Origin of the sequence: Streptomyces sp. TSRI0281, assembly GCF_001905125.1 — a bacterium.
Lineage (GTDB): Bacteria > Actinomycetota > Actinomycetes > Streptomycetales > Streptomycetaceae > Streptomyces.
Genome location: NZ_LWLE01000013.1, coordinates 57,672 through 150,915, shown reverse-complemented (window position 1 = coordinate 150,915; position 93,244 = coordinate 57,672). Strand labels below are relative to the sequence as shown.

Annotated in this window: 74 protein-coding genes, 2 pseudogenes and 1 riboswitch (1 of these 77 running past the window's edge); of the genes and pseudogenes, 19 read left to right on the top strand and 57 right to left on the bottom strand. The window is 70.4% G+C overall.

Annotated elements, in window-relative coordinates; all coding sequences use genetic code 11:
* The 9 genes and pseudogenes from A6A29_RS21285 to A6A29_RS21245 all read right to left on the bottom strand — a co-directional run.
* Positions 1 to 311: pseudogene (locus tag A6A29_RS21285) on the bottom strand (histidine kinase); the annotation flags it as partial.
* 385 nt (positions 312 to 696) lie between these two features.
* Positions 697 to 1,431 (bottom strand): ABC transporter ATP-binding protein, encoded by a 735-nt coding sequence (locus A6A29_RS21280; protein WP_073722009.1) that lies wholly within the window; start codon positions 1,429 to 1,431, stop codon positions 697 to 699.
* 352 nt (positions 1,432 to 1,783) lie between these two features.
* Complete coding sequence (locus A6A29_RS21275) at positions 1,784 to 2,452, bottom strand: potassium-transporting ATPase subunit C (protein WP_073722007.1); 669 nt, start codon at positions 2,450 to 2,452, stop codon at positions 1,784 to 1,786.
* Positions 2,453 to 2,458: 6 nt separating this feature from the next.
* A complete protein-coding gene (gene kdpB / locus A6A29_RS21270; RefSeq protein WP_241838586.1) occupies positions 2,459 to 4,594 on the bottom strand; it encodes a potassium-transporting ATPase subunit KdpB in 2,136 nt (711 codons plus the stop codon).
* Entirely contained in the window at positions 4,591 to 6,255 is a 1,665-nt protein-coding gene (gene kdpA / locus A6A29_RS21265; protein WP_073722003.1) for a potassium-transporting ATPase subunit KdpA, read from the bottom strand. Before kdpA ends, kdpB begins: the two co-directional genes overlap by 4 nt.
* Positions 6,256 to 6,262: 7 nt before the next feature.
* Positions 6,263 to 6,352: a K(+)-transporting ATPase subunit F gene (kdpF, locus tag A6A29_RS43225; protein ID WP_037701211.1), complete on the bottom strand. Its 90-nt coding sequence runs from the start codon at positions 6,350 to 6,352 to the stop codon at positions 6,263 to 6,265.
* A 326-nt stretch (positions 6,353 to 6,678) separates the two neighbouring features.
* On the bottom strand, positions 6,679 to 7,452 hold the full coding sequence (locus tag A6A29_RS21255; protein WP_073721999.1) for a DUF3710 domain-containing protein: 774 nt from the start codon (positions 7,450 to 7,452) through the stop codon (positions 6,679 to 6,681).
* 1 nt (position 7,453) lies between these two features.
* Positions 7,454 to 7,981 carry a dUTP diphosphatase gene (dut, locus tag A6A29_RS21250; protein ID WP_073721997.1) on the bottom strand — a complete coding sequence of 176 codons (528 nt, stop codon included), beginning with the start codon at positions 7,979 to 7,981 and terminating at the stop codon, positions 7,454 to 7,456.
* Positions 7,981 to 8,565: a PaaI family thioesterase gene (locus A6A29_RS21245; RefSeq protein ID WP_073721995.1), complete on the bottom strand. Its 585-nt coding sequence runs from the start codon at positions 8,563 to 8,565 to the stop codon at positions 7,981 to 7,983. The genes dut and A6A29_RS21245 overlap by 1 nt, the downstream gene beginning before the upstream one ends.
* Positions 8,566 to 8,623: 58 nt before the next feature.
* Here A6A29_RS21245 and A6A29_RS21240 point away from each other — a divergent pair, with 58 nt between their 5' ends.
* Positions 8,624 to 9,082 carry a DUF3093 domain-containing protein gene (locus A6A29_RS21240; protein ID WP_073721993.1) on the top strand — a complete coding sequence of 153 codons (459 nt, stop codon included), beginning with the start codon at positions 8,624 to 8,626 and terminating at the stop codon, positions 9,080 to 9,082.
* A gap of 43 nt (positions 9,083 to 9,125) precedes the next feature.
* Here the strand turns inward: A6A29_RS21240 and A6A29_RS21235 are convergent, their stop codons facing one another.
* From A6A29_RS21235 to A6A29_RS21220, 4 genes are all read right to left on the bottom strand, one after another.
* Positions 9,126 to 10,091 (bottom strand): hypothetical protein, encoded by a 966-nt coding sequence (locus A6A29_RS21235; protein ID WP_073721991.1) that lies wholly within the window; start codon positions 10,089 to 10,091, stop codon positions 9,126 to 9,128.
* Positions 10,092 to 10,104: 13 nt separating this feature from the next.
* Entirely contained in the window at positions 10,105 to 10,401 is a 297-nt protein-coding gene (locus A6A29_RS21230; RefSeq protein ID WP_003965732.1) for a DUF4193 domain-containing protein, read from the bottom strand.
* Positions 10,402 to 10,808: 407 nt separating this feature from the next.
* The gene (locus A6A29_RS21225; protein ID WP_107468275.1) at positions 10,809 to 12,059 is read right to left on the bottom strand and encodes a sensor histidine kinase; all 1,251 of its coding nucleotides are present in this window, start codon (positions 12,057 to 12,059) and stop codon (positions 10,809 to 10,811) included.
* Positions 12,056 to 12,709 (bottom strand): response regulator transcription factor, encoded by a 654-nt coding sequence (locus tag A6A29_RS21220; protein WP_073721987.1) that lies wholly within the window; start codon positions 12,707 to 12,709, stop codon positions 12,056 to 12,058. Before A6A29_RS21220 ends, A6A29_RS21225 begins: the two co-directional genes overlap by 4 nt.
* Before the next feature lie 371 nt (positions 12,710 to 13,080).
* Between A6A29_RS21220 and A6A29_RS45875 the strand changes: the two genes are divergently transcribed.
* Positions 13,081 to 13,254 (top strand): hypothetical protein, encoded by a 174-nt coding sequence (locus tag A6A29_RS45875; RefSeq protein ID WP_198953129.1) that lies wholly within the window; start codon positions 13,081 to 13,083, stop codon positions 13,252 to 13,254.
* Between the two features lie 101 nt (positions 13,255 to 13,355).
* Here the strand turns inward: A6A29_RS45875 and A6A29_RS21215 are convergent, their stop codons facing one another.
* Both A6A29_RS21215 and A6A29_RS21210 read right to left on the bottom strand, forming a co-directional pair.
* Entirely contained in the window at positions 13,356 to 14,156 is an 801-nt protein-coding gene (locus A6A29_RS21215) for an inositol monophosphatase family protein (protein WP_073721985.1), read from the bottom strand.
* 151 nt (positions 14,157 to 14,307) lie between these two features.
* The gene (locus A6A29_RS21210; RefSeq protein ID WP_073721983.1) at positions 14,308 to 15,435 is read right to left on the bottom strand and encodes a ferrochelatase; all 1,128 of its coding nucleotides are present in this window, start codon (positions 15,433 to 15,435) and stop codon (positions 14,308 to 14,310) included.
* Between the two features lie 165 nt (positions 15,436 to 15,600).
* On the opposite strand from A6A29_RS21210, the gene A6A29_RS21205 reads away from it, so the two are divergent.
* Together A6A29_RS21205 and A6A29_RS21200 are read left to right on the top strand one after the other, a co-directional pair.
* The gene (locus A6A29_RS21205) at positions 15,601 to 16,848 is read left to right on the top strand and encodes an MFS transporter (RefSeq protein ID WP_073721981.1); all 1,248 of its coding nucleotides are present in this window, start codon (positions 15,601 to 15,603) and stop codon (positions 16,846 to 16,848) included.
* A complete protein-coding gene (locus A6A29_RS21200) occupies positions 16,805 to 18,127 on the top strand; it encodes a D-arabinono-1,4-lactone oxidase (RefSeq protein WP_073721979.1) in 1,323 nt (440 codons plus the stop codon). The genes A6A29_RS21205 and A6A29_RS21200 overlap by 44 nt, the downstream gene beginning before the upstream one ends.
* A 75-nt stretch (positions 18,128 to 18,202) precedes the next feature.
* On the opposite strand, the gene A6A29_RS21195 is transcribed toward A6A29_RS21200, so the two are convergent.
* Positions 18,203 to 19,342, bottom strand: a complete 1,140-nt coding sequence (locus tag A6A29_RS21195) for a hypothetical protein (RefSeq protein WP_079182925.1) — start codon at positions 19,340 to 19,342, stop codon at positions 18,203 to 18,205.
* A 495-nt stretch (positions 19,343 to 19,837) separates the two neighbouring features.
* On the opposite strand from A6A29_RS21195, the gene sepH reads away from it, so the two are divergent.
* Positions 19,838 to 20,905, top strand: coding sequence for a septation protein SepH (gene sepH, locus A6A29_RS21190; RefSeq protein WP_073721975.1), 1,068 nt, complete (start codon positions 19,838 to 19,840; stop codon positions 20,903 to 20,905).
* A 76-nt stretch (positions 20,906 to 20,981) separates the two neighbouring features.
* Here sepH and A6A29_RS21185 read toward each other — a convergent pair whose 3' ends face one another.
* Positions 20,982 to 21,809, bottom strand: a complete 828-nt coding sequence (locus tag A6A29_RS21185; RefSeq protein ID WP_073721973.1) for a sulfurtransferase — start codon at positions 21,807 to 21,809, stop codon at positions 20,982 to 20,984.
* Positions 21,810 to 22,045: 236 nt separating this feature from the next.
* Here A6A29_RS21185 and A6A29_RS21180 point away from each other — a divergent pair, with 236 nt between their 5' ends.
* Entirely contained in the window at positions 22,046 to 22,822 is a 777-nt protein-coding gene (locus tag A6A29_RS21180) for a VOC family protein (RefSeq protein ID WP_073721971.1), read from the top strand.
* 36 nt (positions 22,823 to 22,858) lie between these two features.
* Here A6A29_RS21180 and A6A29_RS47860 read toward each other — a convergent pair whose 3' ends face one another.
* The 5 genes from A6A29_RS47860 to A6A29_RS21150 all read right to left on the bottom strand — a co-directional run bounded on the left by A6A29_RS47860 (position 22,859) and on the right by A6A29_RS21150 (position 31,137).
* Positions 22,859 to 25,399, bottom strand: a complete 2,541-nt coding sequence (locus A6A29_RS47860; RefSeq protein ID WP_079182924.1) for an MFS transporter — start codon at positions 25,397 to 25,399, stop codon at positions 22,859 to 22,861.
* Positions 25,400 to 25,597: 198 nt separating this feature from the next.
* A complete protein-coding gene (locus A6A29_RS21165; RefSeq protein ID WP_073721969.1) occupies positions 25,598 to 26,248 on the bottom strand; it encodes a thymidine kinase in 651 nt (216 codons plus the stop codon).
* 57 nt (positions 26,249 to 26,305) lie between these two features.
* The gene (locus A6A29_RS21160; protein WP_073721967.1) at positions 26,306 to 27,493 is read right to left on the bottom strand and encodes an alkaline phosphatase family protein; all 1,188 of its coding nucleotides are present in this window, start codon (positions 27,491 to 27,493) and stop codon (positions 26,306 to 26,308) included.
* Positions 27,493 to 28,089, bottom strand: a complete 597-nt coding sequence (locus A6A29_RS21155) for a DUF5998 family protein (protein ID WP_073721965.1) — start codon at positions 28,087 to 28,089, stop codon at positions 27,493 to 27,495. Before A6A29_RS21155 ends, A6A29_RS21160 begins: the two co-directional genes overlap by 1 nt.
* A gap of 87 nt (positions 28,090 to 28,176) precedes the next feature.
* Positions 28,177 to 31,137: a bifunctional acetate--CoA ligase family protein/GNAT family N-acetyltransferase gene (locus A6A29_RS21150; protein ID WP_073721963.1), complete on the bottom strand. Its 2,961-nt coding sequence runs from the start codon at positions 31,135 to 31,137 to the stop codon at positions 28,177 to 28,179.
* A gap of 160 nt (positions 31,138 to 31,297) precedes the next feature.
* On the opposite strand from A6A29_RS21150, the gene A6A29_RS21145 reads away from it, so the two are divergent.
* Complete coding sequence (locus tag A6A29_RS21145; protein WP_018105371.1) at positions 31,298 to 31,579, top strand: HPr family phosphocarrier protein; 282 nt, start codon at positions 31,298 to 31,300, stop codon at positions 31,577 to 31,579.
* Between the two features lie 180 nt (positions 31,580 to 31,759).
* On the opposite strand, the gene A6A29_RS21140 is transcribed toward A6A29_RS21145, so the two are convergent.
* From A6A29_RS21140 to A6A29_RS21125, 4 genes are all read right to left on the bottom strand, one after another.
* On the bottom strand, positions 31,760 to 32,467 hold the full coding sequence (locus A6A29_RS21140; RefSeq protein WP_073721962.1) for a GntR family transcriptional regulator: 708 nt from the start codon (positions 32,465 to 32,467) through the stop codon (positions 31,760 to 31,762).
* A gap of 348 nt (positions 32,468 to 32,815) precedes the next feature.
* The gene (locus A6A29_RS21135; RefSeq protein ID WP_073721961.1) at positions 32,816 to 33,610 is read right to left on the bottom strand and encodes a M23 family metallopeptidase; all 795 of its coding nucleotides are present in this window, start codon (positions 33,608 to 33,610) and stop codon (positions 32,816 to 32,818) included.
* Positions 33,611 to 33,622: 12 nt separating this feature from the next.
* A riboswitch (cyclic di-AMP (ydaO/yuaA leader) is annotated at positions 33,623 to 33,790 on the bottom strand.
* A 221-nt stretch (positions 33,791 to 34,011) separates the two neighbouring features.
* Positions 34,012 to 35,394, bottom strand: coding sequence for a M16 family metallopeptidase (locus A6A29_RS21130; protein ID WP_073721960.1), 1,383 nt, complete (start codon positions 35,392 to 35,394; stop codon positions 34,012 to 34,014).
* 26 nt (positions 35,395 to 35,420) lie between these two features.
* Positions 35,421 to 36,806 carry a M16 family metallopeptidase gene (locus tag A6A29_RS21125; protein WP_073721959.1) on the bottom strand — a complete coding sequence of 462 codons (1,386 nt, stop codon included), beginning with the start codon at positions 36,804 to 36,806 and terminating at the stop codon, positions 35,421 to 35,423.
* 259 nt (positions 36,807 to 37,065) lie between these two features.
* Here A6A29_RS21125 and A6A29_RS21120 point away from each other — a divergent pair, with 259 nt between their 5' ends.
* Positions 37,066 to 39,519 (top strand): DNA gyrase/topoisomerase IV subunit A, encoded by a 2,454-nt coding sequence (locus tag A6A29_RS21120; protein ID WP_073721958.1) that lies wholly within the window; start codon positions 37,066 to 37,068, stop codon positions 39,517 to 39,519.
* Positions 39,520 to 39,599: 80 nt separating this feature from the next.
* On the opposite strand, the gene A6A29_RS21115 is transcribed toward A6A29_RS21120, so the two are convergent.
* Positions 39,600 to 40,826: a CobW family GTP-binding protein gene (locus A6A29_RS21115; RefSeq protein WP_073721957.1), complete on the bottom strand. Its 1,227-nt coding sequence runs from the start codon at positions 40,824 to 40,826 to the stop codon at positions 39,600 to 39,602.
* Between the two features lie 23 nt (positions 40,827 to 40,849).
* Positions 40,850 to 42,013, bottom strand: coding sequence for a citrate synthase/methylcitrate synthase (locus tag A6A29_RS21110; protein ID WP_073721956.1), 1,164 nt, complete (start codon positions 42,011 to 42,013; stop codon positions 40,850 to 40,852).
* A 132-nt stretch (positions 42,014 to 42,145) separates the two neighbouring features.
* Here A6A29_RS21110 and A6A29_RS21105 point away from each other — a divergent pair, with 132 nt between their 5' ends.
* The 3 genes from A6A29_RS21105 (at position 42,146) to A6A29_RS21095 (ending at position 46,043) form a co-directional block, all read left to right on the top strand.
* Positions 42,146 to 43,549 (top strand): citrate synthase, encoded by a 1,404-nt coding sequence (locus A6A29_RS21105; protein WP_079182926.1) that lies wholly within the window; start codon positions 42,146 to 42,148, stop codon positions 43,547 to 43,549.
* Positions 43,550 to 43,695: 146 nt separating this feature from the next.
* A complete protein-coding gene (locus A6A29_RS21100) occupies positions 43,696 to 45,369 on the top strand; it encodes an ATP-binding protein (RefSeq protein ID WP_073721954.1) in 1,674 nt (557 codons plus the stop codon).
* Positions 45,366 to 46,043: a DUF7342 family protein gene (locus A6A29_RS21095; RefSeq protein WP_073721953.1), complete on the top strand. Its 678-nt coding sequence runs from the start codon at positions 45,366 to 45,368 to the stop codon at positions 46,041 to 46,043. The genes A6A29_RS21100 and A6A29_RS21095 overlap by 4 nt, the downstream gene beginning before the upstream one ends.
* A gap of 114 nt (positions 46,044 to 46,157) precedes the next feature.
* Here A6A29_RS21095 and A6A29_RS21090 read toward each other — a convergent pair.
* From A6A29_RS21090 to A6A29_RS21065, 6 genes and pseudogenes are all read right to left on the bottom strand, one after another.
* Positions 46,158 to 47,251: pseudogene (locus A6A29_RS21090) on the bottom strand (solute symporter family protein).
* Between the two features lie 16 nt (positions 47,252 to 47,267).
* Complete coding sequence (locus tag A6A29_RS21085) at positions 47,268 to 47,792, bottom strand: DUF485 domain-containing protein (protein WP_073721952.1); 525 nt, start codon at positions 47,790 to 47,792, stop codon at positions 47,268 to 47,270.
* A 49-nt stretch (positions 47,793 to 47,841) separates the two neighbouring features.
* Positions 47,842 to 48,519, bottom strand: coding sequence for a response regulator (locus tag A6A29_RS21080; protein ID WP_073721951.1), 678 nt, complete (start codon positions 48,517 to 48,519; stop codon positions 47,842 to 47,844).
* Positions 48,516 to 49,679, bottom strand: coding sequence for a sensor histidine kinase (locus A6A29_RS21075; protein WP_073721950.1), 1,164 nt, complete (start codon positions 49,677 to 49,679; stop codon positions 48,516 to 48,518). Before A6A29_RS21075 ends, A6A29_RS21080 begins: the two co-directional genes overlap by 4 nt.
* Complete coding sequence (locus A6A29_RS21070) at positions 49,676 to 50,194, bottom strand: DUF1453 domain-containing protein (protein ID WP_073721949.1); 519 nt, start codon at positions 50,192 to 50,194, stop codon at positions 49,676 to 49,678. Before A6A29_RS21070 ends, A6A29_RS21075 begins: the two co-directional genes overlap by 4 nt.
* A 123-nt stretch (positions 50,195 to 50,317) precedes the next feature.
* Positions 50,318 to 52,450 (bottom strand): DNA gyrase/topoisomerase IV subunit B, encoded by a 2,133-nt coding sequence (locus A6A29_RS21065; RefSeq protein WP_073721948.1) that lies wholly within the window; start codon positions 52,448 to 52,450, stop codon positions 50,318 to 50,320.
* A 444-nt stretch (positions 52,451 to 52,894) separates the two neighbouring features.
* Here A6A29_RS21065 and A6A29_RS21060 point away from each other — a divergent pair, with 444 nt between their 5' ends.
* Positions 52,895 to 53,128, top strand: a complete 234-nt coding sequence (locus tag A6A29_RS21060) for a DUF7455 domain-containing protein (protein ID WP_073721947.1) — start codon at positions 52,895 to 52,897, stop codon at positions 53,126 to 53,128.
* Positions 53,129 to 53,232: 104 nt separating this feature from the next.
* Here the strand turns inward: A6A29_RS21060 and A6A29_RS21055 are convergent, their stop codons facing one another.
* From A6A29_RS21055 to A6A29_RS21025, 7 genes are all read right to left on the bottom strand, one after another.
* Positions 53,233 to 54,063, bottom strand: coding sequence for a S1 family peptidase (locus A6A29_RS21055; protein WP_073721946.1), 831 nt, complete (start codon positions 54,061 to 54,063; stop codon positions 53,233 to 53,235).
* A 159-nt stretch (positions 54,064 to 54,222) separates the two neighbouring features.
* Complete coding sequence (locus A6A29_RS21050; RefSeq protein WP_073722020.1) at positions 54,223 to 55,770, bottom strand: RNA polymerase sigma factor; 1,548 nt, start codon at positions 55,768 to 55,770, stop codon at positions 54,223 to 54,225.
* A 322-nt stretch (positions 55,771 to 56,092) separates the two neighbouring features.
* Entirely contained in the window at positions 56,093 to 56,980 is an 888-nt protein-coding gene (locus A6A29_RS21045) for a FadR/GntR family transcriptional regulator (protein ID WP_198953128.1), read from the bottom strand.
* 160 nt (positions 56,981 to 57,140) lie between these two features.
* On the bottom strand, positions 57,141 to 58,877 hold the full coding sequence (locus A6A29_RS21040) for an ATP-binding cassette domain-containing protein (RefSeq protein ID WP_073721944.1): 1,737 nt from the start codon (positions 58,875 to 58,877) through the stop codon (positions 57,141 to 57,143).
* A 182-nt stretch (positions 58,878 to 59,059) separates the two neighbouring features.
* Positions 59,060 to 59,824 (bottom strand): NUDIX hydrolase, encoded by a 765-nt coding sequence (locus tag A6A29_RS21035; RefSeq protein ID WP_073721943.1) that lies wholly within the window; start codon positions 59,822 to 59,824, stop codon positions 59,060 to 59,062.
* Positions 59,825 to 59,867: 43 nt separating this feature from the next.
* Positions 59,868 to 60,218 (bottom strand): hypothetical protein, encoded by a 351-nt coding sequence (locus A6A29_RS21030; RefSeq protein ID WP_073721942.1) that lies wholly within the window; start codon positions 60,216 to 60,218, stop codon positions 59,868 to 59,870.
* A 111-nt stretch (positions 60,219 to 60,329) separates the two neighbouring features.
* Positions 60,330 to 61,745, bottom strand: a complete 1,416-nt coding sequence (locus tag A6A29_RS21025; RefSeq protein WP_073721941.1) for a DUF4192 domain-containing protein — start codon at positions 61,743 to 61,745, stop codon at positions 60,330 to 60,332.
* 110 nt (positions 61,746 to 61,855) lie between these two features.
* On the opposite strand from A6A29_RS21025, the gene A6A29_RS21020 reads away from it, so the two are divergent.
* Positions 61,856 to 64,027 carry a RecQ family ATP-dependent DNA helicase gene (locus A6A29_RS21020; RefSeq protein WP_073721940.1) on the top strand — a complete coding sequence of 724 codons (2,172 nt, stop codon included), beginning with the start codon at positions 61,856 to 61,858 and terminating at the stop codon, positions 64,025 to 64,027.
* 216 nt (positions 64,028 to 64,243) lie between these two features.
* Positions 64,244 to 64,885 (top strand): hypothetical protein, encoded by a 642-nt coding sequence (locus A6A29_RS21015; RefSeq protein WP_073721939.1) that lies wholly within the window; start codon positions 64,244 to 64,246, stop codon positions 64,883 to 64,885.
* Positions 64,886 to 64,948: 63 nt separating this feature from the next.
* On the opposite strand, the gene A6A29_RS21010 is transcribed toward A6A29_RS21015, so the two are convergent.
* The 6 genes from A6A29_RS21010 to A6A29_RS20985 form a co-directional block, all read right to left on the bottom strand.
* On the bottom strand, positions 64,949 to 65,581 hold the full coding sequence (locus A6A29_RS21010) for a hypothetical protein (protein WP_073721938.1): 633 nt from the start codon (positions 65,579 to 65,581) through the stop codon (positions 64,949 to 64,951).
* A 60-nt stretch (positions 65,582 to 65,641) separates the two neighbouring features.
* Positions 65,642 to 66,352, bottom strand: a complete 711-nt coding sequence (locus A6A29_RS21005) for a ribonuclease HII (protein WP_073721937.1) — start codon at positions 66,350 to 66,352, stop codon at positions 65,642 to 65,644.
* A 169-nt stretch (positions 66,353 to 66,521) separates the two neighbouring features.
* Positions 66,522 to 68,318, bottom strand: a complete 1,797-nt coding sequence (locus tag A6A29_RS21000) for a DUF4153 domain-containing protein (RefSeq protein WP_073721936.1) — start codon at positions 68,316 to 68,318, stop codon at positions 66,522 to 66,524.
* Positions 68,319 to 68,535: 217 nt separating this feature from the next.
* Positions 68,536 to 69,444: an ADP-ribosylglycohydrolase family protein gene (locus A6A29_RS20995; RefSeq protein ID WP_073721935.1), complete on the bottom strand. Its 909-nt coding sequence runs from the start codon at positions 69,442 to 69,444 to the stop codon at positions 68,536 to 68,538.
* A gap of 12 nt (positions 69,445 to 69,456) precedes the next feature.
* Positions 69,457 to 70,116: a histidine phosphatase family protein gene (locus A6A29_RS20990; RefSeq protein ID WP_073721934.1), complete on the bottom strand. Its 660-nt coding sequence runs from the start codon at positions 70,114 to 70,116 to the stop codon at positions 69,457 to 69,459.
* A 25-nt stretch (positions 70,117 to 70,141) separates the two neighbouring features.
* Positions 70,142 to 71,752, bottom strand: a complete 1,611-nt coding sequence (locus tag A6A29_RS20985) for an ABC-F family ATP-binding cassette domain-containing protein (protein ID WP_198953127.1) — start codon at positions 71,750 to 71,752, stop codon at positions 70,142 to 70,144.
* Between the two features lie 86 nt (positions 71,753 to 71,838).
* Here A6A29_RS20985 and A6A29_RS20980 point away from each other — a divergent pair, with 86 nt between their 5' ends.
* Positions 71,839 to 72,537 carry a TetR/AcrR family transcriptional regulator gene (locus A6A29_RS20980; protein ID WP_073721931.1) on the top strand — a complete coding sequence of 233 codons (699 nt, stop codon included), beginning with the start codon at positions 71,839 to 71,841 and terminating at the stop codon, positions 72,535 to 72,537.
* Here A6A29_RS20980 and A6A29_RS20975 read toward each other — a convergent pair whose 3' ends face one another.
* Entirely contained in the window at positions 72,538 to 73,143 is a 606-nt protein-coding gene (locus A6A29_RS20975; RefSeq protein ID WP_073721929.1) for a YdbC family protein, read from the bottom strand.
* A gap of 245 nt (positions 73,144 to 73,388) precedes the next feature.
* Here A6A29_RS20975 and A6A29_RS20970 point away from each other — a divergent pair, with 245 nt between their 5' ends.
* Positions 73,389 to 73,925, top strand: a complete 537-nt coding sequence (locus A6A29_RS20970; protein ID WP_073721927.1) for a TerD family protein — start codon at positions 73,389 to 73,391, stop codon at positions 73,923 to 73,925.
* A gap of 413 nt (positions 73,926 to 74,338) precedes the next feature.
* Here the strand turns inward: A6A29_RS20970 and A6A29_RS20965 are convergent, their stop codons facing one another.
* Together A6A29_RS20965 and nrdR are read right to left on the bottom strand one after the other, a co-directional pair.
* On the bottom strand, positions 74,339 to 77,236 hold the full coding sequence (locus A6A29_RS20965) for a vitamin B12-dependent ribonucleotide reductase (protein ID WP_073722019.1): 2,898 nt from the start codon (positions 77,234 to 77,236) through the stop codon (positions 74,339 to 74,341).
* Between the two features lie 165 nt (positions 77,237 to 77,401).
* Positions 77,402 to 77,914 (bottom strand): transcriptional regulator NrdR, encoded by a 513-nt coding sequence (gene nrdR, locus A6A29_RS20960; protein ID WP_073721925.1) that lies wholly within the window; start codon positions 77,912 to 77,914, stop codon positions 77,402 to 77,404.
* 499 nt (positions 77,915 to 78,413) lie between these two features.
* Here nrdR and lexA point away from each other — a divergent pair, with 499 nt between their 5' ends.
* Positions 78,414 to 79,211, top strand: a complete 798-nt coding sequence (lexA, locus tag A6A29_RS20955) for a transcriptional repressor LexA (RefSeq protein ID WP_073721923.1) — start codon at positions 78,414 to 78,416, stop codon at positions 79,209 to 79,211.
* Positions 79,212 to 79,332: 121 nt separating this feature from the next.
* Here the strand turns inward: lexA and A6A29_RS20950 are convergent, their stop codons facing one another.
* The 5 genes from A6A29_RS20950 to A6A29_RS20930 all read right to left on the bottom strand — a co-directional run bounded on the left by A6A29_RS20950 (position 79,333) and on the right by A6A29_RS20930 (position 87,420).
* Positions 79,333 to 81,303, bottom strand: coding sequence for an ATP-dependent DNA helicase (locus A6A29_RS20950; protein ID WP_073721921.1), 1,971 nt, complete (start codon positions 81,301 to 81,303; stop codon positions 79,333 to 79,335).
* A gap of 50 nt (positions 81,304 to 81,353) precedes the next feature.
* Complete coding sequence (locus A6A29_RS20945; protein ID WP_073721919.1) at positions 81,354 to 83,246, bottom strand: IucA/IucC family protein; 1,893 nt, start codon at positions 83,244 to 83,246, stop codon at positions 81,354 to 81,356.
* Positions 83,247 to 83,306: 60 nt separating this feature from the next.
* Positions 83,307 to 84,026, bottom strand: a complete 720-nt coding sequence (locus A6A29_RS20940; RefSeq protein ID WP_073721917.1) for a GNAT family N-acetyltransferase — start codon at positions 84,024 to 84,026, stop codon at positions 83,307 to 83,309.
* Between the two features lie 80 nt (positions 84,027 to 84,106).
* Positions 84,107 to 85,996, bottom strand: coding sequence for an IucA/IucC family protein (locus A6A29_RS20935; protein WP_073721915.1), 1,890 nt, complete (start codon positions 85,994 to 85,996; stop codon positions 84,107 to 84,109).
* Between the two features lie 29 nt (positions 85,997 to 86,025).
* Positions 86,026 to 87,420 carry a diaminobutyrate--2-oxoglutarate transaminase family protein gene (locus tag A6A29_RS20930; protein ID WP_073721913.1) on the bottom strand — a complete coding sequence of 465 codons (1,395 nt, stop codon included), beginning with the start codon at positions 87,418 to 87,420 and terminating at the stop codon, positions 86,026 to 86,028.
* 364 nt (positions 87,421 to 87,784) lie between these two features.
* Here A6A29_RS20930 and A6A29_RS20925 point away from each other — a divergent pair, with 364 nt between their 5' ends.
* Both A6A29_RS20925 and A6A29_RS20920 read left to right on the top strand, forming a co-directional pair.
* Entirely contained in the window at positions 87,785 to 88,954 is a 1,170-nt protein-coding gene (locus A6A29_RS20925; RefSeq protein WP_073721911.1) for a trypsin-like serine peptidase, read from the top strand.
* A gap of 304 nt (positions 88,955 to 89,258) precedes the next feature.
* Positions 89,259 to 90,440 (top strand): trypsin-like serine peptidase, encoded by a 1,182-nt coding sequence (locus tag A6A29_RS20920; RefSeq protein WP_073721896.1) that lies wholly within the window; start codon positions 89,259 to 89,261, stop codon positions 90,438 to 90,440.
* A gap of 157 nt (positions 90,441 to 90,597) precedes the next feature.
* Here the strand turns inward: A6A29_RS20920 and hflX are convergent, their stop codons facing one another.
* Positions 90,598 to 92,118 (bottom strand): GTPase HflX, encoded by a 1,521-nt coding sequence (gene hflX, locus A6A29_RS20915; RefSeq protein WP_073721894.1) that lies wholly within the window; start codon positions 92,116 to 92,118, stop codon positions 90,598 to 90,600.
* A gap of 195 nt (positions 92,119 to 92,313) precedes the next feature.
* Positions 92,314 to 93,244, bottom strand: partial view of a M1 family metallopeptidase gene (locus tag A6A29_RS20910; RefSeq protein ID WP_073721892.1) — the 3' portion only. 521 nt of this gene lie beyond the right edge of the window; only the last 931 of its 1,452 coding nucleotides appear in the window; the start codon falls outside the window, past its right edge; its stop codon occupies positions 92,314 to 92,316.

The window sequence follows — 93,244 nt, the reverse complement described above, 5'->3', positions numbered from 1 at the left end:
TTCGCATGACGCGAACCCGGCACATTCGTATGCGCCAGCTCATCCACCAACGCCACCGCCGGAGCCCGCTCCAGCACCGCATCGACATCCATCTCGGTGAAAACCGCCGAACGGTACTCGATCTCACTGCGCCGCACCTGCTCCAGACCGTGCAGCATCACCTCCGTACGCGGCCGCCCATGATGCTCCACGAACGCCACCACACAGTCCGTACCCCGCTCCACCCGACGATGCGCCTCCGACAACATCGCGTACGTCTTACCGACACCGGGTGCCGCACCCAGATAGATTCGAAGCTTGCCGCGCGCCATGGCCCCATTGTCTTCTCGAATCCGGCGTTGTCTCTCATCAGCCGGTGGCGCCCGGAGCGGCGGCCGATGTCGACGCTACTCCGAAGATTTCGGACATCGCGGGCTGAGGGTGGGGGCGGCAGCCGTATTGACGGAACCCTGATGCCTTCCCGGTCGCCGCCCGACGGCGCTGCGACCTGCCGGAAAGCCCGCAGGCGGACGCCCTGCCGGCCGGCCGGCAGGCCCGTTACGCGTGCCCGACAGTTCTGCCCCGGGGGTCGTCCCCGGGGCTGTCCTGCCGGGCAGGCCGTCACACGTGCTCGACGATCCGGTCGTCACGCATATTCGACGGTCGTCACACGCGCTCGACGATCCGGTCGTTACGCGTGCTCGACGCGGCCGGTCGTTACGCGTGCTCGACGATGTGCCCGTCGCTCAGCTCCAGGACCCGGTCGGCGAAGCCCAGCAGCTGGGGGTCGTGGGTGGCGACCAGGGCGGTGACGTTCTCGCTGCGGACGACCGCGCGCAGCAGCTCCATGACCGCGAGCCCGGTCTCCGCGTCGAGCTGCCCGGTGGGCTCGTCGGCGATCAGGAGGGCGGGGCGGTTGGCGAGCGCCCTGGCGATGGCGACGCGCTGCTGCTGGCCACCGGAGAGTTCGCCGGGGCGCTGCTGGGTGTGGTCGCCGAGGCCGACCAGGGAGAGCAGCAGCGCCACCCGCTCCTCGCGCTCGACCGGGTCGGCCTTGCGCAGCCGCATCGGTACGCCGACGTTCTCGGCGGCGGTCAGGATGGGAATCAGGCCGAACGACTGGAAGATGAAGCCGATCCGGTCGCGGCGCAGTTCGAGCAGCCCGTTCTCGCCCAGTGCGGACATGTCGGTGCCGTCGACGGTGATCCGGCCGCCGTCCGGCGCGTCCAGGCCGCCGACCAGGTTGAGCAGGGTCGTCTTGCCGGAGCCGGAGCGTCCCTTGAGCGCGACCAGTTCGCCGCGCGGGATCTCGAAGGAGACGCCGCGCAGGGCGTGCACGGCGGCGGCGCCCGTGCCGTACGAACGGTGCAGGTCCTCGACGCGCACCATGGGCCCGCGTGCCGGGTCCTCGGCTACGGCCGTGCTGCTCTGTCCGCTGGTGCTCTCGGTCATGTCACTCCCCGTACGTACGCGTCTCTCGCGGTCGCCAGTATGTGCATGAGGCACACGGCCGGGCAATGGTCAGTTCTCGGGCCGCCCGAGTTCGGGGGCCGGCCGAGCGGCCGGAGGGGGTCGGCCGCGGGCGATCACCCCCTCCCCACGCCCTCACGCGCGGTGACGCGGCCCCGCGTCCGCGCGTGCGACGTCCCGTCCGCCGTGCGGTGACGCGGCCCGCGTCCTCGCCTGCGGTGTCCATCGACAGCACGGCGCCCGCCGTGCCCGCCCCTGCGTCGAACTGCTCCGTGAGCCACGGGAAGTCCGTACAGCGGGCGGGCACGGCGGCGAGGCGGGCCGTCCGGGCGGTTCAGGCGCCCTTCGCCAGGTCCTTCAGCGCGATGTTGAGCTGGAGGACGTTGACGCGGGGTTCGCCCATGAAGCCGAGGATGCGGCCGTCGGTGTGGTCCTCGACCAGTTTCTCCACCTCGTTCACGTCGAGGTGGTTCTTCTCCGCGACGCGGCGGATCTGGAGTTCGGCGTAGGCCGGGGAGATGTCGGGGTCGAGACCGGAGCCGGAGGAGGTGACGGCGTCGGCCGGTACATCGGCCGGGTCGACCCGGTGGCCGGGGACGGAGTTGTCCTTGACCACGGCGGCCTTGGCGGCGGTGACCCAGTCGATGAGTTCCTCGTTGTCGCCGGAGCGGTTGGTCGCGCCGGAGAGGATCAGCTTGTACTGGGTGTTGACGCTGTTGCTGCCCAGACCGTTGGAGGGACGGGGCTGGAACCACTTGAGGTCCGGCTCGGCGGTTTCCTGCCCGTCCTTCAGCGGCAGGTCGTAGCGCTGCCCGATGAGGGAGGAGCCGACGACCTTCCCGTTCGCGGTGACTTCGGAGCCGTTGGCCTTGCCGGGGAAGAGTGCCTGGGCGACACCGGTGACGGCGAGCGGGTAGATGACGCCGCAGACCAGGGTGAGGACGAGCAGGGCACGCAGTCCGGCGCCGAGCAGCCGGGCCGTGCTTCCTAGGGAGTTGTTCATGGCAGGTCAGCCGATTCCGGGGATGAGGGAGAGGATCAGGTCGATGATCTTGATGCCGATGAACGGGGCGACGAGGCCGCCCAGTCCGTAGATGCCGAGGTTGCGCCGCAGCATGCTGTCGGCGCTGGAGGGCCGGTAGCTGACGCCCTTCAGGGCGAGCGGGACCAGCGCGATGATGATCAGCGCGTTGAAGATGACGGCGGACAGGATCGCGGATCTCGGGGAGGAGAGGTCCATGATGTTGAGCTTGTCCAGGCCCGGGTAGACCACGGCGAACATGGCCGGGATGATCGCGAAGTACTTCGCGACATCGTTGGCGATGGAGAACGTGGTGAGCGCGCCGCGGGTGATCAGGAGCTGCTTGCCGATCTCGACGATCTCGATCAGCTTGGTCGGATTGGAGTCCAGGTCCACCATGTTCCCGGCCTCCTTCGCGGCCGAGGTACCGGTGTTCATCGCCACACCCACATCCGCCTGAGCCAGAGCCGGAGCATCATTCGTCCCGTCACCCGTCATCGCGACCAGCTTGCCCCCCGCCTGCTCCCGCTTGATCAGAGCCATCTTGTCCTCGGGCGTCGCCTCCGCGAGGAAGTCGTCGACTCCCGCCTCCTCGGCGATGGCCTTCGCGGTCAGCGGGTTGTCACCCGTGATCATGACCGTCCTGATGCCCATGCGGCGCAGCTCGTCGAACCGCTCCTTCATGCCTTCCTTGACGACGTCCTTGAGGTGGATGACACCCAGGACCCGCGCGCCGTCCGCGTCCTCCAGAGCCACCAGCAGCGGCGTGCCGCCGGCCTGGGAGATCCGGTCGGTGAGCGTCTGCGCGTCCTGCGAGACACTGCCGCCACGCTCCTTGACCCAGGCGACGACCGAACCGGTCGCGCCCTTGCGTACCTTGCGCCCGTCGACGTCCACCCCGGACATCCGGGTCTGGGCGGTGAACACGACCCACTCGGCCTGTGTCAGCTCGCCCTGGTGCCGCTCGCGCAGCCCGTACTTCTCCTTGGCCAGGACCACGATCGAGCGGCCCTCGGGTGTCTCGTCGGCCAGCGACGACAGCTGGGCGGCGTCCGCCAGCTCGGCCTCCGTCACGCCCTTGACCGGGACGAACTCGGCGGCCTGCCGGTTGCCCAGCGTGATCGTGCCGGTCTTGTCGAGCAGCAGCGTCGACACATCACCCGCCGCCTCGACCGCGCGCCCGGACATGGCCAGCACATTGCGCTGGACCAGCCGGTCCATGCCCGCGATGCCGATCGCGGAGAGCAGCGCACCGATGGTGGTCGGGATCAGACAGACCAGCAGAGCGGCCAGCACGATCATCGACTGCTTCTCGCCCGCGTAGATCGCGAACGGCTGCAGGGTCACCACGGCCAGCAGGAAGACGATGGTCAGCGAGGCGAGCAGGATGTTCAGCGCGATCTCGTTGGGCGTCTTCTGCCGGGCCGCACCCTCGACCAGGGCGATCATCCGGTCGATGAACGTCTCGCCGGGCTTGGTGGTGATCTTGATGACGATCCGGTCGGAGAGCACCTTGGTACCCCCGGTCACCGCCGAGCGGTCACCGCCGGACTCCCGGATGACCGGTGCCGACTCACCCGTGATCGCGGACTCGTCCACACTCGCGACACCTTCGACGACGTCCCCGTCGCCGGGGATGATGTCGCCCGCCTCGCAGACCACCAGGTCCCCGATGCGCAGATCGGTGCCGGCGACCCGCTCCTCGTTCTTCCCAATGAGCCGTCGGGCGACCGTGTCGGTCTTCGCCCTGCGCAGCGTGTCGGCCTGCGCCTTGCCGCGCCCCTCCGCCACCGCCTCCGCCAGGTTGGCGAAGATCGTCGTCAGCCACAGCCAGCCCGCGATGGCCCAGCCGAACCAGTCCGTCGGATCCAGCACCGCGAGCACGGTGGTGAGCACCGAGCCGATCAGTACGACGAACATCACCGGGGACTTGACCATCACCCGGGGATCCAGCTTGCGGACCGCGTCGGGGAACGAGGTGACCAGTTGCTTGGGGTCGAACAGGCCCCCGCCGACCCGCCCTTCGGGCCCGCGTCCCGTCGGCAGGTCACTGTGGGGCGCGAGGCCCGGATCGGCGGTGGACATGGAGCCGGGCTCCTCAGGCTTCTTTACGTTGGTGGTCATGACGCCAGCCCTTCGGCGAGCGGACCCAGCGCGAGGGCCGGGAAGTAGGTGAGGCCGGTGATGATGAGGATCGTGCCGACCAGCAGACCGCTGAACAGCGGCTTCTGGGTGCCGAGCGTGCCGACGGTCGCCGGTACGGGTTTCTGTTCGGCCAGCGAGCCGGCCAGGGCCAGGACGAACACCATGGGCAGGAACCGGCCGAGCAGCATCGCGATACCGATGGTGGTGTTGAACCACTGGGTGTCCGCGTTCAGCCCGGCGAAGGCCGATCCGTTGTTGTTGGCACCGGAGGTGTAGGCGTACAGGATCTCCGAGAAGCCGTGTGCCCCCGAGTTGGTCATGGAGTTGCCCGGAGTGGGCAGCGCCATGGCCACGGCGGTGAAGCAGAGCACCAGCGCCGGGGTGATCAGGATGTAGCAGGCCGCGAACTTGATCTGGCGGGTGCCGATCTTCTTGCCGAGGTATTCGGGCGTACGGCCGACCATCAGACCCGCGATGAACACCGCGATGATCGCCATGATCAGCATCCCGTAGAGCCCCGAACCGACACCACCGGGCGCGATCTCGCCGAGCTGCATGCCCAGCATGGTGATGCCGCCGCCGAAGCCGGTGTACGAGGAGTGGAAGGAGTTCACCGCACCGGTCGAGGTGAGGGTGGTGGCGACCGCGAAGATCGATGAGCCGCCGACCCCGAACCGGTTCTCCTTGCCCTCCATCGCCCCGCCCGCGATGTCGAACGCGGGGCCGTTGTGGGCGAACTCGGTCCACATCATCAGCGCACTGAAGCCGAGCCAGATGACGCCCATCGTGGCGAGGATCGCGTAGCCCTGCTTGACGTTGCCGACCATCTTGCCGAAGGTCCGGGTCAGGGCGAACGGGATGACCAGGATCAGGAAGATCTCGAAGAGGTTCGAGAGCGGGTTGGGGTTCTCGAAGGGGTGGGACGAGTTGGCGTTGAAGTAACCGCCGCCGTTCGTGCCCAGCTCCTTGATGACCTCCTGCGAGGCGACCGCCCCGCCGTTCCACTGCTGCGTGCCGCCGTTGAACTGGCCGACCTCGTGGATGCCGGAGAAGTTCTGGATGGCGCCGCAGGCGACCAGCACGAGGGCACCGATCACCGCGATCGGGATCAGGATCCGTACGGTGCCGCGCACCAGGTCGGACCAGAAGTTGCCGAGTTCACCGGTGCGGGCGCGGGCGAAGCCGCGTACCAGTGCCACCGCGACGGCCATGCCGACCGCCGCCGAGACGAAGTTCTGCACCGCGAGGCCGCCGGTCTGCACGACATGGCCCATGGCCTGTTCGCCGTAGTACGACTGCCAGTTGGTGTTGGCGACGAAGGACGCCGCCGTGTTGAACGCCTGGTCCGGGTCGATCGACGAGAAGCCGAGCGAGCCGGGCAGGGACCCCTGCACCCGTTGCATCAGGTACAGGAAGAGGACGCTCACCACCGAGAAGGCCAGGACGCCGCGCAGATAGGCGGGCCAGCGCATTTCGGTGGTGGGGTTGGCGCCGATGGCCTTGTATATCCACTTCTCCACCCGCAGATGCCGGTTCGAGGAGTAGACGCGGGCCATGTGGTCGCCGAGCGGACGGTACGCCAGACCCAGCGCCACGACGAGCGCGAGCAACTGGAGCACACCAGCGAGGACGGGGCTCATTTCGGGCTCAGAACCTCTCCGGGTACAGAAGGGCGAGGACGAGGTAGCCCAGCAGGGCGACGGCCACGATCAGACCGACGATGTTCTCGGCAGTCACAGCTTCGCCACCCCCCGCGCGATGAGAGCCACCAGCGCGAACACCGCGATCGTGGTGACGACGAAGGCCACATCGGCCATCGTGTGCTCCTAGATGAGGTTCGGATTCTCGGACCTCATGAGCAAACATCCGCCCGGGGCCTTCTCCGCCCGCGTTGATGCCTTCCTTACGGTGAGGGGCAACCCCTTGATGCCGCCCATACGTGCCCGATACGCGCCCCATACGCGCGCCCCTCGCACGCTGTGGGGACGCACGGAAAAAGCCGGTGGGCCGCACCCCGTGAAAGGGGTGCGGCCCACCGGCCGACGTGTGTGCCGAGAGCGTGTCTAGCGGACCTCGGTGATCTCGGGTCCGCGCTGGAGCTGCCCCATGCCACCGGAGAACTTCGAGTTCTCCTGGTCCTCCTGCTGGATGCCCTCCGGCACCATCTGGGCGTCGTTGGGGAGCTTGAGGACGATGGGGTCGCGCGGGGCCATCGGGCCCTCCCCGCGGACGACCACGGTGTCCTGGAAGATCGTCTCCAGCAGCCCGGCGGCCTCCGGCTGCACGGCACCCTGACCGGAGATCACCCCGCGCAGGAACCAGCGCGGTCCGTCGACGCCGACGAAGCGCACCAGCTGCACGCCGTTCGTCCCGTCCGGAAGCTGTACGGGGACCTGAGCGCGCAGCTCCCAGCCCAGCGGGCCCTCGACCTCGTCGATGATCCCGCCCTGCTGGGTGATGCCCGAGGCGATCTCCTCGCGGACCTCGCCCCAGATGCCCTCCTTCTTGGGGGCGGCGAAGGCCTGCAGCTGGACCGCGCTGTCGCGCAGGACCACGGTGGCGGCGACGATCGCGTCCCCGGCCACCTCGACCCGCAGCTCCATGCCCTCGACACCGGGCACGAAGATGCCGCCCAGGTCGACCCGGCCCTCGCCGGGCTGGGAGACCTCCTCGATGTCCCACGGCCCGTCCGGCCTGGGGGCAGGCGGAAGGTTCGTCCGGCGAGCGCCGGACTCGGCTCCGTCGGTACCGTCGAGCTCGTCGGCGACCTGCCCGGCCTCGCGCGCTTCGTCCGCCGTGTCCTCGGCGGAACCACTCTTCTTGCGACGTCCGAACACGTCAATGTCCTTCCCGGTCGGATACGACCGATGCGTAGCTGTTCCCACCGTCGGTGATCCCGCCCCTGACACCGTCCACGGCGGCATGACCGCCGGTGGACCCGAAGCCCCCCTCGGCCCGCGCCGAGCCGGGAAGCTCCGCCACCTCGTGGAAGCGCACCTTCTCGACCTGCTGGACGACCAGTTGGGCAATCCGGTCGAACCGCTCGAACCGCACGGTCTCGCGCGGGTCGAGATTGACCACGATCACCTTGATCTCCCCACGGTACCCGGCATCAACCGTCCCTGGGGCATTCACCAGGGCGACTCCGCAGCGGGCCGCGAGGCCCGAACGCGGGTGCACGAACGCGGCGTACCCGTCGGGCAGGGCGATCGACACTCCGGTGGGCAGCACGGTCCGCTCGCCGGGGGCGAGTTCCGCGGCCTCGGTGGTCACCAGGTCGGCCCCGGCGTCGCCCGGATGTCCGTACGACGGAATCGGCACGTCCGGGTCGATGAGGCGGATCAGTACGTCGACGGGCTGTCGCATCAGGGGTTCACCTCGAAGGCACGGGCGCGCTTGACCTGGTCGGGGTCGGCCATCGCTGCGCGGATCTCGGCCGGGCGGCCGTTCTCGATGAAGTGGTCGACCTTGACCTCGATGAAGAGGGCGTCGGCACGGACCGCGACGGGCCCGTCCGGGCCGCCGATCCGGCCGGTGGCACTGGAGTAGATCTTCCGGCGGTGTACGGCGGTGATCCGCGCGTCGAGGTGCAGCACGGTGTCCACCGGAACCGGCCGCACGAAGTCGGTCTCCAGCCGCCCGGTCACCGCGATGACCCGCAGGAGCCAGTTCAGCGAGCCGAGGGTCTCGTCCAGCGCCGTGGCCAGTACGCCACCGTGCGCGAGGCCCGGTGCGCCCTGGTGGGCGGCCTTCACGGTGAACTCGGCGGTCACGCTCACGCCGTCGCCGGCCCGCGCCTGGAGGTGCAGACCGTGCGGCTGTCCCCCACCGCAGCCGAAACAATGTTCGTAGTGCGCGCCGAGGAGCTCGCCGGGGGCGGGCGCGTCGGGGTGCCGGACCGGCGCCACCGCGTCGGCCGGGGGTGTCAGAGCTGTAGATGTTCCACTCACAGGCGCAGACCTTACCCGCGCGGGCTACCCCGGGTCGCGCCGTGCCAAGCTTGGATTCATGCAGCCTTCCGCACCGCCCTTCGACGAACGTCTCACCGCCCCCCGTTCCTGGTGGTTCATCGCCTTCGGGGTCGGTATCGCCTGTGCGCTCATGCTCCTGCCGCTCGGCACCCTGCCCCTGCTCGGCGGCCTGGTCGGCGGCACCGCCGCGACGGCGGTCGTGGTGAGTTCGTACGGCTCCGTACGGATCCGGGTGGTGGCAGGCGCGCTGGTCGCGGGCGACGCGCGGATTCCGCTGTCGGCGCTCGGGGAGCCCGAGGTGCTGGACGCGGAGGAGGCGCGGGCCTGGCGCTCGCACAAGGCGGACGCGCGGGCGTTCATGCTGCTGCGCAGCTATGTGCCGACGGCGGTGCGGGTGGAGGTCACCGATCCGTCCGACCCGACTCCGTACGTCTATCTGTCCACCCGGGACCCGCAGGGCCTGGCCGCGGCGCTCACGGCGGTACGAGCGGCCTGAGCGCCCTTCGCGGGGCCTGCTGCCCCGTACCTGAGGACAGCCCTCAGGGCTCGTCGTTCTCGGTGGTGTTCCCGATCGTCCCGGGCAGCTCGGCCGGATGTGCGGGCTGCTCCAGGGGAGGCAGCTCGGTGAGCCGGTCCCAGTCGACCCGCTGCTTGCGCAGGTCGTTCCTGACCCTCTCGGCGAGCTTCTTGGTGTCGCGGCGGTTCATCACGGCGCCTACCGCGGCGCCGACCATGAACGGAATCAGGTTCGGCAGATCGCGCACCATGCGCTTCATGATCTGCTGGCGCAGCTCGCGTTTCATCTGGCCGCCCAGTGCCGCGTTGAGCGTGGTGGGCCGGGAGACGTCGATGCCGCGCTCCTCGGTCCAGGACGTCAGATACGCGGTGGAGCGCTGGGCGAGATTGCCCTGCGGGCGCCGGCCGTAGACCTCGTGGAGCTCGGCGACGAGCTTCATCTCGATCGCGGCGACGCCGGTGATCTCCGCTGCCAGCTCGGCGAGCATGGCGGGCGGTACGGGCAGCATGGCCGCCGCCCCGATGCCCGCGCCGACGGTCGCGGTCGCTCTGCTCGCGCCCGCGATGAGTTTGTCGGCGAGCTCCTCGGGGCCGAGTCCCGGAAACTGCTCGCGCAGGGTGGCCAGATCCCGCACCGGGACGCGGGGAGCCGTGTCGATGATCCGGTCGGCCAGTTGACCGACTGCGGCCCTGGCGCTCTCCCCGCCCTTGCGTACGCCCCGTTTCAGTGTGTCCAGACGGCCAGCCCCGGTCCTGGGCTCCGTCGTCGTGCTCTGTTCGGCCCCGTCCGGTACGCCTGCCGCCCCGGCCACTTCGAGCGAGGCCGAACGGCCCCGCTCGTCGTCGGAGGTACCGGAAGGATCGGGCAGGGCGGCAGAACGCTCGGCAGACGGGCTGATGCCCTCTGCCGGGCCTGTGCCGCCCTGATGCGTCTCCGGACCGTGCCGGCGCCGCAGGCGCCGCTTCCGGAACGGTGTGTCGCCCGCCACGGCCGACTCGACCTCAGTCGCAGTCGCGGCAGATCGGCTGGCCGTTCTTCTCGCGGGCCAGCTGACTCCGGTGGTGCACGAGGAAGCAGCTCATGCAGGTGAACTCGTCGGCCTGCTTGGGCAGGACCCGGACGGCCAGTTCCTCGTTGGAAAGGTCCGCTCCGGGCAGCTCCAGCCCTTCGGCCGCGTCGAACTCGTCGACGTCGACGGCGGATGCCGTCTTGTCGCTCCGACGAGCCTTGAGCTCTTCGAGGCTGTCCTGGTCCACGTCGTCGTCGGTCTTGCGTGGGGTGTCGTAATCCGTTGCCATGTCGCTCTCCCCCTCATGGGTGTCTGCGGGTGTCTCAGCGCACGTAACGCGTGAGAGGCCGGACTTGTGCCCGACCTGAGGCGGAGATCTTGCCTCACATCAAGGTCTGTTACTCAATCGACACCCAACCGGACAACCTCGACGGCGTTCGGCTTGGGTGGCGATGGGGACCGTACACGGTCCTGATGGTGCAGTTCACGGGCGCCACCCCGTGTACTTCCCGTGATATCGGCCCCCGAAAACCCGGACGATTACCGGCTTTCCGATAGAGGCTTGATCACGGAGAGTAGATGGCCTGAAAATCGCTTCTGTGATCGATCACACATGGATCGAGGGGGAACGGGTCCTGAAAATTCCGCCCAAAGCGAACACAGAGATTCGGTGCGGGCTTCACACCGTGCAGCCTCTCAGACCGGCAGGGTGACACGCATCACGAGACCACCGCCCTCGCGGGGCTCCGCGATGATACGGCCTCCATGGGCCCGCGCGACGGATCGCGCGATCGACAGGCCGAGGCCGACCCCCTTGTCGCTGCCGGTGCGCTCCGTACGCAGCCGTCTGAAGGGCTCGAAGAGGTTGTCGATCTCGTACGCCGGCACCACAGGACCTGTGTTCGAGACGACCAGCAGGGCGTGTCCGGGCTGGAGCTCGGTGGTGACCTCCACCCAGCCCGCCTCGGCCACGTTGTAGCGCACCGCGTTCTGTACGAGGTTCAGGGCGATCCGCTCCAGCAGGACTCCGTTGCCCTGCACGACGGCCACCGCCCGCTCGCCGCGGATCGTCACGCCCTTCGACGTGGCCTCCGCACGGGCCTGGTCGATGGCGCGCTCGGCGACCTCGGCGAGGTCGACGGGCTTGCGCTCGACGATCTGGTTGTCGCTGCGGGCGAGCAGCAGCAGGCCCTCCACCAGCTGCTCGCTGCGCTCGTTGGTGGCCAGGAGGGTCTTGCCGAGCTGCTGGAGCTCCGGCGGGGCCTCCGGGTCGGAGAGATGGACCTCCAGGAGCGTGCGGTTGATCGCGAGCGGGGTGCGCAGCTCGTGCGAGGCGTTGCCGACGAACCGCTGCTGGGCGGTGAAGGCCCGCTCCAGCCGGTCCAGCATGTCGTCGAAGGTGTCGGACAGCTCCTTGAGCTCGTCGTCCGGGCCGTCCAGCTCGATCCGGCGGGACAGGTCGGTACCCGCCACCCTGCGGGCGGTGCGGGTGATCCGGCCCAGCGGGGACAGGACGCGGCCCGCCATGGCGTACCCGAAGGCGAACGCGATGACGCTCAGGCCGACCAGGGTCAGCAGCGAGCGGTTGAGCAGCGTGTCCAGCGCGTGCTGGCGCTGCTCCCCGTTGCACGCCTTGAGCGCGGCGTTGGCCTGGTCGGCGGAGAGGCCCGGGGTGAGCGCCGGGCAGGCGTTGTTGGTCAGCTGGATCTTGCTGTCGGGCAGCAGCTTGAACGGCAGCTCGGTGCCCACGTGCAGGGCCTGGGCGGCCAGCATGTAGATGATCGACAGCAGCAGGATGCCCGCGATCAGGAACATGCCGCCGTACAGCAGGGTGAGCCGTATCCGGATGGTCGGGCGCAGCCAGGGGTACGAGGGCTCCTGCTGCTTGGGCTCCCAGGTGGGCTTCGGAGGCGCGGTGAGCGGCGCGGGGGCGGCCACGGCCCTCAGATCCGGTATCCGGAGCCGGGCACGGTGACGATGACGGGCGGCTCGCCGAGCTTGCGGCGCAGCGTCATGACGGTGACCCGCACGACGTTCGTGAACGGGTCGGTGTTCTCGTCCCAGGCCTTCTCCAGCAGCTGCTCGGCCGAGACGACCGCGCCCTCGCTCCGCATCAGGACCTCCAGCACCGCGAACTCCTTCGGGGCGAGCTGGATCTCCTGCTCGTCCCGGAAGACCTCGCGGCGGTTCGGGTCGAGCTTGATGCCGGCCCGCTCCAGGACCGGCGGCAGCGCCACGGTCGTACGGCGCCCGAGCGCCCGTACCCGGGCGGTCAGCTCGCTGAAGGCGAACGGCTTGGGCAGATAGTCGTCCGCGCCCAGCTCCAGGCCCTCGACGCGGTCGCTGACGTCACCGGAGGCGGTGAGCATGAGCACCCGGGTGGGCATGCCCAGCTCGACGATCCTGCGGCAGACATCGTCGCCGTGCACCAGCGGGAGGTCCCGGTCCAGCACCACGACGTCGTAGTCATTGACCCCGACGCGCTCCAGGGCAGCCGCTCCGTCGTAGACCACGTCGACGGCCATGGCCTCCCGGCGCAGTCCGGTGGCCACCGCATCGGCGAGCAGCTGCTCGTCCTCGACGACGAGTACGCGCACGGCGCATTCCTTCCTTAGGTCCTTCGACAGGTACACACAGCGAACGGCCCGTGTCGGGGCCGTTCGATTCACGGTCAGCAGCACTGACTGTGCGCATCCATCCTGCCCGCAACGCGCATAAACCGGCGGTAAGACGACGTGCGGCCACCTGCGGCTCCGGGGAATTCACCGGATTCCCGGACCAGTTGAGGTTTCTCTGAGGCTTCGTGTGGGGAGGAGGGGTTCACACCCGCGATCACGCCACGCACGTGGCATGCCACAGCCCGCTCCGCACACCGGCGAAATGGCGTGATCACCCGCTCCTGCGGCCCCTGGCCGGAGGAATCCCGGGCACACCCCCGTGCCACCGACCCACGATGAGGGGGCGCTTCATGGACGCTTTCACCGCTGGTCTGCTGCAACGCATCAAGAACACCGAGTCCGACCTCACGCGTGCGCGCGAGACGGGCGACGACTTCCTCGCGGACGTCGAGCAGGGCGAGCTGGACGACCTGCACCGCCTGGCCGCCGAGCACGGCGTCGAAATCGGCGCCACAAGCGTCTGAGTCGCCGCGAGAGGGCCCCGGTGCCGTGATCGGCGCCGGGGCCCTTCGCTGTACCCGAACGCCCGCCGGAGCCCCCACCAGGGGCTTCGACGGGCGTTCCGTCAGTCGTGCCAGGCGCCCAGCTCTTCGAGGAGCGCCTGGAGCGGCTCGAAGACGCCGGGGGTGGCGGCCACGGTCAGGTCGCCGTCGGCGGGCAGTCCGGGGCGTCCGCCGGTGAGCGCGCCCGCTTCCCGGGCGATCAGGTCGCCCGCCGCCAGGTCCCACGGGTGGAGCCCTCGCTCGTAGTAGCCGTCGAGCCGGCCGGCCGCGACATCGCAGAGGTCGACGGCGGCCGAGCCGCTGCGCCGGATGTCGCGCAGCCGCGGGATGAGCACCCGGGCGACGTCCGCCTGGTGCGTGCGGACGTCGCTGACGTAGTTGAAGCCGGTCGACACGAGGGCCTGGTCGAGCGGCGGAGCGGGCCGGGCGCGCAGGGCGTTGCCGTTCGCGTACGCACCGCCGCCGAGCACCGCCCGGTACGTCTCGCGGCGCATCGGCGCCTCGACGACGCCCACGACCCGCTCGCCGTCGCGTTCGGCGGCGATCGACACGGCCCAGGTCGGCAGGCCGTAGAGGTAGTTCACCGTGCCGTCGAGCGGGTCGATGACCCAGCGGATGCCGCTGCTGCCCGCGGAGCTGGCGCCCTCCTCACCGAGGAAGCCGTCCTGCGGGCGGCGCTCGGACAGGAAGCCGGTGATCAGCTTCTCGGCGGCGATGTCCATCTCGGTGACGATGTCGATGGGGCTGGACTTCGTCGCGGCCACTCCCAGGTCGGCCGGGCGGCCGTCGCGCAGCAGGGCTCCGGCGCGGCGGGCGGCCTCCAGGGCGAGGTCGAGCAGTTCGGACAGGTCGGGGTCGGTCACAGCACTCCCAGGGGCTCGGTACGTACGGGCTTCTCCGTGCGTACGGGCGTCTCGGTGGCGGTCGTCGTGGTGCGGGCGTCTCGGGTCGGGCGTCTCGGGTCGGGCGTCTCAGCGGCTGAGGCCCGGTGTCCAACGGGGCCCGCCGCCTCCTTCACGCGTACGGGCTGTCGGCGCCCGCGGCGGCCGGCTTGAGCGCCCTGGCCGGGCAGCAGCCGGCCGGGCACAGGTCGTGCGAGGGGCCGAGCGCGCCCAGTGCGCAGGGCGTCACCGGGCTCCCCCGCTCGGCCTCGGCGCGCTCCAGGAGGAGCTCTCGTACGGCGGCGGCGAACCGCGGGTCGGCGCCGACCGTCGCGGACCGGCGGACCGGCAGACCCAGCTCCGCGGCCTTCGCGGTGGCCTCGGTGTCGAGGTCGTACAGGACCTCCATGTGGTCCGAGACGAAGCCGATGGGGGCCATCACGACCGCCGGGACGCCCTCGCCGTGCAGCGCCTCGATGTGGTCGCAGATGTCGGGCTCCAGCCACGGGATGTGCGGGGCTCCGCTGCGCGACTGGTAGACGAGCCGCCAGGGGTACTCGATGCCGGTCTCCTCGCGCACGGCGTCGACGATCACACGGGCGACGTCGAGGTGCTCGGCGACATAGGCGCCGCCGTCACCGTGCGCCTCCCGGGGGCCGGAGGTGTCGGCGGCGGAGACCGGGATCGAGTGCGTGGTGAAGGCCAGATGCGCACCGGCCCTGACGTCCTCGGGGAGGTCGGCCAGCGAGGCCAGCACACCGTCGGCCATGGGCCGCACGAAGCCGGGGTGGTTGAAGTAGTGGCGCAGCTTGTCCACCCGCGGCACCGCCACCCCCTCGGCCTCCAGGACCGCGAGCGACTCGGCCAGGTTCTCGCGGTACTGACGGCAGCCGGAGTACGAGGCGTACGCGCTGGTGGCGAGGACGGCGATACGGCGGTGGCCGTCACCGGCCATCTCGCGCAGCGTGTCGGTGAGGTACGGCGCCCAGTTGCGGTTGCCCCAGTACACCGGCAGATCCAGGCCGTGGTCCGCGAAGTCCTTGCGCAGGGCGTCGAGCAGCGCCCTGTTCTGCGCGTTGATCGGGCTGACGCCGCCGAACAGGAAGTAGTGCTTGCCGACCTCCTTCAGCCGTTCCTCGGGGATGCCCCGGCCGCGGGTCACGTTCGCCAGGAACGGGACCACGTCGTCCGGGCCTTCGGGGCCACCGAAGGAGAGCAGCAGCAGGGCGTCGTAGGGAGCGGGATCACGCAGATCGGACATGCCCTCGATCCTGCCACCCGCCGGGGACGGTGCGGCAACCGACATCCACCCCCGGTCCCGGGCCCGGGGCCCGCCGCGGCGTCCCGGCCACCTCTCCCCGCCGCCGGAGAGGCCGTAAGCTGTGTCGGCCATCTTCACGCATGACAGGCTCGACCGGAGTGCCCCTTGCCCAGCCCCTACCGCGCCATTTTCGCCGCCCCCGGCTCCAAGGGGTTCTCCGCCGCCGGATTCTTCGGCCGCATGCCGCTGTCCATGATGGGCATCGGCGTGGTGACCATGGTTTCGCAGATCACCGGCCGGTACGGGCTGGCCGGCGCGCTCTCCGCCACGCTCGCCATGGCGGCGGCGGTCTTCGGCCCGCAGATCTCCCGGCTGGTCGACCGCTACGGGCAGCGGCGCGTGCTGCGCCCGGTCACCCTGGTCTCGGTGGCGGCGGTCACCGGGCTGCTGATCTGCGCCCAGCAGCGGCTGCCCGACTGGACACTGTTCGTCTTCGCCGCGGGCGCGGGCTGTGTACCGAGCGTGGGGTCGATGGTCCGGGCCCGCTGGGCGGAGATCTACCGCGGCTCGGGCCGCGAGCTGCACACCGCGTACGCGTGGGAGTCGATCGTCGACGAGGTGTGCTTCATCTTCGGGCCGATCATCTCGATCGGGCTCTCCACCGCCTGGTTCCCGGAGGCGGGACCGCTGCTGGCCGCCATGTTCCTGGTGGTCGGCGTCTTCTGGCTGACCGCGCAACGCGCCACCGAGCCGGTGCCGCACCCCAAGTCGCAGCACACCGGCGGCTCGGCGCTGCGCTCCCCCGGCCTCCAGGTCCTGGTGATCACGTTCGTGGCGACGGGGGCGATCTTCGGGGCGGTCGACGTGGTGACGGTGGCCTTCGCCGAGGAGCGCGGCCACAAGGCGGCGGCCAGCCTCGTGCTGGCGGTCTACGCACTGGGATCCTGCCTGGCGGGGGCCGTGTTCGGGCTGCTGCACCTGAAGGGCAAGCCCGGTACCAGGTGGCTGGTGGGGGTCTGCGCGATGGCCGTGAGTATGATCCCCCTCCAACTGGCCGGGAACCTTCCGTTTCTGGCCGTGGCGCTCTTTGTCGCGGGCCTCGCCATCGCACCGACGATGGTCACCACCATGGCCCTCGTCGAGCAGCACGTACCGCGCACCAAACTGACCGAGGGCATGACCTGGACCAGCACCGGGCTCGCGGTCGGGGTGGCGCTCGGCTCCTCGGCCGCGGGCTGGGTGGTCGACGCGTCCGGGGCCGAGGCGGGGTACGCGGTACCCGCCGTGGCGGGAGCGCTCGCGGCCGTGGTGGCGTTCCTGGGGTATCGCCGGCTTGCCAAGCCGGTACCTACGGGAGGGCGCGGGGAACATGACGGACACCTACGCACGGACGACGGCGAGCACGTGGCGTAACTGGGCGGGCAATGTCACCGCCCGACCGGTACGGACCGTGTCCCCCGCCTCGGTGGACGAGCTCGCCGAGACGCTCCGCAGGGCACGCGAGGACGGCCTGAAGGTCAAGCCGGCCGGCACCGGACACTCGTTCACGGCGGCGGCGGCCACCGACGGGATGCTGATACGCCCCGACCTGCTCACCGGCATCCGGGAGATCGACCGTACGGCGATGACGGTGACGGTCGAGGCCGGCACCCCGCTCAAGCGGCTCAACACCGCTCTCGCCCGCGAGGGCCTGTCGCTCACGAACATGGGCGACATCATGGACCAGACGGTCGCCGGGGCCACCTCCACCGGCACCCACGGCACCGGCCGCGACTCGGCGTCGATATCCGCGCAGATACGCGCCGTCGAGATGGTCACCGCCGACGGCACGGTGCTGCGCTGCTCGGCCGAGGAGAACCCGGACGTGTTCGCCGTGGCCCGGCTCGGGCTCGGCGCCCTCGGCGTGATCACGGCGATCACCTTCGCCGTGGAGCCGGTGTTCCTGCTGACCGCCCGTGAGGAGCCGATGACCTTCGACCGGGTCACCGCCGACTTCGACCGGCTGCTGACCGAGAACGAGCACTTCGAGTTCTACTGGTTCCCGCACACCGGCAACTGCAACACCAAGCGCAACAACCGCAGCGCGGGCCCCGCCGCCCCGCCCGGCAAGGTCAGCGGCTGGATCGATGACGAACTGCTCTCCAACGGGGTCTTCCAGGTCGCCTGTTCGCTCGGCCGGGCGGTCCCCGCGACCATCCCGTCGATAGCCAAGCTCTCCAGCAGGGCCCTGTCGGCCCGTACCTACACCGACATCCCGTACAAGGTGTTCACCAGCCCGCGCCGGGTGCGCTTCGTGGAGATGGAGTACGCCCTCCCGCGCGAGGCCGCCGTCGAGGCGCTGCGCGAGCTCAAGGCGATGGTGGACCGTTCGCCGCTGCGGATCAGCTTCCCGGTCGAGGTCCGTACGGCGCCCGCCGACGACATCGCACTCTCCACGGCCTCGGGCCGCGAGAGCGCGTACATCGCCGTGCACCTGTACCGGGGCACGCCCTACCAGGCGTACTTCACCGCCGTCGAACGGATCATGACCGCACATGCCGGCCGCCCGCACTGGGGCAAGATCCACACCCGCGACGCCGACTACCTGGCCGGGGTCTACCCGCGGTTCGGCGAGTTCACCGCGGTACGCGACCGGCTCGACCCGGACCGCCTGTTCGGCAACGACTACCTGCGCCGCGTCCTCGGCGACTGAGGACGCGCCGGGCGCTTTCGCCACCGCCGCGGCGGTGGCGAAAGCGCCCGATGCGTCCCCGGGTACCCACCGGAGTCAGCGCCCGCCGGTGCCCGTGTCGGGCGGAGCCTGCTGCTCCTGGCCCGGGACAGCGCCCTCGCCGGTCGGCTCGGGAGCGACACTGCCGCCTCCGTCGCCGGGTGCCGTGGGAGGCGGCGGAGCGGGCGACTGCGTGGTGTCGCCGCCGCCCGAGCGGGAGGGCGTCGGTGTCGGCCCGGCCGTCGATCCCTGGTCCTTGTCCTGGCTCGTACCCGGGTCCGGGCTCTGCCCGTCGCCCTCGTCCGTGCCGGGCGTGGACCCGGTGCCACTGCCGGTGCCGGGGCTCTGCCCATCTCCGTCCGGCTCCTGCCCGGTGCTGCCGGACGGTGCCGGGTCGGCCGGACCGGAGTCCCGGTCCCCGCCGCGTACGACGGAACCGACGGTCGTCCCCCGGCCACCGCTCAGGTCGTTGCCCGAGACCAGCTCGAACGCGGTGATCCCGACCATCGACACGCCGAAGACCACGGCGGCGGCGAGGACCGGGCGCTTCCAGCCGCGCAGGCGGGTGCCGTGCGTGGTCGCGCCGGAGAACTCGTCGTCCGGCCCGCCCGGCACCGGTACCCGGGCTCCGCCGGCCTGCGGGAGGAGTTGCGTCCGGGCCGGGTCAACGGATTCCGGCCCCCCGGCCTCGGGGACCCGCCTCAGCATCCGGGTGCGTTCGGGATCGAGCCCCAGCACCCGCGTGCGATCCGCGTCGGCGCCGTGGGCACCCTCGGCACCGACGGATTCCGGGCCGTCGGTGCGGGGCCGCAGCGCTCGCGTACGGTCCGGGTCGTGCTCCACCGTGGGCAGCACCGTCGTGGCGTCGGCGGCCGGCCGGCCCGTCGCCCGGGTCTGCCGGGCCGGCATCGTCTCCCTGGTGCGTACCGTCACCTGACGGCCCGCCGGGTGCGTCACCTGGACCGTGACTTCGCGGATCTGCTCACCCGTACGACGGAAGAAGTGCTGGAAGACCGATCCTCCGCAGGTGGCGACGATGCTCATCACCCCGGCGCCCACGATCGTTCCGTACACGCCCAGCTGCGAGGCCAGTACCGCGGCCGCGACGGCCGCCACGGCACTGCCGGCGACCTGCGGCAGACTCAGATCTATGCGCCTTTCCTTGGGTTCTATGTCACTTTCCGGCTTCTGAACCATTACCAGCCCCTGCTTGACATCTCTCCCACCATGCAACAGGAAGGGACAAATGAGCGAAGTGAATAGTTCCGTTTCTGGCGATTCTGTGAAGCAGGACACGCATCGGGGGCATTTCGCAGGTAACTGGGTAACCCAACTCCCGTGCCGCACGAGAACTTCGGCGGCGCGCCGGTCCACTCAGGTGGCCCAAATGGAGTACTGTGACGAGCCCTGGGGCGGACTCCCGCATGGGTATCCGCAGCTACGGAGGGGGCCGACGGCGGCACTCGAACCGGCGACGCCAAGGCGGCACACGGGCGCCCGCTACACGGAGTGACCATTTTTGGTCACTTTGGGTCGCAATGGGCAACCGTGTCATGCAGGCGTTCCAGGGCCAATGCCCGACACGCCGGGCAACTTGGCAAGGTTGTGGCAGGCTGCACCCGGGCAGGCCACACTCGACTAGCGGAAGCAGCGACGCACGTGACGTCGGCAGGCACCACCCGGGAGGTTCCCATGCCCGAACTGCGTGTCGTGGCCGTCTCAAACGACGGCACACGACTGGTGCTCAAGGCTGCGGACAGCACGGAGTACACGCTTCCGATCGATGAGCGGCTGCGCGCCGCCGTGCGCAACGACCGCGCACGGCTCGGCCAGATCGAGATCGAGGTGGAGAGCCACCTCCGCCCCCGCGACATCCAGGCCCGGATACGTGCCGGTGCCTCCGCGGAGGAGGTCGCTCAATTCGCCGGAATCCCCGTCGACCGTGTTCGCCGCTTCGAGGGCCCTGTGCTCGCGGAGCGCGCCTTCATGGCCGAGCGGGCCCGGAAGACTCCTGTGCGCCGTCCCGGCGAGAACACCGGCCCCCAGCTCGGCGAGGCGGTGCAGGAACGGCTCCTGCTGCGCGGCGCCGACAAGGAAACCGTCCAGTGGGACTCCTGGCGCCGTGACGACGGCACCTGGGAAGTCCTCCTCGTCTACCGGGTCGCGGGTGAACCGCACTCGGCGAGCTGGACCTACGACCCGCCCAGACGGCTGGTCCAGGCCGTGGACGACGAGGCGCGCTCGCTGATCGGCGAGAGCGACGACGTCGCCGCGCCGGAGCCCAGCTTCCCGTTCGTGCCCCGGATCGCCCGGCTGCCGCGCGACCGGCCGCTGGACCGTGCCCTGGACCGCCAGATCCAGATGGAGCGCCCAGCCCCGCCCGCACCGGAGCCGGACGACTTCCTCACCGGTCCCTCGGCCGGTGAGCGCGACTCGCTGACCAGCCTGCTGGAAGCGGTGCCGAGCTTCCGCGGCGACATGGTCGTACCGGAACGGCCCTCGCAGCCCGAACCGCCCGCGCTCGAACCCGCCGGGCAGGAGCCCGAGGCCGACGAGCCCCCGGCCGCGGCGGCTTCCGCGGGCGCAGGTTCCGCCTATGCCGATATCCTGATGCCGCGGGCGGTGGCCGGTCATCGCGACCGGCTGACCGGGACGACCGACCGCCAGGCCGAGGCGGACGGGGTCCGTCCGGGCCGGCGGGCCGCGGTGCCCAGCTGGGACGAGATCGTCTTCGGCACCCGCCGCAAGAAGCAGGACTGATCGAGAAGTGACCCGCAGCGGAACGAGGGCCCGTACGCAGTCGCGTACGGGCCCTCGCCCGTTCTGGGTGTCCGACTTACCGCGGATCGGGCCCCTTGGCGACGGGCCGGGACCCGTCGAAGGACCACTCGGACCAGGAGCCCGGATAGAGGACACCCCGGAATCCGGCGATCTCCAGGGCCAGCACCTCGTGCGCCCCCGAGACCCCCGAGCCGCAGTAGACGCCGACCCCCTCGGCGCTCGTGGCCCCCAGCCCGGAGAAGCGGGCGGCCAGCTCTGCGGCGGGCAGGTAGCGCCCGTCCTCGCCGACGTTCTCCGAGGTCGGCGCCGAAACCGCGCCCGGGACATGGCCGCCCACCCGGTCGATCGGCTCCACATCACCCCGATAGCGCTCCGCGGCCCGCGCGTCGAGCAGCAGACCGGAACGGGCGAAGGCCGCCGCACCGTCCGCGTCCAGCGTCTCCAGCGCGCCCGGCTCCGGCCGGAAATCGCCCTCGCCGGGGGCCGGGATCGCGGTGGACAGCTCGCCGGTCCATGCCGCGAGACCGCCATCCAGGACCCGGACATCCTGGTGCCCCGTCCAGCGCAGCAGCCACCAGGCGCGGGCCGCGGCCCAGCCCTGGCCGCCGTCGTACACCACGACGGGAGTGCCCCGGCAGACCCCGGCGCGGCGCATCGCGGCGCCGAAGGCTTCCGGGTCCGGCAGTGGATGGCGGCCGTTGCTCCCCGCCGGACCCGCGAGTTCCGCGTCGAGATCGACGAAGACCGCGCCGGGGATGTGCCCGGCCTCGTAGTCGGCGCGGCCGTGCGGGCCGCCCAGCTGCCAGCGGACGTCCAGGAGCACCGGCGGACGCGGCCCCGCCGACTCGCTCGCACATTCGGATGCGGTAATGATGGGCTTCATGGGTGCCATCCTCGCTCAGGGGCCGACCCAGCCGTAACAGCGCCGGAACGGACAGACCGCAACAAAGCGGTCTCCTTCCGTCGAGAACCCGGAACTCGCGGCGCGGCCGGGGCGCCTCGCGAGCCGGGTGGTGCAAGCATCTGCACGGGACGAACGCACCCGATCCGGAGAACCGGACGGAGACCGACGCCGTTCCCCCGTACGGCCACCACAACGGTCCGAGGAGAGAGAAGACGATGACCGAGGCTGCCGCTCGGCGCACGCCCGGAACACCTTGCTGGGTGAGTCTGATCGTGCACGGCCTGACCGCGACCCAGGAGTTCTACGGAGCCCTGTTCGGCTGGGAGTTTCAGCCAGGGCCCGATCAGCTGGGCCCCTACGTGCGCGGCCTGCTCGGCGGGAAAGAGGTGGCGGGCATCGGCCAGCTGCCGCCCGACCGGCATCTGCCGATCGCCTGGACCACCTATCTCGCGACCGACGACGCGGATCTCACCGCGGAGACGATCCGCTCCTGCGGCGGCACCGTCGCGGTCGGGCCGCTCGACGCGGGCGATGCGGGCCGGCTCGCCATCGCCTCCGACCCCTCGGGGGCCGTGTTCGGGATCTGGCAGGCCGCCGAGCACCTCGGCACCCAAGCGGCGGGCACCCCCGGGACACCCGTCTGGAACGAGCTGGTGACCCGCGAGACCTCCATGGTCGGCAAGTTCTACCAGGCGGTTTTCGGCTATGAGACGGAGGCGGTCGTCTCGGCCGACTTCGACTACCAGACCCTGCATCTGGACGGCCGTCCGGTCGCTTCGCTGCACGGTGTGGGCCACGCCCTGCCGCGCGACCGGGGCCCGCACTGGATGACGTACTTCGAGGTCGCCGACACCGACGAGGCCGCCGCACGGGTCGTACAGCTGGGCGGGCACATCCTCCAGCCGCCCCAGGAGGGTTCCCACGGCAGGCTCGCGACGGTGTCGGACCCGGAGGGCGCCGTGTTCACGATCGTACGGTCGCGCAAGCGCTGACCCCGGGCTCCCGGCCGGCGGCCCGGCCGGCGCTCGTCAGCCTGCCGTGCGCACCGGCGGTCCGTCGCCCCCGGGCGCCCTGGCGGTGACCAGCAGACCGACGAGCAGGCCCGCGAGCACCATGCCGCCGACGGCCCACCAAAGAGTGTCGGTGTAGCCGCTGAGCATCTCCTCGCGGAGCTGCTCGGGCGACCATGACGCGGCGGGACGCAGGCGGGCGGCGAGGACGCCGGTGAGCAGCGCCGCGCCGATCGCGCTGCCCAGGTGCTGAGCCGCGGTGATCGTCGCCGAGGCCGCGCCGGAGTGTTCCGGGGCGACGGCTGCGGTCGCGGTGGCGAAGACCGGCATGAAGGCCAGGCCGGTGCCGAAGCCGGTGAGGACCATGCCGGGCAGCACCTGGGTCGTGTACGCGCCGTCGGCCTCGATGCCGGTCAGGAGCAGCAGTCCGAGGGCCGCGATCGCCAGGCCCGCCACGATCAGGATGCGGGGCGCGACGCGGGGCAGCAGACGGGCGGCGACCTGGGTGGCGCCGATGACGATGGCGGCGGCCATGGGCAGGAAGGCCGCTCCCACCGCGGCCGGGGCGTAGCCGAGGACGGTCTGCAGGTGGAAGGCCAGGGTGGTGAACGAGGCGGCGACGCCGAGGCCGGACAGCAGCATGGCGAGGAAGCAGCCGACGCGGTCGCGGTCTTCGACGGTGGACGGCGAAGGGGATGGGCGTGATGTCGTGGTCCATCGCCACAGGTAGGCCACGAGCAGGACGACGCCCACCGCGAACAGGGCCAGGATCAGGAGGTCGTTCCAGCCGCGGGACTCGACCTCGGTGAGGCCGTATACGAGGGCGGCGAGTCCGCCGGTGCCGAGCAGCACCCCGAGCACATCGAAGCGTGCTCCCGTGCCGCCCGGTCGGTCGTGCGGCAGGGTGAGTGCACCGATCAGGGCGGCCACGGCGAGGGGGACTGCGGCGTACAGGGACACACGCCAGGTCAGGCTCTCCAGAAGCCACCCGCCCGTGAGCAGCCCGAGTGCCGAACCGCCGCCGCTGATCGCGGCGTAGATCCCGAAGGCTCTGCCGCGTTCCTTCGGGTCGGTGAAACCGGTGGTCACCAGGGCCAGCGCGGCCGGTGTGAGCACCGCGCCGAAGGCTCCCTGCAGGGCGCGGGCCCCGATCAACATGCTGGAATCAGCCGCCGAGCCGCCGAGCGCGGAGGCGATCGCGAATCCGGCCAGACCGATGATCAAGGTGCGTCTGCGTCCCACGAGGTCCGTGATGTGCCCGCCGAGCAGCAGCAGGCCGCCGAAGGCGAGCACGTACACGGTGAACATCACGCTCAGCCCATCGGCGGGCAGACCGAGATCGGCCTGGACGGACGGCACCGCCATGTTGAAGGTCGTCGCGTCGATCAGCACCGTCAGCTGGGCCAGGGCGACCACGACCAGCCCCCACCAGCGCCTGGGGTGCGGGGACGCCGAGTCCTGGAGGGGGGCCGTGGCCGGGTATGCGGACCAGGCGCCGGGCGGTGGGCCCGGGGGCGGTCCGAACCCCTGTGCGGGGACGGAGTGCGCCGGGGCCGTCGGGGCGTACGCGGGCGGCGCGGGCAGCGGGTGGGGCTGCGCGGGCGGGACAGGGGCGGCAGGCTGTGCGACAGGTGTCCCGGCAGGGTCTGCGGCGACGGCTTCCGGGGCGAAGTCCAGCAACTGGGCAGCATGGCGGCCCAGTTGTGCCAGCACGGCGCCCGGCAGCCATTCCGCTGCCTGATCCTCGGCCGTCCGCGCGGCCACCTGCTGAGGGGTGGGCCTCTCGGCCGGGTCCTTCTCCAGACATGCGCGTACGAGGTCGACCAGCGACTCCGGTACGCCGGTCAGGTCCGCCTCCTCCTCCGCTATCCGGAAGAGATGGGCGTTCAGGCCGGTGTCCGTGGCGCCGAAGAGGAGGCGCCCGGTGGCGGCGTGGACAAGGACGGCGCCCAGACAGAACACGTCGCTGGCGGGGGTGAGTTCGAGGCCGCGGACCTGTTCCGGCGACATGAAGCCCGGCGAGCCGATCAGCATGCCGGTGCGGGTGTGCAGGCTGTCCCCGGCCGGCCGGTCCATCGCCCGCGCGATGCCGAAGTCGATGACGCGGGGGCCGTCGACGGTGACGAGGACGTTCGACGGCTTCAGGTCACGATGGATCAGACCCGCCTCGTGCACGGCCTGCAGGGCGAGGGCGAGGCGGTTGGCGAGGGTGTGGACCGCGTACTCGGGCAACGGTCCGAAGTCCTTGGCGACCACGGTGTGCAGGTCGGGCCCCGGGATGTACTGGGTCGCCACCCAGGGAAGGGCGGCCTCGGGGTCGGCGTCGAGCACCGCCGCCGTCCAACTCCCGCCCACCCGCCGCGCGGCGGCCACTTCACGGGCGAAGCGCCTGCGGAACTCGGGGTCCCCGGCGTACTCGGCCTGCACCACTTTCACGGCCACGGTGCGTCCGCCCTCGGAACGGCCCAGATAGACCAGACCCATGCCTCCCTCGCCCAGCCGGGCGATCAGGCGGTAGGGGCCTATGCGGACCGGATCTTCGGCGATCAGCTGATTCACGGGAGAAAGATAGCCCAACTATCCAACGGGGGTGGGCTCCTCAGGCGAATCGTGCCCTCCCTGCCACCGGGAAGCGGCGCAGGCCCCTCCCGGTTCCACCGCGGTGCCGCGCGCTCCGCGGCCGACGGTGTCTTCCCCGGGCGGGGCAGGCACGTCCGCCACCCGCCTTCTCGCCGGAGGAGAGGCCGTGAGGACGCCTCAGCCGTGGTTGACCGGGAGGACGTCCGGGGAAAGGGCACCCGCACGGGCCGCGGCGCTGGTCATGCGCCGGTAGTGGTGGCGGCGGCAGAGAACCTCGTAGCCGATCTCCTCGGCCGGGCGGTTGACGTCGCCGACCACGACCTGGGCGCCCTCGACGACCATCTCCCCGTCCACCGTGCGGGCGTTGTGCGTGGCGCGGTCGCCGCACCAGCACAGGGCCTCCACCTGAAGCTGCTCGATCCGGTCCGCGAGCTCGATCAGCCGCTGGGACCCCGGGAACAGCTTCGTGCGGAAGTCCGTCCTGATGCCGAAGGCGAAGACGTCCAGACCGAGATCGTCGACGACCCGGGCCAGCTGGTCGATCTGCTCCGGGGCGAGGAACTGGGCCTCGTCCACGATCACGTAGTCCGCCTTGCCGCCCTGGGACAGCTGGGCGACCAGATACGCGTACAGGTCCATGCCCTCGGTCGCCTCGACCGCCTCCGTCACCAGGCCCAGCCGGGAGGAGAGCTTGCCCTCCCCCGCCCGGTCGTCGCGGGTGAAGATGACGCCCTGGAGTCCGCGAGCCGACCGGTTGTGACCGATCTGGAGGGCCAGCGTGCTCTTTCCGCAGTCCATCGTTCCGGAGAAGAACACAAGCTCGGGCATGAGGGGTCGAGCACCTTTCGGAGGGTGGCCGGTCGGCCGGGAGAACGGAAAACGCGGTTACGAGCGTACTTCGAGGAGCGGGACCAGTTGTTCGACGGGGGTCATCGAGCCGTGCATGCCGACCATCGCGGACTCGTGCGGCTCGTTGACCGACGCCGTGATCACCACATCGTCATGGGCGGCGGCGACCACGTCGCCGATGCGGCCGTACACCCGCTCGTCGATCCGCGGCCCGAACCAGCCGGCCTCGATCGCCTCGTCCCGGCCCGCCACCCAGAACTGCTCGCCGAGCACTTCGCGCCAGACCGTCAGCACATCCGCCTCGGCCCCGGGGACCGCGTACACATGGCGCGCCCGGCCCTCGCCGCCGAGCAGGGCGACGCCCGCGCGCAGTTCCCAGTCCTCGTCGAAATCGATCCGGGACTGTTCATCGAAGGGGATGTCGATCATCCCGTGGTCCGCGGTGATGTACAGCGCCGAGCGGGGCGGGAGCTGCTCGGCCAGGCGCTGGGCGAGCCCGTCGACGTACATCAGCTGGCCGCGCCAGGCATCGGAGTCGACACCGAACCGGTGCCCCTTGCCGTCGACCTCGCTGTAGTACGTGTAGACGAGCGAGCGGTCCCCGGCGGCGAGCCGTTCGGCGGCCACGTCCATCCGGTCCTCGCCGCTGAGCCGGCCGAGGAACGAGCCGCCGCTGAGCGCGACCTTGGTGAGCGGGGTCTGCTCGAACGTGGGCGCGGAGACCTGGGCGGTGCGCACACCCGCGGCGTCGGCAAGCCGGAAGACGGTGGGGTACGGCTGCCAGACCTTCGGCGCGGTCCACGGCTTCCAGCGGAGCTGGTTCATCAGCTCGCCGGTCTCGGGATTGCGCGCGGTGTATCCGGGAAGGCCGTGCTCACCGGGCGGCAGCCCCGTACCGACCGAGGCGAGCGAGGTGGCGGTGGTCGCCGGGAATCCCGCGGTGATCGGGCGGCCGGTGCCGCCGCGCGAGGACGGCAGCAGGGAGTGCAGGAAGGGGGCCTCGTCCGGGTGCGCCTTGATCTGCTCCCAGCCGAGGCCGTCGATCAGGAAGACGCAGTTGCGATCGGCCGGCGTCAGTTCGGGAATCGTCGCGGTGAGGCCGGGTACGCCCTGGCCCGCGGCGAGGGTGGGCAGCAGATCGGCGAGCGAGCCACTGCCGTACTCGGGTACGGGTGCGGTGTCGAGAGCGAGCGGGACAGGGTCCTGCCAGGCCGGCTGGGCCATCAGCGGCCGGTCGCCGCGGTGGCGGCCGTGGCCTCGGAGAGCGACTGGGCGAAGGCGAGGGTCTGCCGGACGGCGTCCGGACCGTCACCGGCCTCGCTGACGCGCAGGCTCAGGTCGTCGGCGGTGGAGCTGCCGGTGTAGCCGTGGTCCGCCTCGCAGTTGGGGTCACCGCAGGCGGCGGGCTCCAGATCGATCCGGGAGACGGCGCCCCAGCCGATGGTGAGGACGACCTCGCGGGGCAGCGTGCCCGGTACGTACTTCTCGGGGTTGGCCACCACCCGGCTGACCACGACCGACGAGATCCGGTCGAGCTTGACCGACTCGGTGGACGTGGTGGCGTACGGCGTCGGGGAGCTGGTGTCGGCGGCCTGCTCGTCGGTGTGGCTGACGATGAACCGGTTCTCCGTCAGGACGAGGACCGTGACATGGCGGCGCACTTCGTTGGAGTCGAAGGTGGTCTCCTGGTGGACCAGGTACGAAGCGACCGGCTCGCCGCCGACGGCGGCCTCCACCGCCTCGGCCACGAGGGCCGGGTAGTAGCCGCTGCGCTCGATCGCCGCGCGCAGCCCCTGGGTCGTCGTACCGGTCTTTGCCATACGGACCATCCTACGGGGGGCTGATGGCTGCCGGGGACGCCGTGGGGCGGGTCGGTGGGGCCGGGGCGGCAGGCCGGCCGGCGCCGGTCAGTAGCTGGGGAGGCGGCGCGGGCCGCGGTCGGTGCGGGCGGGGGGCGGGGCGAGGCGGACGCTCGCGCCCAGCACGCTCAGCCCCTGGGTGGCGACCACGACCGGTTCGAGCGCGACGGAGACCACCTCCGGGTGGTCGTCGACCAGGCGGGACACCCGGAGCAGCAGCTCTTCGAGCGCGGCGGTGTCGACGGGCGCCGCACCGCGCCAGCCGAAGAGCACCGGGGCCGCCTTGATGGAGCGGATCAGCTCGGCGGCGTCGCGGTCGGTGACCGGTACGAGGCGGTGGGCGGTGTCGCCGAGCAGCTCGGAGGGCGCGCCGGCCAGGCCGAAGGAGAGGACGGCCCCGGCGGCCGCGTCGATCGAGGCACGGACGACGGTGTCCACGCCGCGCGGCGCCATGGCCTGGACGACGGGCTGGAGTTCGGCGGGCTTGCCGAGCAGGTCGGTCAGTTCGCCGTACGCGCGGCGCAGAGCGCTCTCGCTCCCGAGGTCGAGGCGGACACCGCCGAGGTCGGCGCGGTGGCGCAGATGGGGGGCGGTGGTCTTCAGCGCCACCGGGTAGCCGAGCCGGGCGGCGGCGGCGACGGCGGACTCCGGGTCACGGGCGGGCAGCGTCGGCCGGACGGTGATGCCGTAGCGGCCGAGCAGTTCACGGGCCTCGTCGTGGGTGAGCGGTCTGCCGCGCGGGTCGGGTGCGGGGCCGAGCAGTGCGTCGATCAGACCCGCCGCACCGGGCTCGTCGATGGTGTCGTCGAGGAACTCGGGCACCTTGCCGGGTACGGCCGCCTGGCGCCGCCACTGCGCGTACTTCACGGCTTCGGCGAGCGCGCGCACGGCTCGTTCGGCGGCGGGGTAGGCGGGGATCCGGCCGGTGCGGGGGCGGGCCGAGTCGGAGTCCGGGGCGGGGGCGGCCGGGGATGCGGAAGGGGATGAGGGTGCGGGTGCGTTCGGGGATGCGGCAGGGCGTGCGGGGTTCGGTGCGGGAACGGCCGCGGAGGGCGTGCCGGGGGCGGACGGTCCGTTCGCGGGCCCTGTCCCGGACCCGCCGCCGGACGCCGTGGCCCTGGGGCGGGTCCGGGCCACCGTGCTGCTGGCGGCGGCCAGGGCCTCGGCCAGCCCGCCGATCTCCACATGGACCACGGCCACCGGCTTGGCGGGGCCACCGGCCGCCGCCCGGCGCAGGGCCGCGGCCAGGACCTCGCCGTCGCCCGTCTCGGCCTCGCCGTTCTCCCCTACCCAGGGGATCGCGGTCACGATGACGGCGTCGCACGTCTGGTCGGCGAGCGCCTCGGCCAGGGCATCCCGGAAGTCCTGCGGGCCCGCCGCCGTGGTGAGGTCGAGGGGCGGTCGGGGGCGCAGCCCCTCGGCGAGGCAGGCGTCGTACGTGAGGAGGCCGAGGGATTCCGAGTTGCCCAGGATCGCGACCCGGGGGCCCGCCGGGAGCGGCTGGTCGGCCAGGAGCAGCCCCGCGTCGACCATCTCGGTCACCGTATCGACCCGGATGACGCCCGCCTGACGCATCAGCGCGGAGACCGTGGCGTCGGGGATGCGGCTGACCGGTACGGCGTGGCCGGGTGGGGTGGAGCCGCTGTGCCGGGCGCCCTTCACCACGACGACGGGCTTCACGGCCGCGGTCCGCCGGGCGAGCCGGGTGAACTTGCGGGGGTTGCCGATCGATTCGAGGTACAGCAGGGCGACGTCGGTGTCCTGGTCCTCGTACCAGTACTGGAGGAAGTCGTTCCCGGAGACATCGGCCCGGTTCCCCGCGGAGATGAACGTGGAGAGCCCCGCGCCGCGCCGGTGGAGGCCGGAGAGCAGGGCGATCCCGATCGCGCCGGACTGGGTGAACAGGCCGATCCGGCCGGGGGCGGGCGACTCGGGGGCGAGGGAGGCGTTCAGCCGGACGGCCTCGGAGGTGTTGATGATGCCGAACGCGTTCGGGCCGATGATCCGCATGCCGTACGAGCGGGCCTGCCGGACCAGTTCGCGCTGGAGCTCACGGCCCTCGGCGCCACGCTCGGCGTATCCGGCGGAGAGCACGACGAGTCCTCGCACTCCGTGTTCGCCGCAGTCGGCGACGGCCTCGGGCACGCGGTGGGCGGGGACGGCGATGACCGCGACGTCGACCCGCTCGTCGATCTCGCCGACGGAACGGTGCGCGGGGACTCCGTCCAGCGTCGTCAGGCCGGCGGCGAATGCCCGGTTGACCGCGTACGCGCGCCCCGTGTAGCCGGAGCCGAGGAGATTGCGCAGGACGGTGCGGCCCACTCCGCCGGGGGTGCGGCCGGTGCCGATGACGGCGACGGAACCGGGGGCGAGCAACCGCTGCACCGACCGCGCCTCGGCCCGCTGTTCGCGGCCGCGCTGGACGGCGAGGGACTCGGCGGTGGGTTCGAGGTCGAGCGTGAGGTGGACGGAGCCGTCCTCGAAGGTGCGCTGCTGGGTGTATCCGGCGTCCCGGAACACCTTGATCATCTTGTTGTTGGCGGGCAGCACCTCGGCGGCGAAGCGGCGGATGCCGCGCTCGCGGGCGACCGCCGCGATGTGTTCGAGGAGCGCCGAGGCCACTCCGCGGCCCTGGTGGGCGTCCTGGACGAGGAAGGCGACCTCGGCCTCGTCGGCGGGCGCGGAGGCGGGCCTGCCCTGTTCGTTGATCCGGTCGTAGCGGACGGTCGCGATGAACTCACCGCCGATCGTGACGGCGAGTCCCACCCGGTCGACGTAGTCGTGGTGGGTGAAGCGGTGCACGTCCTTGTCGGAGAGGCGCGGGTACGGGGCGAAGAAGCGGTAGTACTTCGACTCGTCGGAGACCTGCTCGTAGAAGCTGACCAGCCGCTCGGCATCGTCCGTGGTGATGGGCCTGATGCGCGCGGTGCCACCGTCACGGAGCACCACGTCCGCTTCCCAGTGGTCGGGGTACGCGTGATGCGGACTCTGCTCCGGCGTGGGGTGCATGGGCAAAGCGTACGGCCGACACACCGGTCGCGGAGGGATCGGGGCCGGGGCAGTCTGGGGAGGCCGACCGGCGGCGCGGCGGTGACGGAGGTCGGGCACAGCACCGCATACTGCATGAGAGACTGGTCTAGACAACCGTTGATTCGTGAAGGGCAGAACCATGGCTGAGCGCCGCGTAAACGTCGGTTGGGCCGAGGGCCTGCACGCCCGCCCCGCTTCTATCTTCGTCCGTGCCGCCACGGCTTCCGGCGTCCCCGTGACGATCGCCAAGGCCGATGGCAACCCGGTGAACGCCGCCTCCATGCTCGCCGTGCTCGGTCTGGGCGCTCAGGGCGGCGAGGAGATCGTGCTCGCGTCCGACGCCGACAACGCCGAGGCCGCCCTGGACCGTCTGGCGAAGCTGGTCGCCGAAGGTCTTGAGGAGCTCCCCGAGACCGTCTGATTCCTTCTCGGAACAGAATGGCTTCATTCCTCGAAAGAGCCGTGGCACCCGACAGGGCGCCGCGGCTCTTTCGTCTGTACCACCCGCACCGTCGAATTCGGGCAGCGGGAATTTTCGGGCAGCAGAAATAAAGCCCTCCGGAACCTCCGGAATTACTCTCCTTTGTATACGGCGCAATTGTTAATGCCGGGCACTTGCGACGTTTACGCCGTGTTGCGAACTGCTCACCCGGCCGCGGCCCGCCGTGCGGCCGCCCGCGCGGTCCGTGCGGCGCGGGCGGTGCGCGGCGACGGCCCGCTCCGCGTGCTGGACGGCCAGCGCCCTGGCCCGTTCCGCGTCGCCCCGTGCCACGGCGTCCACGATGGCACCGTGCTCAACCCAGGAGTCGACGGGCCGGGCGGGCTGCTCGACGGCGTACATCCAGGCGATCTTGTGCCGGAGCTGGGTGAGGAGCGCGATGAGGCCGGGGCTGCCGGATGCCTGCGCGAGGGTCTCGTGGAACCAGCCGCCCAACGAGCGCAGATCCTCGCCCTCGCCCCGGCGGGCACGCTCCTGACCCAGCCTGACCAGGCCGCGCAGCACCTTGAGGTGGGCGTCGGTGCGCCGCTGGGCGGCTCGTGCGGCACCGAGCGGCTCCAGGAGCATCCGGATCTCCAGAAGGTCCGCGGCCTCCTGCTCGGTGGGCTCGGCCACACAGGCACCGGCGTGCCGGCGGGTGACGACGAACCCCTCGGACTCCAGGGTGCGCAGCGCCTCGCGGACCGGGACCCGGGAGACCCCGTAGCGACGCGCGAGCACCTCCTCGGTGAGGCGGCTGCCGCGCTCGAAGACACCGGAGACGATGTCGTCACGAATTGCCGTGCATACCGAATGCGCGGGAATGCGCATGTCCGAACCTCCGCCTTAATCCCCGCGAAACGCGGCCGATCGACGCCTGCTCTTCGACTCTATGGCAATCGGCCGGAATTTCCGATGGCAGGCCGGAATTCAGGGATATCTTTTGGCCACGGAGCGGTTCGGCGGCGGGTTCGGCCGCAGTTTCGACCGGCGGCATCGACCGGGGTCCGGCCGCGGCTTCGAGCGGGGGTAGCCGCAGTTTCGACGGCGGGTCCGGTCGGGGGTTCGGCCGCGGTCCGGCGGGCGGACCGGCGGGCCGGCGGGCGGATCGCCGAAGGCCCCGGCGGGAAGCCGGGGCCTTCGGGAAAGCGTGCCCATGGGACAGCCGAGAAGCGTGGGTCAGACGTTCAGACCGTGGGCGCGCAGATAGGCGACCGGGTCCATGTCGGAGCCGTACTCGGCGGTGGTCCGCGCCTCGAAGTGCAGGTGCGGTCCGGTGGAGTTGCCGGTGGAGCCGGAGAGGCCGATCTGCTGGCCGGAGGTGACGCTCTGGCCGACGGAGACGCCGATGGAGGAGAGGTGGCCGTACTGGGTGTACGTGCCGTCCGTCATCCGGAGCACGATGTTGTTGCCGTACGCGCCGCCCCAGCCGGCTTCGACGACCGTGCCGGCGCCGACCGCGACGACGGAGGTGCCGGAGGCCGCGTGGAAGTCCACGCCGGAGTGGCTGCCGGACGACCAGAGCGAACCGCTGGACTTGTAGCCGGTGCTGACGTACGAACCGGCGACCGGGAGGTGGAAGGAGGTCAGCCGGGTGCGCTCGGCGGCGCGGGCGGCGCGCGCCTTGTCCTCGCGCGCCTCCTTGGCGCGGGCCTCGGCCTTGCGCTCGGCCTCCGCCTTCGCCTTGGCTTCCGCCTCGGCCTCGGCCTTCGCCCGTGCGGCCACTTCGGCCTGGTGCTCCTGGACCTCCGCCTGGGCGTCGATCCGGTCGGCGAGGGTCGCCTCGATGGCGATGACCTGGGTGAGGCCGGTGTCGCTGACGCTGTGGGCCTCGGAGTCCGCGGCGAGAGCCGGGGTGGCCATACCGCCGATGACGCCGGTGGTGGCCAGAGCCGCGACGCCGACGACCTGGACACGCTTGCGCGTCAGGCGGCTCGGGGCACGGTGCTTCCCGGTGACACGGGTGAACGCCATGGAGGGCTGATCCTTTCCTTCCTTCTCGCCTACCGGGTTAGCTGACGGGTTCGGAGCAGGAAGGTCTCCTACGGACACCGGGGGTCCCGTACGGGACACGGCATCCGATTCACCCCAGGGACTTCATGGGTCCCCGGCTCCCCAGGCTCGCGCCTGACGGGGACTCGGCGATGGCTGCCCGGCGCCGCGGACGCGGCATACGGGTGACGGACAGCGGAGCCGACGCTAAGCGGGGCCGCTTTCGCTCACCAAACGGACAGCCGGTTTTGTCGCACATCCCACAGGACAGACAGGCAACCTTCCCCAAAAAGCGGATGAATAGGGCAAAGGAGAAGACCCCAGCGATATGGATCACGCCGGGGCCCCTCTCCTGCCGTTTCGCGGCAGCGCGAACAGACCGGTCAGCCGCTGACGACCGACACCTCACCGATACCGAGTGCCCGCACGGGCTCCTCGATCTGTGCCGCGTCCCCCACGAGGACCGTCACCAGCCGGTCCACCGGGAACGCGTTGACCACGGCGGCCGTCGCCTCCACCGTGCCCGTCTCGGCGAGGCGGGCGTACAGGTGGGCCTGGTAGTCGTCCGGAAGGTGCTGCTCGACCTGGTCGGCCAGCGTGCCGGCGACCGAGGCGGCGGTCTCGAACTTCAGCGGGGCCACCCCCACCAGGTTCTGCACGGCCGTCTCGCGCTCGGCGTCCGTCAGTCCTTCGGCGGCCAGGGTCCTCAGGACCGTCCAGAGGTCGCCCAGCGCCGGGCCGGTGGACTCGGTGTCCACCGAGCCGCTGATCGCCAGCATCGCGGCGCCCGCAGCCCCGGTGGACGAGTCGGGAGCCGTCGAGCGCAGGACCTGACCGAAGGCCCGGACCCCGTAGGTGTAGCCCTTCTCCTCGCGCAGCACCCGGTCCAGCCGGGAGGTGAGGGTGCCGCCCAGGCAGTAGGTGCCCAGCACCTGCGCGGGCCAGACGCTGTCGTGCCGGTCGGCGCCGATCCGGCCGATGAGCAGCTGCGTCTGCACCGCACCGGGACGGTCCACGATGACCACCCGGCCGGTGTCGTCGGCGGTGATCGGCGGCACCGGACGGGACCGGGCGGAGTTGCCGGACCAGTCGCCGAGGGTGTCGGCGAGCAGGGCGTCCACATCGATCCCGGTGAGGTCGCCGACGATCACGGCCGTCGCGGTGGACGGGCGGATGTGCGCGTCGTAGAAGGCGCGCACGGCCGCCGCGTCGATCCGCCGCACCGACTCCTCGGTGCCCAGACGCGGGCGCGACATCCGCGCCGTCGCCGGGAAGAGCTCCTTCGAGAGCTGCTTGGCGGCGCGCCGGGCGGGGTTGGCCTGCTCGTGCGGGATCTCGTCCAGCCGGTTGCCGACGAGACGCTCGATCTCGCTCTCGGCGAAGGCCGGGGCCCGCAGCGCTTCGGCGACCAGGCCGAGCGCCTTGGCCAGCCGGGAGGCCGGAACCTCCAGGGAGACCCGGACACCGGGGTGGTCGGCGTGCGCGTCGAGGGTGGCGCCGCAGCGCTCCAGCTCGGCGGCGAACTCCTCGGCACTGTGCTTGTCCGTGCCCTCGGAGAGCGCCCGCGACATGATCGTGGCCACGCCGTCCAGGCCCTCGGGCTCGGCGTCCAACGGGGCGTCCAGGAAGATCTCCACGGCGACGACCTGCTGGCCGGGCCGGTGGCAGCGCAGCACGGTCAGCCCGTTGGGCAGGGCACCGCGCTCGGGGGCGGGAAACGCCCAGGGCCGCGCCACGCCGGGGGTGGGCTGCGGGTGGTACTCCATGGCTACTCCAGTCACGGCGGCGTCGCTCACTTGTCCGCTCCCTCGGGCGCGTCGGTGCCCTCGGCGGCCTCGGCGGCCTCCGGGGCGTCGGCCACGGCCTCGTCCGCCGGCTCGACCGGCTCATAGACCAGGACCGCCCGGTTGTCGGGGCGCAGGGCCGCTTCGGCGGCGACCCGGACCTCCTCCCCGGTGACGTCCAGCACGCGCTGCACGGCGGTCAGGGCGAGCTGCGGGTCGCCGAACAGCACGGCGTACCGGCACAGTTCATCGGCGCGGCCCGCGACCGTACCGAGCCGGTCCAGCCACTCGCGCTCCAACTGGGCCTGGGCCCGTTCCATTTCCTCGGGCGTGGGGCCCTCGGCGGCGAACCGGGCCAGCTCCTCGTCCACCGCGGCCTCGATCTGCGGCACCTCGACGCCACCGGACGTCTTGACGTCCAGCCAGCCCAGCGAGGGCGCGCCGGAGAGCCTCAGCAGCCCGAACCCGGCGGCCACCGCCGTACGGTCACGGCGGACCAGCCGGTTGTGCAGCCGGGAGGACTCGCCCCCGCCCAGCACGGTCAGCGCCAGATCCGCGGCGTCGCACGCGCGCGTGCCGTCGTGCGGCAGCCGGTAGGCCGCCATCAGCGCACGCGCCGGGACCTCCTCGTGCACCACTTCGCGCAGTTGCTCACCGATCACCTCGGGCAGCGTGCCGTCGCGCGGCGGCTGCTTGCCGTCGTGGGACGGGATGGAACCGAAGTACTTCTCGATCCAGGCGAGCGTCTGCTCGGGGTCGATGTCGCCGACCACGGAGAGCACCGCGTTGTTCGGGGCGTAGTACGTACGGAAGAACGTACGCGCGTCTTCGAGGGTCGCGGCGTCCAGGTCGGCCATCGAGCCGATCGGCGTGTGGTGGTACGGGTGGCCCTCCGGGTACGCGAGGGCCGTCAGCTTCTCGAACGCGGTGCCGTAGGGCACGTTGTCGTAGCGCTGACGCCGTTCGTTCTTCACGACGTCACGCTGGTTCTCCATGGACTCCTCGTCGAGCGCGGCGAGGAGCGAGCCCATGCGGTCGGCTTCCAGCCAGAGAGCCAGCTCCACCTGGTGGGTGGGCATGGTCTCGAAGTAGTTGGTCCGCTCGAAGCTGGTCGTCCCGTTGAGCGAGCCACCGGCCCCCTGTACGAGCTCGAAGTGCCCGTTCCCCTTGACCTGGCCCGAGCCCTGGAACATCAGGTGCTCGAAAAGGTGAGCCAGGCCGGTGCGTCCCTTGACCTCGTGGCGCGAACCGACGTCGTACCAGAGGCAGACCGCGGCGACCGGGGTCAGATGGTCCTCCGAGAGCACCACACGCAGACCGTTGGCCAGGCGGTGCTCGGTCGCTGTCAAGCCGCCGGAGCCGGCCTGTGCTGTGGCCGTGTGACCCATGGGCATGTACGTCCCTTCGATCGCGATACTGATTTTCCTGCCAGACCTGCCACTGTAAGCAAGCGCACCGACACCTGGCGAAGTTCCCGTTCCGTCGATGTTGTCGTAGATGCTGCCGCAAGCGGGCCCCTCGGTGGGCCCCGGCGGAGCGCTTCGGACCGCTTCGGACGGGTCGAGGTCGGCGTTGTCAGTGCGGCGGTCCACAATGGTCCGCGTCAGAACCTCAGGTTGCCCGAACAGAATCTGTGAAGGAGTCGCAGCCGCGATGGCCCGCCGTAGCACGAAGACCCCGCCGCCGCCGGACGACTTCGAGGAGAAGATCCTCGACATCGACGTCGTCGACGAAATGCAGGGCTCCTTCCTCGAGTACGCGTACTCGGTGATCTACTCCAGGGCCCTGCCCGACGCCCGTGACGGTATGAAGCCCGTGCACCGCCGCATCGTGTCCCAGATGAACGAGATGGGACTGCGCCCCGACCGCGGCTATGTGAAGTGCGCCCGCGTGGTCGGCGAAGTCATGGGTAAGTTGCACCCGCACGGCGACGCGTCGATCTACGACGCCCTGGTGCGCATGGCCCAGCCGTTCTCGATGCGGCTCCCCCTCGTCGACGGACACGGCAACTTCGGCTCGCTCGGCAACGACGACCCGCCGGCCGCCATGCGTTACACCGAGTGCCGGATGGCCGACGCCACGTCATTGATGACGGAGTCGATCGACGAGGACACCGTCGATTTTCAGTCGAACTACGACGGCCAGGAGCGGGAGCCGGTCGTCCTCCCGGCCGCCTATCCCAATCTCCTGGTCAATGGCGCGTCCGGGATCGCGGTCGGCATGGCCACCAACATGCCCCCGCACAACCTGGGCGAGGTCATCGCCGCGGCCCGCCACCTCATCAAGCACCCGGCCGCCGACCTGGAAACGCTGATGCGGTTCGTCCCCGGTCCCGACCTGCCGACCGGTGGCCGGATCGTGGGCCTCGGAGGCATCAAGGACGCGTACGCCGCGGGACGCGGCACGTTCAAGATCCGAGCGACCGTCGCCGTGGAGGATGTGACGGCGCGCCGCAAGGGCCTCGTCGTCACCGAACTGCCCTTCGCCGTCGGCCCGGAGAAGGTGATCGCCAAGATCAAGGACCTGGTCTCGGCGAAGAAGCTCCAGGGCATCGCGGACGTCAAGGACCTCACCGACCGTGCCCACGGCCTGCGCCTGGTCGTCGAGGTGAAGAACGGCTTCGTGCCGGAGGCCGTGCTGGAGCAGCTCTACAAGCTGACGCCGATGGAGGAGTCCTTCGGCATCAACAACGTGGCGCTGGTCGACGGCCAGCCGCTGACCCTGGGCCTCAAGGAGCTGCTGGAGGTCTATCTCGACCACCGCTTCGAGGTGGTCCGCCGACGCAGCGATTTCCGCCGTGCCAAGCGCCGCGATCGGCTGCATCTGGTCGAGGGCCTGCTCGTCGCGCTGCTCGACATCGACGAGGTCATCCGGCTCATCCGGGACAGCGACAACTCGGCGCAGGCGAAGCAGCGGCTCATGGAGCGCTTCTCGCTGAGCGAGATCCAGACGCAGTACATCCTGGACACCCCGCTGCGCCGGCTCACCCGGTTCGACCGGATCGAGCTGGAGAGCGAGCGCGACCGGCTCACCAGCGAGATCGACGCGCTGACCGCGATCCTGGAGTCCGACACGGAGCTGCGCAGGCTCGTCTCCTCCGAGCTGGCCGCGGTGGCGAAGAAGTTCGGCACGGACCGGCGCACGGTGCTGCTGGAGTCCGCGGGCTCACAGATCGCCTCCGTACCGCTGGAGGTCGCGGACGACCCGTGCCGGGTACTGCTCTCCTCGACCGGTCTGCTGGCCCGTACGGCCAACGGCGATCCGATCGTGGTGGCGGAGGACGCCAAGCGCGCCAAGCACGACGTGATCGTGTCGGCCGTACCGGCCACGGCCCGCGGCGACGTGGGCGCGGTGACGTCCACCGGGCGGCTGCTGCGGATCGCGGTGATCGATCTGCCCCAGCTGCCGGACACCCACGCGGCCCCCAACCTCTCGGGCGGGGCACAGATCTCGGAGTTCCTCACCCTGGAGACGGGCGAGGAGCTGATCTGCCTCACCACGCTGGACGAGTCCGGGCCGGGCCTGGCGATCGGCACCCTCCAGGGAGTGGTGAAACGGGTGGTGCCCGACTACCCGGCCAACAAGGAGGAGTTGGAGGTCATCTCCCTCAAGGACGGTGACCGCGTCGTGGGCGCGACGGAGCTGCGTACGGGCGAGGAGGACCTGGTCTTCATCACCTCCGACGCACAGTTGCTGCGCTACCCGGCGGCGCAGGTGCGCCCGCAGGGCCGGGCGGCCGGAGGTATGGCGGGCGTCAAGCTCACCGCGGGGGCTCAGGTGCTCTCGTTCGCCGCGGTGGACCCCGCGGCGGACGCGGTGGTGTTCACGGTCGCCGGGTCGCACGGCACGCTGGACGATGCGGAACTGACGTCGAAGCTCACCCCGTTCGACCAGTACCCGCGCAAGGGCCGGGCGACGGGCGGAGTGCGCTGCCAGCGCTTCCTGAAGGGTGAGGACGTCCTGGTGTTCGCCTGGGCGGGTGCGGTCCCGGCGCGGGCCGCCCAGAAGAACGGCACCCCGGCGCGGCTGCCCGCGCCGGATCCGCGACGCGACGGTTCGGGCACACCGCTGCTCCAGCCGGTGGCGGTGATCGCCGGACCGGTGTAACCGGCCCGGCGGCCGGCCACCGGGCCGAGGGCTGGTCCTCCCGCAGTCCCCCGGCCCGCCGGAGGACTGCGGGACAGCCCTCAGTCCGCGTCGGCCGGCTGTTGTACGTACCTCAGGACGCCCCACATGCTGCGCTCATGGTGCTCCTGACGCTCACGGTCCACGTGATCCTGGGACCCGGTGCGCGACGCGTCGTGATGCGCGTCCTGCCGGGCGTCGTGGTGTGCGTCCTGCCACGTGTCGTGATGCGCGTCGTGCGGCCCGGCGCCCGGTGAGGTGTCCCGGGCATCGTGAGGGACGTTCGCCGTATCGGCGGGCACGCGGCAGTCGGTGAGTTCCTTGTGCAGGGCCTCGGCGTCGATGCCCGAGCCGATCAGGACCAGCTGGGTGAGCCGCCGCTCGCCCCGGGCCCAGGGCCGCGGAACGAAGCGCAGGAACCTGCCCACCGCGTGCAGGGCGTACTTGTTCGCCCGGTCACCTTCGCCGAAGTCGGCGAACCCCTTGATCCGGTAGAGGCCCTCGGGCCTGGAGTCGAGGAACGCGAGGAACCGGCGGGGGTCCATCGGCCCGTCGGAGGTGAAGGCGACGCTCTCGTACGCGGCGTGCAGATGGCTCGTGTGCCCCTCCTCCCCCGGCTCGCACGCGTCGAGGAGCAGATCCTCGAAGGTGAGCTGACGGGCCTTCTCCTCGGCATCCGGCCGCACCGCGGGGTCGAAGAGCAGCTCGGGGTCGATCCGGCCGTGAACGGCGGAGATGACGGCCGCCCGGCTGCCGAGGGCCGCGACTTCCGCGCGCAGCCGCTCGTGCTCCGCCCCGTCCACCCGGTCGGTCTTGTTCAGCACGACGAGATCGGCGACGGCGAGATGGCGGACGATCTCCGGGTGGCGTTCCCTGGTCCGGTCGAACTCGGCGGCGTCGACGACCTCGACCAGTCCCCCGTACAGGATGTGCGGGTTGTCGCTGGCCAGCAGCATCCGTACGAGCTCCTGGGGTTCGGCGAGGCCGCTCGCCTCGATGACGATCACATCGAGGCGGGCGGAGGGCCGCGTCAGCGTCTCCAGGAAGGTGTCGAGTTCGCTCGCGTCGACGGCGCAGCACAGACAGCCGTTGCCGAGCGAGACCGTCGAGCCGACCTGCCCCGCGACGGTCATGGCGTCGATCTCGATGGCCCCGAAGTCATTGACGATCACGCCGATCCGGTTGCCGGCCCGGTTGCGGAGCAGGTGGTTGAGCAGCGTGGTCTTGCCGGATCCCAGGAAGCCCGCGAGGACGACGACCGGGATCTGCGGGGTGCGGGGCGGGGTCAACGGGGGCCTTCCTCGGAATGTCGTCAGGGTGCCGGGACCGGCTGCGGCGGAGGCGTACCGACGTAGCGGGCCGCCGGGCGGATGATCTTCGAGTCCTCCGCCTGCTCCAGGATATTGGCGCTCCAGCCGACCACGCGCGCCGCGCAGAAGGTGGGCGTGAACATCTCGCGCGGCAGCCCGCAGAGCTCCATGACGACCCCGGCGTAGAACTCCACGTTGGTGTGCAGCTCCCGTCCCGGCTTGAGCTCGGCGAGGATGGCCTCGACCTGTCGTTCCACCTCGACGGCGAAGTCGACGAGCGGGCCGCCGAAGCCCTGGGCGATGCCCCTCAACATGCGGGAGCGCGGGTCCTCGGTGCGGTAGACGGGGTGGCCGAAGCCCATGATGCGTGCGCCCGAGAGGACCTGTTTGCGGATCCAGCCGTCGATACGGTCCGGGGTGCCGATCGCGTCCAGCGTGTCCAGGGCCCGGCTGGGCGCTCCGCCGTGCAGCGGCCCGGAGAGCGCGCCGACGGCGGCGACCAGGCAGGCGGCCATGTCGGCGCCGGTGGAGGCCACGACCCGGCCGGTGAACGTCGAGGCGTTGAAGCCGTGGTCGACGGTGGAGATGAGGTACTGCTCGACCGCCCTGACGTGCGCGGCGGCCGGTTCCGCGCCGGTGAGCATGTACAGGTAGTTCGCGGCGTAGGGCAGGTCCTCGCGCGGCTCCACCGGTTCGAGGCCCTGGCCGAGCCGGTACAGGGCGGTGAGCACGGTGGGTACGGCGGCGCAGGCGGCGAGGGCGTCGTCGCGGCGGCTCGGGGCCCCGATGTCGTACAACGGGCGGAATCCGGCCGAGGCCCCGAGCAGGGAGAGCGCGGTGCGCAGTCCGGCGAGCGGGCCCGAGACCGCGCCCGCGCGGGCGATGGCGGGCAGCGCCCCGCGTACCTCGGCGGGCAGTGGGCGAAGGGCCGCGGTGCGGGCGGCGAAGTCGGCGCGGGCGGCCCGGTCGGGCAGCTCGCCGTGGAACATCAGGTACCAGACGTCCTCGAAGCTGCGGGTCCGCGCCAGCTCGATCGCCGAGTACTGGCGGTAGTGGTAGAAGCCTTCGCGCCCGCGTACGTCGCCGAGAGCGGTGTCGGTGACGACGACGCCCGCGAGGCCGCGGGGTACGTCGAGGGGGGCGGTGCTGTGGGTCGTGGCCGGCATCTCAGGATCTCTTTTCCGTGACTCCCAATATTGATTCGACTGTCCATGCTTGACTTAATTCCTGTCAATATTGATTGAATCAATGCGTGTGCATCGATGGAAGCTGAGGAATGCATGGATACGGTGGGCACCATGACGGATCAAGCAGCGCACGCCTCGGGCTCCGGCTCCGGCCGCGACACCGGCTCGCGGTTCGGCCCCGGCTCCCGCTCCGAGCAGGAGGGCGCGGCCGAAGGGCGACGGCTCACCACACGGGAGACCGCCGAACTGCTGGGCGTGAAGCCCGAAACGGTGTACGCGTACGTCAGCAGGGGCCAGCTGAGCAGCGTGCGCGCCCCCGGCGGGCGCGGCAGCACGTTCGACGCCGTCGAGGTCGAGGCCCTGGTCCGTCGTACGGGGCGGCGCGAGCACACACCGGCCGGGAACGATCTCGTCTTCCGTACCGGCATCACCCTCATCGAGCAGGACCGGTACTACTTCCGCGGGGTCGACGCGACCGAGCTGGCCCGGGAGTACGGCTACGAGGAGGTCGCCGAGTGGCTGTGGACGGGTGAGCTCCGGCCGGGGGTGCGCTTCAACGCACCCGCCGAGGCGCTCGCCGCGGCGCGCCGGGCGGTCGGCGCACTGCCCGCGCACAGCGGCTCGACGGACCGGCTGCGGGTGGCGGTGATCGCCGCGGCGGCCGCGGACCCGCTGCGGTTCGATCTGTCGCCCCGCGCGGTGCTCAGCAGCGCCCGCAGCCTGATTCCCACTCTGGTGGGCGCACTTCCGGTGATCGGGGGCGCGAAGCCGGGCGAGGGCGCCGAGCGGGACGAGAACGGCGAGCGGGACGAGGGGGGCTCCGGCACGCTCGCCCGGCAGCTGTGGCCCAGGCTCACCGCGCGGCCCGCCGACCCGGCGTCGCTCGCGGTGCTGGACACGGCCCTGGTCCTGCTGATCGACCATGACCTGGCGGCCTCGACACTGGCCGCCCGGGTCGCCGCGTCCGCCCACGCCCATCCGTACGCCGTGGTCTCCGCAGGTCTCGGCGTTCTGGAGGGGCCGTTGCACGGCGCCGCGAGCGGCCTGGCCCACCGGATGCTGACGGAGGTCGTGGACCGGGGCGGCGCGGCCCCGGTCGTCGCCGATCATCTCCGGACCGGCCGCCGGATTCCGGGGCTGGGACACCGGCTGTACACGGGTGAGGACCCCCGTGGCCGGACCCTGTTCGCCCTGCTGGAGAAGGTGCCACAGGCGGCCGACGCACTGGCGGCGGCCCGTGATGTGGTGAGCACGACAGCCCGGCACACCCCCCTGCACGCCAATATCGACCTGGCCCTCGCTGTCCTCTCGGTCTCCTGCGGCATGCCGGCGGAGGCGGGCGAGACGGTGTTCGCGGTGTCCCGCACGGCGGGCTGGATCGCCCATGCGCTGGAGGAGTACGCGGAACGCCCACTGCGGATGCGGCCCAGTGGACAGTACGGAGGCCCCCGCCCGCCGCAGCCGTTGCCCACACCGGCCCCAGGGGAAGGACACGGGGAGGATCCGCCCCGGTAGTCGTGCGGCGAAGGCATCCGGAGCCTTCCGGCCCAAAGCCGTCCGGAGCTGTCCGGGGCCGCCCCGAGCCCGTCCGGAGCCCGTCCCGCGAAGCGTCATCCGGCGAGATTTCCGGAAGGGCGGGAGCTGGCTCTACCGTTCGTACGATGAACACCCCACCGACCACCGTCCGGGGACCGCGCCGGTTCGGCTGGCCGAAGCGGGTCTTCTCCCAGGTGCTGCTGATGCAGCTGACCATCATCACCGGTGTCACGGTGCTGGTCACCGGCCTCTTCCTGGCCCCGCTCAGTGCCCAGCTCGACGACCAGGCGATGCGCCGCGCCCTCGCCATCGCCCAGAGCACGGCGGCCCAGCCGCAGATCGCGCGGGACCTCCTCACCACGGAGCCCTCGCCGCGAGGCCCTGTGCAGTCCGTGGCCGAGCGGATCAGACGGGCCACCGGTGCCGAGTACGTCGTGATCATGGACGGCAGAGGAGTGCGCTGGTCGCACACCGAGACCCACCGGATCGGCAGGATCGTGTCCACCGACCCCAGCGAGGCGCTCGCGGGCCGGGACGTCATGGAGATCGACAGCGGGACTCTCGGCCGCTCCGCCCGCGGCAAGGTGCCGCTTCTCGACGCGTCCGGTCAGGTCGTCGGGGCGGTCTCGGTCGGAATCGCGTACGACAGCGTCCGCGCCCGGCTGCTCGCGGCGATCCCCGGGCTGCTCGCGTACGCGGGCGGAGCACTGGCCGTCGGCGCGCTGGCCGCCTATCTGATCTCCCGCCGCCTCCAGCGGCAGACCCATGACCTGGCGTTCTCCGATATCTCCGCGCTCCTGACGGAACGCGAGGCCATGCTGCACAGCATCCGCGAAGGAGTGGTCGCCCTGGACCGGACGGGGCGCGTCCGGCTGCTGAACGACGAGGCACAGCGTCTGCTGGGCCTCGGCCCGGACATCGCCGGCCGTCCCCTCGACGAGGCGCTGGGCAGCGGGAGGACCGCGGATGTGCTGGCCGGCCGGGTCGTCGGTGACGATCTCCTGACCGTACGGGGCAACCGGGTCCTGCTCGCCAATCGGATGCCCACGGACGACGGTGGCGCCGTGGTGACCCTGCGCGACCGCACGGAGCTCGAACATCTCGGCCGTGAACTCGACTCCACCCGTGGCCTGATCGATGCGCTGCGCGCCCAGGACCACGAGCACGCGAACCGTCTGCACACCCTCCTCGGCCTCCTGGAGCTGGAGATGCACGAGGACGCCATGGAGTTCGTCACCGAGGTCGTCGGGGTCCACCGGGCGACGGCCGAACAGGTCACCGAGAAGGTACGCGATCCGCTGCTGGCCGCTCTGCTGGTCGGCAAGGCCACGGTCGCCGCGGAGCGCGGTGTCTCGCTGCGCATGGCGCCCGGCTCGCTGCTGCCGGACCGGCTGGTGGACCCCCGGGGTCTGGTCACGGTCGTCGGCAATCTTGTCGACAACGCCCTGGACGCGGCGGCCGGCTCCGCCGAGGCGCGCATCGAGGTGGGCCTGCGGACGGAAGGCCGTACGGTGGTCCTGCGGGTCCATGACAGTGGTCCCGGCGTGCCCCCCGGCCAGTACGAGTCGATCTTCACGGAAGGCTGGTCGACCAAGGAGCTCCCGGCACACGGCAAGCGGGGTCTGGGACTTCCGCTGGTGCGGCGGCTGGCCGAGCGCCAGGGCGGCAGGGTGGCCGTCGCGGAGTCCGCGGACGGCGGAGCGGTGTTCACGGTCGTGCTGCCGGAAGCCCTGAGCGAACCGGAACCGGGCGGCACACCGGTCCCCGCGCATCCGGCGACGTCAGGAGAGAACCGTTGATCCAGGTCCTGGTCGTGGACGACGACATCCGGGTCGCGCAGATCAACGCGGCCTACGTCGCCAAGGTGCCCGGTTTCCGGGTGGCCGCGCAGGCCCACTCCGCGGCCGACGCCCTCGCCAGGGTCGAAGAGGTCCCCGTGGACCTGATCCTGCTCGACCACTACCTTCCCGACAGGAACGGCCTCGCGGTGGTACGTGAACTGCGCGGCCTCGGCCACCACGTCGACGTGATCATGGTGACGGCGGCACGCGATGTCGCCACGGTCCGGGCGGCGATGCGGCACGGTGCGCTCCAGTACCTGGTCAAGCCGTTCACGTACGCGGGTCTGCGGACCAAACTGGAGGCGTACGCGGCACTGCGCCACGCCCTCGACGGAGACGGCGAGGCCGAGCAGACGGAGGTGGACCGGCTCTTCGGCGCACTGTGGGCGGCCGGCGAACCCGACCTCCCCAAGGGGCACTCACCCACCACGGCGGAACTGGTCCGGCAGGCGCTGCGGACCGCCGACAACCCGCTCTCCGCCCAGGAGATCGCGGAAAGCGCCGGAATGAGCCGCCAGACGGCCCAGCGCTATCTGAAGCTCCTGGAACGCACCGGCCGGGTCCGCCTGACCCTGCGTTACGGCGAGACGGGCCGCCCGGAACACCGCTACACCTGGGCGACGGGCACCTAGCACCACCCATCACCCGTCGTGACCGGCCCGGCCTGGAGGACCGGCACGACCCGGTACGACCGGCCGAGGCCGGGCCGAGGCAGTACCGCGACGGCCCGGGACTGAGCTCCCCCGCTACACCGCACCCGCCCCTGTCAGGGCGCGGACCTCCGTCTCCGCGTGCTTGGCCTCGTCGGGCGGACCGGGTGAGGTGACCGTGCCGATCCATCCGGCCAGGAAGCCCAGCGGGATGGAAACGAGTCCCGGGTTCTCCAGGGGGAAGAGCTGGAAGTCGGCCCCGGGGAACAGGGAGGCGGGGCTCCCGGAGACGACCGGGGAGAACAGCACGAGGACGACGGAGGGGATCAGACCGCCGTAGACCGCCCAGACCGCGCCCCGGGTGGTGAAGTTCCGCCAGAACAGCGAGTAGAGCAGCGCCGGAAGGTTCGCCGAGGCTGCCACGGCGAAGGCCAGACCCACCAGGAAGGCCACGTTCAGATTCTGGGCCATGAGGCTCAGCGCGATGGCGACCGCCCCGATACCGGCGGCGGCGATCCGGGCGACAGCCACCTCGCCGCGCTTCTCGACGCCCGAACGCCGGAGCGAGGCGTAGAGGTCGTGGGCGACGGAGGCGGAGGAGGCAAGCGTGATCCCGGCCACGACGGCCAGGATGGTGGCGAAGGCGACGGCCGCGACGACCGCGAAGAGAACCGTTCCGCCGGTGGAACCCTCACCCCCGCCGAGAACCAGGGCCAGCAGCGGAACCGCCGTGTTCCCGGCCGCGTTCGAGGCCCGTACGTCCGCCGCCCCGACGAGCGCCGCCGCCCCGAACCCGAGCACGATCGTCATCAGGTAGACGGGGACGGACGAGGTGCCGACGGCAGCGCGCACCGGGCGCTCCGCCATGCGGGCGGCGACCACGTCCGCGAGTGTGAACCGGCCGCAGTTGCGGACGAGTTCGGCGACGAGCAGCAGGACGACCAGCCAGGCGACCAGGAAGCCCACCGAGTAGAGCATGCCGTCGTATCCGAAGAGGGCGATCAGCCCGGAGATCCCGAGGAGTGAGGCCGCCGACAGGTAATCACCGCCGATGGCGAATCCGTTCTCCATGGGCGAGAACAGCCGCCCCCGGCGTAGAACTCCTCTGCGGAACCCTGCCGGTTACGGCTCACCCAGGTGGTGATGCCGAGCGTCACGGCGATGAACGCGCCGAAGAGCAGCAGCGCCAGCGTCTGATGGTCCCTCTCAACGCGTGATACCTCTCGTCATCTCCTGGGTGTCCCACCGGAGATCGAGCGCCGCCCGGTCCCTGTGCAGTCGCGCGTGCCGGGAATACGCCCAGGTGAGCAGGAACGTGGTGAGGAACTGCCCGAGCCCCGCGACCATGGCGACATTGACGGCACCCGCCACGGGGCGGGCCATCAGCCCGCTCGCCGTGGTCGCCGCGACGACATAGGCGAGGTACCAGAGGAGGAAGGCGGCAACGGCGGGAACCACGAAACGCCGATAGCGGCGGCGCACCTCGCGAAACGCCTCGCTGCGCTGCACCTCGACATAGATGTCGGCCGTGCTGAGCCCCTGCCGCGGGCCCACCTGTCCCGGTACGCCGCCGGGTGCGCCGCGGCCGATGCTGCCCGGCTCGCCCCGGCCGGAAACCGACGCGTCGTACCACGGGTCAACCAGCCGCACCCCGGCGGCATCGGACCCTGCTTCCTTCTCCGCCGAGCAACTCCCTTGCCCGCGGGCCTCCTTGGCCGCGCAGCCAACCATGGGCAGATCGGGAAGACCCCGGGTTCATCATTCGCCGGGCTTCACCTCTTCACGTGACGGGGGATCCGGGCGGGTGTGCGAGTCCCCGAACGTACGCGTAGCGCACCGCCTGCGCTCTGTCGCGCACCCCCGTCTTGGCGAAGAGGTTGTTGATATGGGTCTTCACCGTCGCCTTCGAGATGTGCAGGCTGCGGGCGATCTCGGGATTGGACAGTCCCTCGGCAGCGAGCACGAGCACCTCGGCCTCACGGGGCGTCAGCCCGTCGGGCAACTCCGCCGAGGCGTCCCGGGCGTCCGGGACCGGGGCCGCGGTGACCCGCTCCACCAGACGCCTCTGCACAGTGGGGGACAGTCCGGCCTCGCCCGACAGCACCGCCTCGATGGCCCGCACGATCTCTTCGCCCCGGGAGTCCTTGGTGAGATAGCCGCGCGCTCCGGCCCGCAGCGCGGTGAGGAGCGAGTCGTCGTCCGCGAAGGTCGTGAGCACCACGACCTGCGTGCCGGGGAACTCCTGGCGGATACGTCGTGTCGCCTCCACCCCGTCGCAGCGGGGCATCCGCAGGTCCATCAGGACGACATCCGGGGCGAGCTCGGCCACGAGCCGGACCGCCTCGTCCCCGTCCTTCGCCGATCCGATCACCTCGATTCCGGGCAGCAGCCCCAGCAGCATGACGATGCCTTCGCGGACCACCGCCTGATCGTCGGCGACCACTACCCGCGCGCTCACGCGGGCACCCGCAGATTCACCACGAACCCCTCCTCACCCGGCCCGGCGTCCAGCGTCCCGCCGAGCAGTTCAGCGCGCTCCCTCATCCCCAGCAGACCGTAACCGGAGCCGCTGACAGTCAGCTCGTCCGCGGACCGGCAACCACCCGAATCGCGTACTTCCAGGGCGATCGCGTCAGGCAGGTACTCCAGCGTCACGAGCACGGTGGACCCCGGCGCGTGCTTGCGTGCGTTGGTCAACGCCTCCTGCGCCACCCTCCTGATCGCCTGGGACGCTTCCACCGGCAGGTGCCTGCGCTCTCCCCGCACGGTCACCCGGGCCGGGTCGGCGACCATCAGATGGCGCAGGAAGTCCTCCACCGGGGTCATCTCCCCACGCAGCGCGGAGAGCGCCTGCCTGGTCTCCGTGAGCCCGTCCCGCGCCATGGACCGGGCGGCGACCACCCGTGCCAGAACCTGATCCCGGAACTCGCCGGGCGGTTCCCGCTCGATCAGCAGCCGGGCCGCCTCCAGATGCACGAGCTGTGCGGAGAGACTGTGGGCAAGCACGTCGTGGATCTCGCGGGCGATCCTGGAACGCTCGTCCAACGCGGCCGTCCCGGCCTCTGCCACCCTCGCGGCCCGCTCCTGCTCCAGAAGCCGCTGACTGTTGCCGCGGGCCTCCGCGTCGAGCCGCAGGACATACCCCGCAAGGCAGAGCCCCCCGGTGGTGACCGCCGTGGTCAGCCACCCGTCGCCCTCGACGACCGCGTAGGCGCCGAGGGCCACCAGCGTGGACGGCACGGCCGCGCTGAGCGGGAGCCGCTCCAGAGCCGTGACCGCACATCCGCACCACAGCACCGCGGCGAGCATCCCGGCCCCCGCTTCCTGTGCTCCGAACGCCGCGAGCAGGAGGAGCACCAGCAGCGCCAGCGACGGCCACAGGCGGTGATGCAGAGTGGTGCGGAGGAAGGCCCGTGCGGCCACGGCGCAGCCTGCCACTCCCAGCAGGCCGGTCACGATCCCCCAGGGCCCGAATCCCGTGTCGTTGTAGGTGCTCCAGAGCAGACCTGCCAGCACGGCGACCCGCACGGCCCACCCGATCATGGCCCGGTGATGGGTCCGGTTCATCCTGGCGAGGGCTTCCCGGGACGGCCAGCTCGTCCAGGCGCTGCGGGTCACACGCGGTCCTTCCAGGCCGATTGCGCCGATATGCCCTGGGCGGCGACACCGTACGACGGACGCATCTGCCGGGCCCGCCAGGTCAGCACCCCACCGCGTGCGAACAGCGTCATGGCGAGTGCGGCCAGCAGTGCGGCGGTGCCCTGGTGTATGCCCAGCAGCAGCGCTCCCCCGGCCAGAGCCGCCCGCAGAGCCACTCCGCCGGTCCAGACGAAGACGGTGGCTCCGGTGCCTCGGCTCCACAGCGTGCCGTCCTGCTCGCGCCACAGCCGGGCCGTCCAGCCCCAGCCGGCGCCGGTGACCAGCCCCACCAGGAGTCCGGCCCCGAGAATCACCAGGGACAGCACCTCGTGGCGCGGATCGGTCAGCCCCTTCTCACGCACGGAGAGAACAAGCAGAACGCCCGGCAGAAGCCACCATCGCTTGTCCTCGGCGATCCGCCGCGCGGAGAACTGGCGGACCACGACGAGAGCGATGACGGCGACGATCACCAGGACGTTGAAGAGCCCGGACATGGCAGCCTCCGAAGTGCGGGAAGGTTCATCGCCTTCGACGCTACGGAGTCGCCGGGGCCGGCAGATCGGCCCGGGGGTTGATCGTGGGTGGAGACGTGGTCTCCACCCACGGGTGGAGACCTGTCAGACGTCGATGCGCGAGCGGTCCAACGTGGCCGCCGAGCTGGTGATGAACTCCTTGCGGGGGGCGACCTCGTTGCCCATCAGCAGATCGAAGACCTGCTCGGAGGATTCCAGGTCCCCGATGTTGATCCGGCGCAGCGTGCGGTGGCGCGGATCCATGGTGGTCTCCGCCAACTGGTCGGCGTCCATCTCGCCGAGACCCTTGTAGCGCTGGATCGAGTCCTTGTACCGGACGTTCTTGCGCTGGAGCTCCAGCAGCGTCTGGCGCAGTTCACCGTCGGAGTACGTGTAGATGTACTTGTCCTGGCCCTTCTTGGGCTGGACCAGTTCGATCCGGTGCAGCGGCGGAACCGCGGCGAACACGCGTCCCGCCTCGACCATCGGACGCATGTACCGCTGGAAAAGGGTCAGCAGCAGGCATCGGATGTGGGCGCCGTCGACATCGGCGTCGACCAGCAGGACGATCTTGCCGTAGCGGGCGGAGTCGATGTCGAAGGTCCGCCCGGACCCCGCCCCTATGACCTGGATGATGGCGCCGCACTCGGCGTTCTTGAGCATGTCCGAGACGGATGACTTCTGGACATTGAGGATCTTGCCCCGGATCGGCAGCAGGGCCTGGAATTCACTGTTCCGGGCCAGCTTGGCCGTACCGAGCGCCGAGTCGCCCTCGACGATGAAGAGCTCGCTGCGGTCCACGTCGTCGCTGCGGCAGTCGGCGAGCTTGGCCGGCAGCGAGGAGGACTCCAGCGCGGTCTTGCGGCGCTGGGCGTCCTTGTGCTGACGTGCCGCGATGCGTGTACGGGCGGCTGCCACCGCCTTTTCGAGCACCGCCCTGGCCTGGGCCTTGGCGTCCCGCTTCGTCGAGGTCAGGAACGCCTTGAGCTCCTTGGCCACCACATTGGCGACGATCCGGTTGGCGGCCGAGGTGCCGAGCACCTCCTTGGTCTGCCCTTCGAACTGTGGTTCCGCGAGCCGTACGGTGACGACCGCCGTGAGGCCTTCCAGGGCGTCGTCCTTGACGACGTCGTCCTCGGCCACCCGCAGCATCTTGGCGGAGCGCAGCACCTCGTTGACCGTCTTGGTGAGCGAACGCTCGAATCCAGACATGTGGGTGCCGCCCTTGGGGGTGGCGATGATGTTGACGAAGGACTTGACGTTGGTGTCGTAGCCGGTGCCCCAGCGCAGCGCGATGTCCACACCGAGCTCACGGGTGACCTCGGTCGGGGTCATGTGCCCGCGATCGTCGAGGACCGGGACCGTCTCCTTGAACGTACCCGTTCCGGTCAGGCGCTGGACGTCGCAGACGGCCTTGTCCTGAGCCAGGTACTCACAGAATTCGCTGATCCCGCCGTCGAAACGGAAGATCTCCTCCGTCTTGCCCTCGCCATCGATCCCCCGCTCGTCGCGCACGACGATCGTGAGGCCGGGGACGAGGAACGCAGTCTGGCGGGCCCGCTGGTACAGGTTCTCCAGATTGAGCTTGGCGTCCTTGAGGAAGATCTGGCGGTCCGCCCAGTACCTCACCCGGGTACCGGTACGGGTCTTCGGAACCCGCTTCGCCTTGCGCAGGCCATTGGCCGGATCGAACGGGCTGTCCGGCCCCTGCTCCGTGAACATGCCGGGGACGCCGCGCCGGAAGCTGATGGAGTGGGTCGCGCTGTTGCGGTCGACCTCGACGTCCAGGCGGGCGGAGAGCGCGTTGACGACGGAGGCGCCCACACCGTGCAGGCCGCCCGAGGCCGCGTAGGAACCGCCGCCGAACTTGCCGCCGGCGTGCAGCTTGGTCATGACGACTTCGATGCCGGACAGACCGGTCTTGGGCTCCACGTCGACCGGGATGCCACGACCGTTGTCGCGCACCTCGACGGACGAGTCGTCGTGAAGGATGACCTCGATGTTGTCGCAGTACCCGCCGAGTGCCTCATCGACCGAGTTGTCGATGATCTCCCAGAGGCAGTGCATGAGGCCGCGGCTGTCGGTGGACCCGATGTACATCCCGGGGCGCTTGCGAACCGCCTCGAGCCCTTCGAGCACGAGAAGGTGCCGCGCGGTGTAGTTGGAGCTGTCCCTGTCCACGGCGCCGCCTGCTCCGGTCAGCAGCGCAGTGGACGGCACGGACGTATCGGCGGTCACGCGGTTCGCTCCTCGCTGAATTTCATTTGGGGCCCAAGTGGGTAACGGGCTCGGCTTCGGTAGCCGCTGAGAGCCTACCGAGGCCTGGTAGAGCGGTTGTAACGCCACCCTCGGGGAATCCTCATGCTAGTCGAGCCGCTTCCAGGCTCGCATGAATGTTCGATCATTCGTTGGAGTGACGTGCACATCACGTTCCCTTCGAGGCATGAACCATTTAGGCTCCGGGCACGTCCTCATGAACAACCGGCAAGCCGGCCGGCGGACTGACCCAAGACAAGCAACGCGAAACCGTAGCGCTACGCAATACGGCACATTCGCCGCCAACCGTCAACAGACAGCCATCCTGAGAAGAAGTTTCGAAGAAAAGCCACGAGCGGGAACGTTTTCGGCCTGGTTGGATGTTGACCCTGGTACGACAGCTCGTCGAGCTAGAGAAGAGGCGACGTGACTACTGTTCTGACCCCCGCGAGCCCGCTGACCGCAGCAGACCGCTGTGACCGTTGCGGCGCCCAGGCATATCTGCGCGTCGTCCTGATCAGTGGCGGTGAACTGCTCTTCTGCGCCCACCACGGACGCAAGTTCGAGCCGGAACTCAAGAAGATCGCCGCGGAAATACAGGATGAGACGGACCGGCTCACCGCCGTACAGGCCAGTGCCGCCGAAGAGGAACAACACTGAGACCTCGCATCCACGACGAGCCAGGGGCCGGTCCAGGACCGGCCGACGGGCGACTCCCCGATGAGGGGGAGCCGCCCGTTCTCGTCGTTCCGCGGCCCTTCGGTTCAGATCCGGCCCGCCGCCCAGCCAATGGCAGCGGAGATCCGGGTGTACACCCCTGGGCTGTCGGCGTGCCCGCAGCCGCTGCCCCAGGAGACCAGGCCCACAAGCCGCCCACGGGCCACCAGAGGCCCGCCGCTGTCTCCCTGGCATGCGTCGTGCCCGCCCTCCGGATCGCCCGCACAGAGCATCGCTGAGGCGTCGTAGGCGCCCTCCTGGCCGCCCGGGTACGCCCGGGCGCACTCACTGTCCGGGAGAAGCTGGACACGGGCGGAGCGCAGAGCTGACGCGTATGTCCCGCCGCCGGTCGTGTCACCCCACCCGTAGACCACCGCATCGGTCCCCGTGGCGTAGGCGGCGTCGCCCTCCCGGGCCATCGCGATCACGCTGCTCTCCGGCAGGGCCGTGGCCAGAGTGAGCACCGCGAAGTCACCGGCATTCGTGACCGGGTCGTACCCCGGATTGGCCCAGGCCTCCCGTACCGGAATCTCCTGACCACCGGAACCGCGCAGCTGGTCCCGGCCCGCGATGATCCGCAGATCGCGCACCTGGCCCACATCACCACCGAGCACCTCGCCGCTCAGACAGTGGGCGGCCGTCAGCACCTTCGTCGGGGCCACGGCCACCGCGCCGCAGAACTGACCGGCGCGCGTACCTCCGAACCGGTCACGGCTCGACAGGGCCACCACCCAAGGGCTTTCCGCCACGGTGGCGGGCTGTCCGCCGATGATGATGGTGTCCGCGGCCGCGGCGGCCGGGGATCCGAACGGCATCAGTGCCGCCGCGGCGGCCAGGGCGAGCGCCCCCGTCAGGGCGGGGGCGACGGTGCGGGACATATGGACTCCTGACTCTACGGTGGACAAGGTTCACTCAGAGTTGTCCAGTGCAGAGGTGCCCGCACCCGCACAGGGCACGCGGAGCGACACAGGCCGAGGGCCCGGCTCCCCCTGGGGTACCGGGCCCTCGGCCTGTGTGTCGCTCTGTTCGGCCTCGGCCTAGTCGAGGTAGTCGCGCAGCACCTGGGAACGCGACGGGTGACGAAGCTTCGACATGGTCTTCGACTCGATCTGACGGATGCGCTCACGCGTCACGCCGTAGACCTTGCCGATCTCGTCCAGCGTCTTCGGCTGACCGTCGGTGAGACCGAAACGCATCGAGACCACGCCGGCCTCACGCTCCGAGAGCGTGTCGAGCACCGAGTGCAGCTGCTCCTGGAGGAGCGTGAAGCTGACCGCGTCCGCCGGAACGACTGCCTCGGAGTCCTCGATCAGGTCACCGAACTCGCTGTCGCCGTCCTCACCCAGAGGGGTGTGGAGGGAGATCGGCTCGCGACCGTACTTCTGGACCTCGATGACCTTCTCAGGGGTCATGTCGAGCTCCTTGGCCAGCTCCTCCGGAGTGGGCTCACGGCCCAGGTCCTGGAGCATCTGGCGCTGCACGCGCGCGAGCTTGTTGATGACCTCGACCATGTGCACCGGGATACGGATGGTGCGGGCCTGGTCGGCCATGGCGCGGGTGATCGCCTGACGGATCCACCAGGTGGCGTACGTGGAGAACTTGTAGCCCTTGGTGTAGTCGAACTTCTCGACCGCACGGATCAGACCGAGGTTGCCCTCCTGGATCAGGTCGAGGAAGAGCATGCCGCGGCCGGTGTAGCGCTTGGCCAGCGAGACGACGAGCCGGAGGTTGGCCTCCAGCAGGTGGTTCTTGGCGCGGCGCCCGTCCTCGGCGATGATCTCCAGCTCGCGCTTGAGCTTCGGCGCGAGCTTGTCCGAGTTCGCCAGTTTGTCCTCGGCGAAGAGACCCGCCTCGATACGCTTGGCGAGCTCGACCTCCTGCTCGGCGTTGAGGAGAGGGACCTTGCCGATCTGCTTCAGGTAGTCCTTGACGGGGTCGGCCGTGGCACCGGCGACGGCGACCTGCTGGGCAGGCGCGTCGTCCTCGTCGTCATCGGAGAGGACGAAGCCCTTGTTCTCGCCCTCGCCCTCCTCTTCCTCACCCTTGCCGGCCTTGACTTCCTCGGCCGCCTCGTCACCGTCGAGGAGCTCGTCGTCCTGCTTGCCGGACTTCTTCGTTGCTGTCTTCTTGGCCGCGGTCTTCTTCACCGCGGTCTTCTTGGCAGCCGTCTTCTTGGCTGCTGTCTTCTTCGCGGGAGCGGCCGCAGTGGCGTCGTCGGCCACCGCGTCCGCGCTCTCGGACGTCGAAGCGGCAGTGGCCGCGACGGTCCTCGTCACGGTCGTCTTCGCCGCGACAGTCTTGGTGGCGGTGCGCTTGACCGGGCTCTTCGCTGCGACGCTCTTGCGGGCGCGCTTCGGCGACTCCGCGGCACTGACCATCAGCGTCACACCCTCTTCCTCGAGGATCTGGTTGAGGCTGCGCAGAACATTCTTCCACTGGGTTGGCGGAATCTGGTCAGCCTCGAAGGCCCGACGCACGTCATCGCCGGCGATCTGCCCATCAGCCTTTCCCCGCTCGATGAGCGCCATCACAGACTCGGACTCGGCGATCTCCGGCGGGAGCGTACGGGATGTGCTGGCCGACACGAACAACCTCTCGGAACGATGGAAACGGCTTCCGGCCCGGCCCTGGAGAGGGCTGGAACCGACGACCGTCGACTGGGGATGTTGCCGACGGCGCGGGTTTGGCCTCAGAACTGCACAGCGCCCTGAATGGCTGCTGTATTCCTTCCGCGACGGTCACCTCTTAAGTCATCGCACTGTTTCGAGGAGTGTTACGCCCAATCCGCGTGGCCCGAGTCACACCTCATTTGCGACGAACAGTGCCACGGGTGACATCCCCCCACAATTGTGCCGCCGGACCGAGGGTCCGGCGGCACAGGGTCCATGCACCCCGGCCGTGCTGTGGTCAGTGCTCGCGCGGCGCGGGAACCACCCGCTCCACCTCCGGGTGGACGACGAGCAGTTGACGCATGGCCGTCTCGGCGCCCGCGGAATCGCCGGAAGCGAGGGCATCCACGATCCGGGCATGGTGGGCAACCGACGCCTCGGTCGGGCGGTCACAGCCAGTGACGGGCGATCCCGAGACGTGCAGAGCCGCCGAGACGATCCCGGAAAGGTGCTCCAGCATCCGGTTGCCCGCGGCCTGGATGAGCAGGGAGTGGAACTCGGCATCGGCCCGGGAGAACGTGATCCCGTCCCCCTGCCCCAGGGCGTGCCCCATGATCTCGACCATGTCGCCGAGCCGCTGCTGAATGTCCTCACGGCCGTGCCCGGCCGCCAGCCTGGCCGCGAGCGGCTCGATCGTCCAGCGGAGCTCGGCCAGCTCGCGACGCTGGTCATCTCGCTGGGGACCGAAGGCCCGCCATTCGATGATGTCGGGGTCCAGCAGATTCCAGTCACTGACCGGCCGCACCCGGGTACCCACATTGGGGCGCGCACTGACCAGGCCCTTGGCCTCCAGAACGCGCAGGGACTCACGTACGACAGTGCGGGAGACCTCGAAGCGCTGACCGATCTCTTCGGGAACGAGCGGTCGGTCGGCGCCCAGATCACCGGAGACGATCATCTGACCCAACTGCTGAACGAGTTGGCCGTGGAGGCCACGTCCACGGCTGGCCGATCCGCGCCGGCCGGCTCGCCCCAACTCGGAATCGGGACCGCCCCAGGAGCGGATCGCGGCGCGCTCGCCGGCCGGCGCCTCCGCATAGGGATAGCGGTCGAGTTCGCCCGACCCAGCGAGGCCGGAGTCGGCGGAGCGGGCGGCGGTCATCATGGTGTGCGCAAGGGTACTCACGCATCCTTTGTCGGCCTGGCGCGCCCGCCCCTTGAGGTCTTTGGTGAAAAGCACACGAAAGGGTGATCGGCGCTCGCCCCGCAATTGACGACATAATTTCACAAAACAGGCAATTCCAAGGGAGTTGCGCCCACCGTACGGCTCACTGGGAACGTTGTGGTCACCAACGCGCCCTGCCGCGAAGGCTGGTGAACAGATACGCGCAGATCAGGGCCGACAGCGACAAGGTGAGCGCCGCCCCCACGGGCTGCGCCACGACCCGCGCAATTGCCAGGACCCATCGGTCCGCCTCATGCGGAAACTGCCACCAGGCCAGCTCCCGCAGCCGGGCCGGGAGTCCTGCGATCGATCGCGCCGACGGACCCGCCAGAACCTTCTGGACGAGAGGAACGATGAGTACCGGAACGGCCAGGACCGCGGCGACTCCGGCTCCGGCCACCCGGAAGACCCCCGCCGCCAGCAGGCCGGCCCAGGCGCAGCCGACAGTGAGGCCCGCCCAACTCGCGGCGAGTGGGACAGCGTTTGCCGGGACCTCGATCAACTCCTGGCCGTAGGCGAGGCGAAGGGCCTGTGCGTCGCAGAGCACGACGAGCAACGCGAGCAGGAGGGCGGTGCCCGCCGTGACCGCCAGCTTGGCGAGGAGCAGCCCGAGACGCCTCGGGACCGTCCCACGGCCTGCGGCCAGCGCCGGATACCTGTACTCGTCCCCGAAGGAGAGGGCACCCAGCAGTCCGGCACCGAGCGCCGCGGGAGGAAGCGGCAGCAGAGCGGGCCAGGCGGCCAGGAGGTGCGACAGAGGCGTCCCGTCCGTGCGGGCGAGAAGAACCGCGGACCCTGCCGACGCCACCAGAACAGCCACCATGATCATGGTCGTTGTTCTGACGCCGAAGAGGCGGCGCAGTTCGTAGCGCAGGGGGCGGAGCGGCCCGCGGGCGGGTCGTACCGGAATCGGGGGCGGCAGTTCCGAGAGGGCGACGGACGACGCCTGGCGCGGTACGGCCGCGGCCTCCGGGGCGGCCGCGGGCCCGGCGTCGCCGACCTCGTCGGCAAGTTGATGAACCGGAACACCGTGCCTGAACGCCGTGTCCCCGATCTCGGCGCAGCTGCTGCCGTACACCGCCAGACGGCCGCTCGCCTCGGCCACCACCTCCACGGAGCGCTGGGCGGCGCGCGCCTCACGGCTGACCACCGCGGCAAGCCGGGCGGCGTGCGGTGTCCGGACAGCGACGCGCGGGCGCAGCCGGGTGCGGGAGAAGTCGGCGACGTCCTGGTCCGCGACGAGGCGCCCGCCGTCGATGGTGACGACGCGGTCAGCCGTGCGGGCAGCCTCCTTGGGATCGCTGACGGCACACAGGACCGTGCCCCCCTGAGCCGCGTGGGCGCGCAACAGCCCGTACAGCCAGCTGTTCTCCCGCGGTGAGAGCCCTTCCGCCGGTTCGTCGAGGAGGAGCGTGTGCGGATCGCCCAGGAGTGCGGACGCGAGACCGAGCCGACGGTCCATTCCGACCGAGAGGGTGCCGATGCGCTGGTCCCCGAGTCCGGCGAGGCCGACGACTTCGAGCACCTCATCGGCCCGGACCGCGGGCACACCGGCAGCGGCGCAGAGCATACGGAGCTGGCCGCGGCCCGTACGGGACGGGTGGCCCGGCACGTCACCGAGGAGTACGCCCACTTCCCGCGCCGGGTGGGCGATGCGGTGCAGCGGCCGGCCCCGGAAGTAGGTGACGCCGCGCCCGGAGTCGAGTTCGAGCATCAGGCGGAGTGCCGTGGTCTTGCCGGAGCCCGGAGCGCCGAGCAGTGCGGTGACACGGCCGGGCCGGGCTTCGAAGGTCAGATCGTCCACGGCGGGCAGGGCGTCGCGGCGGGGGTTGCTGGTGAGTCCGATGGCCTGGAGCATCGCTTCTCTCGCGTTTCTCGCGGAAGGTGAGACCGCTCGGCGGCAGGTGGGTACCGCAGCAACATAACGCGATATTTAGGACTTTTTGCGCAGCAACGGACCGGCGGGCGTTCCGCAGGTACAGGCCGGACACCTCGATCGGCGTCGCGGGTTCACGCCCCGGCTCGTGAACCCGCGGCGTGTCAGACCTCGGGCCTCAGCATCGGCGGGTTGAGCACGGTGGCCGCACCGGCCCGGAACAGCTGCGCGGGGCGACCTCCCTGCCGGGTGGTCGTCCCTCCGGAGGGCACCAGGAAGCCGGGCGTGCCGGTGACCTTGCGGTGGAAGTTCCGGGGGTCGAGAACGACGCCCCACACCGCCTCGTAGACCCTGCGCAGCTCGCCGACCGTGAACTCCGGCGGGCAGAACGCCGTGGCCAGCGACGAATACTCGATCTTGGAACGGGCTCGCTCCACCCCGTCCGCAAGGATCCGCGCATGGTCGAAGGCCAGCGGTGCCGACTGTTCGCCGTCCCGGCCCGACCCGTCATCGGGACGGAGTACATCGACGACGGACGCCCAGCGCGCGCTGTTCGCGTCACCGCCCGCACGAGGCGCGGGAAGATCCGGGGCGAGCGCGAGGTGGGCGACGCTCACGACCCGCATCCGGGGGTCACGCGCCGGATCCCCGTAGGTGGCGAGCTGTTCGAGGTGCGCGCCGTTGCCCACCGCCGGGGTCGCCGGGTCGTGTGCGCAGAGTCCGGTTTCCTCGACGAGCTCACGCGCGGCCGCGGCTCCGAGGTCCTCGTCCTCCCTGACGAACCCGCCGGGCAGTGCCCACCGGCCCTGGAACGGCGACTCCCCTCGGCGTACGACCAGCGCGCAGAGTTCGTGACGGCGCACCGTGAGCACGACCAGGTCCACGGTGACAGCGAAGGGCGGGAACGTCGACGGGTCGTAGGGCGGCATGCCGCGATCATAGTCGTCTGCCTGACGATAAACACTCCATTCGTCATCCTCGCGAGGCAGAATCCTGCGGGCTGTCGGGCAGTCCCGCCCGGAGCCCGGAGGGACGTTCTTCGATCACCCCGTCGAGGCCGATTCGGCTGATCCGTACCGCGGAGCGCTCACCCGCCACGTGCGGTCCGGAGGCGCGCACCGCACCGGGTCGCGCCTGCCCCGCCCTCAGCGCTCCCCCGCAGGGCCGGATGCCGCCCGGATCCACCGGGTCCGAGTCACGTGCCCGCATCGCGGGAACGCGCGACGGCGTCCGGACGGTCCCCATGACCTGCTCGTTGATCTGCTCGGCCACCTGCTCGTTGACCGGGTCCGGGATGCTGGAGTGGAACAACAGTGGGGGCATCGGGGTCGTCCGCGCCGCCTGTGCGCTGGCAGCCACGGTATCCGCAGGGCGATGGACCGTACGGTCTCCGGCACCCCTGTGAACTGCCCCGGCGCCGACGAGACCGCGCCGTCATCGGCCGCTCCTGGTCCCTCGCTGCCCGTACCGCCCGGCGTCCCGCGTCCTGCGCCGGGCCACGGACGTACCCGGACGGACAGAACCGGGCGTCGCCCTCCTCCCCTTGGCGTCCGGCGGTGTCCGACGCGCCGGGCGAGGCCGGGGCCTGTGCTCCGCACGAAGCCGCGCACGTCCCTCACGGCGGGCGCTGTGCGTGGCCCCTCCGCGCACGCCACTGTTCCGGAGTCCGTCGCTCGGGGCCCCGCTACCCTTGGTGCCACCTTTCAGGACACCGCCGTCCTCGACGCCTTCGCCGACTTCGCCGCGCAGACAACGGCGCAGCGTCTCCGGGTCCAGTCCTTCGTTGCACGCCTGGTGCAGCAGTTGAGCGAAGGTGTAGTCGGGGTCGGCGCGCAGGGCCAGGCCCAGCGCGACTCGCGCGCCCGGCTCGTCACCGGTCGACCAGGAGACCCAGCCCGCCAGGGTGAGCGGGGCGGCGGAGTGTTCCACATAGGGTCCGACGCACCGGCGGGCGAGCGCTCGCCACAGCCTCAACGCGGAATCCGCTTCGGCACCTTCCATCCATTCTGCGGCCTTGTCCCGGGTCTCCCGGTCCTGAAGCCCGAGGATCACGGCTGCGGCCTCGTCATGGCTGATCAGGTGGTCATCACTCCTGTCAGTGACCGATGGCACGGCCGAGGGTGCGTGCCGGAGACGAGCCATGAGCACCCGGGCGAGATCAAGCGTCTCCTTTGCCACTTCGCCCCGCCCCTCGCTGTCCAGAATCCTGGACACCAGCGAGGCCCCGGCCGTGTCCAGCGCATGGCACTGTGCCGGTACCGCTGTGGTCTGCCACGGTGCGAGCCTCTCCTCCATGTCCCGCAGGGACCCCCTCACCTGAATTCCGGCGTACGTGGCCGCGGCGGCCATGACCGTGGTGCCGGGCAGCGCGAGGGGGTTTCCCTCCGTCGGACAGCAGCGGCCGTCGGGGCAGCAGTAGGACCAGTAGCGGCCGTCGGAGATGCAGAGCGCTTCCAGAACGGGTACGTCGAGTGCGCCGCAAGCCGTGCGCAGACGCTGGGCCAGAGGTTTCAGACGCTCCATGGTCTGGCCGGCGCTCTCACCCCCGACCGGATCCTGGCAGAGGAAGATGACGATGGCGTCGGGTCGGGAACCTCGTCGCTCGCTGCCCGAGATCAGACATTCCGCGAGCTGATCCGCGACGGGCCCCCATTCCTTCGGCGACTGCGGAATTCCGAGCCTGAGCCGGCCGCCGAAACGGCCCCGGCCGCCGTGCAGGGCCACCATGACCACGCTGTCGCTCGGGTGGAAGCCCATGAGGTAGGGAAGTGCGTCGGCGAGCTCGGCGGGACCGCGCAGGGTGATCTGCTGCTCGTCGGCCGGGCCGGTGGATTCGTGGTGCTTGTTCATGGCATGACCGTCCCGCGATCAGCCGATTTCCGCGACCCCTGTGGATAACGTTATCCACAGGGCTGCGTCGCCGTTCGCGGTTTGTCGTAGCCATCGGGTTGCATGGGGGCATGACCAACGCAGACCGTGCAGAGCTCAGGGCTTCGGCCGATTCCGTACTCGCCCGCCTCGTCGGGGACCCCACCGGTACGGCCAGACTGCGCGAGGATCAGTGGCTGGCCATCGAGGCGCTCGTCGCCGAAAAACGCAGAGCGCTGGTGGTGCAACGCACCGGTTGGGGCAAGTCCGCGGTGTACTTCGTCGCGACTTCGCTGTTGCGCGCGCAGGGCAGCGGCCCGACCGTCATCGTCTCGCCGCTGCTGGCGCTGATGCGTAACCAGGTCGCGGCCGCGGCCCGGGCCGGGATCAGCGCCCGGACGATCAACTCGTCCAACCCGGAGGAGTGGGACACCGTCCAGGCCGAGGTGGCCGCGGGCGAGGTGGATGTGCTGCTGGTCAGCCCGGAGCGGCTCAACAACCCCGACTTCCGGGACCAGGTCCTGCCCAGACTCGCCGCCGCGACGGGGCTCCTGGTGGTCGACGAGGCCCACTGCATCTCGGACTGGGGACACGACTTCCGGCCGGACTACCGACGGCTGCGGACGATGCTCGCCGACCTCCCGGCCGGTGTCCCCGTGCTGGCCACGACCGCTACCGCCAACGCGCGTGTGACCGCGGATGTCGCGGAGCAGCTGGGGACGGGCGCCGACACGGACGCGCTGGTTCTGCGTGGCCCTCTGGACCGGGAGAGCCTGAGCCTCAGCGTCCTGCAGCTGCCCAACGCCGCACATCGGCTGGCCTGGCTGGGTGACCACCTCGGCGAGCTTCCGGGCTCGGGAATCATCTACACACTGACGGTCGCGGCCGCCGAGGAGATCACGGCCTACCTGCGCCAGTGCGGCCATACGGTCGCTTCCTACACGGGGCGGACCGAGAATGCCGACCGCCAGCAGGCCGAGGACGATCTGCTGGCCAACCGGGTCAAGGCCCTGGTCGCCACCTCCGCACTCGGCATGGGATTCGACAAGCCCGACCTGGGCTTCGTCGTGCACCTGGGCTCCCCCTCCTCCCCCATCGCCTACTACCAGCAGGTCGGACGTGCGGGGCGTGGCGTCGAGCACGCGGAGGTGCTGTTGCTCCCCGGCAAGGAGGACGAGGCGATCTGGCAGTACTTCGCCTCGGTCGCCTTCCCGCCCGAGGAGCAGGTGCGGCGCACGCTCGATGTGCTGGGCCGGGCGGACCGGCCGGTGTCGCTGCCCGCGCTGGAACCGATGGTCGACCTGCGCCGCACCCGGCTGGAAACCATGCTCAAGGTGCTGGACGTCGACGGTGCGGTCAAGCGGGTGAAGGGCGGCTGGACCTCCACGGGAGAGCCCTGGATCTACGACTCCGAGCGCTACGCCTGGGTCGCCCGGCAGCGGGCCGCCGAGCAGCAGGCCATGCGTGACTACGCCTCGACGGCCGGGTGCCGGATGGAGTTCCTCCGCCGCCAGCTGGACGACGAGGAAGCCACGGCCTGCGGGCGCTGCGACAACTGCGCGGGCGCACGGTTCGACGACAAGGTCTCCACCGCCGCCCTCGACGGTGCCCGGGGCGAACTGGGCCGCCCGGGCGTCGAGGTCGAACCCCGGAAGATGTGGCCCACCGGCCTGGCCTCCGTGGGCGTCGACCTCAAGGGCCGCATCCCCGCGGGTGAACTGTCCTTCACCGGCCGGGCGCTCGGCCGTCTCTCCGACATCGGCTGGGGCAACCGGCTGCGCCCCATGCTCGCGGCACAGGCACCCGACTCCGTGGTCCCGGACGATGTCGCCAGTGCCGTCGTCACCGTGCTGGCCGACTGGGCCAGGGGGCCCGGTGGCTGGGCCTCCGGGGCACCCGACGCCCTCCCGAGGCCGGTCGGCGTCGTGACCGTCGCCTCGCGCCGCAGGCCACAGCTCGTCCAGTCGCTCGGCAGCCGTATCGCGGAGGTCGGCCGTATGCCCCTGCTCGGAACCGTCGCGTACGCACCGGAGGCCGAGGACGTACGGATCTCGCAGACCAACAGCGCACAGCGGGTGCGGGCACTGCACGAAGCACTCGTCGTCGAGCCCGAGCTGGCCGCGGCGCTGGCCTCCGCGGGAGGACCCGTCCTTCTCGTGGACGATCTTTCCGACACGGGCTGGACGCTCGCCGTCGCGGCACGCCTGCTCCGACGGGCGGGGGCGGAAGGGGTGTTTCCGCTGGTCCTCGCTGTTCAGGCGTGACAGGTGGCGTCATCCGGGCCTGACCTGGGCAGGGATATCAGTGTCATTCCGGCTGATTCCCGTCAGCCTTGGCAATTGCTCGTTGCCGCCTGCGGATACGCCAGGAAGAATTGGAGTCGCTCCCCGCACGGTCCTTTCGCGGCCCGGAAGGGCTGTGCCGCGGCGCGCCCCCACCCGACCCTGCCCGCATCGTGGGCGCGTAGCGAAGGGAGGACCGTGACCTTCGGATTCGCTCCGTCCGCAGCCACTTCGATGTCGGCGTCTTCGGTTTCGGCAGACTCCGACAACCGCCTTGCCCGCATACTCGAACCGGCCGAATGGGCCTCGGCGGGCATACCCCTGCTGCGCAACCCCCGCGAGGTCGTGAGCGGCCTGCACGCCAGGCACGGTCCGACGCCGACCACCGCTGTGGTCGCGGTGCTCGACCACGAGGAGCGGCTCACGGCCAGCGCCTCATTCGTCCGCCGAACGGCTGTGGCCGCGGACGGCTGGGACTTCCGCAACGCGCTGCTGGCCCATCTCCGCCGTGTCATCCCGCACGACCTGCGCCGCCGTACCCCCGTACGTACCGCGGTGCTGCTCTACTGCCGTGAGGGCGACGAGCGCTGGACCGAGGAGGACGGTGCGTGGATGTGGGGTCTTCGGGACGCCTGCACGCTGCACGGCCTGCGATGCGGTGCGTACATCACACTGACCAGTGGCGGATGGCAGGTGCTCGGTGAGGGCCGGGGCGGGCGCCGGCCCAGCTCTCTGTCACGGCCGACCGCTCTTGCCGACATCGCTGTCGATCACCGTCCGGCCCCGCTGCGTACCGGCGGCGGAGCGGCGGAGGCGCAACGGCACACGGCTGCCCGTTGAACCGGAGCCCCGGTTCGCCCGCCTGCGCCGTTCGGGCAGCCGGGCGAACCGCAGGTGGACGTCTCAGACGCCCGCGCCGAGCGCGGAGTTGATCGTCTGCGGGTCTCCGCAGACGATCAGCAGCGTGTCCGCACGTTCCCGCGCCACGGGAAGCGCGCGGGCGACGACGTCGTCGACGTCTCCGTTGACCGCGACGACGACCACCGGACGGGACGTGGCACGGTCGGCCGCCGAGGCGGCCGCGAAGAAGACGTCGTCGCCGGCGTCGTGCTGGGCCCAGTAGGCGGCCTCTCCGAAGGAGAGTTCGTGTGCTGCCCACGGGTGCTGCTCGCCGGTGGTGAGCACCAGGATGTCACCCGGTGCCCGTCCGGATTCGAGCAGCAGATCAACGGCCTCTTCGGCCGCGTCGACTGCGCCGCCGGCCGGGGCCGGGATCAGCTGGAGCTGCGGCGCGGAACGATTCTCCTGCTGCGCCGGCCCGGTCTGGGCGGCGGCGGGAGCGGGTACGGGCTGCGGGCGCTGCGCGGGAGGCGCGGGCCGCGCGGGGCCGGGGCCCGGACGTCCGGGACGCGGTGTGGCCGCGGAACGCGGACCTGGTACGGGACGGGGGGTCGGCGCGGTGCGGCCTGCGGCCGGAGTTGCGCGGGGACCCTGGGCGCTCTCGTGAATCTGAGGCTCCTCGGGGATGAGAGGCATGAATGGTGGTCTGTCGGACACCGACGCAGTCGGCGTCAGGGGGTGGGCGCGTGTGCGCGATCAGAAATCGAAGCCGAGCTGGCCCCCGCTTTCCAGTGCAGCCGCCTCGGCGGAAAAACGGACCTTCTTCAGGTGCTGCCACCTGGGCAGCGCGTCCAGGTACGCCCAGGAGAGGCGGTGCTGGGGCGTGGGCCCCCGCTCCTCCAGTGCGGCCCTGTGTACGGGAGAGGGATATCCCGCGTTGGCGTCGAAGGCGAAGTCTGTGTACTCCTCGGATTCCGCGCCCAGTTCGGCCATCATCCTGTCGCGGTGGACCTTCGCGATCACCGATGCCGCCGCGACCGCGACGCAGGACTGATCGCCCTTGATCACGGTGCGGACCTTCCAGGGCTGCCCCAGGTAGTCGTGCTTGCCGTCGAGGATGACGGCGTCGGGACGTACCGGGAGCCCTTCGAGGGCCCGCACCGCGGCGAGCCGCAGTGCGGCGGTCATTCCGAGATCGTCGATCTCCTGCGGTGACGCATGACCGAGTCCGTAGGCCGTGACCCAGCTCTTGAGCAGCGGGGCGAGTTCGGCGCGACGCCTGGGAGTGAGCAACTTGGAGTCGGTGAGCCCTTCGGGCGGTTTCCGAAGGCCGGTGACCGCCGCGCAAACGGTGACGGGGCCGGCCCACGCTCCGCGTCCGACCTCGTCGACACCGGCGACGGTTCTGGCACCGGTGGTAGCGCGCAGCGAGCGCTCGACGGTGTGCGTGGGTGGTTCGTACGGCATGGCGCCAGCCAGAGTACGCCGACAGCAACGGCAGCAACACCCCGGGGCGCCCTGCTCGCCGCGAATCCGCTCGTGGCACCGCTGGGAGCAGGGCGAACCGGCCTTCACCGATGGCTTCCGCGGGGGCGCGACCGGGAGCGGAGCGACGAAATCGATGAGGCCGGAGGGATCAGTACGGGTCGTAGGAGTCGTAGGAGTCGCCCTTGGGGTCGGCGTCGCGCTCGCTGCCGCTGCCCCGGTCGAAACAGCCCCGGCCGTCGACGACCGCCGGCCGTTTCTCCAGGATGCCCCTGGCCCGCGCTTCGCCCCAGCTCGTCGCGTACCAAGGCGAGTCCGAGCCGTCCAAGGTGCTCTGAATCTCCTGGAGCGCACAGGAACGCAGCGGTTCGGGAAGGGTGTTGAGCGCCGGTACGGCATCGGCCGAGAGGCCCTTGAGGTAGGCGATGTCGATCGGCTTGTCCTGGCGATGGCGCTGGACGTTCTGCTCCGCGATCACCGCGTCCGGCGAGAGCAGCCCGAAGGCGAGCACACCCACCGCGGCACTGACCGCGACGGCCCGTGGCAGGATTCTGGCCCCGAACACGCCCGCCCCCAGAATCAGGACCATCACCACGCCGAGCCACAGTTCCACGGCGGCGACGGATATCCGGAGCCTGGTCAGGCCGTATTCGTCGACGTACAGGTCCATGCGGCGCAGCGCGGACGCCACGACGACAAGGGTGAGTACGCAGAGGGTGCCGAGCACGCTGCGGACGAGGGTGCGGTCCCGTTTGCCACCGCGCGGCGCCCAGCGCAGAGCCAGGGCGATCACCAGGAGGGTGAGCAGTGTGGCCCAGAGGAGCTGCCAGAACCCTTGGCGCGCGTACTCGGAGCGGGTCACCCCGGTCTCCGTCAGCACCTTGCCGTAGCCACCGAACAGGACGGTGAGCTGAAGGGCGATGAAGGCGGCGAACAGCAGATTGAGCACGATGAGCGGGAGCGCCCACTCGACCCTTCCGCGGGGCTTTCCCGGGCGGACGGTGAGCCCGTCCCAGCGCATGGGGGCGGCCGCCGTGTACGCGGCGGCCAGGGCACCGGCGAGGCCCAGCAGGAACAGGAAGAACCGCCAGGGGCCTTCGCCGACGGACGCGTCGGGGGTGAGGTTGCCGAGGAGGTCGGCGAAAGCGGCGTCGGCACTGGCGAAAAGGGCGCCGAACACGGTCAGGAGCACGGCAGCCACCGCGGTGGTGCGTAGCGCTGCGCCCCAGCGGCCGCGGTGGCCGTCGGCCCGGTCGCGCAGTCCGCGCCATCCCCACTGGAGCCCGGGGACGATCGAGTCGAACAACCCCACCGAGCCGGCCAGCACTCCCAGCCAGCTGCGGCTGCCGTGCAGGGCGAGCGAACCCAGTGCGATGGCCGACACCACGGCGAAGAAGGTCGGCCAGCCCGCGTCCCGGAGTGCCGGGACGGAGAGGAGTGCGAGTCCTCCGACCGCCCAGGTGAGGGTCCAGGGACGGGGGCGACGGCCCACCGCCTGTGCGGCGAAGAAGGCGGCCAGCGCCGCTGGGAGGGCCACGATCAGGAGATTCGGCCCGACACCGTCGCCCAGGAGCAGTGAACTGAGCAGTGCGGTGGCCAGGACCGCCCAGAGCGTGGCGGCCCGGATGGTGGCCGGTGCGGTGGGGCGCAGCAGGGACAGCGGTCGCGGCGATTTCGGACCGGGCTGCCACGGGTTGCCCTGCTGCGGCCCGGCTCGCCGTTGCTGTTGCCGCGCCTGCGGGTCGGCGGGCGCGGGAAGCGGCCCCGCGCCCCCGGCGACCGGCGCCTCGGACTTCACCGCGGCGGGGGCCTCGGACGGCACGGAGGCCGTATCCCGCGCGGCCACCCCCTCCCCCTCGGCCCGCCGGGACGTTTCCGGTGCGCTCGATGCTTCGGACGCGTGGGACGCGTTCGGCGCATTCGATGCCTCGGACGGTTGATCGGACATGGGACCCCTCCCCCACCGGGGTCCGGTCGCGCGGCCAGTGGGCGGCGCGCCTGCCCCGGTTGTCTCATTCGGCGCACGCCCGTCAAGATCGACGAGGGGCGGCGTGGCCGAAAGAGTAGCTGCGGACCCCTGTGCCCAGACGCTCAGGATGATGCTGTGGCAGGACCGTGACAGTCGGCGCGGTGGGGCGGGTCGCACCGCGCCGACGGGTGCGTCATCAGTTGTGCGCGGGGGCGGCCCAATGCGGGAGGTCTTCCGTCTGCGCCAGCCAACCGGCCGGTGGCGTAACGCCGTTGCCCGCCGAGACGACTCCGCAGGCGATGGCGCACGTCGTGTCGACATCACCGCCCGCTTGAGCCGTCTCCCAGAACGCCTGCTCGAAGTCCCCGAGATTGCGCGCCGCCGACCAGAGCGCGAACGGCACGGTGTCGTGCGCACTTGTGCGGCGTCCGTTGCCCAGGACCGCGGCGACCGTGCCGGCGTCCTGGTAGTCGAGCATGTCGCGCGCCCGGCGCAGGCCCGCACCGACAGCACTGCGCGGGACGAGCGCGACGACACCGTCGAGGAGATCCCCCGGGGTCGGGGGCCCTCCCGGGGTGGCGGCCAGCGAGGCAGCCGCGGCCACGGCCATCGCTCCCACGACAGCCTCGCGGTGCTGGTGCGTGGTGTACGAGGAGATCTCGGCCTGGTGCGTGGCCTGCTCCGGGTCGCCCGCGTACCAGGCTCCGAGCGGCGCGATGCGCATCGCGGAGCCATTGCCCCAGGACCCCTGGCCCTGGAACAGTGCGGACGCCAGCGCTCGCCAGTCGCCGCCCTCCCGCACCAGCCTGAGCAGTCGGTTCACCGCGGGCCCGTACCCCCGGTCGAAATCGTGGTGCTCGGCGAAGGAGTGCGCGAGGGCGTCCTGATCGATGCGGTCGTGCGCCGCGAGAACGGCCAGGACCGAGCAGGCCATTTCGGTGTCGTCGGTCCACTGCCACGGGCCGGGTGGCAGGGCGCGTTGTTTCAGCAGTGGGTAGTTGGCCGGGACGAAGAACTGGGAGCCCAGGGCGTCTCCCACGGACAGCCCACGCAGGCTGGCCAGGGCGCGTTCGAAGCGCCGGTCGGAAGCAGAATCAGCGGTCATCGCCCTGCCACTCTATCCGGTGATGCCGTACGGCTCGGGGGTGCGCCAGCGCACAAATGGCCGGTCAAGCGTGTAGCGGCCGTCCTCACCGAGCAGCAGCGTCCGCGTCTCGGCATTCCCGGGGTTGGACAGTGACTCGAACTCCGCCACCGACCAGTGGAACCAGCGCATACAGAAGAGCCTCATGGTCAGCCCGTGGGTGACCAGCAGGACATTCTCCGGATGGCCGGGGTCCTCGAAACTCCGGTACAGGCTCTCCAGGAAAGCCCCGACCCGGTCGTACACATCGGCACCGGACTCGCCCTGGGCGAAGCGGTAGAAGAAGTGGCCGTAGGCATCCCGGTATGCCTTCTGCAGCCGCACGTCCTCCCGGTCCTGCCAGTTTCCCCAGTCCTGTTCGCGCAGCCGCGGCTCCTCCCGGACCCGCACCCGGTCGAGATCCAGGCCGAACGACCTGAACGTCTCGTGCGTCCGACGGTAGGGCGATACATAGACACTCACCCGCTCCCCGTCGAACAGGTCACGCAACCGGACCCCCGTCTCCCTGGCCTGTCGCAGCCCCGTGGCGGTGAGCCTCAGCGCATGGTCGGGCTCCCGCTCGTACACCGTGTCATCGGCATTGCCCTCGGACTCGCCGTGCCGGACGAGGACAATGCGCTGCGGTCGTGCCATGCGTCGAGCCTAGATCGAGTCCGGCTCAATCGAGCAGTTGTCCGGACTCCATCCGGCGTATGTGACCAACGAAACGACGGCGCAGCAGTCGGTCGTGCGAAACCACCACCATCGCGCCGGACCAGTCCGTCAGAGCCCTCTCCAGCTCCTGAACCAGTCCGAGGGCCAAGTGGTTCGCCGGTTCGTCGAGGAGCAGCAGGTCGGCGGGGCGGGCCAGCAGCCGGGCGAGGGCCAGCCGTCGGAGCTGTCCCGCCGAGAGGGAACCGACCGGCACATGGAGGTCCCGGCGGCGGAACAGGCCGTACGACAGGAGCAGTTCGGCCCGTTCGTCCTCGGCCAGCGTCAGGCCCCTGCCGAATGCCATCAGCACCCGCTCCGCAGGGCGTCGCACCGGGATCTCCTGCGGGAGATACCCGATGCTGCGCGGACGGACGGCGGAGCCCGCGTCCGGATCCAGGACCCCCGCCATGACGCGCAGCAGAGTGGACTTGCCCGCACCGTTCCCGCCGTGGATCAGGAGCTTCTCCCCTGCGGACAGGGTGAGCTCGTCCACGGCGAGCCGATCCCCGACACGGACGCCCCTCAGGGACAGCAGCTCTCCCGTCACCGCACCCGCCTCCGGGCGTGCGGCGAAGCGCAGCGGCTCCGGCGGTCTGGCCACGGGCTCGCCCTGGAGGCGGCGCAGCCTCTCCTGAGCATGGCGGATCCGTCCGGAGACCGATGACTGGACGCGTCCGGCGGCCCGGTCGTACGCCATTTTGTTGTTGTCCTTGATGGCACGCCCGGCCGCGACGCCATGGGCGGTGGTCCGCGCGTACTCCTCAAGGCGAGCCGTCTCCTCGCACCAGCGCGCGTACGCCTGCTCCCAACGACGACGTGCCGCCTCCTGCTCGTCCCGGAAGCCCGCGTAGCCGCCGCCGTAGCGCACGACGGTTCTACGGTCGGCGTCGACCTCCAGCACCGCGGTGGCGACCCGTTCCAGGAAGAGCCGGTCGTGCGAGACCGCGACGACGGTGCCGGGATGCGCGAGCAGCGCTGATTCCAGCCACTCCAGGGCGCCCTCGTCCAGGTGGTTCGTGGGTTCGTCCAGCAGCAGTACCTCCGGGGCCGCCGCGACCAGACACGCGATACCGAGCCGTGCCTGTTCGCCACCGGAGAGGCTGCCGAGGATCCGTTCGCGGCCGATATGGGTGAGGCCGACTCCGTCTATCGCTTTGTCGATGCGGGCATCCGCCTCGTATCCACCGCGCAGTTCGTAGGCGGTGAGCAGGTCGCCGTATGCCGCGAGATCCTCTTCGCCCGCCGAGCCGAGGTCCGCCTCGGCTCCACGCAGACGCCGCTCCATCCCGCGCAGCTCCGCCAGGGCCGCGTCGATCGTGTCCCCGACCGTGCGATCGGGCGGCAGCTGAGGGGTCTGGGCGAGCAGCCCCGCACCGCCCTCGGACAGGGTGATCACCTCCCCGGCATCGGCCTGTTCGAGCCCGGCGAGCAGGCGCAGCAGCGTGCTCTTCCCTGCACCGTTCTCACCGACGATGCCGATCCGCTCACCGGGGCGAACCGTGAGCGAGACGTCTTCGAGCAGAAGCCGGTCACCGCGGGACACCGTCACATCGCGGAGAGAGATCTGCGTAGGCAAGGGCGCCTCCATGAAATAAATGCAACCGTTGTCGCATTAGGAGGATTGTGGCACACTGAAGCGCACTAATGCAACGGGAGTAGCAATTGAGTGACGAGAAGGCCGCCGCGAGTGCGGTCGATTCAGGCCCCGCGCCCGGTAGCCGGCGCCCCGGTGGGCGCACCGCCCGCACCCGAGCCGCCGTTCGCGACGCGGTGCTCACGGGCCTGGCCGAGCAGGGCTTCCCCGGACTCTCCGTCGAATACGTCGCCGAGCGTTCGGGCGTACACAAGACGACCTTGTACCGCCGCTGGGGCAATGTCGAAGGGCTGGTCGTCGACGCCCTCGAACTGGCGGGCGAGGACAGCTGGGCACCGCCCGATACGGGCAGCCTGCGGGGGGATCTGCGCGCACTCCTGCGCGAGACCGCCGACTCCTTCCGCGACCCCGCCCAGGCCGCCGCACCGACCGCGTTCATCGCCGCCGCGTTCCAGTCGCCGCGGGCAGCAAACGCGCTGCGCGCCTTCTACTCCGAGCGGTTCGCGCGTTGCGGAGAAATGGTCCTGCGCGCCGTCGAGCGCGCCGAGATTCCTCACGGCACAGACGCGGGTGCGCTCATACGGGCGGCGTCCGCGCCACTGTTCCTGCGGTTGTTCATCACCCGCGAGCCGGTCGACGAGGGCCTCGCGGATCAGGCGGCGGACGCCGCCCTGGCGGCCGCCCTGGCCGGGGTGTTCACAGGGCCGGCGCAACCGACGCTCACCGCGGACGGCACAGCCACCAGGACTCCCGCCTCAACCGGCTGATCACACCGTCCAGGACGGTTCGAGCTCCACCACGTCTCCGGTCAGCGCGGCGACATCCGTCTCGGTCTGCGCACGCACGGACAGCCGTTCGGCGCTCTCCGCCCGGTACTTGCCGCGCTCGGCGCTCGACTGCCACATCGACAGCACCAGGAACTCGTGCCCCGGAGCTTGTCCGAACACGCCACGCAACATCCCGGGCGATCCGGCCATCGCCGGATTCCACACCTTCTCCTGCATGAGGGCGAAGTGCTCGACACGGTCCTCGTGCACCTGACTGTGGGCCACTCTGACGACGTCCGCGTCCGCGAAGTGCGGCTCAAAGCCGGTCTTCACATCGAACCGGTGCTCGAAGAGCTTCACCTGCATGTCCCGGTACATACCAGACTGCGCGGCGGCCAGCCGGTCGTGCCCACGGGCCATGAAGGAGTCGTAGAAGACACGGTTCTCCCAGAACGCGAACACATGGGCGACCTCGGGGCGACCTCGGCTCCACCCGCCGCTCTGTCCCCTGAATCCCGGCTCACCGAGCAGCCCCGCCCACTTTCGCTGCCCCCGCTCGAAGCCATGACGGTCGACCACGGTGCAGCGAATCCACTTGACCAGCACCGCGCCATCGTACGGCGCCGAACGTGTCGTGGGTCACCAGCGGGGAAACGCTTGCCCGAATCGACGTGTCCGAAAGCCTCGTTGCGGCCGACCGCCACGGCGAGACACGAAGAGGCACCGCCGCAGCCGGCGTGGGTGGCCCGAATCCGTCGTCCGACGCCAAGGCAGTTGGTTCCATGGACAGTTACGTACATGATCGGGTGATGAGAGCGGCCCGTCGGCCCGACTGCCAGGAGGGAAGTCCTGTGAGCACTCCTAACAAGGACATCGAGAAGGTCGAAGTACGGCTGAAATGGGACCCCAGCGACAGCGGCGAACCGGCCAATGACCTCGACATCATCGCCGCCACGTACACGGTCGAAGAGCCCTACGGCAGCCCCTCGTACCTGGTGCACTTCGACAGCCGCTCACCGGACGGCACCATCACCCTGAATCGGGACAGCAGGACGGGCCAGGGCCTCGGTTTCGACGAAGCCATGACCATCGAGCTGGACCGGCTGGCGACGACGTACGGGCGGGTGGTCGTGGGCATCGCCATCCAACAGCGCAATGGCCACAAGACATTCGGCGACATACGGCGCACCGGGGTGCAGATCCGCGAGGGTTACACCACCCTCTCCGAGAACGACTTCTCCGGCGTCTCGGCGGCCACTGCGGCGGTCGTCGCCGAGTTCATCCGGGACGACTCAGGAGTCTGGGCGTTCCAGCCGGCCGTACGCGGCTTCGACGGTGACCCCGATTCGTTCGCTGCGGTGATGGGAAGCCGAACCCCGGGAACATGATCCGGCGCCGCGCCGACCACATGTCCTCGGTGCGGCCCCGATGACTCCGGTCATCGGCCGCCGCACCGCTCACAGGCGGTCCCGTGCGCCCCGGGGGCGGAGGGCCTCGTAGGCGACGGCCGTCCGTGTCGCCTGCGCATCCATGGCCGAATTCTGGCCAACACCGGACAGCGACCCGTCGAACGCCGCTCACGTGCCCGCGTTCGGTAGTCCCGCTGCGGCGCGGCTTCCCGTCCTCATCCAGGAAATGGCCCTTTGCCGCCGGGCCCGGCCATCCGGCGAACGCGTTGAAGAGGGCCTGTCACCGGCACGACGAAGGGGACCGGCCTCTGGCCGGTCCCCTTCGCGAACTGCTGGTCAGCTACCCGTGCGGGCTACGTCGGATGCCGCATCCCACGCGCTTCCGCCCGGTATCAGCTGCAGCCGCTGGTGGAGCCGCAGCCCTCGCAGATGTAGCAGGAGCCTGCGCGCTGCATCTTCGTACCGCAGGAGAAGCAGAGCGGTGCGTCGGCGCTGATGCCGAGCTGCATCTCGACCAGTTCGGCCGAGGTGTGCGCCGTCTTCGGGGCGGGCTTCTCAGCGGTCTCGACCGGAGCCGCCACCGCCTTCAGCGGCTCCACGTGAAGCGGAGCGGACTGGGCCAGGCTCTCGACGTCCAGTTCGCCGTCCTCGAAGGACGGCTCGTACGAACCGGTGTCGAGGTGACGCTGACGCTCCTCGGCCGAGTGGATGCCGAGCGCCGAACGGGTCTCGAAAGGCAGGAAGTCGAGCGCCAGGCGGCGGAAGATGTAGTCGACGATCGACTGCGCCATCCGCACGTCCGGGTCATCCGTCATACCGGCCGGCTCGAAGCGCATGTTCGTGAACTTCGAGACGTACGTCTCCAGCGGAACGCCGTACTGCAGACCGACCGAGACGGCGATGGAGAAGGCATCCATCATGCCCGCGAGGGTCGAACCCTGCTTGGACATCTTGAGGAAGACCTCGCCCAGACCGTCGTCCGGGTAGGAGTTGGCGGTCATGTAGCCCTCGGCGCCACCCACGGTGAAGGAGGTGGTGATGCCCGGACGCCCCTTGGGAAGGCGCTTGCGAACCGGGCGGTACTCGACGACCTTCTCCACCGCGGTGCGGATGGTGTCCTCGGCCTTGGCGGTGACCGCCTCCTTCTCCTTCTCCTTGGTCTTGGCGGAGAGGGGCTGGCCGACCTTGCAGTTGTCGCGGTAGATCGCGAGCGCCTTGACGCCCATCTTCCACGCCTCGAAGTAGACCTCTTCGACATCCTCGACGGTGGCCGTCTCCGGCAGGTTCACCGTCTTGGAGAGCGCGCCGGAGATCCACGGCTGGATGGCCGCCATCATCCGGACGTGGCCCATCGCGGAGATGGAACGCTCGCCCATCGCGCAGTCGAAGACCTCGTAGTGGTCGGTCTTCAGACCGGGGGCGTCGATCACATTGCCGTTGTCGGCGATGTGGGCGACGATCGCCTCGATCTGCTCCGGCTGGTAGCCGAGACGGCGCAGCGCCTGCGGCACGGTGCCGTTGACGATCTGCATCGAGCCGCCGCCGACCAGCTTCTTGAACTTGACCAGGGCGAGGTCCGGCTCCAGCCCGGTGGTGTCGCAGGACATCGCGAGACCGATGGTGCCGGTGGGCGCGATGACCGATGCCTGGGCGTTGCGGAAACCGTTCTTCGCGCCGAGGCGGATCACGTCCTGCCAGGCCTCCGTGGCGGCGGCCCAGATCGGCGCGTCCAGCTCGTCCACGTGGACGGCCTTGGCGTTGGCATCGGAGTGCTGCCGCATGACGCGCTGGTGCGGCTCGGCGTTGCGGGCGTAGCCGTCGTACGCGCCGACGACCGCGGCGAGCTCGGCGGAACGCTTGTACGAGGTGCTGGTCATCAGCGACGTGATGGCACCGGCGAGCGCGCGGCCGCCGTCACTGTCGTACGCGTGGCCGGTCGCCATCAGCAGTGCGCCGAGGTTGGCGTAGCCGATGCCCAGCTGACGGTAGGCGCGGGTGTTCTCGCCGATCTTCTGCGTCGGGAAGTCCGCGAAGCAGATCGAGATGTCCATCGCGGTGATGACCAGCTCGACGACCTGGGCGAAGCGCTCGGACTCGAAGGACTGGTGGCCCTCGCCGTCGTCCTTGAGGAACTTCATCAGGTTCAGCGAGGCGAGGTTGCACGAGGTGTTGTCCAGGTGCATGTACTCGCTGCAGGGGTTCGAGCCATTGATCCGGCCGGACTCCGGGCAGGTGTGCCACTGGTTGATCGTGTCGTCGTACTGAATGCCGGGGTCGGCACAGGCCCAGGCGGCCTCGGCCATCTTACGGAAGAGGGACTTGGCCTCGACCTCTTCGATGACGTCGCCGGTCATCCGAGCGCGCAGCCCGAACTTGCCGCCGGACTCGACGGCCTTCATGAACTCGTCGTTCACCCGGACCGAGTTGTTGGCGTTCTGGTACTGGACGGACGTGATGTCGTCGCCGCCCAGGTCCATATCGAAGCCCGCGTCGCGCAGGGCGCGGATCTTCTCCTCCTCCTTCACCTTGGTCTCGATGAAGTTCTCGATGTCCGGGTGATCGACATCGAGGATGACCATCTTGGCCGCGCGGCGCGTGGCGCCACCGGACTTGATGGTTCCGGCGGAGGCGTCGGCACCCCGCATGAAGGAGACCGGGCCGGAGGCGTTACCGCCGGAGGAGAGCAGTTCCTTGGAGGAACGGATACGGGAGAGGTTCAGGCCGGCGCCGGAGCCGCCCTTGAAGATCATGCCCTCTTCCTTGTACCAGTCGAGGATCGACTCCATGGAGTCGTCGACGGCCAGGATGAAGCACGCGGATACCTGCTGCGGCTGAGGGGTTCCGACGTTGAACCAGACAGGCGAGTTGAAGCTGAAGATCTGGTGCAGGAGGGCGTACGCCAGCTCGTGCTCGAAGATCTCGGCATCCGCGGGAGAGGAGAAGTAGCTGTACTCCTCGCCGGCCTTCCGGTACGTCTTCACGATCCGGTCGATCAGCTGTCGCAGACCGGTCTCGCGCTGCGGCGTGCCGACAGCCCCACGGAAGTACTTGCTGGTGACGATGTTGACCGCGTTCACCGACCAGAAGTCGGGGAACTCGACGCCACGCTGCTCGAAGTTGATCGAGCCGTCGCGCCAATTGGTCATGACGACGTCACGGCGCTCCCACGCCACCTCGTCGTACGGATGCACGCCGGGGGTGGTGTGGATGCGCTCGATACGCAGACCCTTGGTCGACTTGGTGCCCTTGGTGCGGGAACCTCGTGCCGGGCCGCTCGCCGTCTCTGTCATGCCGCCTCCCATATGTGGGCAAAAACGCCCTGAAGTGCCCAGTTCTTCCCGGGACACAGTGTGTGTCTGATGCTCCGGACGCCGCGTACGGCATCCGCGAACAGGTCTTGTACTGCCCTGTCGCCGTCCGGCAGTCCACTGCCGGACGGGACGAGCGGGTACCGCTCAGTCGGCGGCAATGGCGGGCGCCGGGACCTCAACGGTCTCCCGGCTTCCGCAGTCCTCCACGAGGGGCTGCCGCTCGCGCAATTCCACGATGGCGACCTCGAAGTCTTCGAGTGAATTGAACGCCCGGTACACGGACGCGAAGCGCAGGTAGGCGACGAGGTCGAGTTCCTGCAAGGGGCCGAGTATGGCCAGACCCACGTCATGGGTGGTCAGCTCGGCACTGCCGGTGGCACGCACCGCCTCCTCGACCCGCTGGCCGAGCTTGGCGAGGGCATCCTCCGTGACGGGCCGCCCCTGGCATGCCTTGCGCACGCCGGAGATGACCTTGGTGCGGCTGAAGGGTTCGGTCACGCCGCTGCGCTTGACCACCATCAGCGAGCAGGTCTCCACCGTCGTGAAGCGGCGGGAGCAGTCGGGGCACTGACGGCGCCGACGGATCGACGTGCCGTCGTCGGTGGTGCGACTGTCGACGACCCGGCTGTCGGGGTGCCTGCAGAAGGGGCAGTGCATGGCTCCCAACCCTCCTTCACAGCACGACTGAATAGCCTCTTCAGGTCCGTCGCGGACCCTTCGAAGCAAGCTCAAGCATAGGCGATGGCCACGAGCCCGATGAACCCGGACCACAACTTCTGGGCGGCTGGAGTAATCCAACCACTAGATCTAGGGTTTGGCCGCGTTTTCTGCCCCAGCGCGTGTCGTGCGCCCGGGACGGCCCGAAGGCGGGGCAGGCCAGGCATGAGGGTACGGGAAACACGCGGCCGCCGAGACGCCGGGGCACCGGTCGACACCCTGGAGCGACACCCCCGCGAGCCACCCCGTACGCTCCGGAGGCGCGCGGGGACGCTACCGTAATGAGCCGAATTGCCGGTCACTCCAAGTCCCGCTCATACACCTGGCCGTAATGCCGCGACAGGCCTTTATTCGTTTTTCACTCGAACGTGTGTTTGGCGCAACCTTTCGAAAGCTACTACCGTTGTCCAACTAGGGAGAACATTCGAGAGGGGCCGACGTGACCACCACCGCAGACAGTGCCACCATCACTGCCCAGGACCACCGCTCCCAGAGCCGACTTGAGCCGGTGCATGCAATGAATGACTCAGTCACGAACACGGAGGGGCCAGAGCCCGCGCGCCCTGCGCGCTCATTGCCCGGCCGGCCCCCAGGAATCCGTGCGGACAGTTCTGGGCTCACGGATCGGCAACGGCGGGTGATCGAGGTAATTCGGGATTCCGTGCAGCGCCGCGGATACCCGCCGTCGATGCGGGAAATCGGTCAGGCGGTGGGACTGTCCAGCACCTCTTCCGTCGCCCATCAGCTGATGGCCCTGGAGCGCAAGGGCTTTCTGCGACGGGATCCGCACCGCCCGCGCGCCTACGAAGTCCGTGGATCCGATCAGCCCAGCACCCAGCAGACGGACACGACGGGCAAGCCCGCCGCTTCCTATGTGCCACTGGTGGGCCGGATCGCCGCCGGTGGGCCGATCCTCGCGGAGGAGTCCGTCGAGGACGTCTTCCCGCTCCCCCGCCAGCTGGTCGGCGACGGAGAGCTGTTCGTCCTGAAGGTCGTCGGTGACTCGATGATCGAAGCGGCGATCTGCGACGGCGACTGGGTCACCGTACGGCGTCAGCCCGTCGCCGAGAACGGGGACATCGTGGCCGCGATGCTGGACGGCGAGGCGACCGTCAAGCGTTTCCGGCGCGAGGACGGCCATGTGTGGCTGCTCCCGCACAACGCCGCGTATCAGCCGATCCCCGGCGACGAGGCGACCATTCTCGGCAAGGTCGTCGCGGTGCTGCGGCGGGTGTGAAACCCGCCGATTCCGACCGGGCCCCGGGATTCACTGCGCCGATCCCGGGGCCCTGCTGTGTCACCCGATGGCCGACGCCGCATGCCCCGACTGCTACGTGCGAGCGGCCCACTCCCCCTGTCTACTTCCCGTCGGCCTTGGCCGCCGCGTCGATGGATGCCAGTGAGCGTCGGGCCTGGTTACGGTCGGTCGTGTACCAGAAATCAGGCAGTGAAGCGCGCAGATAGCTTCCGTATCGAGCGTTGGCCAGCCGGGGGTCGAGCACGGCGACGACTCCCTTGTCGCCCGTGGCCCGTACGAGCCGACCGGCGCCCTGGGCCATCAGGAGCGCGGCATGGGTCGCCGCGACCGCCATGAACCCGTTGCCGCCCGCCTCCTCGACCGCCTTCTGGCGGGCGCTCATCAGCGGATCGTCGGGCCGGGGGAACGGAATCCTGTCCATGATCACGAGCTGGCAGCTCGCCCCGGGCACATCGACGCCCTGCCACAGCGACAGGGTGCCGAAGAGACAGGTCTCCGGATCGGCGGCGAAGTTCTTGATCAGCTCGCCGAGCGTCTCCTCGCCCTGCAACAGAATCGGCTTGTCCAGCCGGCCCCGCAGTTCCTCGGCAGCCGCCTGAGCCGCTCGCATGGAGGAGAACAGACCCAGGGTCCGGCCGCCTGCCGCCTCCACCAGTTCGGCGAGCTCGTCCAGCATGTCCGTACGGGATCCCTCCCGTCCGGGCGTGACCAGATGCCGGGCGACGTACAGAATGCCCTGCTTCGGATAGTCGAACGGCGACCCGACGTCCAGGCCCTTCCACTGGGGGACGTCGTCGCCCGCGGTGCCTTCCGGGGCGAGCCCCAGCGAAGCCCCCACCCCGTTGAAATCCCCGCCCAGCTTCAGCGTCGCGGAGGTCAGGACGACGGAGCGGTCGGCGAACAGCTTCTCGCGCAGCAGGCCGGAGACGGAGAGCGGTGCGACGCGCACGGAGGCCCCGAAGCGGTCGTGCCGTTCGTACCAGACGACGTCGTACTCCGAGCCCTGTGTGATCCGCTCGGCGACACTGTGGACCGACTCGACCGAGGCCATGGCCTGCTTACGGACCGCGTCCTCGTCCTGGACCGACTTGTCCCGGGTGGCGCCCAGAGCGGAGATCACCGTGCGCGCGGCGTCGCGCAGCGCCATCAGCGCGTACCCCAGGTCCTCGGGCACCTCCTCCAGACGGCCGGGGAGCGCCAGCTCCATGACCCGCTCGAACCCCTCCGACGCGGTCTGCAGGGCATCGGCGGCCTTCTCGTTGACCAGCTTCGCCGCCCGGCGTACCGCGCGGTTCACCTGCCCCGGAGTGAGCTCACCGGTGGCGACGCCGGTGACCCGGGAGACCAGCTCGTGGGCTTCGTCGACGATCAGCACCTCGTGCTGCGGGAGCACGGGAGCGCCCTCGATGGCATCGATGGCCAGCAACGCGTGGTTGGTGACGACCACGTCGGCGAGCTTGGCGCGCTCCCGGGCCATCTCCGCGAAGCACTCCGCGCCGTACGCGCACCTGGTCGCGCCCAGGCACTCACGCGAGGAGACGGAGATCTGCGCCCAGGCCCGGTCCGAGACACCGGGAGTGAGGTCGTCCCGGTCCCCGGTCTCCGTCTCGTCGGACCAGTCCCGCATCCGCAGCAGGTCCTGTCCCAGCTTGCTCGACGGTGCCGCCGCCTCGAACTGGTCGAAGAGCCCCTCCTCCTCGTCCTGCGGGACCCCTTCGTGGAGCCGGTGCAGACAGAGGTAGTTCGAGCGCCCCTTGAGCATCGCGAACTGGGGGCTGCGGCGCAGCAGCGGATGCAGCGCGTCGACCGTACGCGGAAGGTCTCGTTCCACGAGCTGCCGTTGGAGCGCGAGAGTCGCCGTGGCCACCACGACGCGCTCCCCGTGCGCCAGCGCGGGCACCAGATAGCCGAGGGACTTGCCCGTGCCGGTACCGGCCTGGACGAGCAGATGGGATTGGTCGTCCACAGCCTCGGCAACGGCCTCGGCCATGGTGGCCTGGCCGGGCCTTTCCGAACCGCCGACGGCGGTGACGGCGGCATGGAGGAGCTCGGGGAGAGATGGCTTCGTCATAGCCCGACCACCCTACGGCGCACCACTGACAACGGCGATCACTCCCGGCCTCACACGGCGGGGTGGAGCGGATTGGGAACGGTGCCGTGGATGGCCGCGTGCGGACGCTGAGGCCGGTCACGGTAACCGTCCACATGCAGACGGTTACGGTTGAGACAGAGGCGCTCGATCTCGGGAGTGAGCATGTCGAACGTCTCGAACCGTTCCTTGAGCTCGGGAAACCGGGCGTGATGACGAAGAATCTCCGCCCGGACAAGTGACCAGAATTCACCCTCCGGGACACCCAGCTGTTCCTCGCACAGGGGGGACAGATAGCGGAAGACCCCGACGAAGAGACCGGAGTGGATGAACTGGGTGAGGAAGGAGGGTTCCTCGGTCAGCAGGACGCGCCGTACGTCCTCGGGCATCGAATCGTGCTCCGGCAACGGCAGGGCACTGACATTGACGTCGTCGACGAAGTCCTTGATCGCGAGCCGTACGGGGACGTCCTGTTCATCGAAGACGACGATGGTGTTCTCGCCGTGCGGGGAGAACACCGTTCCGTAGCGGTAGAGGAAATGCAGCAGAGGCGGCACCAGAGCGGCGAACAGCCGGGTGAGCCACACGGTCGGCGTCAGTCCGGACCGGTCGACCAGCTCGGCCGTGAACGCGCGGCCGTCGGGGTCCGTGTGCAGCAGTGAGGCCAGGGTGCGGGCCCGTTCGCCCGGTGCCAGCCGAGGAGGCAGGGGCTCTCTCCAGATCGCGCCGAGGATCTCCTTGAACTGGTACGGCGCCTCGGGAAGATGGTCGTACAGCGGGTGCTCGACGGCCACGGAAGCGACCTCGCCGAGAAGGATGATGCGACAGGTGTCGCGCAGAAACGGATCGGCGTCGCACAGGCCCTGCACCCAGGCGGTGACGGCCGGCGCGGCGAGCGTGCGCTCCGTGGGCAGACCACGCCATACGAGCGTGTTGAGGATCGACAGCGGCAGTTTGACCGTGTGCCGGTCGGGTCGCCCCACATTGGAGAACGTACGGATGGACTGCTGCGGCAGCCGGGCGTCGGCGTCGGCGTGCAGCGCGACGATGTCCCCGTCCGCGATGGCCGGGGCGAAGAGCGGAACGATCCATTCGTTCCACTGCCAGGGGTGCACCGGGAGGTACAGGTACTCCTCCGGGTCGAGGCCGCGCGAGCTGAGTTCGGCGACGAAGGACGCGCGGACGGGGGCGTCGAGTTCCTGGGCGTAGAGGCGCTCGGGAGTGGCCAGGCTCGTCACCCCCCGGTATCCCGCGATGCGGGTGCTGACGGCGATCCAGGGCAGACGTACCACTCTCCGTGTCTCCGGGGCGAACCGGGCGGTGTCCTCCGCGGAGAAACCGAGGCGCCCTTTGTTGGCGACGAGCCACGGGTGACCGGTCTGGTGCCCTTCGAGCTCGGCGTAGTCGAGCTCGGCCAGGCGACCGGCGGTGAGAGCGGTGTGATCGAGACGGGAGTCGGCCGCCAGTGTGGTGGTGACCTCACGGATGAGATGGCCGAGCGTGGCACCGTCGAGTCCGAGGAGACCGCGGGCACGGGTGAGGAACCGGAGCGGATCCCGGAACGGCCGCGTCCGGGCTCGCGGTTCGCCGGAAGGCCCGGCCGAGCGGCCTCGGGGCGTACCGGAAGGCCCGGTCCTGGACGGCCCTTCGCACACATGGATCGAATCCGGGATGACGCGCCAGCTGCCATAGACGCCGCGGCCCGACCGGAAGCTCAGAATTCCGCCGTCGTCGAGCCGGATCGCGTAGGTGTCGCTGGCCCCGGGCCGTTGAACTGGCTCGATGATCTCTTCGTAGGCGAATTCGCCGAGCATCTTGGCGAGCAGCCGGGCTGCCGCCCGCTCCCAGACCGTCCGGTTCAGCTCCGGGGTCCTGAGCAGGCCGTGGGATTCGGCTGATTCATGGCTCGCAGGGTATTTCGGCACGGGGACTCCTCCGGGTGGAACCGATGGGGTTCGAGCGGTCTGGGTAATACGGCGAGTTGTTCACAGCTGGGCACGGTGCGTTCGGTCACGGATCATCAGGGCGCAACGCTTGGCGGGGAGTTCCACCTCGGCGGAAAAGCGGAAGCCGGCGCTGAGGAATGCGGCTACGGACGGCGTATTGCGGAGGTCCGGCTCCGCCACGACGCGTCCGCACAGGGGAAGGTGATCGAGTACGAGGTCGGCGACGGCGCGGAGCAGGGTGGCGCCGACGCCCCTGCCCCGGTTGTTCACGCCTCCGATGAGGAGGTGGAGGCCGGTGTCATGAGGCCGGGCCGGGTAGTGGCGCGCCAGCGGGTCCAGATCCGCCCGGTAGATCTCCCAGTAGCTCATGGGCATGCCGCCGAGCACGCCCAGACAGGGGATGCTGCGTCCGTCGCCTTCGAGCTGTGGTCTGAGATGTTCGGCGGTGACGGCGTCGGGTCCGGCGAGTTCCCAGAACGCGGCGACCGCCGGGTCGTTCATCCAGCGGCTGAGCACGGCGAGGTCGCGGTCCAGTCGTACCGGGACCAGCTGGAACACGCCCGTGGATGTGGTGACGGGGCGCCAGGTGGCGGGATCCCCGAGCAGATCGGAGGCGGCCGGCCGTTCGTCGGCCGCTCTCACGTCGTCGCCCAACAGAGCCAGGAGTTCTTCGGAGAGCCTCAGGTCGAGGGTGTCCTCGGCGCTGGTGACGGGCGCCGCAGCGGGGCCGGGCTCCGTGTGCGCATCGGCGGGAGGCACGGTGACGCTCTCCTCTCCTGGGTTCGGTCAGTCGGATTTCCCCGGGGCACAGGAACGCGACGGCTCGGGGACGTGATGGCTCACGTGGTCAGAGGATTGGCGATGGAGACGTAGACGGACTGGGTGTCGACGGGTCCGACCAACTCGTCGAGACCGTGCATCCGGGTCAGCAGGTTGGCCTTGCAGCGCAGTTGCCGCGTGTGAAGGAGGTACGTGGGCAGGGGCGAGCCCATCCCCGCGGCACCGGTCAGGAAACGGCGGAAGGCGGCGAGGAGGAGCTGCTCGTCGGCGAGTTGCTGTGCTCCGAAGGCGCCGATGAGTCCGAACACATTGTTGATGCCGAGGTAGTAGGCGAAGCGCTCGTCGGTGACCGGATCGGAGACGAAGGTGTCGCTGACGGTGCCGATGCCGGGGAGCCGCTGTTCCAGCGCGGCACGGTGGGATTCTCGGAAGTAGTAGCCCTGGTTGTCCCGGTAGCGGCCCCCGATGGGCCAGCCTTCGGGGTCGAGCAGTACCAGCGTGTTCTGCTGGTGGGCTTCCAGGGCCACCCCGGCGGTGGCGTCGAGCCAGAGCACGGGGCGTACGACACGGTCGAGATAGCGCAGGAACCACTCGGCGCTGACGGCTCCGGTCGTCCGCCCGGTGCGCGTGGCGAGGCGGGAGACGATCTCCGCGAGCCGGGAGCTCACCTGGGTGCGGCCCGGCCAGGGGCGCTGCGCGGTGAGTCCGGCGATGCACACGGCGTCGTCGTCCGGTCCGAACGGGTTGTGGCGGAGCATGACATCGAGGCCGGGTACGGGCAGGCCGTCCATGCTGTCGACGGCGAGCCAGGCAGGGTCGCGGACGATGTCGAAGCCGGGGTGGGCCTGCTGCCACTGTGCGGCCAGCCCGGTACCGAGCAGGCGGTGGACCTCCGCGCCGCGGTGCAGTTCCTTGCGGAGGTTCTCGCGACGGGAGTTGGTGATGCGTACGCCGAGGGAGAGCTTCAGCATCAGGTTCGCGCCGGGCCGGTGCACCGTGCGGATGGAGGAGGTGGGGTGCCAGCGTTCCCCGTGCCGGCCGAGGTCGTGGAGGAGCCCCGCTTCCCGGAGCGCGGACACGTCCGGGCGGCGGTGCAGTTCGGCGGCCTGCCAGGGGTGCAGCGGGAGCGCCGCGGTGTTCCCGGGGAGGCGCAGTCCGTCGGTGTGGGGGGCGAGGAGCGCCTCTGCGGACACCGGGCCGCCGTTGTCGGTCCAGGAGGATTCGGTGGCCAGCACCGATCGGTCCACGGCGATCCAGTGCAGCGGGAACGAGCCGTGCAGCTCCGGTGAGTAGAGGCGCGCTTCCGACTCGGAGAAACCTTCGCGGCTCTTGGGCGTCGGGTGCAGCGGGTGTCCCAGCAGGAGGGACTGTTCGGCCGTGAGGAACAGGTCGGCCTCGACGGGAGCTTCCGGGGTACGCCGCCGCTGGGCGATGAAGTCGGAGGTGTGGCGTACCGAGTCGGCGACCCTGGCCACCAGGTCGGCGCCCCCGTGGCTCCCGGCCTCACGGCCGAGGAGTGCCGCGACGGTGACGGCGTCGACGGCCGGGCCGTGCTCGGGTGCGCTCTCCAGGACCGGTGCCCCGAAGCGGTGTGCTCCGGTGGCGGACCAGTAGAGGACGGGAACGAGCAGGGCGGTGCCGGTGGCGGGAAGGGGGATGCGCAGGGTGTCGCGGTCGGGGCGGGGCAGGTCGTTCTCCCGGATCCAGCACCGCAGCAGGTTCTCGGTGCCCGCCCCGTCCGCGGCCCGGACCGGGTCCGGGTGGTCCAGGAGGTCCGCCGGTGCGGAGCCGCCGGGAGTGTTCGCGGGGGTGCGGAGGTCTCTGCGGGGTGCGGCCTTCTGGCGGGGGACCGTCACCGCCTCGACCGTGCCGGGGCAGGCCGGCCCGTCCTGCCCTCGGTGCGGGTGGGACTGAGGGCCGTCGGCCTCGGATGCGTGGATGGGGTTCACGGCGGTCTTCCTTGTGGGGGTGTCCGGGGTCAGTGGATCGACCCGGCAGCGGCCCGACGGTTCGGCGAGCGCTCCGCGGCGGTCAGTGCGTCGGCGAGGCGGTCGACGACCGCCGTTGCCTGTTCGTCGGTGAGGGTGAGGGGGGGAAGCAGGCGGACCACGGCACTGTGTCGTCCGCCGAGTTCGACGATGAGGCCGCGGCTCAGGCATTCCTGCTGGACGGCGAGGGCGAGGACGGGGTCCGGTGGTGGCGGGGCGGAGCTGCCGCCGGTCGTGGTGGGGAGCGGCGCGGCCTCGGGATCGACGAGTTCGATGCCGATCATCAGGCCGCGTCCCCGGACGTCGCCGATGCTCGGGTGATCCGCGCTCAGCGCCCGGAGGCGGGCGAGCATGTGGGCACCCAGGGTCGCGGCGTGCTGCGCGAGCCCGTTCCTCCGTACGTACGCGAGGGTGGCCGCCCCCGCCGCCATGGCGAGTTGGTTGCCGCGGAACGTACCGGCGTGGGCACCCGGCTGCCACAGGTCCAGTTCGGACCGGTAGATGATCACGGCGAGCGGGAGGGAGCCGCCGATCGCCTTGGAGAGCACCATCACGTCGGGCACGATGCCGCTGTGTTCGACCGCCCAGAAGGCACCGGTCCTGCCGACGCCGGTCTGCACCTCGTCGGCGATCAGCGCGATGGAGCGGGCCTCGGTGATCTCCCGCATCCGGCGCAGCCAGCCGTCGGGGGCGGGGTTCACCCCGCCTTCGCCCTGGACCGGTTCCAGGATCATCCCGGCGGGGGCGGGGACGCCGCCCTTCTGGTCGTCCAGGAGGTGCTCGGTCCAGTGCGCGGCGATGTCGGCGCCCCGCTCGCCGCCGATCCCGAAGGGGCAGCGGTAGTCCTGGGGGAACGGCAGCCGCGTCACACTGGTGTCCTGGGCACCGCCGGAGGCGGCGAGCGCCCCGGCCGTCATGCCGTGATAGGCGCCCGTGAAGGCCAGCAGGCCGGTGCGTCCGGACGCGGCGCGGACCAGTTTGAAGGCCGCCTCGACGGCGTCCGTGCCCGCGGGGCCGCAGAACTGGATGCGCGCGTTGTCGGCGAACTGCCGCGGCAGGGTGGCGAACAGCTCGGTCGTGAAGGCGTCCTTGACCGGCGTGGCGAGGTCGAGCACATGGAGGGGTGCTCCGGAGTCGATAACCTTTCTGATCGCCTCCAGCACCACCGGATGGTTGTGTCCGAGTGCCAGCGTGCCCGCCCCGGAGAGACAGTCGAGATAGCGCCGTCCGTCCGCCCCCTCGATGGTCAGCCCGCGCGCCCGCACGGGCACGATCGGCAGCGAGCGCGCATAGGTGCGGGCAGCCGATTCACGCAGCGACTGACGTCGAAGAATGCCCTCGTGCGCGGAGGGCGGTGCCACCGGAGCTGGTTCGGTCACGGCCACGGCTGTAGGTCCTCCTGCGATAACAGTTGCCTTGCACGTCAGTACGTCGTCCCACGGGCGAACTACGTGGATGAACGCTGTCCCTGTGTCCCCCGTACGTACCAACGACGCCGCTCGCCGGGGATCACGGGTAAATCGGAAGATCCTTGCGGAGGCGGAACCACGGCCCTGCCGCGTACCGTCCCCATCGGCACCGGCATAGTGGGGGCCGCACTCGGGGCGGGAGGGAGCGTTCCGACGCCCCACATGCCCGAAGTACCCGAAGTGCAGTACTGAGTCACGAGTGTCGAAGTCCCAGGGGGATCACCAGATGCGACCCATTCGCCCGACCGAAGCCGCACGCCCCGGGAGGCGCCGACTCCGCATGCCCTCCCCCGTGCTCGCCGCAGCGGCCGTCGCCGCCGTCCTCGCGCTCACCGCCACCGCCTGCGGGCCGGAGGAGGACAACGCGGGCGTCACGCCGGGCAGCTCGGCCGGTCAGTCGTCCGACGGCAAGGTCACGATTCCGGACGACCTCAAAAACCGGCTCAAGGAGCACGGTATCGACCCGGAGAAGTGGAAGAACGGCGAGTGGAAGAACTGGAACAAGGAGAAGTGGCTGCGTGAGGCCAAGGACTTCGTCAACCCGATCATCGAGGGCCTCTGGGACCCGGACCGGATGCGGGATGCCGACAAGTCCCCGGAGAAGCCGGTCGACAACGACATCTCCGGCGACGAAGGTGTGACGGACCCTACGCCCTCCCCGGTCGAGGCCGCGGCCGTATCGACGCCCTACCACGACAACGCCCCGGAATCCGGGAAGCTCCTCTTCGACGGGCCCGAGGGCTCGATGGTCTGCTCGGCGACCGTGGTGAAGGATCCCGCGAACCCCGGCAAGTCCAACATGGTGTGGACCGCGGGGCACTGCGTCCACGCGGGGAAGAAGGGCGGCTGGTACCGCAACATCGCCTTCGTCCCGGCGTACAACAACAGCGGCCTGTCGCTGGAGGAGCTGCAGAACGCCCCCAAGGAGAAGATCGCACCGTACGGCGTCTGGTGGGGCCAGTGGGCCCAGACGTCCGAGCAGTGGATCGCCGAGGGTGCCTCGGTCGGCGGACAGGGCGCTCCGTACGACTTCGCGGTGCTGCATGTGACGCCGGAGAAGGGCGCGACGGGCAAGTCTCTTGAGGAGACGGTCGGTTCGGCGCTTCCGGTGGAGTTCAACGCCCCTGCGGTGGCGGAGATCGCGGACATGACGGCGACCGGATACCCGGCCGCGCCGCCGTTCGACGGTCAGAAGCTGCTCCAGTGCAAGGACAAGCCCGGCCGCCTCTCGGTCGTCAAGGACGAACCGACGATGCACCGTATCGGCTGCACGATGACCGGCGGTTCCTCCGGCGGCGGCTGGGTCGCGGCGGGCCGGGACGGCAAGCCCGCCCTGGTCTCCAACACCTCGATCGGCCCGGTCACCGCGGGCTGGCTGGCAGGCCCGCGCCTCGGCAAGGAGGCCAAGGGCATCTACGAGGCGGTCAGCGAGAAGTACGCCGGGCAGTAGGCCGGCCGCTGGCCGTCTTCGGACGGCAACGACCCTGTCGGTACCGGGAATTCACCCCGTTCCCGGTACCGCGGTCGCCGACTCCGGTGGCCGATTCGGTGGTTCGAACAACGTCGGCCCCCTGACCGGTTCGCGGTCCGGGGGCCGACGTCGCCATATGCGGTGGAGCCCTGTCCCCGCGGCCCGGACCGGGGCAGGGACACCATAGGGTGGGCGCACACCATGGGTGGTCAGCGGGTGGACCATTCCTTCCATGTGACGCGTCCATGGCAATTCGTACATGTACTCAGGGGGATTCCTTTCCATGCGATCGATACGTCCGCTGCTGGCCGCGACCGGCCTCGTCGCGGCACTCGCGCTGACGGCCACGGCCTGCGGCCCCGACGAGGACGGCGCGGCAGGCAGTTCGGCCACAGCCGGTTCGGCCGGCCCGGCCGACGAGAAGGGCTCCGACGGCGGCCTTCCCGACGGTCTCGGCGACACACTCAAGAAGCACGGTGTCGACCCGGAGAAGTGGAAGAACGGCGAGTGGAAGAACTGGAACAAGGACACATGGCTGCGCGAGGCCAAGGACTTCATCAACCCGGTCATCGACGGACTGTGGAAGCCCGAGCGGATGACATCGGCCGAGGAACCGGCCAAGACGATGGCGGCCGGTGACCTCACCGGCGGCCAGGGCGTCAGCGATCCGGAACCGGCACCGGTCCGGGCCGAGCCCGAGAAGCTGCCCTACCACCAGTACGCGGCCCCGGTCGGCAAGGTCTTCTTCGACTCCCCCGAGGGCTCCATGGTCTGCTCGGGCACCGTCGTCAAGGACCCGAAGAATCCCGGCAGGTCCAACCTCGTCTGGACGGCCGGACACTGTGTTCACGCCGGTGCGGACGGCGGCTGGTACCGCAACATCGTCTTTGTGCCCTCGTACAACGACCAGGGCAAGTCGGCGGCAGCGCTGCGGAACGCCCAGCCGCAGGAAGTCGCCCCCTACGGCACGTACTGGGCGGACTGGGCCGCGTCCTCCGGTGAATGGATCGCCGACGGCGGTCCGACGGGCGGCGAGGGCGCTCCGTACGACTACGCCGTGCTGCACGTGAAGCCGCAGAACGGTACGAAGTCACTGGAGGAGACCGTGGGCAATGCCCTCCCGGTCACCTTCGACGCTCCCGAGATCCAGCAGATCAGCGGCATGGGCGCCTGGGGCTACCCTGCGGGACCGCCGTACAACGGTCTGCTCATGCATCAGTGCGTCGACCGTCCCGGGCGGCTCTCCATCAGCCCCGGGACGCCGACGATGTACCGCATCGGCTGCACGATGACCGGCGGCTCCTCCGGCGGCGGCTGGTTCATCGAGGGGCCCGACGGCAAGTCGACGCTGGTGTCCAACACGTCCATCGGACCGGTCACTTCGGGCTGGCTGGCCGGTCCCCGGCTCGGTGAGGGCGCGAAGGGCATCTTCACGATGATGAGCGACAAGTTCGCCGGTCGGTAGTCACGGCACCGGGTCCATGGCCGCGTGCCGGGCCGGTGATCGCCGGACCGCTCGGCGGTCACCGGCCCGGCACGCCGGAAGGCCCGTCCCCGGGAGGCCATGAGGTCTCCCCGGAACGGGCCTTCCGTCCGCACGGCTGTACCGCGGGTGTGCGGTGTCAGTGCGCGGCGAGATCGAACACCGCCAGTTCGGCGGCCAGCTCCTCGTGCACCCGCGCCTTGAGGAGTGTGCCCTCCGCCGTGTGCTCCTCGGAGATCACCTCGCCCTCGGCGTGCACCCGGGAGACAAGGCCGCCCTGGGTGTAGGGAACGAGTACGTCGAGCTCGACGGACGGCCGCGGCAGCTCGGTGTCGATGAGCGCGAGCAGCTCCTCGATCCCGGCGCCGGTCCGCGCCGACACGGCGATCGCGTGCTTCTCGATACGCAGCAGACGCTGAAGGACCAGGGGGTCCGCCGCGTCGGCCTTGTTGATGACCACGATCTCCCGCACGTTGACCGCGCCCACGTCACGAATCACCTCGCGTACCGCGGCGAGCTGCTCCTCCGGAACCGGATGGGAGCCGTCCACGATATGCAGGATCAGATCGGAATCGCCGACCTCCTCCATGGTGGAGCGGAATGCCTCGACGAGGTGGTGCGGCAGGTGCCGCACGAAACCGACGGTGTCGGCCAGAGTGTAGATGCGGCCGCTCGGCGTCTCGGCCCGGCGCACGGTCGGGTCCAGCGTGGCGAACAGGGCGTTCTCCACAAGGACACCCGCACCGGTCAGCCGGTTGAGCAGCGAGGACTTGCCCGCGTTGGTGTATCCGGCGATCGCCACCGAAGGCACCTTGTTGCGCTTGCGCTCCTGCCGCTTGATCTCGCGGCCGGTCTTCATCTCCGCGATCTCCCGGCGCATCTTCGCCATCTTCTCGCGGATCCGGCGCCGGTCCGTCTCGATCTTGGTCTCACCGGGGCCACGGGTGGCCATGCCGCCACCGCCGCTGGAACCGCCGCCGCCCATCTGACGGGAGAGCGACTGACCCCAGCCGCGCAGACGCGGCAGCATGTACTGCATCTGTGCCAGTGAGACCTGCGCCTTGCCCTCCCGGGACTTGGCGTGCTGAGCGAAGATGTCGAGGATCAGGGCGGTCCGGTCGACCACCTTCACCTTGACGACGTCTTCCAGGTGGATCAGCTGGCCGGGGCTCAGCTCACCGTCGCACACGACGGTGTCGGCCCCGGTCTCCAGAACGATGTCGCGCAGCTCCAGCGCCTTGCCCGAACCGATGTACGTGGCCGGGTCCGGCTTGTCGCGCCGCTGATAGACGGCGTCCAGTACCTGGGCGCCTGCCGTCTCGGCGAGTGCGGCGAGCTCCGCGAGCGAGATCTCCGCGTCGTGCACGGTCCCCGAAGTCCAGACACCGACCAGCACCACGCGCTCCAGGCGCAGCTGCCGGTACTCGACCTCGGTGACGTCCTCAAGCTCGGTGGAGAGGCCCGCCACGCGCCGCAGTGCGGCCCGCTCGGAGCGGTCCAGCTGGTCGCCGTCCCGTGCTCCGTCGATCTCGTGGCTCCAGGCGACGTCCTCTTCCATCAGGGCGTCGGCCCGAAGGCTTTCGTTGAGGCTCTCGGTGGCATTCTCCGTGGCGCTCTGCGCGTCCTGCGCGTCCTGGGGAAGGGAAGAAGAGGAGGTCATTGGATCCTTACGTCGATAGATGTGCGTTACGCCAGTCACAACGCGTGACGTGCTCGGATGATTCCCGCTGACGGGATTCCCGGCGCGGCCGCAGTGCCGACCTGTTGATAGTGGCACGCCCCTGCCGGGCCCGTCACTCGGGTTTCCGCCGTTTCGGACCCCGTTTCGGACCCCGTACCGACCCCCTTGCGCGGCTCACTGCGCGGCCGGCTTCCGGCTGCGCCAGTCCGGGTGTCCGGGCATCGGGGGCGTCTTCTTCCCGTACAGCCAGGCCTCGAAGAACGCGCCCAGGTCGCGTCCGGCCACCCTGGACGCCAGCTCGGTGAAGTCCGCCGTGGTCGCCGACTCGTCCCGGTACTTGTGCACCCAGGTCCGCTCCAGCCGGTCGAAGGCGGCGGTGCCGATCTCCTGGCGCAGCGCGTAGAGGACGAGTGCGCTGCCGTCGTACACCACTGGCCGGAACAGGCTGATCTTCTGCCCCGGAGCCGGGGCGTCCGGGTGTGCCGGGGGCCCGCCGGCCGCTCGCCAGCCATCGGACCGGGTGTACGCCTCCCGCATGCGCCGCTCCAGCGGCTGCTCGGCGTGCTCCTCCGCGTAGCGGGCCTCGTACCAGCTCGCGTGTCCTTCGTTGAGCCACAGATCGGACCAGGACCCCGGCGAGACGCTGTCGCCGAACCACTGGTGGGCGAGTTCGTGGACCATGACCGAGTCGACGTACCACTCCGGGTAGGCGGGTTCGGTGAACAGTGACCGCTCGAAGAGGGAGAGCGTCTGGGTCTCCAGCTCGAACCCCGTCTCGGCGTCGGCGATCAGCACTCCGTATGTCTCGAAGGGGTAGGCGCCGACCTGCCGCTCCATCCAGGCCAGCTGGTCCGGGGTCTTGCTCAGCCAGGGTTCCAGCTTCGCGCGGTCCGCGGTCGGCACCACGTCACGCACCGGAAGGCCGTCGGGGCCGGTGCGCCGCAGGACGGTGGACCGGCCGATGGAGACCTGGGCCAGTTCGGTGGCCATGGGGTGCTCGGTCCGGTACGTCCACGTCGTGGTGGCACCGTGCCGGGTGCGGCCGGCGGGCAGACCGTTCGCGACCGCGGTCAGTTCCTCCGGGGCGGTGATCCGGAACGTGAAG

Bases quoted from the DNA above. Each gene is read 5' to 3' on its own strand.
- A6A29_RS21165 (WP_073721969.1), bottom strand. From the start codon at position 26,248: ATGCCCGAGCTTGTGTTCTTCTCCGGAACGATGGACTGCGGAAAGAGC.
- A6A29_RS21055 (WP_073721946.1), bottom strand. From the start codon at position 54,063: ATGTCCCGCACCGTCGCCCCCGCCCTGACGGGGGCGCTCGCCCTGGCC.
- A6A29_RS21120 (WP_073721958.1), top strand. From the start codon at position 37,066: ATGGCCCGCCGTAGCACGAAGACCCCGCCGCCGCCGGACGACTTCGAG.
- A6A29_RS21010 (WP_073721938.1), bottom strand. From the start codon at position 65,581: ATGCCTCTCATCCCCGAGGAGCCTCAGATTCACGAGAGCGCCCAGGGT.
- A6A29_RS21110 (WP_073721956.1), bottom strand. From the start codon at position 42,013: ATGCCGGCCACGACCCACAGCACCGCCCCCCTCGACGTACCCCGCGGC.
- A6A29_RS21030 (WP_073721942.1), bottom strand. From the start codon at position 60,218: ATGCCCCCACTGTTGTTCCACTCCAGCATCCCGGACCCGGTCAACGAG.
- hflX (WP_073721894.1), bottom strand. From the start codon at position 92,118: ATGACCTCCTCTTCTTCCCTTCCCCAGGACGCGCAGGACGCGCAGAGC.
- A6A29_RS21035 (WP_073721943.1), bottom strand. From the start codon at position 59,824: ATGCCGCCCTACGACCCGTCGACGTTCCCGCCCTTCGCTGTCACCGTG.
- A6A29_RS21025 (WP_073721941.1), bottom strand. From the start codon at position 61,745: ATGAACAAGCACCACGAATCCACCGGCCCGGCCGACGAGCAGCAGATC.
- kdpB (WP_241838586.1), bottom strand. From the start codon at position 4,594: ATGACCACCAACGTAAAGAAGCCTGAGGAGCCCGGCTCCATGTCCACC.
- A6A29_RS20950 (WP_073721921.1), bottom strand. From the start codon at position 81,303: ATGACGAAGCCATCTCTCCCCGAGCTCCTCCATGCCGCCGTCACCGCC.
- A6A29_RS21040 (WP_073721944.1), bottom strand. From the start codon at position 58,877: ATGCTCCAGGCCATCGGACTCACCAGCAACCCCCGCCGCGACGCCCTG.
- A6A29_RS21020 (WP_073721940.1), top strand. From the start codon at position 61,856: ATGACCAACGCAGACCGTGCAGAGCTCAGGGCTTCGGCCGATTCCGTA.
- A6A29_RS21155 (WP_073721965.1), bottom strand. From the start codon at position 28,089: ATGGCAAAGACCGGTACGACGACCCAGGGGCTGCGCGCGGCGATCGAG.
- A6A29_RS20990 (WP_073721934.1), bottom strand. From the start codon at position 70,116: ATGGCACGACCGCAGCGCATTGTCCTCGTCCGGCACGGCGAGTCCGAG.
- A6A29_RS20925 (WP_073721911.1), top strand. From the start codon at position 87,785: ATGCCCTCCCCCGTGCTCGCCGCAGCGGCCGTCGCCGCCGTCCTCGCG.
- nrdR (WP_073721925.1), bottom strand. From the start codon at position 77,914: ATGCACTGCCCCTTCTGCAGGCACCCCGACAGCCGGGTCGTCGACAGT.
- A6A29_RS21275 (WP_073722007.1), bottom strand. From the start codon at position 2,452: ATGAACAACTCCCTAGGAAGCACGGCCCGGCTGCTCGGCGCCGGACTG.
- A6A29_RS21125 (WP_073721959.1), bottom strand. From the start codon at position 36,806: ATGCCCATGGGTCACACGGCCACAGCACAGGCCGGCTCCGGCGGCTTG.
- A6A29_RS21140 (WP_073721962.1), bottom strand. From the start codon at position 32,467: ATGCGCATTCCCGCGCATTCGGTATGCACGGCAATTCGTGACGACATC.
- A6A29_RS45875 (WP_198953129.1), top strand. From the start codon at position 13,081: ATGGACGCTTTCACCGCTGGTCTGCTGCAACGCATCAAGAACACCGAG.
- A6A29_RS21195 (WP_079182925.1), bottom strand. From the start codon at position 19,342: ATGGTTCAGAAGCCGGAAAGTGACATAGAACCCAAGGAAAGGCGCATA.
- A6A29_RS21230 (WP_003965732.1), bottom strand. From the start codon at position 10,401: ATGGCAACGGATTACGACACCCCACGCAAGACCGACGACGACGTGGAC.
- A6A29_RS21280 (WP_073722009.1), bottom strand. From the start codon at position 1,431: ATGACCGAGAGCACCAGCGGACAGAGCAGCACGGCCGTAGCCGAGGAC.
- A6A29_RS21130 (WP_073721960.1), bottom strand. From the start codon at position 35,394: ATGGAGTACCACCCGCAGCCCACCCCCGGCGTGGCGCGGCCCTGGGCG.
- A6A29_RS21180 (WP_073721971.1), top strand. From the start codon at position 22,046: ATGACCGAGGCTGCCGCTCGGCGCACGCCCGGAACACCTTGCTGGGTG.
- A6A29_RS21210 (WP_073721983.1), bottom strand. From the start codon at position 15,435: ATGTCCGATCTGCGTGATCCCGCTCCCTACGACGCCCTGCTGCTGCTC.
- A6A29_RS21150 (WP_073721963.1), bottom strand. From the start codon at position 31,137: ATGCACCCCACGCCGGAGCAGAGTCCGCATCACGCGTACCCCGACCAC.
- dut (WP_073721997.1), bottom strand. From the start codon at position 7,981: ATGCGACAGCCCGTCGACGTACTGATCCGCCTCATCGACCCGGACGTG.
- A6A29_RS21240 (WP_073721993.1), top strand. From the start codon at position 8,624: ATGCAGCCTTCCGCACCGCCCTTCGACGAACGTCTCACCGCCCCCCGT.
- A6A29_RS20965 (WP_073722019.1), bottom strand. From the start codon at position 77,236: ATGACAGAGACGGCGAGCGGCCCGGCACGAGGTTCCCGCACCAAGGGC.
- A6A29_RS21105 (WP_079182926.1), top strand. From the start codon at position 42,146: ATGACGGATCAAGCAGCGCACGCCTCGGGCTCCGGCTCCGGCCGCGAC.
- A6A29_RS21000 (WP_073721936.1), bottom strand. From the start codon at position 68,318: ATGTCCGATCAACCGTCCGAGGCATCGAATGCGCCGAACGCGTCCCAC.
- A6A29_RS21200 (WP_073721979.1), top strand. From the start codon at position 16,805: ATGACGGACACCTACGCACGGACGACGGCGAGCACGTGGCGTAACTGG.
- A6A29_RS21135 (WP_073721961.1), bottom strand. From the start codon at position 33,610: ATGGCGTTCACCCGTGTCACCGGGAAGCACCGTGCCCCGAGCCGCCTG.
- A6A29_RS21005 (WP_073721937.1), bottom strand. From the start codon at position 66,352: ATGCCGTACGAACCACCCACGCACACCGTCGAGCGCTCGCTGCGCGCT.
- A6A29_RS21185 (WP_073721973.1), bottom strand. From the start codon at position 21,809: ATGAAGCCCATCATTACCGCATCCGAATGTGCGAGCGAGTCGGCGGGG.
- A6A29_RS21145 (WP_018105371.1), top strand. From the start codon at position 31,298: ATGGCTGAGCGCCGCGTAAACGTCGGTTGGGCCGAGGGCCTGCACGCC.
- A6A29_RS21070 (WP_073721949.1), bottom strand. From the start codon at position 50,194: ATGTCCGGGCTCTTCAACGTCCTGGTGATCGTCGCCGTCATCGCTCTC.
- A6A29_RS20920 (WP_073721896.1), top strand. From the start codon at position 89,259: ATGCGATCGATACGTCCGCTGCTGGCCGCGACCGGCCTCGTCGCGGCA.
- kdpA (WP_073722003.1), bottom strand. From the start codon at position 6,255: ATGAGCCCCGTCCTCGCTGGTGTGCTCCAGTTGCTCGCGCTCGTCGTG.
- A6A29_RS21100 (WP_073721954.1), top strand. From the start codon at position 43,696: ATGAACACCCCACCGACCACCGTCCGGGGACCGCGCCGGTTCGGCTGG.
- sepH (WP_073721975.1), top strand. From the start codon at position 19,838: ATGCCCGAACTGCGTGTCGTGGCCGTCTCAAACGACGGCACACGACTG.
- A6A29_RS21085 (WP_073721952.1), bottom strand. From the start codon at position 47,792: ATGGTTGGCTGCGCGGCCAAGGAGGCCCGCGGGCAAGGGAGTTGCTCG.
- A6A29_RS20995 (WP_073721935.1), bottom strand. From the start codon at position 69,444: ATGACCGCTGATTCTGCTTCCGACCGGCGCTTCGAACGCGCCCTGGCC.
- A6A29_RS21160 (WP_073721967.1), bottom strand. From the start codon at position 27,493: ATGGCCCAGCCGGCCTGGCAGGACCCTGTCCCGCTCGCTCTCGACACC.